The 115,343-nt window shown below is 63.7% G+C and carries 95 protein-coding genes (1 of these 95 running past the window's edge); 46 read left to right on the forward strand and 49 right to left on the reverse strand.

What is annotated here, in order from left to right; translation table 11 throughout:
- The first annotated feature begins 244 nt into the window (after positions 1-244).
- From BWR02_RS15385 to BWR02_RS15405, 5 genes are all read left to right on the forward strand, one after another.
- Positions 245-1,084, forward strand: coding sequence for a DUF11 domain-containing protein (locus BWR02_RS15385; RefSeq protein WP_139558817.1), 840 nt, complete (start codon positions 245-247; stop codon positions 1,082-1,084).
- Positions 1,085-1,434: 350 nt separating this feature from the next.
- Positions 1,435-2,442 carry an IS110 family RNA-guided transposase gene (locus BWR02_RS15390; RefSeq protein WP_139558818.1) on the forward strand — a complete coding sequence of 336 codons (1,008 nt, stop codon included), beginning with the start codon at positions 1,435-1,437 and terminating at the stop codon, positions 2,440-2,442.
- Between the two features lie 445 nt (positions 2,443-2,887).
- Entirely contained in the window at positions 2,888-3,325 is a 438-nt protein-coding gene (locus BWR02_RS15395; RefSeq protein ID WP_139558819.1) for an Sbal_3080 family lipoprotein, read from the forward strand.
- A 174-nt stretch (positions 3,326-3,499) separates the two neighbouring features.
- Positions 3,500-3,754: a transposase gene (locus tag BWR02_RS15400; RefSeq protein ID WP_162560182.1), complete on the forward strand. Its 255-nt coding sequence runs from the start codon at positions 3,500-3,502 to the stop codon at positions 3,752-3,754.
- A gap of 96 nt (positions 3,755-3,850) precedes the next feature.
- On the forward strand, positions 3,851-5,017 hold the full coding sequence (locus tag BWR02_RS15405) for a hypothetical protein (protein WP_139558821.1): 1,167 nt from the start codon (positions 3,851-3,853) through the stop codon (positions 5,015-5,017).
- A gap of 135 nt (positions 5,018-5,152) precedes the next feature.
- On the opposite strand, the gene BWR02_RS15410 is transcribed toward BWR02_RS15405, so the two are convergent.
- From BWR02_RS15410 to hemW, 6 genes are read right to left on the reverse strand one after another with little or no spacing between them, the layout of a single operon-like run.
- The gene (locus BWR02_RS15410) at positions 5,153-6,931 is read right to left on the reverse strand and encodes a BatD family protein (RefSeq protein WP_139558822.1); all 1,779 of its coding nucleotides are present in this window, start codon (positions 6,929-6,931) and stop codon (positions 5,153-5,155) included.
- Positions 6,928-8,820: a VWA domain-containing protein gene (locus BWR02_RS15415; RefSeq protein WP_139558823.1), complete on the reverse strand. Its 1,893-nt coding sequence runs from the start codon at positions 8,818-8,820 to the stop codon at positions 6,928-6,930. Before BWR02_RS15415 ends, BWR02_RS15410 begins: the two co-directional genes overlap by 4 nt.
- Positions 8,817-9,797, reverse strand: coding sequence for a vWA domain-containing protein (locus tag BWR02_RS15420; protein WP_139558824.1), 981 nt, complete (start codon positions 9,795-9,797; stop codon positions 8,817-8,819). Before BWR02_RS15420 ends, BWR02_RS15415 begins: the two co-directional genes overlap by 4 nt.
- A 6-nt stretch (positions 9,798-9,803) precedes the next feature.
- Positions 9,804-10,283, reverse strand: coding sequence for a DUF4381 domain-containing protein (locus tag BWR02_RS15425; protein ID WP_236102302.1), 480 nt, complete (start codon positions 10,281-10,283; stop codon positions 9,804-9,806).
- Positions 10,280-11,254, reverse strand: a complete 975-nt coding sequence (locus BWR02_RS15430) for a DUF58 domain-containing protein (protein WP_139558825.1) — start codon at positions 11,252-11,254, stop codon at positions 10,280-10,282. The genes BWR02_RS15425 and BWR02_RS15430 overlap by 4 nt, the downstream gene beginning before the upstream one ends.
- Positions 11,255-11,275: 21 nt before the next feature.
- The gene (gene hemW, locus BWR02_RS15435) at positions 11,276-12,424 is read right to left on the reverse strand and encodes a radical SAM family heme chaperone HemW (RefSeq protein ID WP_139558826.1); all 1,149 of its coding nucleotides are present in this window, start codon (positions 12,422-12,424) and stop codon (positions 11,276-11,278) included.
- 152 nt (positions 12,425-12,576) lie between these two features.
- On the opposite strand from hemW, the gene BWR02_RS15440 reads away from it, so the two are divergent.
- Genes BWR02_RS15440 through BWR02_RS15455 form a run of 4 tightly spaced genes read left to right on the forward strand, consistent with a single transcriptional unit; the run spans position 12,577 to position 16,723 of the window.
- Entirely contained in the window at positions 12,577-13,524 is a 948-nt protein-coding gene (locus tag BWR02_RS15440) for an ABC transporter ATP-binding protein (RefSeq protein WP_139558827.1), read from the forward strand.
- A complete protein-coding gene (locus BWR02_RS15445; protein ID WP_201276293.1) occupies positions 13,524-14,276 on the forward strand; it encodes an ABC transporter permease subunit in 753 nt (250 codons plus the stop codon). Before BWR02_RS15440 ends, BWR02_RS15445 begins: the two co-directional genes overlap by 1 nt.
- The gene (locus tag BWR02_RS15450) at positions 14,273-15,682 is read left to right on the forward strand and encodes a GldG family protein (protein WP_139558828.1); all 1,410 of its coding nucleotides are present in this window, start codon (positions 14,273-14,275) and stop codon (positions 15,680-15,682) included. Before BWR02_RS15445 ends, BWR02_RS15450 begins: the two co-directional genes overlap by 4 nt.
- A 3-nt stretch (positions 15,683-15,685) precedes the next feature.
- On the forward strand, positions 15,686-16,723 hold the full coding sequence (locus tag BWR02_RS15455; protein ID WP_139558829.1) for a DUF4340 domain-containing protein: 1,038 nt from the start codon (positions 15,686-15,688) through the stop codon (positions 16,721-16,723).
- Between the two features lie 25 nt (positions 16,724-16,748).
- On the opposite strand, the gene BWR02_RS15460 is transcribed toward BWR02_RS15455, so the two are convergent.
- Genes BWR02_RS15460 through BWR02_RS15480 form a run of 5 tightly spaced genes read right to left on the reverse strand, consistent with a single transcriptional unit; the run spans position 16,749 to position 20,915 of the window.
- Positions 16,749-17,348, reverse strand: coding sequence for a PqiC family protein (locus tag BWR02_RS15460; RefSeq protein ID WP_139558830.1), 600 nt, complete (start codon positions 17,346-17,348; stop codon positions 16,749-16,751).
- Positions 17,349-17,358: 10 nt separating this feature from the next.
- Positions 17,359-18,381: an MlaD family protein gene (locus BWR02_RS15465; RefSeq protein WP_139558831.1), complete on the reverse strand. Its 1,023-nt coding sequence runs from the start codon at positions 18,379-18,381 to the stop codon at positions 17,359-17,361.
- The gene (locus BWR02_RS15470; RefSeq protein ID WP_139558832.1) at positions 18,378-19,181 is read right to left on the reverse strand and encodes an ABC transporter ATP-binding protein; all 804 of its coding nucleotides are present in this window, start codon (positions 19,179-19,181) and stop codon (positions 18,378-18,380) included. The genes BWR02_RS15465 and BWR02_RS15470 overlap by 4 nt, the downstream gene beginning before the upstream one ends.
- Positions 19,182-19,183: 2 nt before the next feature.
- Complete coding sequence (locus BWR02_RS15475) at positions 19,184-20,329, reverse strand: ABC transporter permease (protein WP_139558833.1); 1,146 nt, start codon at positions 20,327-20,329, stop codon at positions 19,184-19,186.
- 34 nt (positions 20,330-20,363) lie between these two features.
- Complete coding sequence (locus BWR02_RS15480) at positions 20,364-20,915, reverse strand: DUF4136 domain-containing protein (RefSeq protein WP_139558834.1); 552 nt, start codon at positions 20,913-20,915, stop codon at positions 20,364-20,366.
- A 214-nt stretch (positions 20,916-21,129) separates the two neighbouring features.
- Here BWR02_RS15480 and BWR02_RS15485 point away from each other — a divergent pair, with 214 nt between their 5' ends.
- Positions 21,130-21,846 (forward strand): DUF2490 domain-containing protein, encoded by a 717-nt coding sequence (locus BWR02_RS15485; RefSeq protein WP_139558835.1) that lies wholly within the window; start codon positions 21,130-21,132, stop codon positions 21,844-21,846.
- Positions 21,847-21,918: 72 nt separating this feature from the next.
- On the opposite strand, the gene BWR02_RS15490 is transcribed toward BWR02_RS15485, so the two are convergent.
- Positions 21,919-22,524: a metal-independent carbonic anhydrase family protein gene (locus BWR02_RS15490; RefSeq protein WP_201276294.1), complete on the reverse strand. Its 606-nt coding sequence runs from the start codon at positions 22,522-22,524 to the stop codon at positions 21,919-21,921.
- 252 nt (positions 22,525-22,776) lie between these two features.
- On the opposite strand from BWR02_RS15490, the gene BWR02_RS15495 reads away from it, so the two are divergent.
- The 9 genes from BWR02_RS15495 to BWR02_RS15535 all read left to right on the forward strand — a co-directional run bounded on the left by BWR02_RS15495 (position 22,777) and on the right by BWR02_RS15535 (position 30,006).
- Positions 22,777-23,346 (forward strand): lipid-binding SYLF domain-containing protein, encoded by a 570-nt coding sequence (locus tag BWR02_RS15495; protein ID WP_139558836.1) that lies wholly within the window; start codon positions 22,777-22,779, stop codon positions 23,344-23,346.
- A 353-nt stretch (positions 23,347-23,699) separates the two neighbouring features.
- Positions 23,700-24,563: an urease accessory protein UreD gene (locus tag BWR02_RS15500; RefSeq protein WP_139558837.1), complete on the forward strand. Its 864-nt coding sequence runs from the start codon at positions 23,700-23,702 to the stop codon at positions 24,561-24,563.
- 14 nt (positions 24,564-24,577) lie between these two features.
- Positions 24,578-24,880, forward strand: coding sequence for an urease subunit gamma (locus tag BWR02_RS15505; RefSeq protein WP_129883893.1), 303 nt, complete (start codon positions 24,578-24,580; stop codon positions 24,878-24,880).
- A gap of 9 nt (positions 24,881-24,889) precedes the next feature.
- Entirely contained in the window at positions 24,890-25,207 is a 318-nt protein-coding gene (locus tag BWR02_RS15510) for an urease subunit beta (protein ID WP_129883892.1), read from the forward strand.
- Complete coding sequence (ureC, locus tag BWR02_RS15515) at positions 25,204-26,907, forward strand: urease subunit alpha (protein WP_139558838.1); 1,704 nt, start codon at positions 25,204-25,206, stop codon at positions 26,905-26,907. The genes BWR02_RS15510 and ureC overlap by 4 nt, the downstream gene beginning before the upstream one ends.
- 2 nt (positions 26,908-26,909) lie before the next feature.
- Complete coding sequence (gene ureE, locus BWR02_RS15520) at positions 26,910-27,344, forward strand: urease accessory protein UreE (RefSeq protein ID WP_139558839.1); 435 nt, start codon at positions 26,910-26,912, stop codon at positions 27,342-27,344.
- Positions 27,334-28,008: an urease accessory protein UreF gene (locus BWR02_RS15525; RefSeq protein WP_139558840.1), complete on the forward strand. Its 675-nt coding sequence runs from the start codon at positions 27,334-27,336 to the stop codon at positions 28,006-28,008. The genes ureE and BWR02_RS15525 overlap by 11 nt, the downstream gene beginning before the upstream one ends.
- Positions 28,009-28,021: 13 nt before the next feature.
- Positions 28,022-28,648, forward strand: coding sequence for an urease accessory protein UreG (gene ureG / locus BWR02_RS15530; protein ID WP_139558841.1), 627 nt, complete (start codon positions 28,022-28,024; stop codon positions 28,646-28,648).
- A gap of 56 nt (positions 28,649-28,704) precedes the next feature.
- The gene (locus BWR02_RS15535) at positions 28,705-30,006 is read left to right on the forward strand and encodes an outer membrane beta-barrel protein (protein WP_139558842.1); all 1,302 of its coding nucleotides are present in this window, start codon (positions 28,705-28,707) and stop codon (positions 30,004-30,006) included.
- A gap of 121 nt (positions 30,007-30,127) precedes the next feature.
- Here BWR02_RS15535 and BWR02_RS15540 read toward each other — a convergent pair whose 3' ends face one another.
- On the reverse strand, positions 30,128-30,988 hold the full coding sequence (locus BWR02_RS15540) for an urea transporter (RefSeq protein WP_139558843.1): 861 nt from the start codon (positions 30,986-30,988) through the stop codon (positions 30,128-30,130).
- Between the two features lie 367 nt (positions 30,989-31,355).
- Between BWR02_RS15540 and BWR02_RS15545 the strand changes: the two genes are divergently transcribed.
- Positions 31,356-31,709 carry a hypothetical protein gene (locus BWR02_RS15545; RefSeq protein ID WP_129883885.1) on the forward strand — a complete coding sequence of 118 codons (354 nt, stop codon included), beginning with the start codon at positions 31,356-31,358 and terminating at the stop codon, positions 31,707-31,709.
- Between the two features lie 95 nt (positions 31,710-31,804).
- Here BWR02_RS15545 and BWR02_RS15550 read toward each other — a convergent pair whose 3' ends face one another.
- The 4 genes from BWR02_RS15550 to BWR02_RS15565 all read right to left on the reverse strand — a co-directional run bounded on the left by BWR02_RS15550 (position 31,805) and on the right by BWR02_RS15565 (position 36,179).
- Positions 31,805-32,281, reverse strand: coding sequence for a DUF5658 family protein (locus tag BWR02_RS15550; protein WP_139558844.1), 477 nt, complete (start codon positions 32,279-32,281; stop codon positions 31,805-31,807).
- 167 nt (positions 32,282-32,448) lie between these two features.
- Entirely contained in the window at positions 32,449-35,136 is a 2,688-nt protein-coding gene (locus BWR02_RS15555; protein WP_139558845.1) for a UPF0182 family protein, read from the reverse strand.
- Positions 35,137-35,618: 482 nt separating this feature from the next.
- Positions 35,619-35,888, reverse strand: a complete 270-nt coding sequence (locus BWR02_RS15560) for an RNA recognition motif domain-containing protein (RefSeq protein ID WP_139558846.1) — start codon at positions 35,886-35,888, stop codon at positions 35,619-35,621.
- 93 nt (positions 35,889-35,981) lie between these two features.
- Entirely contained in the window at positions 35,982-36,179 is a 198-nt protein-coding gene (locus tag BWR02_RS15565; protein ID WP_236102304.1) for a ribbon-helix-helix protein, read from the reverse strand.
- A 205-nt stretch (positions 36,180-36,384) separates the two neighbouring features.
- On the opposite strand from BWR02_RS15565, the gene BWR02_RS15570 reads away from it, so the two are divergent.
- The 6 genes from BWR02_RS15570 to BWR02_RS15595 all read left to right on the forward strand — a co-directional run bounded on the left by BWR02_RS15570 (position 36,385) and on the right by BWR02_RS15595 (position 45,382).
- Positions 36,385-38,034: a SulP family inorganic anion transporter gene (locus BWR02_RS15570; RefSeq protein WP_139558847.1), complete on the forward strand. Its 1,650-nt coding sequence runs from the start codon at positions 36,385-36,387 to the stop codon at positions 38,032-38,034.
- A 223-nt stretch (positions 38,035-38,257) separates the two neighbouring features.
- Positions 38,258-39,088: a spermine/spermidine synthase domain-containing protein gene (locus BWR02_RS15575; protein ID WP_139558848.1), complete on the forward strand. Its 831-nt coding sequence runs from the start codon at positions 38,258-38,260 to the stop codon at positions 39,086-39,088.
- A 587-nt stretch (positions 39,089-39,675) separates the two neighbouring features.
- Positions 39,676-40,869, forward strand: coding sequence for a TolC family protein (locus tag BWR02_RS15580; protein WP_139558849.1), 1,194 nt, complete (start codon positions 39,676-39,678; stop codon positions 40,867-40,869).
- A gap of 23 nt (positions 40,870-40,892) precedes the next feature.
- Entirely contained in the window at positions 40,893-41,957 is a 1,065-nt protein-coding gene (locus tag BWR02_RS15585; protein WP_139558850.1) for an efflux RND transporter periplasmic adaptor subunit, read from the forward strand.
- 1 nt (position 41,958) lies between these two features.
- Positions 41,959-45,021 (forward strand): efflux RND transporter permease subunit, encoded by a 3,063-nt coding sequence (locus BWR02_RS15590; RefSeq protein ID WP_139558851.1) that lies wholly within the window; start codon positions 41,959-41,961, stop codon positions 45,019-45,021.
- On the forward strand, positions 45,014-45,382 hold the full coding sequence (locus BWR02_RS15595) for a DUF3240 family protein (RefSeq protein WP_139558852.1): 369 nt from the start codon (positions 45,014-45,016) through the stop codon (positions 45,380-45,382). Before BWR02_RS15590 ends, BWR02_RS15595 begins: the two co-directional genes overlap by 8 nt.
- Before the next feature lie 55 nt (positions 45,383-45,437).
- Here the strand turns inward: BWR02_RS15595 and BWR02_RS15600 are convergent, their stop codons facing one another.
- The 10 genes from BWR02_RS15600 to BWR02_RS15645 form a co-directional block, all read right to left on the reverse strand.
- Positions 45,438-45,629 carry a hypothetical protein gene (locus BWR02_RS15600; RefSeq protein ID WP_139558853.1) on the reverse strand — a complete coding sequence of 64 codons (192 nt, stop codon included), beginning with the start codon at positions 45,627-45,629 and terminating at the stop codon, positions 45,438-45,440.
- A 61-nt stretch (positions 45,630-45,690) separates the two neighbouring features.
- Positions 45,691-49,785: a DUF748 domain-containing protein gene (locus tag BWR02_RS15605; protein WP_139558854.1), complete on the reverse strand. Its 4,095-nt coding sequence runs from the start codon at positions 49,783-49,785 to the stop codon at positions 45,691-45,693.
- A 55-nt stretch (positions 49,786-49,840) separates the two neighbouring features.
- Positions 49,841-50,947, reverse strand: a complete 1,107-nt coding sequence (locus BWR02_RS15610) for a core-2/I-branching beta-1,6-N-acetylglucosaminyltransferase family protein (protein WP_139558855.1) — start codon at positions 50,945-50,947, stop codon at positions 49,841-49,843.
- Positions 50,948-51,263: 316 nt separating this feature from the next.
- Positions 51,264-51,908, reverse strand: a complete 645-nt coding sequence (locus BWR02_RS15615; protein WP_139558856.1) for a formate dehydrogenase subunit gamma — start codon at positions 51,906-51,908, stop codon at positions 51,264-51,266.
- Positions 51,905-52,777 (reverse strand): formate dehydrogenase subunit beta, encoded by an 873-nt coding sequence (gene fdxH, locus BWR02_RS15620; RefSeq protein ID WP_139558857.1) that lies wholly within the window; start codon positions 52,775-52,777, stop codon positions 51,905-51,907. Before fdxH ends, BWR02_RS15615 begins: the two co-directional genes overlap by 4 nt.
- 1 nt (position 52,778) lies before the next feature.
- On the reverse strand, positions 52,779-55,976 hold the full coding sequence (gene fdnG, locus BWR02_RS15625) for a formate dehydrogenase-N subunit alpha (RefSeq protein ID WP_139558858.1): 3,198 nt from the start codon (positions 55,974-55,976) through the stop codon (positions 52,779-52,781).
- A 129-nt stretch (positions 55,977-56,105) separates the two neighbouring features.
- Entirely contained in the window at positions 56,106-61,985 is a 5,880-nt protein-coding gene (locus BWR02_RS15630; protein ID WP_162560183.1) for a PAS domain S-box protein, read from the reverse strand.
- Positions 61,986-62,319: 334 nt separating this feature from the next.
- Positions 62,320-62,685 carry a hypothetical protein gene (locus BWR02_RS15635; RefSeq protein WP_139558860.1) on the reverse strand — a complete coding sequence of 122 codons (366 nt, stop codon included), beginning with the start codon at positions 62,683-62,685 and terminating at the stop codon, positions 62,320-62,322.
- A 46-nt stretch (positions 62,686-62,731) separates the two neighbouring features.
- On the reverse strand, positions 62,732-63,031 hold the full coding sequence (locus BWR02_RS15640; protein ID WP_139558861.1) for an ArsR/SmtB family transcription factor: 300 nt from the start codon (positions 63,029-63,031) through the stop codon (positions 62,732-62,734).
- A gap of 143 nt (positions 63,032-63,174) precedes the next feature.
- Complete coding sequence (locus BWR02_RS15645) at positions 63,175-63,783, reverse strand: NADPH-dependent FMN reductase (protein ID WP_139558862.1); 609 nt, start codon at positions 63,781-63,783, stop codon at positions 63,175-63,177.
- Positions 63,784-63,914: 131 nt separating this feature from the next.
- On the opposite strand from BWR02_RS15645, the gene BWR02_RS15650 reads away from it, so the two are divergent.
- Entirely contained in the window at positions 63,915-64,871 is a 957-nt protein-coding gene (locus BWR02_RS15650; protein WP_139558863.1) for an NAD(P)-dependent alcohol dehydrogenase, read from the forward strand.
- 116 nt (positions 64,872-64,987) lie between these two features.
- On the opposite strand, the gene BWR02_RS15655 is transcribed toward BWR02_RS15650, so the two are convergent.
- From BWR02_RS15655 to BWR02_RS15675, 5 genes are all read right to left on the reverse strand, one after another.
- Entirely contained in the window at positions 64,988-65,512 is a 525-nt protein-coding gene (locus BWR02_RS15655) for a hypothetical protein (protein WP_139558864.1), read from the reverse strand.
- Positions 65,513-65,801: 289 nt separating this feature from the next.
- Positions 65,802-66,569 carry a hypothetical protein gene (locus BWR02_RS15660; RefSeq protein WP_139558865.1) on the reverse strand — a complete coding sequence of 256 codons (768 nt, stop codon included), beginning with the start codon at positions 66,567-66,569 and terminating at the stop codon, positions 65,802-65,804.
- Positions 66,570-66,732: 163 nt separating this feature from the next.
- Positions 66,733-68,226 carry a lipopolysaccharide biosynthesis protein gene (locus tag BWR02_RS15665; RefSeq protein ID WP_139558866.1) on the reverse strand — a complete coding sequence of 498 codons (1,494 nt, stop codon included), beginning with the start codon at positions 68,224-68,226 and terminating at the stop codon, positions 66,733-66,735.
- 106 nt (positions 68,227-68,332) lie between these two features.
- Positions 68,333-69,433 carry a hypothetical protein gene (locus tag BWR02_RS15670; RefSeq protein WP_139558867.1) on the reverse strand — a complete coding sequence of 367 codons (1,101 nt, stop codon included), beginning with the start codon at positions 69,431-69,433 and terminating at the stop codon, positions 68,333-68,335.
- Positions 69,402-70,805 carry an MBOAT family O-acyltransferase gene (locus BWR02_RS15675; RefSeq protein ID WP_139558868.1) on the reverse strand — a complete coding sequence of 468 codons (1,404 nt, stop codon included), beginning with the start codon at positions 70,803-70,805 and terminating at the stop codon, positions 69,402-69,404. Before BWR02_RS15675 ends, BWR02_RS15670 begins: the two co-directional genes overlap by 32 nt.
- 311 nt (positions 70,806-71,116) lie before the next feature.
- Between BWR02_RS15675 and BWR02_RS15680 the strand changes: the two genes are divergently transcribed.
- Positions 71,117-71,800: a class I SAM-dependent methyltransferase gene (locus BWR02_RS15680; protein ID WP_162560184.1), complete on the forward strand. Its 684-nt coding sequence runs from the start codon at positions 71,117-71,119 to the stop codon at positions 71,798-71,800.
- A gap of 41 nt (positions 71,801-71,841) precedes the next feature.
- On the opposite strand, the gene BWR02_RS15685 is transcribed toward BWR02_RS15680, so the two are convergent.
- On the reverse strand, positions 71,842-72,645 hold the full coding sequence (locus tag BWR02_RS15685; RefSeq protein ID WP_162560185.1) for a helix-turn-helix domain-containing protein: 804 nt from the start codon (positions 72,643-72,645) through the stop codon (positions 71,842-71,844).
- Positions 72,646-72,798: 153 nt separating this feature from the next.
- Between BWR02_RS15685 and BWR02_RS20945 the strand changes: the two genes are divergently transcribed.
- From BWR02_RS20945 to BWR02_RS15725, 9 genes are all read left to right on the forward strand, one after another.
- Positions 72,799-72,954 (forward strand): hypothetical protein, encoded by a 156-nt coding sequence (locus tag BWR02_RS20945; protein WP_162560186.1) that lies wholly within the window; start codon positions 72,799-72,801, stop codon positions 72,952-72,954.
- A gap of 640 nt (positions 72,955-73,594) precedes the next feature.
- On the forward strand, positions 73,595-75,967 hold the full coding sequence (locus tag BWR02_RS15690; RefSeq protein WP_236102306.1) for an arylsulfatase: 2,373 nt from the start codon (positions 73,595-73,597) through the stop codon (positions 75,965-75,967).
- Entirely contained in the window at positions 75,964-76,842 is an 879-nt protein-coding gene (locus BWR02_RS15695) for a hypothetical protein (protein WP_139558871.1), read from the forward strand. The genes BWR02_RS15690 and BWR02_RS15695 overlap by 4 nt, the downstream gene beginning before the upstream one ends.
- A 124-nt stretch (positions 76,843-76,966) precedes the next feature.
- On the forward strand, positions 76,967-77,341 hold the full coding sequence (locus BWR02_RS15700) for a hypothetical protein (RefSeq protein WP_162560187.1): 375 nt from the start codon (positions 76,967-76,969) through the stop codon (positions 77,339-77,341).
- Positions 77,342-77,390: 49 nt separating this feature from the next.
- Positions 77,391-77,882, forward strand: a complete 492-nt coding sequence (locus tag BWR02_RS15705; protein WP_236102308.1) for a glycine zipper family protein — start codon at positions 77,391-77,393, stop codon at positions 77,880-77,882.
- A 90-nt stretch (positions 77,883-77,972) separates the two neighbouring features.
- Positions 77,973-78,668, forward strand: coding sequence for a DUF2490 domain-containing protein (locus tag BWR02_RS15710; protein ID WP_162560188.1), 696 nt, complete (start codon positions 77,973-77,975; stop codon positions 78,666-78,668).
- Between the two features lie 51 nt (positions 78,669-78,719).
- Positions 78,720-79,907 (forward strand): hypothetical protein, encoded by a 1,188-nt coding sequence (locus BWR02_RS15715; RefSeq protein WP_139558874.1) that lies wholly within the window; start codon positions 78,720-78,722, stop codon positions 79,905-79,907.
- 218 nt (positions 79,908-80,125) lie between these two features.
- Positions 80,126-81,547, forward strand: coding sequence for a DUF1254 domain-containing protein (locus BWR02_RS15720; RefSeq protein ID WP_201276295.1), 1,422 nt, complete (start codon positions 80,126-80,128; stop codon positions 81,545-81,547).
- 257 nt (positions 81,548-81,804) lie between these two features.
- Positions 81,805-82,425: a hypothetical protein gene (locus tag BWR02_RS15725; protein ID WP_139558876.1), complete on the forward strand. Its 621-nt coding sequence runs from the start codon at positions 81,805-81,807 to the stop codon at positions 82,423-82,425.
- 374 nt (positions 82,426-82,799) lie between these two features.
- Here the strand turns inward: BWR02_RS15725 and BWR02_RS15730 are convergent, their stop codons facing one another.
- The 5 genes from BWR02_RS15730 to BWR02_RS15745 form a co-directional block, all read right to left on the reverse strand.
- Positions 82,800-83,537, reverse strand: coding sequence for a hypothetical protein (locus BWR02_RS15730; RefSeq protein WP_139558877.1), 738 nt, complete (start codon positions 83,535-83,537; stop codon positions 82,800-82,802).
- Positions 83,538-83,678: 141 nt separating this feature from the next.
- Positions 83,679-83,801, reverse strand: a complete 123-nt coding sequence (locus tag BWR02_RS21485) for a hypothetical protein (RefSeq protein ID WP_268921420.1) — start codon at positions 83,799-83,801, stop codon at positions 83,679-83,681.
- Between the two features lie 138 nt (positions 83,802-83,939).
- Complete coding sequence (locus BWR02_RS15735) at positions 83,940-84,446, reverse strand: hypothetical protein (protein WP_139558878.1); 507 nt, start codon at positions 84,444-84,446, stop codon at positions 83,940-83,942.
- A 51-nt stretch (positions 84,447-84,497) separates the two neighbouring features.
- A complete protein-coding gene (locus BWR02_RS15740; protein WP_139558879.1) occupies positions 84,498-84,971 on the reverse strand; it encodes a hypothetical protein in 474 nt (157 codons plus the stop codon).
- 240 nt (positions 84,972-85,211) lie between these two features.
- Positions 85,212-86,531, reverse strand: coding sequence for a hypothetical protein (locus BWR02_RS15745; RefSeq protein ID WP_139558880.1), 1,320 nt, complete (start codon positions 86,529-86,531; stop codon positions 85,212-85,214).
- A gap of 435 nt (positions 86,532-86,966) precedes the next feature.
- Between BWR02_RS15745 and BWR02_RS15750 the strand changes: the two genes are divergently transcribed.
- The 6 genes from BWR02_RS15750 to BWR02_RS15775 all read left to right on the forward strand — a co-directional run bounded on the left by BWR02_RS15750 (position 86,967) and on the right by BWR02_RS15775 (position 94,707).
- Positions 86,967-87,590 (forward strand): transporter family protein, encoded by a 624-nt coding sequence (locus BWR02_RS15750; protein WP_139558881.1) that lies wholly within the window; start codon positions 86,967-86,969, stop codon positions 87,588-87,590.
- 203 nt (positions 87,591-87,793) lie between these two features.
- Positions 87,794-88,624, forward strand: a complete 831-nt coding sequence (locus BWR02_RS15755) for a DUF3313 domain-containing protein (RefSeq protein WP_139558882.1) — start codon at positions 87,794-87,796, stop codon at positions 88,622-88,624.
- A 275-nt stretch (positions 88,625-88,899) separates the two neighbouring features.
- Positions 88,900-90,750 carry an esterase/lipase family protein gene (locus BWR02_RS15760; protein ID WP_162560189.1) on the forward strand — a complete coding sequence of 617 codons (1,851 nt, stop codon included), beginning with the start codon at positions 88,900-88,902 and terminating at the stop codon, positions 90,748-90,750.
- An 11-nt stretch (positions 90,751-90,761) separates the two neighbouring features.
- A complete protein-coding gene (locus tag BWR02_RS15765) occupies positions 90,762-91,772 on the forward strand; it encodes an Lnb N-terminal periplasmic domain-containing protein (protein WP_236102310.1) in 1,011 nt (336 codons plus the stop codon).
- 41 nt (positions 91,773-91,813) lie between these two features.
- Entirely contained in the window at positions 91,814-92,896 is a 1,083-nt protein-coding gene (locus tag BWR02_RS15770) for a hypothetical protein (protein WP_139558885.1), read from the forward strand.
- Positions 92,897-92,928: 32 nt separating this feature from the next.
- Positions 92,929-94,707 (forward strand): mechanosensitive ion channel family protein, encoded by a 1,779-nt coding sequence (locus BWR02_RS15775; RefSeq protein WP_139558886.1) that lies wholly within the window; start codon positions 92,929-92,931, stop codon positions 94,705-94,707.
- 10 nt (positions 94,708-94,717) lie between these two features.
- Here the strand turns inward: BWR02_RS15775 and BWR02_RS15780 are convergent, their stop codons facing one another.
- Positions 94,718-95,209 carry a hypothetical protein gene (locus tag BWR02_RS15780; RefSeq protein ID WP_139558887.1) on the reverse strand — a complete coding sequence of 164 codons (492 nt, stop codon included), beginning with the start codon at positions 95,207-95,209 and terminating at the stop codon, positions 94,718-94,720.
- Positions 95,210-95,213: 4 nt separating this feature from the next.
- Complete coding sequence (locus BWR02_RS15785; protein ID WP_129883849.1) at positions 95,214-95,618, reverse strand: hypothetical protein; 405 nt, start codon at positions 95,616-95,618, stop codon at positions 95,214-95,216.
- Between the two features lie 343 nt (positions 95,619-95,961).
- Between BWR02_RS15785 and BWR02_RS15790 the strand changes: the two genes are divergently transcribed.
- On the forward strand, positions 95,962-98,283 hold the full coding sequence (locus BWR02_RS15790; RefSeq protein ID WP_139558888.1) for an alpha/beta fold hydrolase: 2,322 nt from the start codon (positions 95,962-95,964) through the stop codon (positions 98,281-98,283).
- Between the two features lie 35 nt (positions 98,284-98,318).
- Here BWR02_RS15790 and BWR02_RS15795 read toward each other — a convergent pair whose 3' ends face one another.
- From BWR02_RS15795 to BWR02_RS15810, 4 genes are read right to left on the reverse strand one after another with little or no spacing between them, the layout of a single operon-like run.
- On the reverse strand, positions 98,319-100,199 hold the full coding sequence (locus BWR02_RS15795; protein ID WP_139558889.1) for an AMP-dependent synthetase/ligase: 1,881 nt from the start codon (positions 100,197-100,199) through the stop codon (positions 98,319-98,321).
- Entirely contained in the window at positions 100,196-102,202 is a 2,007-nt protein-coding gene (locus BWR02_RS15800) for a 3-hydroxyacyl-CoA dehydrogenase NAD-binding domain-containing protein (RefSeq protein WP_139558890.1), read from the reverse strand. Before BWR02_RS15800 ends, BWR02_RS15795 begins: the two co-directional genes overlap by 4 nt.
- On the reverse strand, positions 102,199-103,584 hold the full coding sequence (locus tag BWR02_RS15805) for an acetyl-CoA C-acetyltransferase (protein ID WP_139558891.1): 1,386 nt from the start codon (positions 103,582-103,584) through the stop codon (positions 102,199-102,201). Before BWR02_RS15805 ends, BWR02_RS15800 begins: the two co-directional genes overlap by 4 nt.
- Positions 103,584-105,833, reverse strand: coding sequence for an acyl-CoA dehydrogenase (locus BWR02_RS15810; protein ID WP_139558892.1), 2,250 nt, complete (start codon positions 105,831-105,833; stop codon positions 103,584-103,586). Before BWR02_RS15810 ends, BWR02_RS15805 begins: the two co-directional genes overlap by 1 nt.
- A 93-nt stretch (positions 105,834-105,926) precedes the next feature.
- On the opposite strand from BWR02_RS15810, the gene BWR02_RS15815 reads away from it, so the two are divergent.
- The gene (locus BWR02_RS15815; RefSeq protein WP_162560190.1) at positions 105,927-107,636 is read left to right on the forward strand and encodes a glycerol-3-phosphate dehydrogenase/oxidase; all 1,710 of its coding nucleotides are present in this window, start codon (positions 105,927-105,929) and stop codon (positions 107,634-107,636) included.
- 150 nt (positions 107,637-107,786) lie between these two features.
- On the opposite strand, the gene BWR02_RS15820 is transcribed toward BWR02_RS15815, so the two are convergent.
- From BWR02_RS15820 to BWR02_RS15830, 3 genes are all read right to left on the reverse strand, one after another.
- Positions 107,787-109,508, reverse strand: coding sequence for a tetratricopeptide repeat protein (locus BWR02_RS15820; protein WP_139558894.1), 1,722 nt, complete (start codon positions 109,506-109,508; stop codon positions 107,787-107,789).
- Between the two features lies 1 nt (position 109,509).
- Positions 109,510-110,328 carry a HoxN/HupN/NixA family nickel/cobalt transporter gene (locus BWR02_RS15825; protein ID WP_139558895.1) on the reverse strand — a complete coding sequence of 273 codons (819 nt, stop codon included), beginning with the start codon at positions 110,326-110,328 and terminating at the stop codon, positions 109,510-109,512.
- A 188-nt stretch (positions 110,329-110,516) separates the two neighbouring features.
- A complete protein-coding gene (locus BWR02_RS15830; RefSeq protein WP_139558896.1) occupies positions 110,517-110,741 on the reverse strand; it encodes a DUF72 domain-containing protein in 225 nt (74 codons plus the stop codon).
- Positions 110,742-111,264: 523 nt separating this feature from the next.
- Between BWR02_RS15830 and BWR02_RS15835 the strand changes: the two genes are divergently transcribed.
- Complete coding sequence (locus tag BWR02_RS15835) at positions 111,265-113,151, forward strand: ATP-binding response regulator (protein WP_139558897.1); 1,887 nt, start codon at positions 111,265-111,267, stop codon at positions 113,149-113,151.
- Positions 113,152-113,178: 27 nt separating this feature from the next.
- Here BWR02_RS15835 and BWR02_RS15840 read toward each other — a convergent pair whose 3' ends face one another.
- A complete protein-coding gene (locus BWR02_RS15840; protein ID WP_139558898.1) occupies positions 113,179-113,481 on the reverse strand; it encodes a DUF5658 family protein in 303 nt (100 codons plus the stop codon).
- 502 nt (positions 113,482-113,983) lie between these two features.
- Positions 113,984-115,343, reverse strand: partial view of an alginate export family protein gene (locus BWR02_RS15845; RefSeq protein WP_236102312.1) — the 3' portion only. Its footprint extends 221 nt past the window's final position; only the last 1,360 of its 1,581 coding nucleotides appear in the window; its start codon lies off the right edge, out of view; the stop codon is at positions 113,984-113,986.

A 115,343-nucleotide genomic window follows, 5' to 3' on the forward strand; every position in this document is an offset into this window, starting at 1 on the left:
AATCCGGGCGGAAATCGCCCTCTCAAACGCGGAATTTGCGTCACTAAAGTCCATTTTCGACGCCTGATTCTCCGCGGGATGCGTCCTTGCGCGTCAACTCGGAATTGTTCAGAGGTTCCCTAGCAATCTTGCCGCAGGCAGCAGGGGAGATAGGCCCCACGCTTTCGTACACGACCGGAAAACCCATCAGACCGAACTCATACCCGTTTCTCAGATAAAAGAAAATCTCAGTGCAAATACCGAGGTGACCGGCCTTTCCAGCGACGGACGCTTCGTGCTGTTAGGGGTGAAAGTACCGTCAGGTGACTATCCGTCCGATGTATTTGTTTACGATAGACAGACCGGACAAAGCACGCAAATCAGTAAGGGGCCGGGTGATAATGCGAGTAACAGCTACTCAGGGGTAGGAACCATTTCTGCGGATGGACGCTTTATTGCTTTTCTGTCGAATACCGGCAACCTCATCCCAGGTGATACCAGTGGCAGTGCCTTTAAGTTAATCATGTACGATCGACAGACGAACAGCCTGACGCGGCTGGATGTCGATACGGAAGGGGCGCCAGCCAACGGATTCGACGCTTCGTTTATATCTTACCCCTATGCACGGTTGTCTTCCGACGGACGATTAGCAGTCTTTTCATCGTACGCCACAAATCTTGTGAAGAACGATACTAACAACACTCGCGATGTTTTCGTTCGCGAGCGTGTGCTGGACCGCACTGCGATCGCCGACATCGCGGTGACTCAAACCGCCAGTCCCTCACCATTTCCGCCGTCGAGCCCGATCACCTATACGGTGACCGTCGTCAACAACGGCCCCGATGCCGCGAGTGAAGTTACACTGGTTGACGGTCCGCTGCGCGGCGCCGCCACGCCGAGTCAAGGAACCTGCAGCAACGGCGCTCCATTGGTCTGTTATCTCGGCTTTCTTGACGTGGGTACCAGTGCCAGCGTGACACTAAAGCTGCCGCCGCGGTCCGGCGGCACTACTCGCATCTACAACTCCGTCCAGGTCAACGCAGCGCCGGTCGATCCGAACCCGCGGAATAACAAGACAGGCCTTCACGTCAGCGCCGCTCCTTGAACTGCTCAATACACTGGCGCCGGACCCGCGCGGCGGTTCGGTGCCAAAATCTTCGTCCTGGCGAATCTGTCTGGTCAGACCACCACCGCCAAAGGCCTACTGATCCAATCCTCACAACTTAGGCTAAAGGGCCTATGGGCGAATGGGTGGCCCCGTTTTCCGGACCCCGTTTGCCGGCGACGGGGGGCAAAGCCACGCGGACGGCCGGGGAAGCCAACAGCGGGCAAGGGCGAAATGGTGACGAGTCAAAAAAGGCTGTTCGATTAGTTGAGCCTGATAATCCTCTAGCCAGCCTCCTCGGGTCAGTGGTACTACTGACCTGGCAAACGAGAGAACGTGAGGAGGCTGTCATGGCACTTTACTGTGGTATCGATCTGCATTCCAACAACCACGTGGTAGTGGTAATCGACGAGGAAGACCGCCGGATTCTGGAGCGGCGTTTGGGGAACGATGTGACACTGACGTTGCAGACACTGGAGCCATATCGCTCGGAACTGGCGGGCGTCGCGGTGGAATCGACCTTCAACTGGTACTGGCTGGTCGACGGCCTGCAGGAAGCCGGCTATCCGATGCGACTCGTGAATACGACCGCAGTGCAGCAGTATGTCGGGTTGAAGTACACGGACGACCGTTACGACGCTTACTGGCTGGCGCACTTGATGCGGTTGGGCATCTTGCCGACCGGGTACATCTACCCGAAGGAGCAGCGCGCCACTCGCGACCTTTTACGACGCCGGATGCAGTTGGTGCAGGCGGCGAGCACGCAGCTGATCAGCGTGCAGAGCCAGATCTGGCGGGAGACGGGCGAGCGGATCGCCACGCGTCGGCTCAAGCAAGCGGATTTCGTGGTGGACCTGCCGGGCGCCGCCCAGCAGCTGTCGGCGCAGAGCGCGCTCCTCGTCTATCGGGCCATTCACGCCCAACAGACGGTGCTGGAACAGGTGTTGTTGCAGGTGATCGGACCGCAACCGGACTATCAGCTCTTGACCACGATTCCGGGTGTCGGCGCCATTCTGGGCATGACCATTGCGCTGGAGACCGGCGATATCCGTCGCTTCCCCGGTGTGGGTCACTACGCCTCCTATTGCCGCTGCGTGCGGAGCGAGAAAGTCAGCAACGGCAAGAAGAAAGGCGAAGGCAACGCCAAAAGTGGTAACAAGTATCTGTCTTGGGCGTTTGCCGAAGCCGCCCATTTCGCGGTCCGTTACCAGCCTTTGGCCAAACGTTTTTTTGACCGCAAGCAGCGCAAGACCAATGGCATCGTGGCCATCCGGTCGGTGGCCCACAAGCTGGCCCGGGCGGCCTACTACATGCCGCGGGACCAGGTGCCGTTCGATGCGCACCAGCTGTTTGCCTGAGTGGGGCGACCGTGGCGAGCCCGTAAAAGGGGTTGGCGCAACCATCGTGTCTGATTGGACGCCACGGTAGGCCCTTGATGGACATCATTCGCCCATGCCGCGAGCCACTTGAGGGTTGGACTGTCGAAGGGCAGAACCACGTGATCTGTGAAAACCCATTGGACACGGCATGGAACCAAGGTTTTTCTGGGGCGCTTGGCGCCAGGGGCAGACGGTGAGGCTACTCACCGCCGCGCCTTGATCCAGATGGGTGACCGGTGCGGATGATTCATCCGACGCCTACGCACTGAAATATCGGGCGCGAAGCGGATGTCAGTCAGGGCTGTGTGGGTTGTAACGCTGAAAATGCTGATTTTATCGGCAGGGTATAGCTTCGGCTGTTGTTTCCGGCTGGCTAATGGGCGACCCCTTTTTGACGCCCCATTTTTTGGTCGCGGAGGATTCGATGATCGCACGCTCTTGCGCAATAATCGTGGCCGCTACTCTGGCTGGCTGCGCCATCAAACAGGAAGTTACACCGTTCAAGCTAGGCCAATCTGCGAAGGAACTCTGCCTTGTGCGAAATAGCGAAGTCGTACAGGATGGCTTTCATGACGTTTACGCCAAAGTCCTGGAGCGCAAGGGCTTTCGCGTCCGCAGCCTGCCTGATAAAGCTCCAGTCGATTCGTGCCCACTATTGACCACTTACGAGGCAATCTATCGCTGGGACATGGCCATCTACCTGGCCCGAGCGGACCTGCGTGTATTCGCCGATGGCAAGGAAGCTGGTCGCGCGGTGTATGACTCACTTTCTGGCGGCGCGAATATGAACAAGTTCATCCGCACAGAGCCCAAACTCACCGAACTTGTCGATCAGCTTTTTCCTATGCCTGTTTCACGATAGAAGACAGTCGGACTTCACGGGGAAAAGTGGTAATGGAGAAACAGCAGGGAAAGGGGTCCAGGAAACGGGGCCGGTTACTTTTCGTGTTGGCTCAGCCCGGTGCGCCCCGGCCTGGTGACCGATCCGGGGGATTACCCCTGGTCCGGCTACCGCTCGCATGCCGGTGATGCCGCCATGCACTGGCCAACCGAGCCGGAGGAGTATCGCCGACTTGCTGCCAGTTCCGAGGCGCCTGCATCGGCTTATCGCGAACTGTTCAAGCAACCGCTTGCGGCCTATGATCTTCAGGCAATACGTGCCCATCTGGACAAGTATTGCGCACCCGGCTCCGGCAAATTTCAGGATGAGATCGAGGCCGTGGCAGGCCGACGCGCCAAGATTGTTCCCCAGGGGCGGCCAAGGAAACCAAAGGATGGGGCAGAAGAGTAACTTGACACCTTTTTCTGGACCCCTTTTTCAACGCCGTTTTCGGAAAGATGGCGCAGAAAAGTAACCACCCGTTTTTGAGTTGGGCGTTGCGGAAAAATGGCAGAGTACTTTACCCAACTAAAAGCCCTGAATCCGAGCGAGCTTGCTCGCATCTTTAAGCAGAAGTTGCACGCCCCGTTGCTTGACATCTGGGAATTCACCGACGAATTCAAGCCCGTTGATCTGTATTGCTACCTTCATGCGAAATACAGTGCGCCTAACGGCATACAGAACTTCCTGCGTAACGACGGCTCAGACAACTTGATTCATTGGGAATGGACGCTGGTCAACGAAGACGGACTCTTGACCGTTCAAGGCCACAATTTCCGCACCGAAGTGCATATTTTTCGTCACCTCGGTGTTGGACGTAGAAGAGAGGACTTCATCCAAGAGCTCAAGCAAGATTTTAAAGCCTATGGGAAGCAGATGAAGGCTATTCGAGCGGGACTTGAAAAGTGGACACATTTTATCAATCCCTACCATAGAATCGAGTCAGCAATAGATCGACAGATTCAAGCCATAGCGGCTCTTGATCTAAATCTGCAGCGGGACAGAATACCGCAACCGGGGACATCAGAAGATATGCAGGGATTTCCCGATTCATGGAGGGCAATCGCTGACAAGTACACTCAAGCACTCGGCTTGGCATTCGGTGTTCGAGGGATGCTCCCAGTTCTTGCAGAGAGTTTCGTTAATTTTCTACTGTTCAGCATCGCTCGACCTGAGATCAAGAACAACAAACGGCTCATTGCAGATTCTCTTCGACGACCGATAGATGTACGCGTTCAAACGCTACACCTAACGTGCATCGGTTTCACCACTCCCGTAGACTACGAGCATCAAGCATGTAAAGACTTCCATACGCTCATGAACGAGCGCAACGACATGCTGCACGGAAACGTGGATATCGAACGACTTTCGTTCGAGGAAATCTACTTTAACGGCCGAGTTCCAATTTTCACGTCTTACGGATCTTTTTGGGACAAGACAATTGCGTTAGAGGCACGCACAGTGCGTTTGGGCGCTCTTCAAAGGGACCGAGCCTCTGTAGAGGCATTCAAGACTTACATTTTGAGTCTGCTCAATAGCGGTGTTCGTGAATCGGTCATGCGCATGCTCAGTTCGCCGCAGCTTGGCTTCGACGCAAAGCGCAATATCCTAGGTGTTCTGCTTCCCGCAAATATGATCGATAGCAGGATGGGGCAGAGCGAGCCAAACGCCTAACAATTCAATCAAGCCGACGCCGCTTCGCGGCGTTTATTTTCTGGGCAGGGTGGGCTCACCATTCGCGTTCAAGAAGAAGTCGCGTCGGTTACCGGTATTCGAACCCTCGTCCTTTCCCGCTGAGCCCGCAACCCACTACATCCGATACAACGCCTCTAGCGCTTCGCCCGCGTCGCTCTTGCCTTTGCTCTTCGCGCTATCGCGCGAGTTGTCTGCGAAAAGGGCGTACAGACCGTCGCTGTTCCAGTTGCCCTTCCCGTCCGCATAGAGCGCTCGATTCAGGTCCTGAATCAACGCGTGCGCCTCGCCGCCCAAACGGCTGGCCGTTTGTTCCAGATTGACAGGGGGTGAAGCGGGCCAGCGGGCAGCGCCCCAGGCCAGGATCGCGCGGCGCGCGGCTTCGGCGTCACCGTCGGCGCAGGCGCGCTTCAACTGCTTCAGGGTTCCCGAGAAGTCGGGCGCCCGCTCGGCTTTCGTCACGGTGGCAGCCGGTTTTCGACCGCCACGGAAATACCAGGCCAGTCCGGTCGCGAGCCAGCCTGCGGCGCAGAGCAACGTGGCCCAGAACCACGGATTGGCGGTCAATGGAACCGGTTGCGCGGCCGGCGACGGTGCGGTGGCACCGGGTTCGGGAGCTTTAGGCGCGAGCCCGGACAGATCCAACTCATCCTCCGGCCGGCTAGCCGGCGGTGGGGCTTCCGGCGACGGCAACACCTTCAATGCCGTTTCCGGCAGACGCGCGACTTCGAGTTTGTCGGTCTTCGTGTTCCACCATGGAATCTCGATGCCCGGCACCTTGAAGCTGCCGTCCTTCATCGGAATCAGCGCGGTCTTTTCGCGCCGCACGCCGGTCAGGCCGCCGGGGCCGTGCTGCTCGCTGATGGCCGGCTGATCGGGGTATTGCTTCAATTCGGCCGCCGCGGCAGCGCTGCGGTCGATCAGTTCGGGCAGCATGCCCATTGTGACGCCCTCGCCGTGCACCGATAGGGTGCGCGTGATCGGCTCGCCGACCTTCGTCGACGGTGGGTCGCTGGACCAGGCCTGATCCAGCGTCAGGCTGGCGGCCGGCAACCAGTGCTTGCCCTTGAACGCGGCCGGGATGGCGCGCACCTGCAGGGTGGTGGCCTCGGAGCGGATCTTCGTGACCCGGCCACCGCCGCCGAAGAACTGGTCGAACATCGAATTGCCGCTACCGGCGAGTTCGGCTTCCAGTCCGATCGGTTCGATGCGCAGCGTGCCGCTCTTCTGCGGGAAGATCGCGAAGCGGCGTTCGATGACACCGTAGCGCCGGCCGTCACGCTCGATCTGATAGCGGCGATCGTCGCCCAGTTTCTGGATCATCGCATCCTCCAGCTTCGGATCTTCGAGTTGCCCGTTCCGCAGCGCCACCTGATGCAGCAGCCGGAGCGTCAGCACGACCTGCGCCTGCACGTAGGGATTCTTCGGCTCGGCCTCGACTTCCAGTTGTAACGGGGCGGATCCGCTGCCTGCGGAGCGGTGGGCGCGGCCCGGCAGTACCGTCAGCCGGATCGGCCGGCTGGTGTCGCTGCCGAAGGCGATCGGCGGCACGGTTACGTCTCCGGCCTGCCTCGCCATGACCGTCACGGTCCACTCGGCGCGGCGGGTCAGGCGCCCGTTGACCATGTTGATCTGCGTCGAACGGCCTTGCCGCAGCACGTCGAAATCTTCGTTCAAGGGCGAGAAGTCGGGCTCGCCGTCCGGGTCTTCGTCGGCCGAAAACACCAGGTTGAAGGACTCTTCCAGCGACACCGGGTCGCGGTCGCTGGTGACGTTCACCTCGACGGCCCAGGCCGCCCCGAGCGGCCACAGCGACATCAGCAGAACGACGAACGCGAGCGCCAGGGGCGAACTCGAGAGAGAGCGGGGCCGAGTTGGGTACAGGCCTGGAATCATTGTTCGTCATCCTCGCTGGATTGCTGCCTCTGCCGGTATTGCCACGCGAACTTGCGCTTCAGCAAACCGGCAGGGTCGTCCGGAATGCGCCGCAGCCATTGCTCGTTGGCCTGCTGCGCTTCCTTACGCTGCATCGGGTCCGGTGCCGCAGAGGGGGGCCCGGCTTTGGGCTCGGCGTTTTCAGGTGCGCCGTCCGCCTGCGCCTCCTTCGACTGATCCGCCCCCTGCTCTTCCTGGGCGGAATCCGGTTCCCCGGGTTTCTTGGCCTCTTGCGGCGGTTGCTGGGACGAGCCGTCCTGACCCTTCTTCTGGTCTTTGGGCGGTGAGTTTTCGGCGGACTGCTGCTCCGGTTGGTTCTCGGGTTGTTCGCCCTGATCCCCGTCCTTTTGATCGGGCTGATCCTGTTTGTCTGAGTCCTGCTTTTCCGCATCCTGGCCCTCGTTCGAGCGCTTTTTCTCGGGCTGGCCACTGTCCTGCGGATCCTTCCCGGACTCGGACTGCTTTTTCTGCTGCTGCTCCTTTTTCTTCAGCGCCTTTTCCAGCAGTTCCTTGTTGTATTTGGCATCCGCATGCTGCGGATCGCGCTCCAGGACTTTCGTGTAGGCCGCGATCGCGTCCGGGTAGCGCTGCAGTTTCGCCAGTGTGTTGCCGCGGTTGTACCAGCCGTCGACCGTGTCCACCCGCTGCAGGGTCTTCAGGGCGTCCTCGTACTTGCCGGCCCGGTATTGCGCGGCGGCGCGCCAGGCGTCGTCGCGGAACTGGCCCGCCGCCTCGTCGTATTGCTGCGCCTCGAAGGCCTTGGATGCGGCCAGGTCCGGCTTGGTCCACAGATCCCGCCATTCGAACGCGCTCGCCGGCCGGGGCAGCGGCAGCAGCAGCAACATTAGCGCCAGCAGGCCGCCGCGCCGAAACGCCAGCGCGCCCAGCGGCAGCAAGGCCAGGACCAGCCAGGGTCCGGTTTCGATCCACTGTTCGATCCGGACCTGCGACTCGCCGGCTTCGGCCTGCGGGCCGCCGGGCCGCTCGAAGGACGCCAGCAGCCGCTCGATGTCGGACGGACTCGATGTGACCTCGCGATAAAGCCCCCCGCCGGCCTGGGCGACCGCTCGCAGGCCCTCGGGGTCGAGCTTGGGTACCCGGATGTTGCCGGCGTCGTCCTTCCACAGTCCGCTGCGTCCGCGCGGCACGGGTCCGCCGCTTTCGGTGCCGATGCCGAGCACGGAAACGCGATAGCCCAGCCTCTTGAGGCGTTCGGCGGTCGCGACGGTCGGTGCGCGATCGACGTCTCCGGTCATCATCAGCACGTTGCCGCTGCGCAGTCCTGATTGCTGCAGCAAGCGGGCCGCGAGCTCCAGCGCGAGATCGGCCCGCTGGCCCTGGACCGGCGGCAGCGAGGTCGTCAACGCGCTGAGCTGCGACTGGATGGTCGCGGCGTCGTCGGTCAGCGGGGTGACCGTGAACGCATCTCCGGCATAGATGACCAGCGCCGTCTGGCCGTCGCGGCGCGCGCGCAGCAGGTCGGTGATCTTGTAGCGGGCGCGATCCAGCCGGCTCGGCTTCAGGTCGGTCGCGTCCATGGCGTAGGACAGGTCCAGCGCGACGACCAGCGCGTCGTCGCTGCGGAACACCGGCACCGGTAGGCGCTCCCAGACGGGCCCGGCCAGCGCGAGCAGCGCCAGCGTGCCGCCCAGTCCCGCCAGCGTGATGCCAAACGCTCGCCCGCCGCGGGCCGGTGTGCCGACCATAAGGTGCGGCAGCAGGGCGGGGTCGCACAGTTCGGAAAGATTGCCCGCCGCGCGTCGGTGCGAGGCCAGCCGCCACAGCAGCAATGCCAGCGGCAGGAAGCCGAGCAGCCACCACGGCCGCAGGAAATGAAATGCTTCGGTCATCGCTTCACCAGTGCCTGGACCAGCAGGCCCGCGGCCAGCAACAGGGCGGCGCCGAGCGGCCACGGGAACAGTTCGGTGAACGGGCGGTAGAACAGGTGCTCCTTCTCGACCGGTTCGAGCTGGTCCAGCACCGAGTAGATCGTCGCCAGCTCCTCGGTGTCCCGCGCGCGGAAATAGCGCCCGCCGGTCTTGTCGGCCAAGGCCCGCATCGTGTCCTCGTCGAGATCCTGGGACGGATTCACTTCCCGGGTGCCGAACAGACCGCTGACCAGCATACGGTCTGCGCCGACGCCGATCGTGTAGATCTTCAACTGCTCGCGGCTGGCGAGTTCCGCTGCCTGCAGTGGGGTCACGGCCCCGGCCGTGTTCGCGCCGTCGCTGAGCAGGATCAGCACGCGCTGGTGCTCGGGATTCTGCCGCAGGCGCTTGACCGCGAGCCCGATCGCATCGCCGATCGCGGTCTTGTCGCCAGCCAGCCCGATCACGGATTCGTCGAGCAGGGTGCGGACGGTCTTGCGATCGAAGGTCAGCGGCGCCTGCAGATAGGCCCGCTCGCCGAACAGGATCAGGCCGATGCGGTCCCCGGCGCGGCGCTCGATGAATTCGCCGGCCACCGCCTTCGTCGCAGTCAGTCGGTCGACCGGGCGTCCCGCCAGCACGAAATCCTCCATCTCCATACTGCCCGACAGATCGACGGCCAGCAGCAGATCGCGGCCGCTGACGGTCTGCTCAATCGGTTCGCCCAGCCATTGCGGACGCGCTGCCGCGGTGACCAGCAGCAGCCAGGCGAGCCAGGCCAGCGCCAGTCGCGCGATCGGGTTACGCGGTGCGGCTGCAGTGCCCCGCTGCGGCAGTTCATCGAGGAAGGGCACGCGCAGCGCGGCACCGGACGGATCCCCGGCCGGCGGCAGCACCAGGCCCAGCAGCCACGGTGCGGGCAGGATCAGGAAAAGCCAGGGCCAGACGAACTGCAACATCGGGGTTCAGCGGCGCGTTTCGATCTTGGTCAGCCAGTCGCGGCACAGCGCGAACAGCGCGTCGAGGTCGGCGCTGCCAATGTCCGGCCTATACGGAGCGTCGAGCAGCGCGCGGCCCGGCCCGTCGGTGAAGCCGCTGTCGCACAGTGCCCGATCGAGCCACTGCAGCCAGGCCCGGCCTTGCAGGGGCGCGACCTCGGTCCGCGGATGCACGCTCAGGGCCACCCGTCGCAGCAGGATCGACAGTCGCTGCGCCTTCAGCGATGCGCTCAGGTCGGCATCGCGCTCCAGGGCCGCCAGTTCGCTCAACGCGATCCGCTGGATCGCGCCGCGGCGGCGCCGGCGCCGATAAAGCCACAGTGCCGCAAACGCCAATCCGGCGATGAGCAAAGGCGCGAGCCACCAGCCGGGCGGCGGCGGCCACCAGCCGATGGCGGGCGGCAGGTGGATATCGCGCAGCGGCAGCAGGTCTGCGATGCCGTTCATAGGTGACGGTGGTCGGCGGCCATGCCGCGCTGCAGGGTGCGCAGCGGATCCTCGTCGGTCGCGCAGACGATCACGCGCATCCGGTTGCCGCGAGCAAACGACTGCAGCCGCTGCAGACGGTCTTCGAAGCGCCGGCGGTGCTCGCGCGCGGCGTCCGGGCTGAAGTTTACCGACCGCTCGTTGAAACCGTCGCTGAAGCGGTAGCGGCCGCTGCTGGGCACTGATCGCTCCAGTGGATCGTAGACCGCGATCAGCACCGCTTCCCCGTGGCGGCGCAGCCGGGAGAGGCGTGTTGCGATGCCGTCGTCGAAGCCGCGAAAGTCGCTGAACAGGAACATCAGTGAACCGGTGCGCGCATGCCGCTCCATGCCTCCGATGGCCTCTTCGAGCCCGGCCGGCTCGGCGCCGGCGGGGCCGAGACCGGGGACCGCGTCGGCGAGGTGCTGCAGCAGGTTCAGCACCGAGCGGCGGTGCTGCTCGGGCTTGACCTCGGCGCGGGCGTGCTCGGAAAAGACCAGGCCGCCGACGCGATCACCGTGATGATGGGCGCTCCAGGCGATCAGCGCGGCCAGGCGGGCGGCGGTCACGAACTTGAACTCGTGGCGTGTGCCGAAGAACATGCCGGCGCGGCCGTCGACCGCGAGCAGCACCGGGCGCTCGCGCTCCTCGCGAAACAGTTTGGTGTGCACGCGGCCGGTGCGGGCCGTCACCCGCCAGTCGAGGCTGCGCACATCGTCGCCGGCGATGTACGGACGGGATTCCGCGAACTCCATGCCGCGGCCCTTGAAACGCGACAGGTACTGGCCGCTCTGGATGGCGCGAGCCATTGCGCGGTGCAGCGGGACGGCGGCCGACGGCGCCGACAGCCGGACCAGCGTGTCGAGCCGCGGGCGCACGCGGTCGTCGCTGGGCAATGCCGACGCGGAGGGTGTGCCGGCGATTCCGGAGGGAGGGGCGGTGCCTGGGCGCATGACGATCGCTGGTGTGTACGGTCAGTGAACGAAACGGCCTAGCACGTCGGTCAGGAATAGCCAGCCGCGCTCGGAACAGCGGATCGCGCCGCCGTCGCGTTCCAGCAGCCCGTCGCCGAGGCAACCCGACAGGGAAGGCTCCAGCGCGCTCAGCGGCAGGCCGGTACGGCGCGGGAAGTCGCTCTCGGAAAAGCCTTCGCGTACGCGCAGGGCGTTCATCAGGAATTCCAGCGGCCGCTCGTCATGCCCGATCTCGTGCTCGAGGGTGACGGGTTCCACACCGGAGCGGAGCCCGAGGTAGGCGTCGGGGCTGCGGACCTTGCTGGTCCGGAGCAGCCTGTCGCCGGCGCCGTCGGTGATCTTGCCGTGGGCCCCGGCGCCGATGCCGAGATAGTCGCCGAAGGTCCAGTAGTTCAGGTTGTGCCGGCACTGGCGCCCGTCGCGGGCATAGGCAGAGACTTCGTATTGGCGGTAGCCGCTGAAGGCCAGCGCCTCCTGGCATTGCTGCTGAATCTGCCAGGCCGTATCGTCGTCGGGCAGGACCGGTGGCTGCTTGAAGAAGGCCGTGCCCGGCTCCAGCGTCAGCTGATACCACGAGATGTGCTCGGGGCTGAGCTCGATGGCGGTCGTCACGTCGGTCAGCGCCGCCTCCACGTCCTGGTCCGGCAGGCTGAACATCAGGTCGAGGTTGAGGTTGTCGAAACCGGCCGCGCGCGCGACGTCGACCGCACGCAGCGCCTCGCCGCCGTCATGCACGCGGCCGAGGGCGTGCAACATGCGATCGTCGAAACTCTGGATGCCGATCGACAGCCGGTTGATCCCGGCGGTGCGAAAGCCCTTGAACTTGTCCATCTCGAAAGTGCCGGGGTTGGCCTCGAGCGTGATTTCGGCGGTGCCGGCCAGTGTTGCGCGCTCGTCGATCCCCCGCAGCAGCCGATCGATCGCTGCGGGCTCGAACAGGCTTGGTGTGCCGCCGCCGATGAACACGGTTTCGATGGTGCGTCCGGCGACCCGCTCCAGTTCCCGGTCGAGATCGGACAACAAGGCTGTGACATAATCGGCCTCCGGCAGTGCCGCCGGCCGGCCGTGCGAGTTGAAATCACAGTACGGACACTTGCGCAGACACCACGGGATATGGATGTACAGGCTGAGCGGCGGGTTGCTGAGCATCGAGTCGCGGCAGGGGACATGGAGGCCCGCAAGCTTAACAGATCACCGGCATCGGCGCGGTCTTGCCGACGCCGTCCCCCGCGGCTGCACCTCGCGGCCGAATGCCTTATTCCCTTTGTTTTTGTGGATCGTTTTTGTATCTTACGCGCGCCATGACCAACCTAGTTCAAGTCGAACAGCTATACCGTTACTACGGGGATCACTGCGCCGTCCAGGATGTCACGTTCACGCTGGAAAAGGGCGAGATCCTGGGTTTTCTCGGTCCGAACGGGGCCGGCAAGACCTCGACCATGCAGATGATCTGCGGGAATCTCGCGCCCACCTCCGGGCAGATCGTCATCAACGGCGTTGACCTGCTGGACCAGCCCAAGGAGGCCAAGCGCGCACTGGGCTACCTGCCGGAAATACCGCCCGTCTATCGCGAACTGACGGTGGACGAATACCTGAATTACTGCGGACGGCTCCATGGGCTGCCGCGCGAGCGGTTGAGCCGCGCCTGCGCCCAGGCCAAGGAGCGCTGCGGCCTCGAAGACGTGGGTGCGCGGCTGATCGGCAACCTGTCGAAGGGCTATCAGCAGCGCGTCGGCATCGCGCAGGCCATTCTGCACACGCCGGCCGTCATCATCCTCGACGAACCGACCGTGGGCCTCGACCCGATCCAGATCCGCGAGATCCGCGAGCTGATCGCCGAACTGGGCAAGGAGCACGGGATCATCCTGTCGACCCATATCCTGTCCGAGGTGCAGGAGTCCTGCACCCACGTGCAAATCATCCACCGCGGGCGCCTGGTGCTGAAGGACACCATCGAGGGCCTGGAGCTGCAGATGCGCGCGTCCAGCCTGCTGCTGACGACCCGCCGCGCCGTCGATGCGGACCGCCTGCGCGCCGTCGCCGGGGTGCAGTCGGTGGAATCAGTGGAGGACAACGTCTGGCGCATCTTCCACGACAAGGGCACGACACCGGCCGCGGCGATTGCCGAAGTGGTCGTGACCGGCGGCTGGGGGCTGCTGGAACTGACGCCTGAGCGGCGCTCGCTCGAAGAGGTGTTCATCGACATGACGCAGACCGGCGCCGCCGGTGTAGGGGAGGACGCGACGTGATGGCCTTGACGATAGCCGGGCGTGAACTGCGGACGATGTTCCTGTCGCCGCTCGCCTGGTCGATACTCGCCGTGATCCAGATCATTCTCGCCTACATGTTCCTGGCGCAGATCGACTGGTTCCTGATGATGCAGCCGCGGATGGCGGGCATGGAGGATGCGCCGGGCGTCACCGATCTGATCGTGGCGCCGCTGTTCGGCAACGCCGGCGTGATCCTGCTGCTGGTGACGCCCTTGCTGACGATGCGGCTGATCAGCGAGGAGCGCCGCAACCGGACGCTGAGCCTGCTGTTCACCGCACCGGTTTCGATGACCGAGATCGTGCTCGGCAAATATCTGGGCGTGTTCGGCTTTCTGATGATCATGGTCGTCATGATCGCGCTGATGCCGCTGTCGCTGCTGGCCGGTGGCGGGCTGGACGGCGGCAAGCTGGCCGCCTGCGTGCTCGGCCTGGTCTTGTTGCTGGGCGGTTTCGCCGCCCTGGGACTGTACATCTCGGCCCTCGCGAATCAGCCGACGGTAGCGGCGGTCAGTACGTTCGGCGCGCTGCTGCTGTTGTGGATCGTCGACTGGAGCGGGAATGCGGTGCAATCGGCCAGCGGCGCGCTGGAATACGTGTCGATGCTGCGACACTACGAGAATCTGCTGAAGGGGTTGGTCAACACCAGCGACCTGATCTATTTCGTACTGTTCATCGCGACTTTCCTGGTTCTGAGCGTGCATCGCCTGGATAACGACCGCCTGCAACAATGAAAATCAGCCGTAAGCTCCATACCGAGATTCGCCTGCAGAATCTCGCGTTCAGCCTGTTGTTCCTCGCCGTCGTCGGCCTGCTCGCCTGGCTCAGCACGCGTTATTCGACCCAGTTCGACTGGACGGCCGGCGGTCGTCACACGCTGTCGGAGGCCAGCCGCAAGGTGCTGGACCTGATCGACGGGCCGGTCAAGATCACCGCCTACGCGCGCGAAAACCGGCAACTGCGCGAACAGATCGACGACCAGATCGGCCGCTTCGTGCGCGCCAAGCCATCGCTCTCGCTGCAGTTCGTGAATCCGGACACGCAGCCGGACAAGATTCGCGAACTCGGCATCACGACCGATGGCGAACTGTTCGTCGAATACCAGGGGCGCAGCGAGAAGCTGCCGCAAGCCACCGAAACCGCCCTGACCAATGCGCTGCAACGTCTTGCGCTGGCGAAGGACCAACACGTCGTGGTGCTCGAAGGACACGGCGACCGTTCCATCGTGGGGCGGGCCAATCACGACCTGAGTCAGTTTTCGGAAGAGCTCGGGCGCAAGGGCATCACGCTGTCGGCGCTGAATCTGGCTGTCACGCCGGCGATTCCGGACAACACCTCGGTGCTGGTAATTGCCGGGCCGAAGACCAACCTGCTGCCGGGTGAGGTCACGCTGATCCAGAACTACGTGAACGCCGGCGGCAATCTGCTGTGGCTGGCCGATCCGGGTGAGCTGCACGGTCTGGCGCCGCTGGCACAGCAACTCGGCATCAAGTTCCTGCCGGGCGTCGTCGTCGATGCGTCCACGCAGCTGTTCGGCATCGCCGACCCGACCTTCGCGCTGGTGGCAGAGTATCCGCCGCACGCGATCACGACCCAGTTCCAGAACGTCACGATGTTCCCGGCGTCCGCGGCGATTGAAAAGCCCGACGCGCCCGGCGCTCCCTTCGAGGGCGAGGCGTTCCTGAGCACGCTGGCGCGTTCGTGGACGGAGACCGGTAAGATCGAGGGCAAGATCCAGTTCGATGCCAACCAGGGCGAAAAGCAGGGGCCGCTGGCCATCGCTTACGCGCTGACCCGCTCCGTGCCGAAACCCGAGGCGCCGAAGCCGGCCAAGCCCGATGCGAAGCCGGAGGACGCCGCGAAGCCGAAGCTGCAACGCATCGTCGTGGTCGGCGATGGGGATTTCCTGACCAATGCGTACCTCGGCGAGGGGGGTAACCTGGAACTCGGCATGAACATGATTCACTGGCTAGCGCAGAACGATCAGTTCATCAACATTCCGGCGCGCACGGCGCCCGACGCCGCACTGAACCTGCCCCAGACGGCCCTCGGCGTGATCGCCGTCGGTTTCCTGATCGTGCTACCGCTGGCGCTGATCGGCGCCGGGGCTTTCGTGTGGTTTCAGCGGCGGAGAAGCTGATCGATGAAAAGCCGGTTGCTGTTGAACCTGGTGCTGGTGTGCGTGGTCGCTGCGCTGGCGCTCGTGGCCGTGTTCGAACCGGGCAAGGACAAGCCCAAGAGCAATCCCCTGACGTCGATCGAGGAGAGCGGCGTCGAATCCTTTACGCTGCGCAATCAGGAGACGATCGAGTTCGAGCGCAAGAACGGCGGCTGGTGGTTGAAGTCACCCTTCGTGGCGCCGGCGAACGAGATCCGCGTGCGTCAGTTGCTGGACGTCGCGCGCTCCGACACGGATGCGCAGTATCCCGTCAGTCTCGACGATCTGCCGAAGTTCGAGCTCGACAAGCCCAAGGTCTCGATGACCCTGGGCGACACGACGATCCTGTTCGGCGGGTCGGATCCGATCGACATGCGGCGCTACGTGCTGATCGGCAGCACGCTGTATCTGGTCCGCGACGACTTCTTCCATCACCTGAACGCCAAGGCCATCGATTACGTCGACAAGAAGCTCCTGGCTGAAGGGGCCAGGATCACATCGATCACGATTCCCGGCTTGAAGGCAAAGCTCGATGAGGGTGGCCACTGGCTGTTCGAGCCTCCGGTCGGCGATGCGCCGGCGGTCTCCGCGGCACTGCTGAATGCCTGGCAATCGGCCCGGGCCATCGATGTCCAGCGGTGGGACAAGCCGGAAGGGGGCGAGCCGATCCATATCGGGCTGGCCGACGGCACGGCCGTCGAGTTCACGCTGGTGAAGCGCGAACCCGAACTGATACTGGCGCGCAAGGACTGGGGCCTCAAGTACGAACTCGTCGGTGCCGTTGCCAAGCAACTGCTGAACGAAAAGGCGCCGGACGAGCCCGCCAAGGAGCCCGAGGACGACGAGGCCGCGCCGGACGACGAGGACGACGGGCACGACCACGATGCCGAGGGGCACGAACCGGGCGACGACGAAACCGAAGGATCGGACGCTTCAGATCCCGAAGAGGCCGATGCGCCGGATGCCGGAGAGGGTGAAGACGCTGGCGAGGGTGAAGCCGCCGGCGAAGAGCCGATGGACTGACGGCCGGCCGGCCGGTGACGCCCGCTCAGCGCGCGGTCGCTGCCCTGATCGCGTCCGCGATGACCCGGTTCAGGCGGGCGAGACAACGGCTCTGCACATCGACCATGACCGTGTAGTCGGTTGCGGAGGCCGGGAGCCGGCACGAGAAGCCGCGGCTCTCGCCCGCGCCCTGCTTGTCCCGCAAGGTCCACAGCGCGTTCAGTCGCGCCGTCCCGGTGGGGTCGACATACAGATCCTGCAGGTCGATAGCCACCTGGAAGTCCGGTTTCGTGTCGCGCGGCCACGGATGCATCACGATCCGCTCGCTCGGGATCTGCCGCGACAGGTTCTCGGCCGAGACGCGCGCCAGCGTGACGTCCAGTCGCTCGGCCCAGCGGTGGTCATCGGACAGCTTGTATTCCTGGGGCGAGACGGCCGTCACGATAGGATCCCGGTCCAGGTAAGCGGGTATCCGGATCGGGCCGAGCCCGACCAGGGGTTCCGTTTCGAGCGGGGTGGCGCGCGGCTGCCCGGCCTCGACCGCCGTCAGCATGTAGAACTGCGGCGGTGCGCTGTTGCGAAAACAGCCCGAAAGGGCCGGGAGCGCGAGCGAAAACGCCAGCAGGCGAACGCAGCCTGTACTCATGTCAACTCCGTCAGTTCGGTTTGCCGTAAATCAGCGAGTCCGGGTGGCGCTCCAGCGTGTCGCTCAACTGGCGTATCGAGCGTGCCGCGTCGCGCAGTGCCGCGAGCGACTGCTGCAGCGTCGAATCGCTCCCGGTGGTATCGGCGACGTTCATGGCCGCATTCCGCGTTTCATCGAGCACGACCGTGGCCTTGACCAAGGCCTGTTCGGCTGCCGCGAGTACGGGTTTCGACTCGCCACGCAGATCGGTCATCAGCCCGCCCGCGGCTTTGACGGCGGCATTCGCCTCCTTGACCGTATGGCCGACGTCCTTGATCAGCGGCGGCAATTGCCGGTTCAGATCGGCCAGCAGCTTCTCCGATTCGAGCAGCGTGCGCGCCAGTGCCTCCCGCGACTGTGTGGTTTCCCGGGACGCCAGGATGGTGCGCAGGTCGGTCAGCGTCGCATTGAGATTCTGCACCATCGTATCGATAGGCAAGTCCTTGACCTTCTGCAGCGTTTGCTCCAGCGCGTTCTTGACCTCCTCGGTCGTGGTCGGGACCGACGGCACCTCGGGCAGGTCCTTGTAGTTGAGGCCCGTGAGCGTCGGCGCGGACCCGCGGTAGAAGTTGAGGTCGACATACAGCAGCCCGGTCAGCAGACTCTGGGTTTCCAGGCGCGCCCGCAAACCCGCGTCGATCAGCGCCTTGAGTCGCTGATGACGTTCCTCGTCCGAAAGGGCGGGCTGGATCGGTTGTCCGGCGGGATTGACGATCGTCCCGGGGACGATGTCGAGCACGACCGGCTTCACGAGCTTTTTGTCCTTCATGTCCATCTGCAGCACGATGTCGGCGACCGTGCCGACCTGCACGCCTTGCACCTTCACCGGAGCGCCGATGTTCAGCCCGTTCAGCGAGGAGTCGAAGTAGACGACCCACTGCAGCTTGGGCTTGAAAAACTCTCCCCCGCCGAACACGAGCAAGGCGGCGATCAGCAGGCCCAGCCCGACCAGCAAAAAGCTGCCGATGGCCATGGGGTTGACGGGTTTGCTCACGGCGTGACTCCTGCGGCAAGGGCGGTGTCGGATCCGGACAGGTTTTCGGCGCTGCCGTCGTCCCGGGTCAGAAAGCGGATGACTTTCGGGTCTTTCGATTCCGCCAGCAGTTGCTTGGGCGGGCCGGCGGCGATCGCGGTCTTGGTCTCCGGGTCGAGAAAGACCGAGTTGGTGCCAATCGCGAAGATGCTGGGTAACTCGTGGGTTACCATGACGATCGTGGCGCCGAGGCTGTCGCGGAGGCTCTGGATCAGATCGTCGAGCAGCTTCGCGCTGATCGGGTCGAGGCCCGCGGAGGGTTCGTCGAAGTAAAGGATCTCCGGGTCCAGCGCCATCGCGCGCGCGAGCCCGGCCCGCTTCTGCATGCCGCCGCTGATCTCCGACGGGTAGTAGTCCTCGAAGCCGGCGAGGCCCACCAGGGCCAGTTTGTAGGACACGATCCGGTTGATCTGAGTCCGGGACAGCGGGGTGAACTCGGCAATCGGCAGGGCGATGTTCTCGGCCAGCGTCATCGAACTCAGCAGCGCCCCGCTCTGGAACAGCACGCCGATGCGCCGCATGATCTGCTGGCGCTCTGCCGCGTTCGTCTTCCAGAGATTGCGGCTGCCATAGAGGATTTCGCCGCGGGCCGGCGGTTGCAGGCCGATCAGGTGCATCAGCAGTGTGCTTTTGCCGCAGCCGCTGCCGCCCATGATGATGAAGATGTCGCCGCGGTTGATCGTGAAATTCAGATCGCGCTGGATCAGGAAGTCGCCGTACGCCATCGTCAGCTGGTTGACGGTGATGATCGGTTCGCCCATCGTCAGATGCCCAGTCGGTCGCAAATCAGCGTGATGATCGAATCCGACACCACGATCAGCACGATGCTGGTGACGACGGCGGAGGTGGCCGCGTCCCCGACCGCGGAGGCGCTGCGCCCGCACTGCATGCCGCGCATGCAGCCCGCGAGCGCGATCAGGATGCCGAACACCGTGCATTTCGCGAGGCCCACGGCCAGATCCGTCAGATGCGCGGCTTCCTGGGTGCGGTGGAGGTATTGAGTCAGGGACACGTCGAAGAAACCGACGGTGATCATGCCGCCGCCGATGACGCCGAGCAGATTCGCGTACAGGCACAACACCGGCATGACCAGGATCAGCGCGAGCATGCGCGGCAGGACCAGGAACTCCAGCGGGGCGAAGCCCATCACGCGCAGCGCCGAGATTTCCTGGTTCACGTTCATCGTGCCGAGTTGGGCCGCGAAGGCGGCTCCGGTGCGACCGGCCATGATGATGGCGGTCATCAGCGCCCCCATTTCCCGCAGCATCCCCAGCGCCACCAGATCGGCGATGTAGATCTGGGCACCGAACAGGGCCAGCTGCACGGCACCGACGAAGGCGAGGATCAGCCCGACCAGCAGGCTGATGAGTGTCACGATGGGAACGGCCGACGGCCCGCATTCCTGGATGTTCAGCCACAGGTCGACCTTGCGGAACCGGGCCCGGCCGGCCGCCAGCGCCGCGAACGACAGCGCGGCTTCGCCGAGGAAGCGCGTGAAGGCTTTCGCATCGTCACGAATGCGCAGAGCGCTGTTCCCGAGTTCCGCCAGCCATGCCGTCCGGACCGTGCCGCGGCGCGCTCCGGCGCGCTCCGGCACGGCATACGCCAGATCCAGCAGGGCCCGAATTCCTTCGGGCAGCCGGCTGCCGTCGACCTCGATCCCCTCCTCTCGGCACCGATCGACTACGGCCAGCAGGAAGATCATCAGCACGCTGTCCCAGCGGCCCAGGTCCGCTGCGGTCAGGCGCACGCAGCGGAGGCCGGGGGGCTGGCCTAACTCGGCCAGCACTGTCTTGGGATCGGTTTGCGCCGCATTGTCGGCATCCCAGTCCCCGGACAGCGCCAGCTCCAGGTCTGTGCTGCCGGATCTCGCGATGCGCCAGCGCGGCGTCGCCGTCGTGTCCTTCATGTGACAGGCTTCACGAGGCTGAAGCAGCCGCAGGCTAATTCAGGCTTGGCGTTGCGCTCCCAGGCGGAAACTCTGCAAACATTCTCTGAACGCCTTCGCCGAGCGAGCGCTGCAATGCCGCGGGGTCGTTCGAGATGATGTCGGAGGCCGTGCCACGCCAGATGGCGTTTCGCGACTGCACGTCGTAGATGTCGATAATGAGTGTACCGACCGTGTAGGTCACGACCCGCGACGTCGTCATGACCGGTCCGCCCCAGCCCCAGCCGTGCCAGCCCGGTCCCCAGTTGTTGTGGTGGGTTTCCACACGCTGCCGGTCCTGGGTCGTCGTGCTGGCTGCCAGTACGGTCTGTGCCTGCTGCACCGGCACTTTGCGCCAACCCCTCGCGAACAGCTGCCCGTCAACAGCGGCCACGATGCGGCCGTTCAGCAGTGAGTTCCCCGAGTCCGGCAGGCGCTTCCAGGCATAGGTGTTGAACCGGGAGAAGTTCACGGCGCGGTCGTAGTCCGTTCGCACCTCGACCCGGGCGCATCCGCCAAGCAGCAGCACGAATAACAATAAATGGCGGGCATTCCAGACGTTGCGCATGGGCTTGACTCCTTCAGGTGTACGGGACGCAGGTAGATGGGGCGAAACGCTTAGATTGTCGCATCGTTTGGCAGCTTCGCGGCAACGGCCGTGACGGGGTGACAACACCTGAGTCGGTCTTTATGCTGTTTGCGCCGGGAATGTGCGTCGCTACGCAAAACTTCCGATTGCTGCGTTTCCATCCCAGACCTGCCTGCGGGCCCGTCTTGAGCCGATGTTGTATCCAATCCACTGGTTCCGTCCATGGCCCTTGACGCTCTGCTGTCTGCTGCTGCTGCAGATGCCAGCGGCCGCCGCCCCGCAGTTCCGCGAAGACTTCCAGACGTGGACGAACATCACCGCCAACGGCAGCTTCGGCCTGGTCGACCCGTCTTTCTCGCGCTTCCGCTTCTGGCTCGAGGGGCAGGGCCGCTTCGGTAATGACAGCACGACGCTGAGCCAGGGTATCTTGCGACCGGGCCTCGGGTATGCGCTGACCGACACCGCAAGTCTTTGGCTCGGCTACGCCGTGATTCCGACGATGGAACCTTTCAGCAGCGTCGACTTCAACGAAAACCGCATCTGGCAGCAACTGCTGTGGACGCCGAGTACACCCTTCGGACCTATTACGAGCCGGACCCGTTTCGAGCAGCGGTTCACGCGGGCGCCGGATGTCTCGTACCGATTCCGACAGATGGTCCGGATGGCATATCCGCTGGATTTTGCACCCGGATTCATGCTGGTCGGTTGGGAGGAACTGTTTCTGAACGTCAACTCCACCGGTGCGATTACGGCCGGGTTCGACCAGAACCGGGTGTTTGCCGGGATCGGTTACGCCATCGATGAAAATATCCGGACCGAGGTCGGTTACATGAACCAGTACATCTATCGCGACACGACCGAAGACTTGATGACCCATGTATTCTCGCTGGGACTGTTCCTGAACTACTAACGCGCGAGGCTCCGTCCGCGTTTCCTCCGACGCCGGCCGACAGAACATGCCGGCCGGGTGGATAACATGGGTTTATTTCTGGGGCTGGTGCGGCAGAGCGGACTTGTGCACGACGATGCGCAGCTTGCCGTCGGCACCGCGCTTGAAGGCGAAGAACTTGTCGACGACCGTTTCGCCGCCCTTGGCATCAGTCAGGAACACGTTCCCCATCGTGGCCGCGAAATCCCCGTCGATCAGCACGCCGGCACCGCCGCCCGAATTCGTGTAGCGGCACGCGACCCAAGGCTTCAAAGCAAACCCTGTGTCATCCGGATATTTCGGGTTCCCGCCGATGAAGTAGGCAGCGGCGCCCTCCTTGTCCAGACGGAAAGTCTGATCGCCGAAGGTCAGCGTGGGCTTGAACAGCACCATGCCGTAGTCGTAGTTGTACTGATTGGTCAGCACTGCCGTGGCAACGGTTTTGTAATCACCCCCGGCGGCATAGGTCTTGGCAATATTGACCAGCGAATCGCACCACGCCTGCTGGGCGTCGTTGACTTGCTGGACGGTGATCGGTGCGCGTGCGGCGACCGGGGCCGGTGCACTGATGGTCGGTTTGGTGACCGGTGCGCTGCAACCGGCGAGGAATGCGCTGCAAATCCCCGGAGCTATCCAGCCAATGAGACGGAGTTTATTCATAATCTTGTATTCCTTAGGGTATTTGGTTTTGCAAATCGGTCCAGTATCGGCGCGAGGATGATGCTCTTGCGGCCCGGCATGGTCAAGGGGCGGCAGTCATGCGTTCCGAAGCCCCGAGCGGGGGGCTCGTGTTCTGGCACCGCAAGGCCCCACGCCGTCGTTCCCGCCGACTCTTGCTTCTTGGTATGGGCTTCCCGCGGCGGTTAGGTATCCGTACACTCCACGCTCCCGCTTCGCAACCGGAATCCGACCATGCGCTCCAATCGAATGCTTGCGTGCATCCTGGCACTGACGGGCCTGCTCCTGCTGAACGGCTGCCAGTCCCTCGTGACCGGTCGAAGCGGTCCGGAAGCGGCTGCCGAAATCGATCGGAGCGTGGACGCGGCGCTGCAGCGTCTATACGCGACGACACCCAAGGCCAGAGAACTGGCGAAACGTGCCAGCGGCATCCTAGTGTTTCCCGGTGTCGTCAGGGCGGGATTCATCGGGGGCGCAAAATTCGGGACCGGAGCCCTGCGCGAGCGGGGCCGAACTTCGGGGTACTACAACGTCGTGGCGGGTTCGTATGGACTGCAGGCCGGCGTGCAGTCCTACGATTACGCGATGTTCTTCATGACTCCGAAAGCCTTGGACTACCTCAAGGAAAGCCAGGGCTGGGAGGTCGGCTCGGGCCCCACGCTGGTGGTGGTGGACAGCGGTGTGGCGAACGCGATGACGACGACGACCCTCAGGAGCGACGTCTATACCTTCATCTCATCCCAAAAGGGTTTGATGGCCGGCCTGGGCCTGCAAGGGTCCAAGATCACCCGCTTCGAACCCTGACATTGGCGGCTTGCGCCGCAGAGAGGCGCGGTTCGTAAGGTGTCTTCGATGCTCGCCCCGGGCCTTCCGCTGAAGCCATACATCGCAGGGCGATCCGATCTGGCCTGTTTGCTTCACGATCTCACCAACACGAATGTTGTTACCCGAAACATGCGTGTGCTAGGCTCGCTGCTCTTTTCCAAAAGCTCGCCACTTCGGGAATTATGGTGTCCTGTTTCGCTTTGCTCGAAACTGCACTTGGCAGCCGCAATTTCACGGCATGGAATGCGTCGGAATGAAAAATCCACGAGTCGCGCGGTCCCACCTCGCCAGTCATCCTGATCTGGCCTCGGCAGCCCGGTTGGCCGGCGATCATGTTCGTTGATTCGCAAGGCCGTGGCACCCTGACCGGCACCTCCCCGTCGGCAGTGGCTGCCGAAGGGTGGAACGCCGAGTTGGGGCTTTGCTTCGCTCCCGGCAACGGCAAGACCGTGATCGCCCGGCGGCGGCATGTCGGCCCCCTGGTCGTGCAACGGCCTTTTTATCCCGAGGGTCCCGTCTGTCATGTCTACCTGCTGCATCCGCCGGGTGGTGTGGTCGCCGGCGATACCTTGGGCATCGACCTCGCCGCAGCGAACGGCAGTGCGGCACTGGTGACCACGCCCGCTGCCGGCAAGTTTTACCGCAGCGCCGGTGGTGTCGCACGCCAGTCGGTTGCGCTTCGGGTGGCGAGCGGTGCGTCGCTGGAGTGGCTGCCGCAAGAGACGATCTTCTACCAAGGCGCACGTGTCAGAGCCCGCGTGGCGATCGAACTGGAGGCCGGTGCCCGCTTTCTCGGCTGGGACGTCGTAGTACTAGGGCGGCCTGCCGCGGGCGAGGGTTTCTCGGCCGGCGAAGTCGGGCTCGAATTGCGCATCACGCAAGCGGCCGAGCCCCGCTATCTCGAACGAACGCTGCTGAACCCGGAAGCCTATGCCGCCCCATGGGGCCTCGGCGGCCATTCGGCGTTCGGGACGCTGTTCGCGACACCGAGCACCGCCGCGCATCTCGAAGCCGTCCGTGAACTGATCGGCGATCAACCCGAGCGCGGCGTGACCCGAATCGGCGACCTGTTGATCTGCCGGGGGCGCGACATGAGAGCCGATCGCCTGCGAGCCTTCTTTCAGCAGGTGTGGGCTCGAGTGCGCGAGGACGTGATCGGGCACAAGGCCTGTGCACCGCGGATTTGGGCAACCTGAACGGAGGAGAAAGCATGCAACTGACACCACGCGAGAAAGACAAGCTGTTGATCTTCACAGCCGCATTGTTGGCGGAGCGGCGCAAGGCCCGTGGTCTCAAGCTCAACCATCCGGAAGCCGTGGCCTATATCTCGGCCGCCATTCTGGAAGGGGCCCGCGACGGGCGCACGGTCGCCGAGTTGATGGACTACGGCAGGACGCTGTTGACTCGGGACGATGTGATGGACGGCATCAGCGAGCTGATACCGGACGTACAGGTCGAAGCCACGTTTCCCGACGGGACCAAACTGGTCACCGTCCATGACCCGATCCAGTAGGAGGCCCCCATGATTCCCGGAGAAGTCATCACTGCGGACGGCGAGATCGAGATCAACGCCGGCTGCGAAACCATCACCCTGCTTGTCGCGAACACCGGCGACCGTCCGGTGCAGGTGGGTTCCCACTACCATTTCTTCGAAACCAACCCGGGGCTGCGCTTCGATCGCGCGCTGGCGCGCGGCTACCGGCTGGACATCCCCGCCGGTACCGCGGTGCGCTTCGAACCCGGCCAGGAAAGGGAAGTGCATCTGGTCCCATTCGCCGGGCGGCGCATCGTCTATGGCTTCCGCCAGGACGTCATGGGACCGCTGGAGGTCGCCCCATGAGCAAGATGAGCCGGCAGGCTTATGCCGACATGTTCGGACCGACGACCGGTGATCGCGTGCGCCTCGCGGACAGCGAACTGTTCATCGAGGTCGAAGCGGATCTGACGATTTACGGCGAGGAAGTGAAATTCGGCGGCGGCAAGGTGATCCGCGACGGCATGGGGCAGGGTCAGGCCGATTCGCTGACCGCCATGGACCTGGTGATCACGAACGCACTGATCGTCGACTATGGCGGCATCATCAAGGCGGATGTCGGGATCAAGAACGGCCGCATTGCCGGTATCGGCAAATCGGGCAATCCGGATGTCCAGAACGGCGTCGACATCGTCATCGGGCCCGGTACCGAGATCATCGCCGGCGAAGGCCAGATTCTGACCGCCGGCGGTATCGATACCCACATCCATTACATCTGCCCGCAGCAGATCGAGGAAGCCCTGTGTTCCGGGGTCACGACCTTCATCGGCGGCGGTACCGGACCGACGGCCGGCACCAGCGCCACGACCTGCACGCCGGGTCCGTGGCACATCCATCGCATGTTGCAGGCGCTCGATGGCTTTCCGATGAACTTCGGGATACTCGGCAAGGGGAATGCCAGCTTGCCGGCCGGACTCGAAGAACAGATTCGCGCCGGCGCGATCGGCCTGAAGCTCCACGAAGACTGGGGTACGACGCCGGCTGCCATCGATTGCTGCCTCTCGGTGGCCGATCGCTATGACGTGCAGGTTGCCATCCATACCGACACCCTGAACGAATCCGGCTTCGTCGAGGATACGTTCGCGGCGTTCAAGGGTCGGACGATCCACAGCTTCCATACGGAAGGGGCTGGCGGCGGCCATGCGCCGGACATCATCACCGCCTGCGGTTTGCCGAACGTGCTGCCGGCCTCCACCAATCCGACGCGTCCCTATACGATCAACACCGCGGACGAGCATCTGGACATGCTGATGGTGTGCCACCATCTCGATCCCTCGATTGCGGAGGACGTCGCCTTCGCCGAATCGCGCATCCGGCGTGAAACCATTGCTGCAGAAGACATTCTGCACGACCTCGGCGCCTTCTCGATCGTGTCTTCGGATTCCCAGGCCATGGGCCGCGTAGGCGAAGTGATCACCCGTACCTGGCAGGCAGCGCACAAGATGAAGGTGCAACGAGGCGCGCTGAAGGAAGACTCGGCCCGCAACGACAACTTTCGTGTCAAGCGGTATGTCGCGAAATACACGATCAATCCGGCGATCAGCCACGGAATCTCGCACGAAGTCGGTTCGATCGAGCCCGGCAAGCTGGCGGACCTGGTCCTGTGGCGACCGGCGTTCTTCGGCGTCAAGCCCAGCCTGATCATCAAGGGCGGCCTGGTCGCGGCGGCCCCGATGGGGGATATCAATGCGTCGATTCCGACCCCGCAGCCGGTGCATTACCGCCCGATGTGGGCGGCATTCGGTGGCGCGGCGACCGCCACCTCGCTGATCTTTCTGCCGGGTGCGGCGATCGATGCGGGGATACCGTCGGCATTGGCACTGCGCAAGGGAGTGGGCGTCGTGCGTGGCACGCGCACCATTGGCAAGAAGGACCTGATCCACAACAGCTATACGCCGAAAATGGAGGTCGATCCACAGACCTACGAGGTCCGCGCCGACGGCGTCTTGCTGACCTGTGATCCGGCCGACGTGCTGCCGCTGGCTCAGCGCTACTTTCTGTTCTGACCATGTTGCAGCTCAACGGGCTGGCAGAGGCCGGCGCGCCGCATGACGACACCCTGACGCTGCCCTTCGAAACACGCCGGAAGAGCCGTTTTTCCGCTGTCACCGACGGCGGCAAACCGGTGGGAGTTTTTTTGTTGATGCGCGGGCAGTGCCTGCGCTCGGGGATGGTGTTGACCGGCCAGGAGGGGATCAAGGTGCGGGTGCAGGCCGCGGAGGAACCGCTATCGGTCGTACGCTCGGACGACGCTTTGCTGATGGCGCGAGCCTGCTATCACCTGGGCAACCGGCACCTCTCGCTGCAGATCCTGGAGGGCGAGTTGCGTTACCTCGCCGATCATGTGCTGGATCACATGGTCGAGGGGCTGGGGCTGCGCGTCGAGCATCACCTGTTGCCGTTCGAGCCGGAAGCGGGCGCCTATCAAGGTCATGATCACTGATCTCGCTCTGTTGCGCTTGCTGCAACTGGTCAGTCCCGGACTGCCGATCGGCATGTACAGCTATTCCCAAGGCTTGGAGCGGGCCATCGATGATGGGTGGGTGACGAACGAGGGTGACACTGGCCGATGGATCGGCGGCATTCTCGAACGCTGCCTCTCACGCGTCGACCTGCCCATCGTTGCGCGCCTCTACGATGCCTGGGCCGCTGACGATAGCGATGCCGTAGAGCGCTGGACACGGACCCTGATCGCGCATCGTGAAACCGCCGAGTTGCGGGAGGAGGATCGGCAGACGGGCCAGGCCTTGGCGCGCTTGTCGGAATCCCTGGACCTGGCCGGATCCCCTGCCTGGTCTCGCAAACCGGAAGCCACGCTGGCGACGTTATTTGCCCTGGCCGCGGTCCGATGGGGCATCCCGAAGCGGGCAGCCGTGACGGGCTATGGATGGAGCTGGTTGGAAAATCAGGTCTTGTGCGCCGTGAAATTGGTGCCGCTCGGTCAGGTCGCGGGCCAGCGCCTGCTGCGCGATCTGGCCGCCGATCTGCCGGCCTGGGTGGAGGAATCCCTGGCACTCACGGATGAGCAGATCGGCGGGAGCGTTTTCGCGTTCGCGTTGGCCAGCAGCCGGCACGAGATGCAGTATTCCCGACTATTCCGTTCCTGACAGGATTTACGACATGCAAAAACAAGTGCTGAGGCTCGGCATCGGCGGTCCGGTCGGCTCCGGCAAGACCGCTTTGGTGGATGCGCTGTGCAAGCGCATGCGCGACCGGTTCGACATTGCCGTGGTCACGAACGATATCTACACGCGCGAGGACCAGCAGTTCCTGATCCGCAGCCAGGCGTTGCCAGAGGACCGCATCCTCGGCGTCGAGACCGGCGGTTGTCCCCACACGGCGATCCGCGAGGATGCGTCGATGAACCTGGCGGCGGTCGACGAGTTGTGCGAACGCTGGAAGGATCTGGATTTCGTGATGGTCGAGAGCGGCGGCGACAACCTCAGTGCGACCTTCAGTCCCGAACTGTCCGATCTGACGATTTACGTGATCGACGTCGCGGCCGGCGACAAAATCCCGCGCAAGGGTGGGCCGGGGATCACGCGCTCCGACTTGCTGGTGATCAACAAGATCGACCTGGCGCCTTATGTCGGTGCCTCGCTCGAAGTGATGGATCGTGATGCCCGGAAGATGCGGGGCGACCGTCCGTTCGTGTTCTCGAACCTGAAGACGGGTGAGGGACTTGCGGCGATCGAGGACTTCATCATCACGAAAGGCATGTTGCAGCCACACGGCGCGGCGTCATAACGGCCGGGCGTCACAGCGCCGCGCCTCGGATCATTGCGGAAGGGGGTGTACGCTCAATGAAACGAAGGATTCTTGGCGCCTGCTGGGTGATCGCATCGGGTGCCGTCGCAGCTCAGGACATTACCCCACGGGCGGCCGACAATGGCGCTCATGCCGCGCCCTACACTGCCGGATCAGGACTGGAATCGCACTCGCTGCCCGGTGAATGGATCGAAGATATCGATGACGCGGAATCGGACCGGCTCGGGCCCACGCCGGTCGATGACGTGAAAGTGCTGATGGACGGCTTTCGCCTGGGCAAGCTGTTCGGCGATACCGGCATCCGTTCGTTCGGCTGGATCGAAAGTGGCTACACGGGCACGACCAGCGGTGGCGGGCTATTGAACGTGCAGCCGCGACAAAATCGCTTCGGCGATGCCGTGTTGCTGAATCAGATCGGTTTCGTGCTGCAGAAGCCGCTCCGTCAGGACCAGTTCGACGTGGGCTTCAACGTCCGCTACTTCATGGGTGCCGATGCCGCGCTGGGCCAGCCCAAGGGCGGCATTGACAACCCGCCGGGAAATCCGCGCTTCGGTTACGATTTCCGCGACTTGTACGTGTCCGCGCACTTGCCGGTGCTGACCGAAGGCGGCATGGACATCAAGGTCGGCCGCATGAACACCATCATCGGCTACAACGGTTTCCTGGCGCCCTACCGTCCCTTTTATTCCAGCGATTACCAGTTCTTCTATTCGCAGGACGGGGCGTTCACCGGGATCCTGACCAATCTCCACGTGACCAGGCAACTGGATGTCTGGAACGGCATGACCTTCGGCGCCAACACCTTCTTCACGAAACGCAGTGCCAACTCGATCTGCTACATCGGGCAGGTCAATTACTGGCTGACCGAGGAGAACCGGACGCGGCTGACCGGCTCACTGTATGCCGGCGAGAACGCAATTTTCGCCGCACCCGGCATGGCCGGTGACTTCGATACCGTCGTGGAACTGCGCGTCCAGCACAACTGGAGCGAACGCTTCACGCAGGTCGTGCAATCGAACATGGGCTGGGACGCCAACACCCCGGTCGGCACCGGTTCCTGGTACGGTCTCTATACCATCGGCATCCTGCACCTCGTACCGACCCTGGATCTGCAGGCCCGCGCCGACTATTTCGCCGACATCAAGGGCACGCGGACCGGCATCGACACGCAGTACGGCGCGCTGACGCTGGGCGTCAACTGGCATCCTGTGAAGTATCTGGAGATCCGGCCCGAGATTCGCGGCGACTTCGCCGGGGAACGTGCGTTCGGCGGCGATGGCGAAGCGCGCTACCAGAACCAGTTGACCGGCGTCGTCAGCGCCCTGATCAAGTTCTGAACCGCATCGAAGAAAGGTCAGGCAACGCCCATGGCTCTCCGGAAACTTCGAACCAGAGCCGTCCCGGCTTGTTTCAGTCCATCCCTGTATCGCGGGAAGCGCTGAACAGGATAGCGCTTCCCTATCGTCCCGTTCGGAACAGCCGGGATTCAAGCGCTCCTAGCGCGAGCAACAGCCACGTCGTCAGTACGAAGGGAAGGGTCAATGCGGGCAGACCGAGCAGCGGCACGTATTCGGTGATCGGGATGCACAGCATGATCCCCAGCAGCGGCGCGATCAGTGACGGACGCCACAGGAACAGCGCCAACGCCGTCAGGGGGGCGTTGTAGCCGTACAGGCCGAGAGCGATGCCCTCGGTCGGCGCGTTGTGGAACACCGCTCCCAGCACGCTCAGCATTGAGGCCGTCAGGACCCAAACCGCGTGGCGCCAGTCGTTCACGGCAATCCCGACCAGGAAGAGTAAACCGGTGCCGGCATTCGCCTGGAACTTCACCTGCCCGACACCGCGAACGATGGCGGCGAGCAGGGAATCGGCCTTCGGACCAGCCACATTCTCGACCTGAGGCAGATCGAGGGCGACCCCCAGATAGAACAGCGCCCACGTCGTGACGATGAAGGCCAGGGTGTAGGTCGGAAACGGAAGCTGACGCTGCAGCAGGCGCGCCAGCAGAGTGGTGGCGACGCAGCCCAACACCATCAACACGATGCTCGCGGATCCCAGTTCGAAAAAGAACAGAGTGGACAGCCCGACCAGGGCGGCGTTGAAACCGTAGACGCCGGCCTGCAGTGCGTCCCGGTCGAAACCCATGGCTTTGGCTGTGACCGCCCCGATGGCCGACCCGGCGACTGCGGCAACCGCCATCTGTGGCGAACTCAGGGCGATCCCTGCCGTAAACAACGCGCCCGTAGCGGCGTTCTCCTGAAAGAAGACCTGCCCCACTCCGCGAAACACTGTCTTTACTGCCGAGATAACATTGACCATGTCTGCCCCCGCGGCTTGTTGCGCTGCACCATCGATCCTGCTCGTGATCGAGCGATCCGCGACGGTCACAATTTTGAAAAAAGGCTAATTGAGACAATATTTTGTGTGAATGCGACAAAAGCTGTCAATGTGGGGTGTTCGTCGACCGCCTCGATCCGCGGAGAAGTGCCGGTACGAGCACCCGGCGGATAGGGTGTCAGTGCCCGTGTCTACGACTTCGGCAGTACGCTCGACGGGTTCCCAGCCGTTCGTCGTCGTTTGCTTCGGCGTTGACGCTCGGGTACAGTTCAGAGCGTATGGCAGCCGCGAGGACCGCCGCGTTCTTGTGCCGCATCCCGATAGTCTGACCCGAGAAGGAAACGATTCTATGAAAGTGATCCTGATACCGGCCCTGATACTGGCAGCCTTGGTGACCGCCGGTTGCGCGACGAAGACCAGTCCCTCGCAGGATTGGGCTGCCGCAGCCGAAAATGCCGACTCCGCCGCCGGCCACGAAGCGTTGGCTAAACACTTCGACGAGATTGCCGCAACAGAGGAAGCTAACGCCGAAGAGCAGCGGCGTGCCCTGGCCGACTATCAAGCGCGTCCTCATCGTTACGGCCGTCGCATCAAGGACTTGCGCGCGCGTTCGGGCGCAATGCTGCGGGATTTCGAAGCGGGCGCAGCGGATGCCAAGGCGATGGCTGAACTTCACCGCCAGATCGCGGCCGAAATGCACTGATCCTGCCGTTCAGCACATCCCCGCCAAACGCCGGCCCGGGGCCACCCGGGCCGGCGTTGTCGTATCCGGACGATGGAGTGGATACCGCCTTGGTCCTACGATTCCATCACGCCGAACAGTGCCAACTCGTATCCGACGAGTGCGCCATAGATGCCCAGAAAGCCGACGAAGATCCACTTCACACGGAGGCGTGGATGCAGCACCGGGAAATTCTTGTGGATCAACAGCATACCGACCGACGGTACGGTCAGCAGATACTTCGTCAGCAGGAAGGTGGAAACGCCCAGCGAGAGCGCATAGGCCATCACCGGATTTTCTTCGGTAGCCCCGCCGCCCAGCAACCGGAGCGTGAGCAGACCATCGAGCAGCGTCAGCACCATCAGCGCCGCCGCGGCCCAAAGGGTTTTTGTGCCGGGGTGATCGACGTAATAACCGCCGCAGGCATCGGCCGCCCGCCGGACGTGCCGCCGGCGCCCACGAAACCAATAGCGGCTGATCGCGGGTGTTGGACGTCGTCGCCGGTCGGTGAGCGCCGTTCGTTGCCATTCGAGCCCTTCGGATTCGCTAGTCACTTGCGCTGCTCCTGCCGGACCGGATAACCCTCAGAGTGTCGGGGCCACGGCGTTCGGGATGGGGGGCGATTGCATACACGCCCTTACTCTGCCATATCCAGATCGGCGTGCCCAGGGGGAAAAGGCTGCGGCAGTACAGCCTTTCCGTCGTCGGCCTCGGGCATCCCTCAGGGTATGGGCGTCATCTCGGGCTGCTCGGGCCGCTTCTGATGATTGATGGGAGTCGTAGCCGGTGCTGCTGCCGACCCGGGCGGGGCCACTTCCTTCAGGCGGGTCTCCAGGCGCGAGAAGGCGCGTTCGAGGGTCGTGTCCATGACGACCACGTTCCCGAGTGACAGGATGATGCGGGTGAGTTCGGGAATGCGCGTGTCCGCTCGCGAAACCAGATAGACCGGCTGGACGTAGAGGATCGAGTTGCCCACCGGCAGGATGATGATGCGCCCGCGGATGACTTGTGAGCCTTTCTGATCCCACAGCGTGAAGGCCTGGGCGACTTCGCTGTCCTGGTCGATCAGTGCGCTGACCTGCGACGGGCCGTCGACCTGCACGTCCTTGCTGAATTTGTAGATGACGATGTTCTTGGAATAGGGAATCCCGCACTCGTCGTTCCGCTGTGCGCCGCCAATGGCCAGCACACTCAGATTGCCGCGGCCGATCGGCGTCATCGGGCTCAGCAGCACGAAGTTGTTCATGTCGGCGCAGCTTTCCAGGTAGGTCGTCAGATAGTAGGGCTTGACGATCTGGTCCTGGACCTTCGCCATCTCCATGGTTTCGGCCTGTTGGTAGAACAATTCCGGCTCGGTCTGATGGTAGCGCGCGAAGATCTTCATCTGGATCGCGAAACTGTCGCGCGGGTAGCGCAACTGATCACGCAGCAGGGGCGGCATGTCGTTCATGTCCTTGAACACGCCCGGATACGCTCGAGCGTAGGCCCGCACATGCGGTTCCCGGGGATCGGCGACGTAATACTCGACTTTGCCGTCGAACGCGTCGACCACGATCTTGACGGAGTTCCGGATGTAGTTGAACCGCTGCTCGGTCGAGTCACCCCCGAAGCGGAACTCCGAGGCCTTGGACTCGGGATACTGGTCCGAGATCGTGTAGGCGTCCTGGATCCAGAACATGCGCGTCGGAGTGACGATGATGTATGGGTCGTTGTCCAGCTTCAGGTACGGCGTCAGCGTCCTGATCCGCTCGACGATGTTCCGACGCATCAGCAACTGGCTGTTGCCATCGATGGCCACGGAGAAAAACAGCTTTTCATCGCGGAGGTGGATTGCCGCCAACAATTTGCGAAACAGCGAACTGATCGGGATGCCGCCGGCGCCGGTGTAGTTCTGGCTCGACATCTCGTCGAAGCTCGACAGACCCACGAGATCGAGTCGATTTGGGACGATGGCATAGTCCAGTTTTTCCAGGCCGTAGTAGATGTCGGGCTTGTCGATGCTGAAGCCCACGTCGGACCGCAGGTTCAAGTCCCGCAGATACCACTGCATCGGGACGCCGCCGTCCTGAGCGGTCGGCGTGATGACGGCGCCGAATCCGTGCGTATAGCGGAGATGCAGGTTTTCCCAGGTCAGGGCGCCGGCCGGCAGGCGGTCGGTGTTGACCTCACGGGCTGCCAGATTGACCTGCTCAAGTTGTCCATTGAGCTGGTATCGTGCCGCGTCGACGTCGCTGAAGTGATAGTAGGGACGTATTCCCTGCATCTGCTGGTAGACGTCGTCGAGGAATTCGGGATCCCAGACGGGAATGTTATGGAGTGTCTGACGGATGTGCGGGTCCAGGATGTCCCACAGATCGGTTGCCGCCGTGACGTCGATGGTCTCGACGTCCGTCAGATCGTAGGCATCCAGCGTCGCTGCGATGTTGGCGCGCATGAACTCGCGCTCGGCCTTCACCGGGTTCGGCTTGACCACGAAACGGTTGATCAGGTCGGGAAGGACATCGAATTGGCGCAGACCCCAGGCTGCGGCGAACAAAGTCGCGCAGACGCTGGCCGCGATCAGACCCTTTCCGCCCCGATTGAAATGAAAGACGATGGCCATAACGCCGACGATCAGGCTCAGGATCATGACCCAGATCAGCGGCAGGTAATAGCGTATCTCGACGAAGCCCGGGCCATAAAAGACGGGCTCATGGGCCGTCGTGTGCAGCAACGCGTAGCGTTCGAGCATGAAGCCCCAGGCGACGATCAGGCCCGTGATGATCGCCAGGCCGCTCAGGTGGATCCGCGCACCCGTCGACCACGGACGCGCGGCCACCGCGGTGATCCGGTGTTCCATCCAGTACAGGCCGGCGATGCCCAGCGTCATGATGCCGAAGGCGAACAACAGCTCGCGCTGGATCAGCTTGAAAATCGGCAGTTCAAAGAGGTAGAAGCTGATGTCCTTGTGGAACACCGGGTCGCTGACGCCGGAGTTCGGGCCGAAAAAGAACAGCAGTGCCCGCTCCCAGTCGTCATAGAACGGCCACGCAATCGCAATCGCCAGCATCACCGCGAGGGGCGTGAAAACCCGTAACGATCCGGTCTGGAACAAGGCCAGCATCCGCCGCGACCGCCGCCCCTCGCTGGTGTCGGTCAGATCGTCCAGTGTCCCCTGGTCGACGCCAAGGTAGCGCGAGGCGGCGAGGAAGTTCAGGAACAGGATCAGAAAGAAAAAGATTGTGACGCCGCCGGACAGGATGTAGCGATACAACAGCCGCAGCCAGAAGTAGCCACCGAAGTCGAGCGCTTCGAACCACCACAGATCGATCAGAAAACCGGTCAGCGCGACGCCGGTGCCAAGCACCACGACAGCGAGGACCGTCGCGATCGAAAAGACGGTGATCAGCACTCGTTTCCAGTTGCGCATGACGTTTCCAGTAAAGGGTGAAGTCGATGGTCCGGCGAGAAGCCGGTCGCGCGGTTGTCTTTAATCACCGCGGAAGCCATGGGCCGCGCCGCCAGGCAGGGGCGGTCAGCGCGAAATCATACCGCGAGAAGCTTCGGCGACATAGTCACGGGGCGCGTGCGGGCTGAGGTCGAGGATCTGCCACTCTGCGGTTCGGACGGCGTGGCCAGTCGTGATGATCGATGCGCAGGAAAAGCAGCGTGCGCTGGCTTCGGAGCGGGGGAGTTGCCTGCGCGCAACCGTTCTTGGCCGGTCTCGCCGATACCGAGCCGCAACTCAGGAACGGCTGATGACTGCCGGCAGCGGGTCGGCAGGGACGCCGGCGTGCAGGGAGGGCGGGTGACTTGCCGGCTTCGCGCGCCTGCTGTCGGCGATGACGGGCGCGCGGGGTTGCCGTGGTGGCTTGAGCGAGGGGTGGCTACCGATGTCCGGTGCGCTTGCCGTCAGCGGCGGCGCTTGGCCGTGCGACCGGTACGCGGACGTTCCAGATTGACGCGCAGGTTGTTACCGCGCAGCAATTGCCCGTCCAGTCCGGAAATGGCGGCGCGCGCCTCGTGGCCTTCCATCTCGACGAAGCCGAAACCCCGGCAGCGATGAGTGAACAGATCGCGCGGTAGTTCCAGGGCGCGGACGCGGCCATAGGCGGCGAACAGTTCGGCGAACTCGGCTTCGGTACAGTCGGAAGGCAGGTTTCCTGCATAGATTCTCAGCATGACGAACTCCTATAGATTCAGGCGGTGGGCCCACGGCGACTGAGCTGCGCGGTGGGTGGATGTAGCGGCGTGTACCGGCGCGTCGCGGCGCTTTTAGGACGCTTTGTGGTCGTTGAACACTTCGTCCCGCCAGGTTGGCCCCAGTCGGCGCTCGATGTACTCTCGTATGAGCTTGCGCACCATCTGTGAAGGTGTGACGTCCTCTTCGGCGCAAAGGCGCTCGAAGGTCGCCTTTTTGTCGGGATCAACCAGCAAGGTCAGTCGTGCGGTACGATTCTCGATCGTGCTCATATGTGTTTCGTATTAACATCTGATTAGAATTTACTAGACACTGAGTGATGATAATATAAGAAAGAGATAGACATCAAATCTTAATGCCTAAGGCCGCAAAACGAGGCGCCCGCCACCGTATGTCCGCTTATCTGAGGTTGTTACCGGTGCTGGTCGGGCTGCCGCCCAGCGGCTCCCCTTTCTGATTTTCGGGGGGGCTACCGTCATGCATTCCGTTCCTCGGTGGATCCGCGCCCAGTGTGCCGAACTGACCGATAACTGGCGGCGCGATGTCGTTGCCGGATTCCTGGTATTCCTTATCGCCTTACCGCTGTGCTTCGGTATCGCCATGGCATCGGACTTTCCGCCCATGGCCGGGATCATCAGCGCGATCGTGGGCGGCCTGCTGGTTTCCCGGATGAATGGCTCGCGCCTTGGCATCAACGGACCGGCCGCGGGGTTGATCACGGTACTATTCGCTTCGGTCCATTCGCTGGGCGACGGCGATGTCTGGGCCGGCTATCGTTACACCTTGGCTGCGATCATCGTCGTCGGGGGGCTGCAGATCGGATTTGGCTGGTTCAAGGCCGGACGCTGGGCAACATTCTTTCCGGCTGCGGTGGCCCACGGCATGCTGGCCGCCATCGGCATCATCATCATTGCCCGCCAGATACATACGCTGATCGGCACCCGACCCGATTTCGAAACGCCCTGGCAGAGTTTTGTGCATCTCCCACACAGCCTCCTGCACCTGAACTCCGAGATCCTGCTGGTCGGCGGTATCGGTCTGGTCATTCTTTTCGTCTGGCCCTTGCTGGGCAATCGCGGCCTCGGCCGGATGCCGGCACCGCTGCTGGTCATATTGACCGGCTATCTGTTGGGGCGGGCTTTCGACCTGAACCAGGCCGAGCTGTACCTGGTGTCGCAGGGTGAGGAGAGCGATCTGCTCCACCGGCACGTGTACGTCACCGCCACACAGTTCCTCGCGGACATTCCCGATCGCTTCGTCGACAGTTTCGCGACCCCGGATTTTTCGAAGTCAGGCACCGCGCCGTTCTGGATGTCGGTAGCGAGCCTGTTTTTCATCGGCAGCCTGGAGTCGCTGCTGGCCGCTTCGGCCGTGGATCGGCTCGATCCGGAGCAGCGCCGCTCCGACCTCGATCGGGACCTTGCCGCCATCGGCATCGGCAACGTGGTGTCGGGTCTGATCGGCGGAATGCCGATGATCACCGAGATCGTGCGGAGCTCCGCCAATATCGGCTATGGTGCGCGCAGTCGCTGGTCCAACTTTTTCCACGGCCTGTTTCTGTTGTTGTTCGTCGCGTTCTTCCCGCACCTGATCCGCGACATCCCGCTGGCCTCCCTGGCGGCGCTGCTGATCTATGCGGGTTACCGGCTCGCCACGCCGCGGGCTTTCGCCAATTCGCTCGACGTCGGCATCGAGCAACTGGCGCTCTTCGTCATCACGATCGTCGGAATTCTGGCTACCAACATCCTGGCCGGGGTGGCCATCTCGATCGGGGTAAAGCTGCTGATCCATCGCGGGCGCGGTGTCGGGCTGAAGAACCTGTTCGAACTGTCCTACCGGGTCGTACGGGAGGGTGGCAGCACCTACCGGATCAAGATCAACGGAGCCGCAATCTTTTCCAACTTTATCGTGCTGAAGAGCGAGCTTGCGGAAATTCCGGAGGGAGTGACGCTGATTTTCGATCTGACCTATGCCTCGCTCATCGATCACACGGTGATGGATTTCCTCGACCGCTATCAGCGCGACTACATCGCGCGGGGCGGCCGCTGCGAAATTCGGGGGCTCGATCACTACGACGCGTATTCGGAGCACCCTCTGGCAGCCCGGCGCCGGAAGGCGCTGAAATAGGCCGTGGTACGAGTTAGTGAAGCGGGCTCGTTCCCCACTCGCGTAGTCGGGACGACGGCACCTCGCCGGTCGGCGACACCCTTGCCGGGACGGCATCGAAGGCGGTTCACGACAGGCGTCGCGTCGGCGGTCAGCGGGGTCGTACCAAAGCCGGGTCGATCCCGGGTTCCATGGCCACCCCCACGTGTCTGTCCGCAACGGAGTTCATGGAGGGCACCGGCTCATGACGAGGCGTGACCCCAAGCGCGGAGCCGCCCGCGTTGCGGAAACCAATACCAAGTCGCAGCGTCGTCCGGTGCTGGACGAGGACGCCGAGCATATCGCTCTGCATTTCGATCGGCGCTCCGTCCAGAGTGTCATGTACCGGAGCGACCCGGATCGTCTGGTCCTGTGCTACACGCGCCTGATGATGGCGTTTCTGCTATTCCAGCCGGCGCCCCGCGATCTGGTCATCATCGGCTTGGGGGGCGGCTCGCTGTCCAAGTATTGCTATCGGCATCTGCCGCGCACGCGCATCACGAGCGTGGAGATCAACGAGCGTGTCATCGCGCTGCGGGACAGGTTCTCGATTCCCCCGGACGACGCCCGGTTCCGGGTCGTCCACGGGAACGGAGCCGACTTCATCGCCGCTCCGCCGCACGATATCGACGTGATCCTGCTGGATGGTTTCGATATTGTCGGTCTGCCGCGCGAACTGGGCAGTCAACACTTTTACGACGGCTGCGCCGCTGCGTTGCGAGACGGTGGGGTTCTCGTTGCCAACTTCCTGGAGTCCGACGAGGGCATCGATGAGTACCTCGACCGGATGAGCACCGCGTTCGATAACCGGATGCTGACCGTCCGGTCAGACGACCGCGGCAACCGGATCGCATGCGCGGTGAAGCGAGCGCTGCTCCCGCCGCGACTCAAGGTCTTCGAACGGGCCGCCGAGCTCGAAAGGGAACATGAAATTCCGTTTCGCGTCATCGCCTCGCAACTGCTTTCGAGCCTGAAGCCGGGTGGATCAGGGGCTCCGTCACGCGAGAGCGATGCCTATGACACGGCCCGCGAGTGACGAGCCCGTCAAGCGCCGGGCCTCGCCCGCTGCCTGCGACCCATCCCGCTCGTCCGCGTGGACGCCTTGCGGTCGCCGTACCCAGTCGGCTGTGACGACGGTGCGAGCTCAACGCGGGGTAAATCCGTCAGACTTGGCAAGGCCCGATCTTGATGCGAGAGCGGGAGCGCCCTGTGTCACAATGACGGTCATGATCGGTTTCGAGTGTTGTGACCCGGCTGGAGTCGGAACGGCCAACCCACAGGCAGCAGGCATTCGCTAAAATGCTCGCAACCGTCGTTGAGTTTTGATAGCGAGTGATCGGTTCCGCCAAGCAACATTCGTGCTCCTACCCAGCCCATCGGCCCGCCATCGCTATGGGAGCTTGTTGGCTTGAGGCACTGATACCCCCTGTTTGCCTACGCATCCGTGTCGCTTCCGTCACGCGCATCCCCATGAATGAGAGAGACTTGCCGTTGCCAAAGCGATCGCACCCTGCTGCCTCCTGCCCGCTGAGCGCCCCACCCTCTCGCCGTCGACATGGCCCCCCCCCGCCCACTTGGTTGCGCGTCGCCTTGCTGCTGAGCGTATGGGGCGCGGCAAGCGGTATGAGCGCGGAAAGCGTCACCGGCGAGACGCCGGTCGTGCCCTACGATCCGACACTCAAGCTCGCCAAGGTCGTCGATGCCTCGTTCGAGAACTATCCGCAGCAGGCGCTGATTCAGGCCTCGGAACAGGAAGTCCAGGCTTTGCAGACCCGGGCTTCGAGCTGGATCGCCGGATACCCGCTGATCTTTTTGCAGTACATCGACGACACCATCATGTCCAACCAGGGCCTCGTCGAGGTGCAGAGCGGCTACCAGATTCCGATCTGGATGTGGGGCCAGAAGGATGCCAGTCAGAAGGTGGCCGACCAGGCGGCGCAAAGCACGGCGGCCTTCGGCAAGGCGGTCAAGCACGAAGTGGCTGGGCTGGTGCGGGATGCCTTGTGGAACATCAAGCTGGCCGAGAACCGCTATGACACGGCGCGCCAGGTCTATGAGGTGGCTACGCGGCTGGTGTCTACGGTGGCGCGCCGGGTCGAACTGGGCGATCTGTCCCGTTCGGACCTGCTGATGGCCGAAAGTGACGCGCTGGAAAAGAAGACACTGGTGGGGCAAACGGAGCTGGATCTGATCAAGGCCTATCAGGCTTATACCAATGTGACCCGCCAGCAGAAGGTGCCGGTCGAGTTCACCGAAAAGCAGAGCCCGACGGATGCGATCGTTGAGTCCCATCCCTCCGTTTCCGCCGTGAATGCGATGATTGAGCGGGCTCAGGCCCAGGTCGAATGGACGCGGATCTACAAACAGGGCAATCAGCCAAGTGTTCTCGTCGGCACCAATCACGCGCGCACCTTCGACGGTGAGTCCATGAACAGCGGTTCGAATCTCGTGGTCCAGATCCCGATTGGCGGCGACGACTGGAATCAGCCGTTCGTGGCCGAGGCCAATCTGGCGCTGAACCAGAAGATCGTCGAACGCGACACCCTGATGCGCGAGTTGAACAAGGCGCTGGCCGCGATCCGCCGCAGCATCGAGACGGATCGAGCGCTGCTCGAGATCGCCGAGCGCCGGCGGGAGATTGCCGAAACCCAGATCCGGATGAACCAGCTCGCCTTCGAATCGGGAGAAATCGAGTTGATCAACTTTCTGAGGATCCAGTCCACGGCACAGACGACGATCCGCGATGCGCGCGAGCGTGCGATCCTGCTGCAGCGTGATCTCGCGGTCTACAACCAGGTCGTCGGGGTCACCCCTTGATCTCTCGCTGGCTGGTTGTCGCCATGACGCTGGTCGCCACCGGGGTCACGGCTGACGATCTGGTCAGTCTCTCCGACCAGCAGATCGAACACCTCGCCATCCGGACTATCGTTCCGGAGCGCGTGAGCTCGCTGCCGCTGGCCTGGGCCCCGGGACGGATCGTCGTGCCGCCGCAGAACGAGTTCCTCGTCAGCGCGCCGCAGGCCGGCCTGGTCAGCAAGGTCGACGTCGCGCTGGGCGCTTCGGTGCGGGCAGGTCAGGTGTTGGCCGAGATGCAGAGTCCCAGTCTGTTGGCGCAGCAGCGCGACCTGCTCAATGCGGTGACCGAGTTCCAACTCGCCGAAAGGCAATTGCAGCGCGATCAGACGCTATTGAGCGAGGGCATCATTTCGCGCATTCGCTGGCAGGAGACCAAGAGCCGTTTCGACAAGGCGCAGACTCAGCTGCGAGAAACCGAGCAGGTGCTGACCTTGTCCGGTTTGCCCGCCGACGAGTTGAAGCAACTCGAAGCGACGCGGCGGCTCAGCGACACGCTGAAGCTCCGTTCGCCGGTCAACGGCGTCCTGCTGGAGCGCATGGCGGTCGCCGGGCAGCGCGTCGACATCCTGACGCCGCTGTTTCGCGTCGCCAATCTTGACGAGCTCTGGCTGGAGATCAGCGTGCCGCAGGAGCGGGCCAATGAAATTCGCATCGGGGACCGCGTCACGCTGGACAACCCGAAGCTCAGCGGCCGGATCACCCAGGTCAGTCGCAACATCAATCCGAATAGCCAGAGTGTGCTGGTTCGTTCGGTCATCGAGAAGCGGGCCTCCGGCGTCCTGGCGGGGCAAAACGTCAACGTGCTGATCTCGCATGCCAGCACGGACTACATCGTCCGCTTGCCGACGGCCGCGCTCGTCAGCCAGGAGGGTCGACAGTACATGTTCGTCCGGGCACCGGGGGGATTTGCGGTCCGTCCCGTGGCTGTTGCCGGGGTCGAGGCGCGGGATGTCGTCGTGCATGAAGGCTTGAAGAAGGGCGATGAAGTCGTCGTCCAGGGGGTTGCGGCGCTGAAGGCGGCCTGGTTGGGCATGGGCTCGGGAGGCTAGCTTGACGCGGCTGATCGAGTTCGCGCTGAGCCAGCGCGTGCTGGTGCTGGCGCTCGCCGTTTTGCTGGCCGGCGCCGGTTACTTTGCCGCCATGGAACTGCCGATCGATGCGTTTCCGGATGTGTCGCCCACTCAGGTCAAGATCATCGTCAAGGCGCCCGGCATGACGCCGGAGGAAGTCGAGAGCCGTATCGCGGCGCCGATCGAAGTCGAATTGCTCGGTATTCCGAAGCAGGTCATGCTGCGCTCGCTGTCGAAGTATGCACTGACCGACATCACGCTGGACTTCGCCGAAGGCACGGACATCTACTGGGCCCGCCAGCAGGTCGCGGAGCGGCTCAATGGGGTATGGGGCTCGCTGCCCGACGGCGTCCAGGGGGGTATCGCTCCGATGACGACGCCGCTGGGAGAGATGTTCATGTTCACGGTCGAGGGTGGCGACCTGACCCTGATGGAGCGGCGCAACCTGCTGGACTGGGTGATCCGGCCGGCGCTCCGGACCGTCCCCGGTGTGGCTGATGTCAACGTGCTCGGCGGCCTGGTGCGCAGTTACGAGGTGATCCCCGACAATGCCCGGATGACCTCCCGCGGCGTCACGGTCGATGAACTGATCGCCGCGCTGCATGCGAACAACCGCGATGACGGAGCGGGCCGGCTCGGCGAGGGAGAGGAGACCCTGCTGGTTCGCGTTCAGGGCCGGATTCGCAGTCTGGAGGATGCGCGCGCGATCGTCGTCACCCAACGCGACGGGATCGCGATCACGGTCGGTGACGTGGCGGAAGTCCGGATTGGCGCGCTGACCCGCTACGGTGCGGTCAGTCAGGACGGCGAACGGGAGGTGACCGAGGGCCTGGTGCTGAGCCTGCGCGGCGCCAATGCGCGGCAGGTCATAGCGGACCTGCAGGCCAAGATACTCGAGATCCAGCCGGCACTGCCTCCCGGGGTTCGTCTCGATGTGTTCTACGATCGCGGCAAGCTGGTCAATCGCGCTATCGGCACGATGGTCAGGGCCCTGGTCGAAGCCACTGTCCTCGTCGTCATATTGCTGGTGCTGTTCCTGGGTGAGATCCGGGCGGCCCTGACGGTGGCGGCCATCCTGCCGCTCGCCGCGCTCTTCACGTTCCTGCTGATGCGGCAATTCGACCTGACGGCGAATCTGATGAGTCTCGGCGGTCTGGCGATCGCGATCGGCAAGCTGGTCGATCCGGCCGTCGTCGTGGTGGAGAACGTTACGACCCACCTGGCTGAAGGCGATGAGACGAAAGTGCCGCGTCTGCATCTGATCTACCGGGCCATGCGCGAGGTCGCGGCGCCGGTCGTCTCGGGTTCGATCATTATCGGCATCGTGTTCGTCCCGCTGCTGACGCTGGAGGGGCTGGAAGGCAAGCTTTTCCGCCCGGTCGCGTTCACGAATGTGTTTGCCATGGGCGGCTCGCTGTTGTTGTCGCTGTTCGTGATTCCCGTCGTCGCCTCATTCGTGATGGGACGGGTGGCGCACGGCGAACCGTGGCTGGCCCGGAAGCTCCATCAACTGTACGAACCCGTGCTCGTCAAGTGCCTCGCGCACCCGCGCGTGGTCATGGCCTGCGCAGCGCTGCTGCTGGCCGCGACAGCACTGGCCTACTTCCAGATCGGCAAGACCTTCATGCCGACCATGGACGAGGGTGACATCATCGTGCAGGTGGAGAAACTGCCGTCGATTACGCTGGACCAGTCGATTCGGATGGACCAGCGCATCCAGAAAGCCATCCTGGAGCATGTCCCGGAAGTCACCCGCATCGTGTCGCGCGTCGGTGCCGACGAGATCGGTCTCGATCCGATGGGTCTGAACGAGACGGACACCTTTCTCGTGCTCAAGCCCGAGGACACGTGGGGCGTGGGGAGCAAGGAGGAACTGATCGACAAGATCCGGACCGTGCTCGATACGCTGCCCGGGATCGCCTATGGGTTCACGCAACCGATCCAGATGCGAGTCACGGAGATGCTGACCGGCGTGCGCGGCGACGTGGCGGTCAAACTCTACGGAACCGAGCTGGACGTGCTGAACGAAAAGGCCGAGGAGATCGCCGGTGTGTTGCGCAAGATTTCCGGGGCATCAGACGTGTTCACGGCCCGCAATGCCGGCATGCAGTACCTTCAGGTGCGTATCGACCGTCTCGCTGCGGGTCGGCTGGGCCTGGATGTCGACACCGTCGCGCAGGTATTGCGGGCGCAAATCGAGGGGCTGCGCCTGGGCATCGTGCAGGAAGGCATCCAGCGCACGCCGCTGCTGATCCGCGGCGCCGGCGATCCCGCCCATTTTTCGACGTTGCAGGTGTCGCTGCCCAATGGCGATCGAGTGCCTCTGTCGGCGATCGCCCGCATCGAACGCGTCGAGGGCGTGGTGTCGATCGCGCGGGAGCGAGGACAACGCTATTCGGTCGTTCGCTCGAATGTTCAGGGGCGCGATCTCGTCGGTTTCGTCGATGAGGCCAAGCAGGCCGTCGAGCAGCAGGTTCAACTGCCGCAGGGCTACTACCTGACCTGGGGTGGGCAGTTCGAAAATCAGCAGCGCGCGGCGGCACGCCTGACACTGGTGATTCCGGTGTCGATCGGGCTGATTTTCATGTTGCTCTTCGGAACCTTCGGGTCGGTGCGGCAGGCCGTGCTGGTGCTGTCGAACATTCCACTGGCGCTGATCGGCGGGGTGTTCGGTCTGTGGATTTCGGGGGAGTACCTGTCGGTGTCAGCCTCGGTCGGATTCATTTCGCTGCTGGGCATCGCCGTACTTAACGGCATCGTGATGGTGAGCTACTTCAACCGGTTGCGCTCGATCGGCATGGCCATGCACGAGGTCGTGGTGATTGGCGCAGTCCGTCGTCTGCGTCCGGTTCTGATGACCGCGAGTATCGCTGCGTTCGGCCTGCTGCCCTTGCTGTATGCGACCGGCCCTGGCTCCGAGATTCAGCGGCCGCTGGCCGTGGTCGGTGTCGGTGGTCTTGTGACGTCGACCATGCTGACGCTGATCTTGCTGCCCATACTGTACCGCCGCTTTGGCGAAGCGCCACGGGTGCCGAATGACTGAGGGTTACCTGTTGCTCTCGTTGACTGTTCCGCCCAAGCTCGAAGAGTCGCTCATCGACTGGCTGCTGGACTTCGATTCTCGCTGCGGGTTTACGAGCTTCCCGGTCAACGGCCATTCGGGCCGATCGGACGGGTTGACGCTCGCGGAGCAGGTCAGCGGCCGCAAGCAGAATGTGCGTTTCGAAATCTGTCTGCCGCAAGCGGAGGTCGACCGGCTGATCGACGCGCTGTGCCGTGACTTCTCGAACACGGGCGTCGTCTATTGGGTCACGTCAGTCGTGCGTTTCGGCCGCGCCGAACCTGCGGGTGGCGATGAACGCCCGGCGGCGTGCACCGCGCTCAACGCCGCGGGCAGCGACTGAGGTTTCAGTCCGGCGTGGGAGCGCGGTCGCGGCGCATGGGCCGCGGCCTTGAACGTCAGCGCGAGCCGGTCGGAGGAGCGCCGGCGGTCACCGCGCTGCGTCCGGACACCTGATCCCAGGCTTCGTCCTCGGTGGGGGCATCGGCGGCGTATTTCTTGACGAGGTATTCGACGAAGTCGAGCACCTGCCTCTGGTTTTCGCGCGACAGCAGGGCGGATTGCCGGGAGATTTCATCGATCAGGTTCATTGGCAGTTACGTCCTTCAGTTTCTTGTATCCAGGTTTTTCGATGGACCGGCGCCGGGGTCGTCAACCGTCAGCCGCGAGATCCAGTTTGACGGGAATGCGGCCGTCCTTTTCGCCCGTGGAAGCGGGCTTGTCCAGGCGCACCCGGTTGCGATCCACGCCCTTTTGGGCGATCAGTTCCTTGATGACGGCCTGACCGCGCCGATCCCCCAGGGCTTCCAGCGCATTCGGCGGCAGCGGGGCGGACTGCACCAGTCGCTCGAACAGCAACTGATAAAACTGTGCGTCCTCGCTGGCTTTTTCCATCCAGGAGGACAAGCCGCCGATCCGCTTGGGTTCTCGTCCGAATTGCTCCCTGAATGCCGTCTGAGCGGCCGCCAGTGCATTGGCGCCGCTGGCTTCGTCAGCCAGTTCTTCGAGCGCCTTCTGTGACTTGGCGCTGTCGAAGGCGACCGGCCCGGGATCTTCCCCCGGTGCCACCTTGATGCCGAGGCGCTCGGTTACTGCCGTGCGGATATCCCATGACTTCAGCGCCTCTGCATCCAGCTTGGGGTCGAAGGTGCCGGTCACCTTGACGACGAGACTCGGCCGCGAGCTGAGGCCGGCGGCGAGCTTCTTGAGCTTTTCGATCTCGGCCGGCGGGAGGCCGTTCTTGCCGGGGATGAAAAAGATCTCGCCCATATCCTGGTCCCCGTTACCGAAGACACTGGCCAGGGCGGTGAATGGTGCGGTGACCACCTTGGTGATCAGCGTTGCGATGGCGTTCCAGATCACCGGCCCGTAAGCGAACTGCGGGTCGTCCACATCGCCCTCGATCGGCACCGACACGGTAATTCTTCCCGCGCTGTCCTTCAGCAAGGCCAGGGCCATGTCCAGCGGGAGCGACTTGGCTTTCGGGCTCACGACTTCAGCGCCGAGAGCAACCTGATCCAGCTCGATCTTGCCGTTGCTCTTCATGTGGCTGTTTTCGATCTTGTACTGCAGCTCTGCATTCAGCTTGCCGGACTGGATCTGCCGGCCCGCGAAGGTGCCGCTGTAGGGTGACAGCGACGACATTTCGACGTTGCGGAAGATCAGTGTGATGTCGCTGAAGGCCTTGTGTTGCATCAGATCCAGTGTGCCTTCGAGGTTGGCTTCCCCGTACTCGTCGACGCGCCCGTCGAGTTTCAGCAGGGTGCGGGACCCGGGCGCATTTGAAATCCCGGAAACGGTCCCGCCGAAGTTCTGGATCCGCGTCTTGAAGGGCAAGACCAGCGACTGGTCGCTGAAGTCGAAAATGGCCTGTTCGACCTTGACTCGCTGCACCGAGAACGGAAAGGGCTTGCCGGCTGCTGACTTCGCGCCTGCGGCAGGCTTGGCTGCCGGTTTGGCTGCTGGCTTGGCCACCGCCTTGGTGGTCGGAGGGGTGCCTGGCTTGGGCGTTGCCACCGACTGCGGTGCGAAGATTGCGGCGACGTTGGTTGAGCGGTCTTCGAATATCTCGAAATTGGCGCCGGGTTGGCTCGCGTTGATTTCCCGAATCGCCAGCTTGTCCGGTGCCAGGCTGAACTCGATGCCGTTGACGTCCAGCTTCTCCCAGGATGCGAAACGCTTGCCGGTCTTGGCTTCCTTTAGCATCAGGTCGGCTGATCCCGCGTCTCCCTTGGCGGTCAGGCTCAATTTGCCGGCCTTCTGCTCGAAGGCGAGCTTGAGATGCGTGGAGAGATTGCCGCTCTCCAGTTTCAGCGCGCCCACCTGGGCGACATAGGGCTGCAGACCGGTCAATGCCAGGCGGTCGAGGCGCAACTCGGCCTGGCCGCGTTCGCCGGTTGTCAGAGCCTGGCCTGTGATGCTGAAGTCGCCCCCCTGCACCACATGGATCTTGCCGTCGAAGACGACCGGGGCCTTGCCGAAATTCGCGACATTCTTCAGGTGAAAGTCGGCGGGGCGCAACCCGATCACGAAGGGCGGCGTCACGCTGCGATCCTGGTAGGCGGCCTGGAAGCCGTTCAGGTTGACGGCGCCAACGGCCAGTTGCCAGGGCTTGCCCTCCTGCTTGGCCGTGACGTCGGCCTGCTTCACGGTTTCGGCAACCTTGCCCTCGTCACGGGGCGAGAAGACCTCCGCCAGTCGGATCGCGCCCTTCTCGTCGCGCTCCACCGCCGTCGCCCCCCCGCTCAGCGTGATCTGCTGGATGCCGATCGTGTTCTGCGCCAGATCAAGTTTGCCGCCGCCCAAAGCGATCGACTCGAGACTGGCTAGCGGCTTCTCACGCTGCCGTTCGCGCAGCGCGATCTGCTTGATCTCGCTCTGCAAGGCGTCGATCAGAACCTTCGGCGCCCCAGCGCCCGCTTCGATCGCGGCCCGCAGTCCGAGACCGAAGCTGCCAACGTCCATCGCGATCGGTGCCCTGCGACTGTCGTCCGCATAGTGGACACCGATTTGTTCAATCCTTAGCGCGTCGACATTGACACGCCAGGGTGGCGACGCGGTCGAGGATGCGGTGGCGGGCGCACTGGCGTCCGGTTTCTCGGGACTGGCTGACTTACCCGCGCCGACCGCCCGGACGGCCTTTCCGGTCTGTTTCGTCTTTTTCCTGTCCACGGCCGCCGGTTTGGGAGCGGGCGGGGGGCTCGGCGGAGCAGGTATCGCAGTCGCGGGTGTCGCGAACTTCTGCCAGTTCATTGCGCCGTGCGTATCGACGTCGGTCCGTATCGAGCCCTTCTGGATGGCGATCGTTGGCAGGCTGACGGTGCGCGTCGCCAGATCGACCGTGCCGTCGGAAATCCGGAAGGTCTCCAAGGCCAGCGCCGGGTCCTTGGCACCGACGGCTTTCAGTCCGATATTCCGGATTTCCGTATTCAGCCCGCCTACCGTCACCTTGGGCTCGCCGGCACCGGCTTCTGCGGCCAGTTTGAGGCCCAACCCGAAGGCACCGATACTCGCATCGAGCGGCATCTGGCGGCTGGCATCAGTGAGCTGCAGCGCCAGTTCCTCGATCCGGAAGGCCTCTAGGTCGACGTGCCAGGGTTTTGCCGGGGTGGTTACCGGGGCCGGCGCCGGCGAATTGCCGGCCGTTAGCGGGGCGGGGGCGGGTGACGCTGCCGCTGCCGCGGGTAAGGCCGGGGCGGCCGCCGGGGGCGCCGCCGGCTTGACCAGTTGCTGCCAGTTCACTGCTCCCCGTTCGTCGATCGCCGCCTTGAGCACGCCCTTGCGGAGCGCGAACTCCGGGATCTTCACTGCCTGATCGGCGAGCGAGAACGTGCCGTGACCCAGTTGGATCTGCTCGAACGCGAGTACAGGCTCCTTTCCACCGACGGGCACGGCTTTGAGTCCGCTGATGGCGGCGGCGATCTCGTTCAGCGTCAGCTCGATCGTGTCGCCGTCCATCCGGAATCGATAGCCGGCGCCTGCGGTCAGCTGGCCTTCCGGCGGTTCGAGTGCGACCCGATCCTTGACGAAGGGCCAGGGTGTTGCCAGTTTGAAGCCCTCCAGCTTCAGTTCTCCCTCCGATGCGATCGGGTTCAAGGACACCTGGCCGTGCCAGTCCAGCGCCGAGCCGTCCTCGAAGGCTGCCGTGAAGTGATGCGAGGCTTCGTTGTCCGGGAGCGTCGAGATCGCATCCAGCTTGAAGTTGATCGACTCCATGCGTTCCGATACCCCGGGCTCCTTGGACAGGTCCGAGAATTCGACCGCACTGTCGATCAAGGCGAAGTGGTCGACCAGCAGCCGCGGCAGTTCGGACTTTTCGTCCGGCGGCGGTTCGGGTTTCTCCGCAGGAGGGAAGGCATCGGCCAGTCGCGCGAAGTTCAGACGTCCGTCCGGGCCGATCTGCGGGTGCAGCCGCAGCTGGTCGAGTTCGATCGCGCGGAAGGCAAAGGCGCGGCGGAACAGCCCGGACAGTTCGAAATCGACGAACAGTCGGCCGAGACTGGCCAGCGGCTCGCCTTGCGGTTCGGTCAGCGCGACGTCGTTCAGTTCGAGCTTGAACAGGATGGGGTTGAACCGGACCTTGCCGAGGGTCAAGGGGCGCTGCAACTGCTCGGACGCAATGCGCGGTACGTAGCGCTCGGCCAGCCACGGCAGCAGCAGGAATCCGGTCAGCAGATAGCCGGCGACGAGCGCGGCGGCTATCGTCCAAAGCTTGCGGTTCCTGAGGATGGTTTGCCAGTATTTCATTGCGGCCTGCTCAACGGGTGGCGCGATCGGATAACTCAGGATTTTGCCCGGCGTATCATCCTTGGGTCACCCATTCGAGGACGCGGCGGCGCACTTCGGCATCGGGGTCGTCCGGGAACTTGCGCGCGAAGCACTGGGGTAGTGCGGCCAGTTGCGGCAGGTCCTCCGACTTGAAGACGTGTGGATGCCAGCCAGCGTAGGCATTGACGTAGGTATTCAGTGGGCCGATACGCAGCGGGGCGTTGCCAAGCAGCGTCTGGAAACTGATTTCGGCGATGTCATTGAATTCGCGGTAATGCTCGTAGACGGCCGGCTCCAGGAAACGTTGCACCAGATATTCGCAGACGCTGCGTCGAGCTCCGAACCAGGCTGCACCGACCTTGGGGTACAGGCCGGGTGCCGCCAGGTAGCTGCCGAACGCGCCGAGTGATGCCAGCTTGGTGATGGAGTAGGCTGCGAGCCCGAGCGGGTCGGTTGCGATGCGTTTGCTGCGGCGCAGGATCTGGACGCCAGCCACGGGTTCGGCCATCGCGTGTTTGCCGAAATACCAGTACCCCGCCTGGCGGAGCAGTTTGCGGCGCCAGGATCGATACGGCGAGTAGGCGCGGGGCGCGTACGACATCATCGCGTCCCGGTCGGTTGCCAGGTCGACGAACTCGGCGTGCGCATCGTCATGGCTGGCCGCGATGTGGGCCGAAAACTGTCGCAACGGCTTGATCGGCAGGCACGCGGGGCTCAACAGCTGGAAATAATCGAAGTCGATGTGCTCCAGGCAATACGCGAGCAACTGGATGACTCCCTCGGTAAACGCGAAAACCCCATAGCCGGTTTGTTTCGGATTCGGCACCATCCGCGCATTCTCGGCCTTGATCCGAAAGTGCATTTGTTGGCTGAAGTCGTGGTGGACCACGACGAGGTGTGGCTGCAGCGCCGCGACCAGTTGCTCCACGGTCCCGATCTGCGCGACGGCCGACATCAGCCCGAAGATGATTTTGGGCTCTTTTTTCAAGGTCACGGCTTGCGCCGTGCCTGATGCATCCGCTGCAGAGGGTGCCGATGCGGCGGCCGAATCCTCAGGGAACATGGGGTTCGAGAAATCCTGGTTCTGCTGTTCGTTATCCCACAGCGAACGGTTTTCGGACCCACCTCGAAAAGCGTCCACTGCCTCGTAGTCCGCAGGCCTGAAGCCAGATCGGCATGGGGCGTTCGCCCTCGTCTCACACGCTCGAAGGTTTTTGCGTGACCCGAAACCGCTCGTGCTCCGGGATCAAAGCGCTTCCCTCCAGCGTCAACACTTTATCACGGCCGCGAATCAGTCTGAACTGCGCGAGATGGAACACGCTCGAGTGGTCTCCGCAGCCATGTTTCTTCGGGCGGTGGGGCCGCCCGGTCGCCGCTCAGAATCCAGAGAAGTCCGAGAACGTCGATGGTGGGCCGGGTGTGGTCTCCCGGCAGGAGGCCCGGGATGCTGCGGCGATCTAGTGATCCTCGCCGCGGATCACGCGCCGGTACCAGCCGGGATGGTGCTTGGCGGCCCAGGCGCGCGTGACGGTGCCGCGGACCATGGCGCCGATCGTCCCCTTGACCCACAGCGCGGCATAGATGTGGACGATGATGCCGGAGATCATCACGAACGCGCAGACGGCATGGACGAGCGCCGCGATACGCACGGTATCGATCGTGAAATAGGGCGCGAACCACGGGCGCCAGATTACGACGCCGGTGATTAGCAGCGTCGGGATCGTCACGATCATGACCCAGAACAGCAGCTTCTGGCCGGCGTTGTAGCGATCGACTTCCGGCAGCCGGTCCTCATGGTTCTGCACGACGTCCCGGATCTGCCTGAGCCACTGCACGTCGTTCCGGCTCAGCAGATTGTGATGCCAGAACTGCAGCGCCAGCAGACTGAACGACACGAACATCACGACGCCGATGTAGGGGTGCAGGATGCGCGTCCACGTGCCGCCGCCGAAGAACTGCGTGAACCAGAACAGCGACGGGTGGAACAGCGCCAGCCCGGAGAAAGTCAGCAGCAGGAACGTGATGGCCGTGATCCAGTGGTTCAGCCGCTGACCGGCGTTGTAGCGGCGCAGCAGCAGGCTCGGACGTGTCGTTGCGCTCATGCGGAATGCTCCTCGTCGTCGCCATCGGTCTCGTTCGGCCCGACCGTCACGTAATGGAAGAAGCCGGCGAGCGCGGTCAACGCCATCGCCGCGGTCGCGAGCGGTTTCATGATGCCCTTCCAGACCGACACCACCGGGCTGATCGTCGGGTCTTTCGGCAGATCGTTGTAGAGCTGCGGTTGGTCGGCGTGATGCAGTACATACATGACGTGCGTGCCGCCGACCCCGGCAGGATCATACAGCCCGGCGTTCTCGAAACCGCGTTCCTTGAGGTCGGTAATGCGATCGTTGGCGTGCTCGATCATGTCTTCCTTGCTGCCGAAGACCAATGCCTGTGTCGGGCAGGCCTTGATGCAGGCCGGCTCCAGCCCCACCGCCACGCGGTCCGAGCACAGCGTGCATTTGTAGACCTTGCTATCCTTCTTCGACAGCCGCGGGACGTCAAAGGGGCAGCCGGCGATGCAATACCCGCAGCCGATACAGTTTTCCTCGTGGAAGTCGACGATGCCGTTGGAGTACTGCACGATCGCGCCGGGTGACGGGCAGGCTTTCAGACAGCCCGGATCGGCGCAGTGCATGCAGCCGTCCTTGCGGATCAGCCATTCCAGCGTGCCGTTCTGCTCGGTCTCGGCGAAACGCATCAGGGTCCAGCTGTTCGCGGTCAGATCGTGGGGATTCTGGTACGAGCCTTCGTTGATGCCAATTTCCTCGCGCAGATCGTTCCATTCCTGACAGGCGGACTGGCAGGCCTTGCAGCCGATGCACTTGGTCACGTCGATCAGCTTCGCGACCTCGGTCGTCTGCCGCTGCTGCGGGCTGGGCGTCGTCGTCGCGGACCGGCGCAGGATGTCGAGCGATTGCAGTGCCATGTCAGACCTCCGTCCGGCCGGTCAGGATCCGCGTTAGCCACGAAGCCTGCCCTGTCGCGGGTGTGAGTCCGGCCTCCGGCCGCCTGCGCTCGTCGTGTCCCTGGCCCGGTTCATGGCTATGTGGCATGAACTCGCTCATGTCCTTCTCGACATTGACCAGGAAGGCCTTGAATTCGGGTGTCTGCGTGTTCGCATCCCCGAGGTAGGGCGTCAGGTTGTTGCAGAAGTAGCCCTTGCGGGTCAGTCCCATGAAGCCCCAGTGCACCGGGATACCGATCTGGTGCAGCGGCTTGCCCGCAACCGTCAGCATCTTGAGGCGCTTGGTCACCATCGCGACGGCCTTGATGAAACCGCGCTTCGAGCGCACGACGACGATCTCGCCGTTCGCGATACCGAGTTCGCGCGCGAGATCCTCCCCGATCTCGATGAACTGCTCCGGCTGCAACGACGCATTGATGCGCACGTGGTCGGTCCAGGTGTTGAACAGCTCGGTGATCCGGTAGGTCGTCGCAACGTAGGGAAACTCCTCGCTGCCGCCGAGCATGGCCCGGTCGTTCGGGAAGACCCGTGCCGCCGGGTTGCTGACGACCTTCGGATGCAGGGGGTTCGTGCCCAGCGGGGTCTCGAACGGTTCGTAATGTTCCGGGAAGGGCCCATCGGCAAGGCGGTCGGCGCAGAACAGCCGGCCGACGCCCTCCGGGTTCATGATGAACGGCATCATGTCCGCCCCGGGCGGCACGTCGGCCTTGTAGTCCGGCACGTCGAGCCCGCTCCACTGGCGGCCGTTCCATTCGATGATGGTGCGTTTCGCATTCCAGGGCTTGCCCGCAGGATCGCAGGACGCTCGGTTGTAGAGAATGCGCCGGTTGGCAGGCCAGGACCAGGCCCAGCCCGGCGCGATGCCCATGCCGGTCGGATCGGCCGTGTCGCGGCGCGCCATCTGATTCCCGGCCTCGGTCCAGCAGCCGCTGAAGATCCAGTTGCCGCAGGCGGTGCTGCCGTCATCCTTCAATTGCGCGAACCCGGCGAGCTGCTGTCCTGCCTTTACCGCAGTTCGGGCCGGATCCGCGGGATCCGACAGGTCAGCCAGCGCATAGCCGCTGAATTCCCGCGCGAGTTCGTCGGGTGTCGGATCCTCGGCTTTCCGGTAGGGCCAGTGTAAGTGCAGGATCGGATCGGGAAAGGCGCCGCCCTCGGCCGCGTAAAGCTCCTTCAGTCGCAGATAGAAATCCGACATGATCTCGATGTCGGTGCGCGCCTCGCCCGGTGGTTCGGCGCCCTTCCAGTGCCACTGCAGCCAGCGCGAGCTGTTGACCAGAGAACCGTCTTCCTCGGCAAAGCAGGTCGTCGGTAGCCGGAACACCTCGGTCTGGATCTCGCCCGGATCCACATCGTTGTGTTCGCCGTAGTGCTGCCAGAACTCGGAGGTGTCGGTGGCCAGTGGGTCCATCACCACCAGGAATTTCAGCTTCGCCAGCCCGCCGGCCACCTTATGCCGATTGGGATAGGACGCCAGCGGATTGAAACCCTGACAGATGAAACCGTTGACCTTGCCCTGAGCCATCAGGTCGAACAAACGCAGGCTGTCGTAGGGCTTGTCGAGTTTGGGCAGCCAGTCGTAGCAGTAATCGTTTTCCGCCGTTGCCGCGGGTCCGTACCAGGCCTTCATCAGGCTGGTGTGGAATTTCGGCGTATTGGACCAGTAACTCCACTGCCCTGGCCGCAACGGCTTCAAGGTGCGCTTGGCCAGGTAACCGGCGCGGTCTGTTTCGTGGTCCCGCGGCAGCGTGAGGTAACCCGGCAGCATCTCGGTCAAGAGACCCAGGTCGCTGAGCCCCTGGATGTTGGAATGGCCCCGCAACGCGTTGACGCCGCCGCCGGACATTCCGATATTCCCCAGCAGCAACTGGATCATCGCCATCACGCGGATGTTCTGCACGCCGACCGAGTGGTGAGTCCAGCCCAGGGCGTAAAGGCTGGTCAGCGTCCGATCCGTCGCCGCGGTGGAAGCGATCAGTTCGCAGACCTTGAGGAAGGATTCCGCGGGTACCCCGGTGACGTCGTAGACGAGTTCCGGCGTGTATCGGGCGACGTGGGCCTTCAGTAACTGAAACACACAGCGCGGGTGCTGCAGCGAGGGGTCGATCTTGGCGTAGCCCTGTCCATCGAGTTCGTACGTCCAGGTCGTGCGATCGTAGCGGACTTCCGGATCGCTCTCGTCGTAGCCGCTGAACAGGCCCTCCTCGAAGCGGAAATCGTCCCGGACGATGAACGACGCATTGGTATAGGCCTTGACGTATTCCTCGTTGATGGCCCCGTGTTCCAGCAGGTAGTGGATCACGCCGTTCAGGAACGCAATGTCGCTGCCCGCGCGGATGGGGACATACAGGTCCGCCACCGAGGCCGTGCGGCTGAAGCGGGGGTCGACGACGATCAGCTTGGCCTTGTTGCGCGCCTTGGCCTCGACCGCCCATTTGAAGCCGACCGGATGGGCTTCCGCCGGATTGCCGCCCATCGCGATGATGACGTCCGCGTTCTTGATGTCCATCCAGGTGTTGGTCATCGCCCCGCGCCCGAAACTGGACGCCAGCGCCGAAACCGAGGGCGCGTGACAAATCCGGGCCTGGGAGTCGAGCATCACGATGCCGAGGGCGCGGCAGATCTTGTTGGTCAGGTAGCCGGTTTCGTTCGACGCGGCGGACGCGGCCAGGAAACCCAGTGAGGTCCAGCGGTTGACGGTCTGCCCCTGCTCGTTCCTGGCAATGAAGTTGCTGTCGCGGTCTTCCTTGACGAGCTTCGCGATGCGCTCCATCGCCCAGTCCCACGAGACGCGCCGCCATTCGCTACTGCCGGGTGCGCGATATTCGGGATATTTCAGACGCGAGGGGCTGTGCACGAACTCCAACAGTCCGGCGCCCTTCGGACAAAGGCTGCCACGGCTGACCGGATGGTCGGGATCGCCCTCGATGTGGATGATCTCGGCCTTGGCATTTTTGGCCTTGTCGCCCAGGCTGTACATGATCAGTCCGCAGGCTACCGAACAGTACGGGCAGGTGTTGCGCGTCTCCGTCGTCCGCGCCAGCTTGAAGGTTCGCACCTCCGCCAACGCGGCGGTGGGGGAGAAACCAAGTGCCGCGAGCGTCGAGCCACCGAGGGATGAGGCGCTCAGCTTGAAGAATTGGCGACGGTCAATGTTCATGCCTGTCCCCGCGGTCTTCGGCATAGGTGGAATGGCTGTACGCTCGCCACTGTGCACGTTCCGGATTCGGAACTCAAGGGGTGGCATCATCGCCGGGCTTCCGTGCGGTCCGGTACGGCTGGGCCAGTTTCAGGCGTCGTTTTCGTCGCTGCTCCGGAACTCTGCCAGCAGTTCGTGGACCAGGGTGAGGGCCAGAGGATAGTCGAAATTGTCCAGCAGCCGCGCCAACTGGTCGGCCCGCACGCCGAAGGCGCTCCGCAGGCCTGGTGCACAGGTGGTGTAGAGCTGGGTGACCGAGGCATCGTCCTCGGCCAGCAGGGCTTCGAGCCGAAGCAACTCGTTCCGGCGGAGGTTGCGTTCCGCAATGGATGCCTTTGGCTGATCGCCTGAGTCGGAGAGCAGTTCGGGCAAGATCTCCAATAGGGTGTGATGCGCGGTTTCCAGCGCCGCCAGTGGGGCGTCCAGCGCAGTACCCGTCGCATTGGCTCGCAATGCGGCCTCCAGATCAGCAGCGCTCCCCTGCAGCTCGGTCGCCCCCAACAGTGCCGCCACGCCCTTCAGCGAATGAACCAGATGCTCGGCCTGCTGCCAATCCCCGCCTTCCAGCAGGCTCCGCAGGCGCATCAGGTCCCGGTCATGCGTGGCGGCGAAGCGTCGCAGTGCGCGATGGTAACGGGGGACATCGCCGCCCGTGTAACGCAGGCCAAGTTCCGGGTCGATCGGCACGGCACGGATGAAGGGCGCGGCTGCACCGCCGTCGCCAGCCGAAGGCGGCGCCTGAGGCGGCGCAGATCCTGCCGCAGGCACGGTCAGATACTCCGTGATGGCGGTGAACAAGGCGCCAGGGTCTACTGGTTTCACCAGCATGCCATCCATGCCGGCGGCGAGGCACAGGGCGCGGTCTTCGTCGAAGGCATTCGCCGTCATGGCGATGATGGGAACGGAAGCGCCGTCGGGCAGCCGGCGAATGGCCCGCGTTGCGGCAAGGCCGTCCATCACCGGCATTTGCACATCCATCAGGATCAGGTCATAGGCGCGCCCGGAAGCCATCTCTACGGCCTCGGCCCCGTGATGTGCGATGTCCGGGTGTATGCCCAGTTCATCGAGCAGGGCCGTGACGACCTCTCGATTGATCGCATTGTCCTCGACAACCAGCAGCGCCAGCGCGGTGTAGTCCGGTGCCGGAGCAGCGGTGTCGGCCCGAGCGTCCTCGCTGCCCTTGGCGCTGCCATTCGCCTGTTCCTGTGCCCGGCGAAGCGCATCGTACAAGGCCGCCGGGGTGACCGGCTTGGCCAGATATACCCAGGGCTGATCCGCTGCCACCGCCGCGGCGGGGGGGTCCGGCACATCGCCACGACCCAGTGAAATCAGTCGGGTGACGGCTTCCCCGCATTCGTCAACCAGGGACCACGCTGCGTTGAGGGCGATGGGTTCCAACAGCTGCCGGTCGACGATCACCAGGTCATAGGGAGTCCTGGCCCGGTGAGCCGTCGCCAGGGAAGCCAGCGCTTGCGAACTCGAGGCCGTCGTGTCGACCGTGATCCCGAGATCGCCCAGTAGGCCGGCCAGCGCGGTACGGACGGCCGGCAGATCGTCGACGACCAGCGCACGCTTTCCGCTCAGGCGCTTACGCAAGGCCTCGCGCGCGTCTCCGGAATGTTCGCCCAGCCTGATCAGGCGGGTCGTGAACCAAAAGGTACTACCCCGGGCCAGCGCGCTCGTGACTCCGATCTCACCGCCCATCAGGCGGACCAGGCGCCGACTGATCGCCAGTCCCAGTCCGGTGCCGCCATACCGCCGGGTGGTCGAACTGTCCGCTTGCTCGAAGGCCGCGAATAACCGCCTTTGGTCGTCGGGATGGATGCCGATTCCGGTGTCCCGGACCTCGCAGCGCAGCCACAGGGTGTCTCCATTCTCTGCCTGCCGCTGCATGCGAACCAGGACGTATCCCGATTCGGTGAACTTCACTGCGTTGCCGACCAGATTCAGTAAGACCTGGCCGAGACGGACGGGATCGCCGACGAAGTGCCCCGTCAACTCCGGATCGATGTCGTAGACCACTTCCAGCGTCCGCTCCGCCGCTTTTTCCCAAAACAGCGCCGTAATCCGTTCCAGCAGCGAGGTCAGTTCGAACTCGGTTTGATTCAGGGTGAGCTTCCCGGCCTCGATCTTGGAGATGTCCAGGATGTCATTGATCAAGGTCAGCAAATGGTCGGCGGCTTCGGTGACCTTGCCGAGTTGTCGTTGCGCTTCCGGTGCCTCGATACGTCTTTGCAGCAGATAGGTGAGCCCGACGATCGCATTCAGCGGTGTCCGGATCTCATGACTCATGTTGGCGAGAAAGGCGCTCTTCGCGCGACTGGCGGCTTCCGCGGCGTCCTTGGACGCGGCAAGCTCGGCCGTGCGCTCGGCGACCAGTTCTTCGAGGTGGTGGCGATAGCGTTCCAGTTCTGCGCTGGCCTGCTTGCGCTCGGTAATGTCCTCCTTGACGGCGAGATAGTGCGTGATTTGTCCACTCGGCTGGCGGACCGGAGAGATCCGCGCCGACTCCGTGTACAGCGAACCGTCGCGGCGGCGGTTGATGAACTCGCCTTCCCAGGTCTCCCCCCGGGTCAATGCGGCCCAGAGTTCCCGATGAGTGCTCTTGGGCGTCTGCCCCGAATCCAGTAAACGGGGATTCTGGCCGAGCGCATCCTCGCGCGAGTATCCGGTCGAGTCGACGAAGGCCTGATTGACGTATTCGATACGTGCTTCGGTATCGGTGATGACGATGCTGTTGGGGCTCTGTTCGACGGCCAGCCAGAGTTTGCGGAGCTGTTCCTCGGCGTTGCGCCGCTCGGTGACGTCCTGAACGGTGCCGACCGCGAAAATGGGTGCGCCGTGCTCGTCCAGCCGGACCTCGGCGCGTTCGCGTACCCAGCGGATGCCGTCACGGACCACAATCCGGTGTTCGATGTCGAACGAGCGGCCCGACCAGACATTGTCCCAGGCCTTGCGGACCGAAGAGAGGTCATCGGGGTGGATCCGCGACAGAAAGCTCTCCCGGCGCAGTTCGGGATCGTATGGAACCTCGAGGATGCGGTAGGTTTCATTGGAACAGCGCATCTCGTCGCGCCGCAGGTCGAGCGTCCAGCTCCCCACGAGCGCGATGGCCTGGGCTTCCCGCAGCGCCTGTTCACTGTCGCGCAGACGGGATTCGATCTCCCGTCGCTGCGTGACGTCGCGTGCAACGCCCAAGACACCGATCAGCTGTCCATCGCTGTCGAACATCGGGGTCTTGATGGTTTCGAAAATCCCGCGGTAACCGCTGTCGGCAAAGGTCAGCCTCTCCTCATTGACCCGGCCCGTACGTTGTGTGAACGCTTCCCGGTCGTTAGCGCGGAAGAAATCGGCGGTTTCGCGGTCCACGAAGTCATAGTCGGTTTTCCCAACGATGTCCGCTTCCGGGGCGCCGTAGAGCTTTTCGAATGATGGATTGCACGCGAGGTAGACCCCGTCCGGGTCTTTCAGCCAGACCAGGTCGGGAATGGTGCGAATCAGGCTCTTCAGCCGCGCTCGCTCGTATTCGACGGCACGGCGCGCGCGCGCGCGCTCGGTCATGTCGCGAAACGACCATAGACGGGCAGCTTGGCCGCCGAGTCGGAGTGGTCGTGTGAAGCGTTCATAAACGCGTCCATCCTTGAAGGCCAGGTGATCGGTCTGCTCGTCGTCACAGCGGTACAATTGCTGTACACCTGCCAGGAACGCCGCGGGATCGGCCAGTTGCTTACTGGCATGCTGCAGCAGCGGTCCGTTGGAGCGGGCCGCGCAGAGTGCATCCGGCATCTGCCACAGTTCGCGGAAGCGGCTGTTCATCAGCAGCACTTCGCCATCCACGCCGCAGACGAGCAGACCATCGGCCGTCGAATCGAGCGTGGTGCGCAGCAGGGCGTCGCTGCGGCTGATCGCATCGCGCTGTCCCATCAGTTCGGTCACGTCGCGGGCGAGCCCGAGCAGCGCCGGTTGCCCGTTCCACTCACCATGGACGACACGCGTATCGACCAGAATCCTTGCCCCGTCGCGTGCCACCAAGGGTAACGAGCAGGTCGTGCGGTGCCCGGCGGCAATGTCCCGCAACACGCGTCGCGCTTCGTCCTGCACGTCCGGCGGGTGGATCTGCCAGATGGGTAACCCCAGCCATCCGGTATCCGGCGCGAGTCGCGTTGCGACCGGCTCGTTGTAGTGCACGATCCGGCCATCGCAATCGGTCACGAACAGGAAGTCCGACATCGCCCGAAAGAGGCCTTCGATGTTCTTGCGCTGGTGCTGCGCATCTTCTTTCGCCCGGATGCGCAGCAGCGCCAGCGTGATCGGCGGTACCAGCGTTTGCAGTGCGCTGATCGTTTCCGCCGGCAGTTCCCGACAATGCCGGCTCCCCAGGCAAAGGCAGGTGGCGGCTTCCCCGTCGATCCGGATCGGCAGTGCCGTGATACTGCGGAGAGCTTCCGCCTCCATGACGCCGGGTGCGAACCGGCAGCTGTCGTCGTCCTGCGGATCCGGGGCGAGACGGTGCGTGAGCGGTCGGTTTTGCGCCACGGCTTCAACCAACATCGACATTGCAGAGGTCTCGACGTCCCGGTCGCGGATCGTCCCAGCGAGCCTGCTCTCGGCCAGCAGCGTGCCATTCCCGCCGTCGATGCGGTACAGAACGCCGCAGTCGATGTCCGGCAGCATCAGCGCGCTCTCGAGCAGCGCTGCCCACAACGCGGGTCGATCCGCTTCCAAGGCCAGTGCCTGAGCAAGCTGGTGCTGGGCCCGGAGGGTGATTTCGGTATGTTTACGGGCGGAGACGTCCGCCATCGTGCCCGCGGTCAACAACGGACTGCCGTCGCTCGAGCGATGCATCACCCGCCCGCGGGCATGAATCCAGCACCAGGTTCCGCAGGCTTTGCGGAGGCGATATTCGGCCTTGTACAGCGGGTTATCGGGTCCTTGGGCGGCTTCGATGCGGGCCAACAGATCGGGGTGATCGTCGGGATGCACCAATTCCAGCCAGTCCTTGAACCGGGTCGGGGCCTGGTCTTCCCGGTAACCGAGCAGATCACAGCAGCCGCGGCTCCAGCTGACGCGATCCGCGGCATGGTCATACTCCCAGATGCCCACTGCGGCGGCTTCGAGCGTCAGGCTGAGGCGGTCCTGCAGGCGGGCATTGTCCGCCCGGAGGTCGAGGCGCTCACGGTGATCGTGATCCAGCCATTCGACCCCGATTTTCTCCAGCAGGCGGGCCTGGCTGACCACGCCCTGCACGACTTGGCGCGCATCCGTCACCGGCATGTGCCGCACTCTCAAGCGCGCCATGGCAGCCGCCGCGTCGGCGACGGAGGCGGCGGGCGACAGGCAGTGGACAGGGGTCGTCATGACCTGGTCGACACGAAGCGTGCGTGGGTCGGCCTCGCCGGCCAGCAGACCGGAGAGATCGCGCTCGGTCAGAATGCCGAGGAGGACATGCTGTTCGACGACCAGCACGTAGTCGGAGCCGGTGCTCATCATCATCTGCACGGCGTCGGCCAGCGTCGCGGCCGGTGACAGCTCGGCGGCGACCGGGTCCTGGACCGACTGCAGATCATCGATCTTCCGGAATACCTCCAGGCCGAGGTGTGTCCTGAAGTCGGTCGCGGTCGCGATGCCAACCGGTTCCCCGTCGGCAGCGGTAACCAGCAAATGGCGCACGCGATGCTGCCGCAGCAGCGCGTAGCCGGATCGGAAGTCGAGATCGTGCGGGGCGGCGATGACCGGGTGGGTCATCACGCTGGCCAGGGCTGTTTCGGGCGGTGTCCGCTGATGCACCAGGCGGACCAGATCCCGTTCGGTCAGGATGCCGGCAACGTGGCCTCCCTCCATGATGACCAGCGACGAGACGCGCCTGTCCACCATCTGTGCGGCGGCAGCTCCGAGTTGACAGTCTGGCGCGGCGGTGACGATCCGCCGGCTCATGATGTTCTCTAGCGTGAGATCGTCGATGCCTGCCACCGGGGAACGCCTCCTTGACGCGCCCATGCCAACTGGAGTGACGGCCACAGCGCGGAGACCGCCTCCCGCGGGTGCCGAGCCGGTCGCATGCGGCCGGCTGACCACAGTGGCGCGAAAGGCTCAGTCCTGCCGATGGCCCGAGCGTAGTATCGCTTTGGGCTTAGAACTCATGATACGGCATGATCGCTGCCGTTCGCGAGCGGGCATTCGGCCGGCCAGCCGCGGTGCGGGCCGCGTTCGAGAAGGAACGAGTTCCCTGGGAGGATCGATATCGCAGATGTCTGGCCGGGCGGCTCCGGCGGAACACCGTCCACCCGGCAGATGTGCGGGGGGATCAGCCGGAGACGACCTGCACCGAGCCGTGCTGGTCGCAGTGATCGCCGCACGGGTGGTGTAAGGTGCCGTCAACCAGGTAGTCGATGTGGTCGCCGTGGGGGACGGCCTCGTGACCGCAATCGGGACCGTGCCGGTGTCCCGTGCCGCAGCAGGCTGCGGTCGTGTCGACGCAGCCTTCGGGGTTGGCGGAACTGACGTCCAGCCGGTGCTCGTCGTAATGCGCGACCTTACCGTCGACCATGTGAGGATGATGCAGATGGCCGTCATGGAGATAGTCCACGTGACCGTTGTGCTGGATCGCAGTGTGACCGCAGTGAGCGCCGTGCTGGTGTTCGTGATCTGGATGGCAATGGCAGGGGTTCATGAGTCTTGACCTTCTCGCCTGGAAAGTTGAAGGCACCCGCCCGCCGTCAGGCGATCACGTGTCGGACGTGATCGACCATGTCCGCGAGCATGTGACGAACGTGTTCATCAGCGATCGAGTAAAAGGCATTCCGCCCCGCCCGCTCGACGCGCACCAGACCCGCCGTTCGCAACAAGCGCAGATGATGGCTGACCAGCGAGGGCGACAGGCCCGTCGCCTGCACGATGTCCGAGACGGGCCGGCGGCTTTGCTCGGCGCAGGCCAGCACGATGGACAATCGGGACGGGTCTCCCAGCAGAGAGTACATCTCGGCCAGCGCCGCACATTGCGCCTCGCTCAGCGTCATAACTCTTCAACGTGTGAACACTTGTTGAATTGTCGTGAGTATGCGGGGCCGCGTCAAGCGTGCCAGACCGGCGCCGGCCTCGCGTCCCGACCAGGGTTGAGAGGGACAAAGCCTCCAGTTGCCGGATTCGGGGCCGCCGGACGCTACATGCCGAACGGAAACTCCTTGCGGTTCAGAACCCCGCTGGCCCGCACTGCCTGCAGCGCTTTGCCGTATTCCGCCAGAACGCGGAGGCCGTAGTCGAAACGCCGTCGCAACGCGCCATCCTCCTCCGAGACCGGTGTCGCCTCGTTCAGCACTTCGTTGACGTTGCGGACGATTACATGCTCGGAGATGTACTGGATGTGGGAATTCTTGTAGCTGCTGGTCCGCAATTCGGCAATCGGATACGCGCCGTTCCGGGAAGCGGACACACCGACCAGCAGGCCCGGCTTGTGATAGAGGCAGCCATCGCTGGCGAAAAGGAAGAAATTCTTCAGCGCGGCGGGCGCCATGCCGCTCCATTCGGGCGCGATGATCACGGCAGCATCGCAGCCTGCGAGGGCTTCGGATACCGGCCGCCATGGCTCGATCATTTTCGGGTCCTTGTTCCAGATGCCCTCTTCCCATAGTGGCAGCGGTTCCTTGCCAAGCTCGAGCAGATAACTCGAGAATTTGGGATCCAGCGCTGCGATCTGGCCGGCGACGAAACGGGCGACTTTGCCGGATTGGGACTGGGGGCGGTGGCTGCCGGACACGATGGCAAACTTCATCTGCGGTGGACTCCAATCAGGGGTGGCGTGAAAATGCGTGAACCGCTCGGGACACGGTGCCGCCGCTGCGCGGCCGTGTGCCGGCCTCGGCAAGCCGGCGGACAAGCCGGCTGCCGGGGAGGCAACATACCATGAAAGCGATGAAGTTCAGCGCCTTCGGGGGGCTCGACAGCCTCAGACGGGTCGAGTTGCCATGCCCGCAACCGTGTTCGGGGGAGGTGCTGGTCGAGGTGGCTGCCCTGTCGGTCAATCCGGTCGACTGGAAGCTCCGCACGGGCGCGTTGCGCTGGCTCGGTCCGCTGCGGTTCTCGGCAATCCCTTGTTTCGATTATGCCGGACGGGTGAGTGCGATCGGTTCGGGTGTCGAGGCGTTCGGAATCGATGATCGCGTGTTCGGGCTGTGCCGGTTGGGACAAGCCGGCGCTGCTCGCGCAGCGTTGCTGGCCCGACCGGGGGCGCTGCTGGCGGCGACGCCCGCGAACGTCTCCGACGAGGAGGCGGCCGGCGTGCCGCTGGCCGGCATGACCGCGCTGCAGGCTTTGAACACACCGCGACCGCTGATGCCCGGCGAGCGGGTCATGATCGTCGGCGCTTCCGGTGGCGTCGGGCACTACGCCGTGCAGATCGCAAAAGCGCTGGGCGCCGCGGTGACCGCGGTCTGCAGTACCCCCAACATCGATTGGGTGGGCACTCTCGGAGCCGATCGCGTGCTGGATTACTTTCGCGGCGACGTCGACCGTCCGGTGCCTGAATTCGACCGGGTGTTCGATGCGGTCAGTCTCGGCAGCTTCGAACTGTGGCGGCGCTGGCTGCAACCGGAGGGGGCTTATGTGACGCTGCTCCCGCGCGGGGATGTCCTGCTGCAGCGGCTGACCTTGCCGTGTTGCGCGCGGCAGCAGGCCCGGTCGATCTTCCTGAAACCCGAAGCCGGAGAGCTCGAGAGGCTGGCCGGATGGATGGCCGCGGGCCGGCTCCGGACCGTCATCGACCGCCTGTTCCCCTTCGACGAGCTCCTGACCGCGTTGCAGAAGAGCCGGGCAGGACATGCACGAGGCAAGATCGTGGTCCGCGTGGCGCCGGAAACCTGAGCGTTTCGTGTTGGCAGCGTGGGTGACCCGGCGTCATCCGGACGATGGCTGTCTCGATTTCGTCCAGCACCGGCGCGATCCGGTGCCAGGCCAGCAGCCGAACCCGCCTCGTCGCCTTAACGCGCGAACTGGAGGCTTCCCAGAAACGGCTCGAGTTCATGCCGATAGCGCTGCACCAAGGGTTGCTCCGGGGGAAGTGCCTTGAGGTAACGCTCGCTGTACCCGATGCCGATCAGCAAGGGGCGCGTCGGGTGCTTGCAGGTCAGTTCCGTGACGGTGATGACGAAAGTCTGTCCCGGCTGCGTGCGGCTGAGTCGACCCTCCCTCGTCTCGTCGAGCCGGATACAGAGGGCGTCCGTAATCCGCTCCTCGCGCGCGACCTTACGTTGCAACACGGTGCCTTGCGCGATTCCGTTCGTCTGCTCCGTGAGCGTCTCGTTCGCCATGCGTTCGAGGTCGCCGATGCTGTCGATCGGGCCGGGCGGAGTGCCCATTCTGACCATTGCGACGAGGGTGTTTCGTGTTTCTCGCTCGCTCGGCGGCTTGTCGAGGTACCTTCCGCCGAAAGGGTTCTTGAGGAACATGCCCCCCTTCCCCTGGTCCAGCAGCATGCACCAGTTCGGTCCCTGCGGGGGCAACATGGAAAACGCCTCAAAGTGCAGGCGTGGTGCCGAGTCCGGCAGTGATGGCAAGGGCATGTCGCCGCATTCGGGACCCGGGCGCGGGTATCCGAGATTCGAGCAGGCGGGGAAGGTCCAGCAAAGGCCGAGCAGCAGGGTGCCCCGGACGGCGAATCGACAGCCGCGCCTTGTCGTCGCGGTGACCCAGGCCCTAGGCGGGAATGACCGCGCAAGCGCCGCTCGTTGGCGCGTCTCGGCAGGCTGGGTGCTCATCGGTCGCCTCGGTCTCGGTGGCGGTCTTGCCCGACCATCATTTCGATCGCTGCGGAAAGCCCTTGAACAATTCCTTCGTCATGCCCCGCAGTTCCTGCATGTCGAAATCCGGCCGGTCGAAGCCAAAGCGGGTATTCGTTACGCGGTTGGTCCATAGAATGTCTCCGGTCCCGCCGTCTACCAGAGCGATCTCCAGTTCGCTGGCACCGATCGGATCCTGGGGCAAGTAGCCTGCGGCCACGGTCAGCAAGACCTTGAAGGCCATTTCCGTGGCGACGGACCCACCGGATCGTCTCCAGCCGGCGAAGTTGACGAAGATCAGGCCATCGCTCCGGGCGAATGCGGCCAGGTTTTTCGCTTCCTGACCCAGCGTGCATTCGATGTTGCGATCGCGCGATGGCGTGCCGGGTCTCCCGGCCATCTCGCTGCTGATCTGCGCATAGAGGCGGGAGATTTCGGCCTCGCGGAACAGCGCAGCGGAATCCGGCCTTGCCCCTTGGGTTTGTTCTATCGTGGCGGCTTCGAATCCCTGGCGGACCAACTCCTCGCCGATCACCTGAATCAGCGCCTCGGCGACGCGAGGCATTTGCCCGCTCAGGCCCTCCTTGAGTCCACCCAGGTGAACCAGATACAGCCGGACATTGGGCGGAACGACCGCCACTCGCCGGATGCCCGCGCAGTGGGCCGCCAAATCCTGATGCTGTCGGACGAGGGAGGGCGTCGTCGCGCAGGCGCACAGGAGGCTCAGACACAGTGCGGCGAGAGCGCACCGTCCGATCTGTGAGCTACGGTCGCCTGTATCCACCGTTTGCTGCTCCCTGCCGATGACGGGTGGCGAACTTGTCCGGCCTGTTCGAGGGCGCGGATTCCCGCCGGATCCAGTCTGTTGCCACGCGGGTTGCAGAACAATAGGCACGATTTCCCATGCCGCGATCCGCGCAGGATCGCGGTGCCTGGGCTCGTGGGATTCAGGCAGGTCGGACGGACGTCCGGCGGAGGCGGCGCACCCGAAGGGTCTCCAGGACTGCCGCGGTGACCAGAAAAAGACCCATGAAGCCGCTCGCGGTCAGCAGCGGGTGCCAGCCGGTGGCAAGGATCAGTTCACAGTTCGCAAAATAGAGGCCTATGCCGTACAGGATGTAGCCGATGATGGCGCCGACGTCGTAGTCGACCGGGTAATACCGGCGGCCCAGCAGGTAGGAAATCGTAGTCATGCTGACGTAGCAGCTCAGCGTGGCCAGAGCCGAACCCACATAGCCGAGCTTCGGGATCCACAGCAGGTTCAGCACGATCGTCAACACGGCGCCGAAGAGGGCGACTCCCGCGCCGAGCAGGGTGCGATCGGTCAGTTTGTACCAGATCGACAGGTTCACGTAGATGCCGAGGAACAGGCTCGCCAGCAGCAGAATGGGTACGACGGTCAGACCCGCGCGGAACTCCGCACCGATGAAATACTGGAACAGGTCCAGGTACAACATTACGAGCAGGAACACGAACACGCAGAAGATCACGAAGTAGCGCAGCACCGTGGCATACATCGCCTTGGCATCCTTCCGGTCGGCATGCGCGAAGAAGAACGGCTCGCCGGCGTAACGGAAGGCCTGGATGAACAGCGACATCAGCACCGACAGCTTGTAGCAGGCGCCGTAGATCCCGAGCTGCTGCAGGTTCGTCTCTGGGTCGTAGGGCAGCGTGAATTTCAGTATCGCCCGCCCGAGCATTTCGTCGACGATGCCGGCCAGGCCGATCACGACCATCGGCAGCGAATAGCCCAGCATGCGCTTCAGTAGCGTCCAGTCGATCCCGGCAAAGATGCCCCTGAACTGCGGCAGCAGCAGCAACAGCTTGAAGCCACTGCCCAGCAGATTGGCGATGAAGATGTAGCCGACCCCCATTTCCGGGTCATAGAGCTGCGCGAGGGGCGCGCCCGGATCGGCCGCATGCAGATCGTGCAGATAGACGATGAAGAACACGTTGAGCGCAATCGTGACCAGGATTTCGGCGATCTTGACCCCGGCGAAGCGCAGTGCCCGATTCTCAGCCCGCAATTGGGCAAAGGGGATCGCCGACAGCGCATCGAAAGCGAGGAACCAGGCAAACCAGCGCAGATACTCAGGGTGTTTCTCGTACAGCAGCAGGGTCGCCAGGTTGTCGCCGTAGGCATAGGACAGCCCGACGAAGGTCAGATTGGCGATCAGCACGCAGTTCAGCGCGGTGCCGTAGACCTTGCGCGAATCATTCCCGGCCCGCTGGCGAAAGCGGAAATAGCCGGTTTCCAGGCCGAAGATCAGGATCACCGCAAAGAATCCCGCATAGGCATAAAGCTCCGATACGACGCCGTATTCCCCGGTTGAATAGCGGTAGGTGTAGAGCGGGACGAGCAGATAGTTCAGGAACCGCCCGACGATGCTGCTCAGGCCGTAGATGGCAGTCTGGGAGGCGAGTTTTTTCAGGGCGCTCACGGGTTCCGATCCGTTTTTCCGCGGGACAGGCTGCCGCGTTGTAGCTTGGGCAGAGGGGTGCGCTGCTCCGGCGGAGGCTGGAAAACGCCTATGGGAGCCAATGAACTCAACGGGATGCAGAGGGAGCAATCGCGACGGGCGAGCGAGCGATGACGGCGTACTCCTCGCGCTCGGGCGGATCGCCGTGTACGGCGAGGTCGAGGTAGTGCATCAGTTCATCCGCGATCGCGGTCGTGTAATGGTAACCGTCAATGAAGTTGCTGTCGTCGCGGGTGATCCGTGACCGGCGCAAAAAGTCCACCACCACGCTGTTCGGTAGGCGATGGGCGAGCGCCGCTGCCCGCTGCTTGCATCCGTCCCACAAGGCCTCCTGTTCCGAGCCGGGCTCGGCCTGGTGGAACACATGGTAGGGCGCGAAGAACAGGATTTTCAGCGTTGTCGCCGGCAAGGTCTCCAGGGCGTCGGCCAACTGTGCCAACCCTGGATAAGCCGGGGTATCGTGGTAACTCTGCTTGCGCCACAGCCGTCCTTCGTGCGGGCCCTCGTAGATGCGCTTTCGCACCGAGTCGGGATCGGTGTGCTTGTGCAGGCTCTTGGTGATGTCCTCGTAGCCGTCCCGCCAGCGTTGATAGGGGACGAACAGCCCGAGCATCGCACGGGCCTGATCGTATGTCGCCTTCAGGCTGGTCTTGTTGAACGGAGGCAGATCGTTCCACAGGACTGAGTCGTAAAGCCACTCGGGCGAGGCTTTCCGCAACTTTTCATTGGTGAATGGTCGCGAGGTGTCGGGTTGGCACCACTGGCTGTCGATCCCGACCAGCACCGTGCGCACCGCGAGCCGGGAAGAGCGGAAGCGCTCCAGCAGGCGCAGCGACTCGAACGGTGTCGCCGAGGGCATGGCGAGGTTGACGAACCGGCCGCCAAAAGCCGCTTCCAGAACCTGCGGCTTCATCAGCATCGCCGTGGACGTGCCGATGACCAGGCTGTCGAAGCCCGGTTGGCGGACCAGTTTGGCGTTCCAGTGCCGATGATCGCTCCGGACGGGATAGCGGTCCCAGGCCGGCGAGAACGGAACCGAGTCGTAAGGGTCGATGATCAACATCAACGCGTACAGGACGGCGATCGGGGCGAGCGCTCCGAGGAGGGCCAGCCCGCAAAAGCGCCGCCAGGCGATCTCAGAACTGGAAATAGATGAATTCCTGTTCAACTTCGCCCCACGTACTGAACAACGCAATGAACACCGCCATGCCGAATGCCGCCGCGGCATACGCGCGCGGTTGCAGGCGCTGCGACGCAACGTCCTGGCTGGAGGGTCCGAAGATGGCGATCGCCCCGGCGGTCGCCATCAGCGCCACATTCTCCAGGCTCAGGGCCTGACTGCCCGGGCTCCCCTGATGCATCGCACGCCAGAACTGCATCGCCGTGCCGAAACTGTCGGCCCGGAATAACGGGCAGGTCTCGAACCAGAACAGCATGGTCAGGGCCCAACCGAAGGCCGCGGGCAGTTTGCGGCGAAACCGTCGGTCGATGAGGGTATACAACGCGAGGGCAAGGCCCTGAATGGCTCCCCAAACCGCGAAGGTCCACGCGGCGCCGTGCCATAGTCCCGCCAGAAACATCGTGATGATCATGCCGAGGAAACGGGGTTGCGGCAGCCAGTGGCTGGTTGCGAGAGGTACAAACAAGTAGTCGCGAAGGAAGCGCGACAAGGTCATGTGCCAGTGCTGCCACAACTCGCGGATCGATGTCGCCCGGTAGGGGCGGTCGAAATTGATCGGCAGCGTGTAGCCGAACATCAGCGCGACGCCGAGAGCCATATCCGTGTACGCGGAGAAATCGAAATAGATCTGCCAGGCGAAGCCGATCGCGCCTATCCAGGCATCGCCGGTTCCCAATGCGCCGGCTTTCGCGGCGCCGGCAAAGATGGGATCGACGATGCCGGCCAGGGGGTCGGCCAGGAAGACCTTCTTTACCAGCCCGATGGTGAACAGGCTGGTGCCTCGTCCCAGGCGTTGCCACAGCCCGTCGCGCCATGGATCGAGTGCGAATTGCGGAATCAATTCGTAGTGCCGTACGATCGGTCCGGCGATTTCATGGGGAAAGAACGTCACATAAGCCGCGTAGCGCTCGAAGGAATAGTGCAACCCCCCCTTTTTCCAGGTGTCGACCAGGAATGAGATCTGCTGAAACGTAAAGAACGAGATGGCCAGGGGCAATGTAATCTTGGCCAGTCGGAAGTCCGTGCCCGTCACCGTATTGACCGTGTCCACGAAGAAGTTGGCGTATTTGAAATATCCGAGCAGCGTGAGATTGAAGGCCAACCCCAGCACCAGGACGGTTTTCCGCGAGCCGTGACTTTCGCCGGGGCGCGCCAGGGCGCGGCCAATCAGAAAATTGGCGCTGATCGAGCCGACGATCAGGCCCAGGTAGGCCGGGTTCCACCATCCATAAAAGAACAGCGAGGCGAGCGTCAGCGTGTTGACCGCCGCGCGGCTCCAGCCGCGTTTCCACAACCAGAGAAACAGGGACAGTACGATAGGCAGAAACAGCAGGATGAATTCCCGCGAATTGAACAGCATGCAGTCTATTTACTATGCGCGGCCGGGTGACGCCGCAAGGGCGACAGCCGCTCGGAAGACGATGAGGAAAGGCCCCGTATTCTCCCCATTCGCCCTGTGGCTTACAAGTTCGGGGAGAGCGGAGAACGTTCAGGCGGCCTGCCGGCCATATCCGGCTGGGTGTCCAGGATGGGCCGCGGGGGCGGCTGGGCCCGGCATTCCGCGGCCGGTTTGCGGTCCCATGCGCCTGCGCCTTCGCTGACAGATTATCGATGGGCCCATCCTGCCGCGCGTCCCCTCCAGAATCCTTCCGGGTAGCCGCGGACGCCGTCGTGGCGCGGTATCGTCCGGTCGGGCGGTTCGCTCAGGGTTTCGTGCGCGGCAAGCTCCGCCACGATCCGGTCTACCGGTACCTGTTCGAAGCCGGCTTGCCGCCGGCCGACGGGGCGGTGGTGGATCTCGGTTGCGGTCGGGGTATTGCGCTGGCGGTGCTCGCCAGCGCCTCGGCCCCGGGACTTTCGGGCGAAGCCCAAGCGACGGGGCCGCAGCGGTTCGGAATCGAGCGCCGGGAGGCGCACGCCGCAGCCGCGCGCGCGGCGATGGATGGTGAAGCCGAGATCGTAACGGGGGATGTGCTTGCGACAGACTTTCCCTGCGCGCGACTGATCCTGCTGATCGACGTGCTGCTGTACCTGAACGCCGCGCAGCAGGATCAGCTGCTGGAGCGCGCGGCAGCGCGTTTGAGTCCCGGGGGGCGCCTGGTGATGCGCGAAGCCGATGCCGCCGCCGGGTGGCGGTTTGCCACGACGGTCGCCGCGGAGCGTGCCAGCGCCTGGCGCCGTTGCGAATGGCGGCAACGTTACCAATATCGCAGCCGCACCGAATGGGTGAACCGCTTGGGGGAACTCGGCCTCGCGGTGCGGACTATCCCCATGAGTCGAGGTACCCCCTTCGCGAACCTGCTGTATTGTGCCGAAACATCGAGCGGCAGCCATGGCGCGCCGGTGAGGAACTGAACGGCGGTCGTATCGGGGCTGGCTACCGTACCTTTAGCGCTCTACCCGCTGACGCCGCGGAACCGTGTGTGTCTGCGCCACAGCGTCCCCAGACCGAGCGACGTCAGGACCGTTGCGAATGGCCGCCGCGGCGCCGCTAAGCTCTCTTGCACGGTCGCGGGACGCAGTCCGTTTGCCCATGCGCAGGGTCGGGTCTCGCTCGGCAATTCGTGAAACAGCGCCTGGTAATCGCTCGCGAACTGGGACAGATGCCAGAAGCCGACGCTCAGGGCCACCGAGGTTACGCTCGTGGTGCGTGGGTCGCCTTCGCGCAGGCGCTCCCGCGCCCGATTGAGGCGGACGATCTTCAGGAAGGCCATCGGCGTCAGCGCGTGCTTTTCCTGAAAGGCGTACTGCAGGGCGCGTGCCTTCAGCCCGGACAGCTCACACAGGTCCGGCAAGGTCAGCGGCTCCGAGTAGTGGTCGCGGATATGCGCCTCGACCCGAGCGACCGCCTGGCGTCGTCGCGAAATGCCCGCCGATTCCTCGATGCGTTGCTGATGGGCCCGTCCGAACAACTCGAAGATCGCACAGACCAGACCCATCTCGGCCACGCGACGTATGGCAGGGCGCTGAAAACACGCCGGATAGATTGCCGCGGCCTCCAACACCCAATGCCAGCGGCGACGGAGGCGCAGCAGATCGGTATCCGAGAATTGGAAGGCTACGAGTCGGCTCTCATGCTTGGGAACCGGAATCCCGAGAGTGTCGGCGACCTGATTCCAGTAAGTTTCCTCGACGAACAGAGACAGGACCTCAACTTCCGCCTGCGATGCCAACCCGAGTTCCTCACTGGCCGACCACATGACCAAATGCTCTTGTAGGCACTGATGCGAGAGCTGCGAATGCCCTTTGCGCACCGGTGCCCGGCTACGAAAGCACTGGAACGCGAGCGAATCCGGGAGCACGCTACCGCTAAAGTGAACCGGTGTATTCAACCAATCGGACACGACTAACACGTGATCAAGCAATACGCCATGCATCCGCTGCCCGAAGCGGCCACGCCCGGACTGGGTATAGCGCGCCTGAAACGGCCGGATCAGGTGTTCGGTATCGGACGGTGTCGCCGAGACGAAGGTCCAGGTCCGCCCGGGATCGAGGCCGCATGGCGATAAGGTTTGCGCGCTCAAATTCGGCCCGCTGATGAGGTTCGGGGACCCGGCAGTCGGCGCGACCAGAAGGCCCGGAACACCGGAATCAGTCTAGCCAGTCGCGCGATCGACCTTGCGGTAAAGCGGGGGATTTGCCCCACGGCACCCAATCGGATGGGGGAAAACACCCGCGCCGACCGTGGGTTTAGAAACTCCGAACGCGATAGTGGAACCATTGCCCGTGCAGCAGAGAACGATATTGGGATCCCAAAGCCCCGAGGAAAAGCGTCACTTACGGTACCGCGGGACAGGCTTGAAGGGCACCCGGCAGTAGGTGGCCTGACCAAGAGCCAGTTTAGGTAAGCAATACGGGAGCCAACCAGCATGTATTCGAAACCACGGTTCTCCAAACAGGATGCCGCATTCACGATAGGCCATGCGCAATTTTGTTAGACTCCGGGTCCGGCATTTTCGTAGCCTCTATATGGGATATCGGAGCACAGCGGATACAGGTGCTGCCCCAGGTTGTCTGCCCATGCCTTCCGAGCGGCAGACCGGTAGAAAACCCGTTCACATCGCGCAGGTCGGCAGTCGGGATTTCTGGAACAACACGCGCCCCAGGCCGGCACCACCGTCGAACCACAACCTCCAAGTACTTTACCGCATGGATATGACCGTCTGGCTACGCGCGAGCGCGTTGATGCTGCTCGGATTTCACGGCGTGTCGATCGCTGCGCCGGGTCCGATTCCGCAGAATGCCGCGCATCGCGTCGACCGGACCGTGCTGCCGATTCCCGAGCCGAAATACGCCCCGATCAAGACGCTGGACGCGCGCAATGCCAAGCCGCCTCCGCGGTTCGAGGTCAAGGCCCCCGAGGGCGCGCCGAATGTCGTCATCGTGCTGCTGGACGACATGGGTTTCGCGGTGCCCGGAACCTTCGGTGGGCCGGTGCCGATGCCGACGCTGGACCGGCTGGCCCAGGGCGGCCTGCGCTACAACAACTTCCATACCACCGCGCTGTGTTCGCCGACCCGACAGGCGCTAAAGACGGGCCGTAACCACCACACCGGCAACACCGGCTCGATCATGGAAACGGCGACGGCCTTTCCGGGGGATACCGGTGTACTGCCGGGCAGTGTCGCCCCATTGGCGGAGATCCTCCGGCAGAACGGCTACAGCACGGCGGCCTTCGGCAAATGGCACGAAACGGCACCCTGGGAAATCAGCGTGTCGGGCCCGTTCGCGCGCTGGCCGACCCTGCAGGGTTTCGACAAGTTCTACGGCTTCATGGGTGGCGAGACCAACCAGTGGGCACCGTCGATCTATGACGGGGTCACGAAGGTCGAGCCGCCACGCAAGCCGGGTTATCACTTCACGGAAGACATGACCGATCAGGCGATCGCCTGGGTGCGCTACCAGCAGGCGCTGACACCCGACAAGCCGTTCTTCGTCTATTACGCACCGGGCGCCACGCATGCGCCGCACCACGTCCCCAGGGTATGGGCCGAAAAGTTCCGGGGCCGGTTCGATAAGGGTTGGGACCGCCTGCGCGAGGAGACGCTGCAACGCCAGATCGAACTTGGCATCGTGCCGCCCGGCACCCCGCTCGCTTCCAAGCCCGAGGCCATCAAGGACTGGGATGCGCTCGGAGCCGATGAAAAGCGCCTGTTCGCGCGGCAGGCCGAAGTCTACGCGGGCTTTGCCGAACATACCGACCACGAAGTCGGCCGGCTGGTCGATGCCCTGGCAGCCCTGGGCGAACTGGACAATACCCTGTTCGTCTACATTTCCGGCGATAACGGCGCCAGCGCCGAAGGCGGCATGTCCGGCCTTTTCAGCGAGGGAACCTATTTCAACGGTGTACAGGAAACGGTCCAGGATCAGCTCAAGCATCTGGACCAGTGGGGTGGACCCGAAACCTACCCGCACATGGCCGCCGGCTGGGCGGTTGCCTTCGACACGCCCTTCCGGTGGACCAAACAGGTCGCCTCCGACTTTGGTGGCACGCGCAACGGCATGGTGGTCCATTGGCCCCAGGGCATCCAGGCGAAGAACGGGCTGCGCAGCCAGTTCCATCACGTGATCGACATCGCGCCGACGGTGCTGGAAGCGGCGCACCTGCCGGAACCGAAAGTCGTCAATGGCGTCAAGCAGGCGCCGATCGAGGGGGTCAGCCTGGCCTACACCTTCGACAATCCGACGGCCCGGGATCGGCATCTGACGCAATATTTCGAAATCTTCGGCAATCGCGCCATCTACCACGACGGGTGGTTCGCCGGCACGGTGCACCGGGCCCCCTGGGAAGCGACGAACCGGCACCCGCTCGACCAGGATGTCTGGGAACTGTACGACGCCCGGCATGACTTCAGTCTGGCGCGCGATCTGGCGAAGGACAATCCGAAGAAGCTCGCCGAGATGCAGCAGCGCTTCCTCGCGGAAGCGGTCAAGTTCAACGTGCTGCCGCTGGACGACCGGTTTCTGGAGCGCCTCACGGCCAGCGCGGTGGGCCGGCCCGACGTGATGGCGGGGCGGACCCGGCTGACACTGGGCGAAGGCATGACCGGCATGATGGAAAACGTGTTCATCGACGTGAAGAACCGTTCGCTGAGCATCACCGCCGACGTACAGATTCCGGACGGCGGGGCACAGGGGGTCATCCTGGCGCAGGGCGGCCGCTTCGGTGGCTGGAGCCTGTACCTGAAGGACGGCAAGCCGGCGTACACCTACAACTATCTGGGTCTGGAGCAGTTCACGGTGATGGCGCCGGATGCGCTGCCTGCCGGCAAAGCCACGCTGCTGCTCGATTTTCAGTACGACGGCGGGGGTGTCGGCAAGGGCGGTACCGGCGTGCTGTCGGCGAATGGTCGCAAGCTGGCAGAAGGCCGCATCGAACATACGCAGCCGCGTATCTTCTCGGCCGATGAAACCGCCGATGTCGGCATGGATGACGCGACGCCCGTGGTCAATGGTATCGGCGAAGGCAGCGCGACGCGCTTCACCGGCAAGATCGACCAGGTCACCGTGGAGGTCCGATGACGGCTCTTCATCAGAGGAACGAAGTGGCGCAACAAGAGAATCGAGCAACACCGCGGCTTTGCTGCGCGTCCATGGTTTGCGCGCTGACGCTCGTCGCCGCGACCGGCCACTGCGCCGCGGACGAGCCTGTAGCCACGGCCAACGCCGGCGAAACCAGCCCCTGGTCGTTCAACCTGACTGCCTACGCGTGGTTGCCCGGCGTCACCGGCAACTACAGCGCCGGGCCCTTGAGCAAATCGGTGGACGTCAATTTCATCGACATCGCGGGAAAGCTCAGCTCCGTGCCCCTGGCTTTCATGGGGCGGTTCGAAGCGCACTACGAGCGGTTCGGTTTTTATCTGGACGGCAATTACATGGATCTCGATTTCAAGGACAAGTCGGGGCCGCGGGGATTGGCTAGCGTCGGTCTGTCCACCCAATTGGGTCTGATGGACTACGGTGTCATGTACCGGCTGTTCGGGCCATCGCCGGCCGATCACTCGAACTGGCAGGGCATGGCTCATTCCAACCGCCTCGATGTCTATCTCGCCGGTCGCACGTTGTGGCTGACGAACACACTTGACCCGAAGCGTCTCGGCGAGCGAACCAGTAGCGCAACGGTAACGGCACCGCTTATCGGCGGCCGTTTCGCGATCGACCTGTCTCCGGACTGGTTTGTGATGGCGGATGGCAATCTGGGTGGTTTCGGCGCTGAAAACGTCAGTTTCACGGGGACCCTGCAGGGCCTCGTCGGTTACCGCTTCCAGGTCGGCGATGTACCCAGTTCGGTGGAACTCGGTTATCGCGCGCTGCGCATCTCGACCGAGCCCAATCCGCGCATGGAAACCAACACGACACTGAGTGGCCCGTTCGCCGGGTTCACGGCCCACTGGTGACCCGGCGACACGCGTGCTCCGTCGGAGGATTCGCCCGGATCCACCGGACACACCGCGATTCATGCTTGCGATTCTGGGGAAGTATTCGATGCCACACGACAATAGGTCTGAATTCCAACCGCTGATGCACGCGAGAGCGCGCGTTCCCGGCGTGATGCTGTTCGCACTGTTGATCAGTGCCTGCGTGACCGATGCGCAGTTTCTTGCGCAGAACACTTCGGCGGCGACCCAGACCACGGAGAGTCGGGCCAAGTTCGAACTCGACTGCCCGCAAGTCCAGACGACGAGCCTGTCGCAGAAGGTCGTTCAGTCCATTCAGCAGGGCTATGGTTGGCGCGGGGGTGGAATGCACGCTGGTCCCTGGACCGAATACACGATCGGAGTGCGCGGGTGTGGACGGCAGGCGGTGTACATGGCGCTGTGTCGCGACCCGGCGAACTGCAATGCCTTCGCGCAAGGCGCGGAGGTTCAGCCGGTTCTCCCGGCCACCTCGCAGTGAGCGCGGGTTCCGATTTTCCCTTGCCTGATTTCGATAAGGAGGACCTCCCATGTGCCCAAAGATCCGGTCCTGCCGTTGTGCAGTCGCGCTGCTGATGGCAACGATCTCATTCACTTCAGCCGCTCTGGCCCAGCAACCTTTCGTCTATCCCGCCAAGGGTCAGAGCCCGGAGAAGATGGCGAGTGACAAGGCGGAATGCCAAGGTTGGGCGACGCAACAAACCGGGTTCGACCCGATGAAGGAGGCGACGACGTCGCAGTCCACGCCTTCCGACAAATCGCAGCGGGGCGGATTGCTGCGCGGCGGTGCCCGCGGGGCGGCCGCAGGAGCGGCGATCGGCGCGATTGCCGGCAATGCCGGGGAGGGGGCTGCGATCGGCGCCGCGTCGGGTGGGCTCATGGCCGGAGCGAAGCGGCGGCACCAGCAGCAGGCCGAGCAGCAAGCTCAGGCCCAGCAGGCGCAGGTGCACTCGGAACAGGTCGGCAACTTCCAGCGCGCCTACGGTGCCTGCCTGAAGGGACGCGGGTACAGCGTGGAATAATCCGGCCGCCGACTTTTGGCTTCGGGTAACATCGGAATTCGAGCGCGACCCATCATCCCCCGTGATCCGTCGAGGTTCTGTGCAGCGCCGGTGCGGCGCCTCGCGCCGTCCCTGTGGGCATTGCTGATATGGCCAGGCTGGGCCGCGTGCTTGCCCTTTCAGGACTTTCAGATATGGACGGCGATTACGGCGAAGGGCACGCTCGGCCTGGTGGACCCCGCGACCAACCCCATCCGCTTCTGGCTGGAGGGCCAGGGACGCTACGGGAACGATTCGACCACGCTGTCACAAGGCATCCTGCGGGCTGGTGTAGGCTATGCGCTCAATGACCACAGCAGCCTCTGGCTTGGCTATGCCTACGTCCCGACGATGCAGCCCTTCACAAACCAAAGCCGCAACGAACAGCGCTCGTGGCAGCAGTATCTCTGGAGTACGCGTAGCGAAAGCGGCCAATGGAATCTCAGGACCCGCCTCGAACAGCGCTACCGGCCCGATGACGACTCGAAGGTCGGCTGGCGATTCCGCCAGCAGGTCAAGTTCTCGCAACCGATCCCGGCCTGGGCGGGATGGAACTGGGTGCTCTCGGACGAATTGTTCATCAACGTGAACCGCACGAGCTACACGAATGAAGGTTTCAATCAGAACCGAATCTTCGTCGGCCTGGCTTATCGTTTGAGCGAATCGATGCACACCGAAATCGGCTACCTGAACCAGTTCAGTAACCGCGACGGGGCGCCGAACCAGTTGCATCACATCCTGTCGCTGGCGCTCTATCTCGATGACTGAGCGACCGACACGCCCCTCTGCCCTTTCCCCAAGCTTTCCGGGCCTGCTGCCGTGACACACGACCCCGAACCGATCGTCTTTCCCCTCGGGGCTTCCGGCCCGTTTCACCGACTGCAAGTGGCTCTCCGGCTGCTCGACCATGAGCGCCCGGCGATAGGGCGTCGCGTCGTGGCCTGCATCGCGATCACCTGGGTGCCGCTGGTCCTTCTGTCCTGGTGGCAGGGTCTCGCTCCCTCTGCGGATGCGGCTACGGCCTCGGTCATGACCCACATCGCGACCTACGCGCGTTTCCTGGTCACGCTGCCACTGCTGATCGTGGCGGAGAACTCGGTGCGTCCCCACTTGGAGCAAGCCTTGAGCCATGCCGTAACCTCGGGGCTCGTACCGAAAGCCACGTACGGGCGTTTCGTCGACATCATGATGCGCGCGTTGCAGGCCCGTGAGTCGACCGCAGCCGAAGTGGTGGTCCTGGCGCTCGCGTTGGCGACCTCCCAGATCTCCGTGACCGTCGCGACCCATGGCCATCATGCGAGCTGGATCCATGTCGGACCGGAGCTGACCTGGGCCGGTCGCTGGTACGCCTGGGTCAGCCTGCCGCTCCTGCAGTTCATGATTTATCGCTGGTTCTATCGCTTGTCATTGTGGTGGCGCGTGATGTTCGGGCTGTCGCGGCTTGATCTGAACATCCTGCCCGGCCACCCCGATGAACGCGGCGGCCTGGCATTCCTCGGTGATTCGGTCCAGGCCTTTGCGCTGCTGGCCCTGGCGTTTGCCGGTGCCGCCGCCGGTTCGGTCGCCGATTTCGTGCTCAACGAGGGCGCACCGCTCGGTGAACTGAAGGGCTTCATCGCGGGGGCCGCGGTGGGGATCCTCGGCCTGTTTCTGGGACCGCTGTTCGCCTTTTTCCGTCCCGCGTACCGTGCCAAGGACGAGGCGCTGATCCGCTACGAAGCCCTGGCCCAGAGGCACTGGCAAACGTTCTCCGACCGATGGCTGGGCACGGCCCCAGGGGAGTCTGCCTCCGGGCACGGCGGCGAGACTGAGTTTTCGCCACTTGCCGATCTCGCCGCCCTCGTCAAGGGTGCACGGGAGATGAAGACCTTGCCCATCACGAAGGAAGGCGTGTTACCGCTGGTGATAGCCATCGTGCTGCCATTCCTGCCGCTCCTCGCCACGGTGTTCCCGCTCGACGAACTCCTGGCCGGGATCGTCCACGTTTTTCTGGGCAAGGCGGAATGAAGCTGGAGTCGATGGATACGCCCGCGGCATCGCGAACGGATCGTCCGCTGCCGCTCCCTCGGCTGCGGCGCAATTGCTTCAGTGCGTTAGCAACCCGATCTTTTTTTTGAGCCACAAGGACAGATGAAATGATGGCATTTCGAAGATTCACGATGGGGATAGCGTTGGCATCCCTACTCACGAACGTTGTCACTTCGGCTTCGGCCCAGACTTACAGGATGACGACGCCGATCGCGCCGGGCGTGGCCACACCCAACCAGCTCGATACCTCGCTCGGCACTCTGAACCTGTCCGACGGCTTCCCGGCGCCGGACACCATCGAGAAGATCTACGACAACCTGGACCGCTCGCGCGCCTTGCAGGCCTATCTGCTGGCCATCCCCATCGTCAATCAGGCCGGCATGCGCGATTCGCTGCGCAAGTTCGGACCCGACAACCAGACCGACGTCATCTGGGAGAACCTGGTCGATCCGAAGACCGTCGAGTTGACAGCGAACGACAACACCGTCTACAGCTTCATCTGGCTCGATACCAAGAAAGGCCCGTTGGTGGTCGAAGTGCCCCCCAAGGTGCTCGGTACGCTCAATGACTTCTGGTATCGCTGGGTGGCCGACATCGGCATCACGGGTGCCGACAAGGGGAAGGGCGGCAAGTATCTGATCCTTCCGCCGGGGTATCAGGGCGCAATCCCTCAAGGCTATGTCGTCGTCAGGCCGAAAACCTATGGCAACTGGATGCCGTTTCGATCCTTTCTCGTTGACGGTTCCACCAAACCCGGGGTGGAGTCGGTCAAGAAGCACCTGAAGGTCTACCGGCTCGCCGATGCGGCGAACCCGCCGCCGATGAAATTCGCCAACGCCTCGGGCGTGCCGGCGAACTTCGTCGCCCCGGGTGACTATTCGTTCTGGGCCTTGCTAAACCAGGTGATTCAGGAAGAGCCGCCGGAAGGCTCGGACCCCACGACATTGGGTCTGTTCGCTTCCATCGGCATCGTCAAGGGCAAGCCCTTCAATCCCGACGAGCGCATGAAGAAGATCCTGGCCGATGCCGCCAACATCGGTGCGGTGACGGCGAGAACCCTCGCCCTCAAGATTCGCGAGCCGGAAGCCTTCTTCTTCGCCAACAGTTCCTGGCGGCTGCCGTTCTTCGGCGGCTACCAGTTCGAAGCCGCCCCCGGCGTCGCTAACCTGGATGGAGCCATCTTTTATTACTATTTTGCCACCGGCGTCACGCCGGCCATGGAAGAGAAAATGATCGGTCAGGGCTCACAGTACCCGTGGGCCTCCCTCGACTCGAAGGGCAACCCCTTCGACGGTAGCAAAACCTACAAGCTGCGCCTGCCGCCCAATATCCCCGTGAAAGATTTCTGGTCGGTGATCGTGTATGACACCCAGACGCGCTCGATGCTGCAGACGGACCAGCAGGCGCCCAGCGTCAGCAGCCAGGACAAGGGCTTCAAAACCAATGCCGACGGGTCGGTGGACGTATGGTTTGGCCCCAAGGCCCCTGTCGGCATGGAGAAGAACTGGGTGCAGACGATTCCGGGCAAGGGCTGGTTCATGATCCTGCGGCTCTATGGTCCCTTGGAGCCCTGGTTCAACAAGACCTGGCGGCCGGGAGAGATCGAGCTTCAGCCGTGATCGAATGGCGTTGCTTGTTTGACCGCACCGACGGTAATCCGTCGTCCGGTGACTTTTCGCCCGACATTCCCCTCTGTTCCCTGTTTGGTTGCCGATTGTCATGACGCGAGATGAAACAGTGATTTGGGTTTCAGCCGGTAGTGTTGGAGTGTGAGAGTGGTGCGCGGCAGGGGCTGGCTTCAGAACAATTTCCGCACCGACTTGCCTGCAAGGGGCGAGGCTGAGTTAAATCTCATCGTTTCAAACAAGCTTGCTCAATGACAATCGACGACAAACATCTGGCCAAACAAGCCACAGAGAACGGCGCTGAACCAGTCGGCGCCAATCAGTCTGACGCTCTTACAGCGCATCAGTCTGATTTGGTAGGACAAATCGCTGAATTAGAGAAAGCATTCGACCATGTTTCCGCCAAACTCCACGAGGAAGCCCGGGTATTAACTGCTGAGGCCATGGATTTGGTTAAGCATCCTGGCCGCATCTCGGGGTTGGCGGGGAGCCTGGTGGAAGGCACGGCGGCAGAAAGTCTCGGGGAGATAGTAGGCGCCGGCCTGGGGACCGTGCTGGGGCCCGAGGGGACGGTAATCGGTGCCGAAGTGGGCGGCATGGTCGGCGAAGTGTTCGGAGTTCGTCAGGGTGCCAAGATTGCCGAGAAGATGTTCCACCAAACAGGGAAAACGCATCCTTTAAAAGAAGACTTGCTCGAAGAAGGCAGCTCAAAAGTGGGCGGTCGCACTGGGAGGCTAATTGGGGGAATCATCGGCGATGCACTATTCGACGACGCCGGGGGTGAAGTCGGGGAGGCGGTGGGCGACAAGATTGGTGGTTTAGCGGGGGAACTCGCCTACGAACATGCCGCGAAAGCTCAGAAGCCAAAATAACGGTGAACCGTCCGAAAAACGCCTTCGCGTTTAGCCCACGTTGTCGGAAAGTCGCCGCCGACGTTGCACAGAGAAGTGGCTTCGGAAAATCGGACGGTGGCTTGGATTGGGCTCTGGATCACAACCCACTGAGGGGTAAGGCAGGACCGCAGAAACAAACAAACGAGCGAGATGAAATCATTCTGCGAGCCACAAGGCCACAGTGGCTCTCGCAGTGCTTACGGGGACACTCCACAGGGAAGACAGAAGGGAAAACGGGGCAAGAGGTGGCAGGAATGCTTCATCGGGTCGCTGCGCACCTGCCGGTGTTCTGTCGGAAGATAGCTTGCCAGCCACTTTAGTTCAGAGGTTCCACAGGAAGTTCCCGGCCCCGCTTAGTTCTCGCGACGACTCTCGTCTGGAAACGTCATAGACCTGATAACCTCTGCCTTTGACGCTAATTTTGTTGATAAGGAGTTGACTAAAGCTTCCACCTCCGATGCAGCCCTCCAGAGTGAGTCAGATGTATCTGCCTGAGTATAAAGGGCTGACAAGTTACCGATTATACCAAGCATATTGGCGCACAAGAGTGGGTAGCTGTAATCGAGCTTTGCAGTGCTGCGTGAAAGGTGAGAATCCGGTTTGTAAAGGTCTGGTGTATAATACATCTGTGTTATGTCGATCGTGTGTATGAACTGCCTCAATTCCCGAATTGATTTGAGGGCTTTTTGACGTTTTGAGTCCGCCTCAAACGAGTATAAAAACCACAGCGCGCCAGCCAGGAGCACAGTAAGGTTAAAGCCAGCGTCAAGAGCCTCAAAGAGATCCGTAACTGTCTCAAACTTCCAGCTGGTATTGACATGGCTTAGCGCCCATATGGGGAAGAAAATCGCTGCAAGTATAGCAAGGAATGACAATACCCTTATTTTATATACCGGCCTTGTGAAGGATGTTATTTTTTCATCGGCTTGGCGCGCGAGAGTCTCCAGTTCTTGGGACAGCCTTGCGAGAGTACTTCCTGGAAACTTGGCAACAATATCTTTTCTTAGGTTTTCTGCCGTATGAATGACGGTTGAAGAATCCAGACGGTAAATCTCATTATCTGACTCGTTACCATTAGATCTAATCTGCATGTCAATGACTCTCCTTAAAAATCAGATGCACCAATAACCCAACAACTGAAGATAGTCGCTCGACTAGGCGACAGGGCAATCCCACCAAACAGTAGTTTGAATATGAAGTAATTTCTGCCTATTAAGCATCGTCACTTGCGGCTAGCTCACAGCGTACTGGATACCGAGCGTCACGGAGGCCAACTCTGTCTGATTGTTCTCGGCCGGAATGGGCGTCTGGTCGGCAATAGCATCGACGGTCAGCAGGCAGCTGTTGAACAACAACCGGGCGGGTCACTCCAGACTGGCCTCGATTTCATGCAACTGGTTCGCCGTCTTAACCTGCCTCAAATTTAACGCCGAGAAAGCCGGGTTGATAACCGGCATAGCCACGCCGTTCCGAATCTGCGTCGGGAGGGCGCTTCAACGGATGTACCTGATGACCAGTGCATGGGATTCCCTGTATTCCAGGGGCGCCTGATTTGAGCGTCGGTTTTCATTGTAAATGGTCAACTCCCCGCCCGGGGCCTCGGGACTGTAAGAGGCTCCGCTGCTTTCGTCAGCGCACTCGCTGGGGGTCAAGGCTCCGGATGCGCAATCTTCCGTTTCGATCGTGGTTTTACTATCCTGCAGAACGATGATCGCACCATCACCAAGGTGCTTCCGGGTGATCGTGGCGATATCGTCGTAAAAATCGCGCTGGTCGTAACCGACATTTCGACGAACGTCACGGATAATGCCCAAGACCTTGAATCTTCGCCCAGGTACGCCAGAGTCCCAGATGTCGATCCCCGCTACTTGAACCGGTAGTGACTCTACAGGCTCCTGGGCGATAGCCTTGAGGTCCTGAGGATTCACGGAAGTGGAATATCGGTCCGTTGCGCAGGCCGAAAGGAGCGCCGCGATTCCGGCGATCAGTGCTCGCTTCATGGCGTTGTCCTCTGAAAAATGCGATTGTGCCTGATACGGTTGCCGTGTCGACTAGTGGGCCAGAGACAGTTCGTCGATCTCTTTGAAATGGGCCACTACCGGCTCTCCTGCTGATAGGTCCGCTAGATTCACTCTGGGATTCGATACTTTGATCGCAAAGTGCCGGCCGTCATACGTGCCGAGTTGCACGACTCGCGCGTCGGCGTCCACCGAAACCACCTTCGCGGGGACATCGATGGTCTTCGCCCAGTGGCTGCCGTGGTGACCGGTTGGCGAGCGACTGTGGTAAGAACTGGTGAGCTCACGCTCCGACATGCTGCCCGGCGGATAGCGGTTGACGATGTGACCGGTCTCGGGATGGAAGAAATGATCCCGGGTGATGCTTACCGGCTCGCGTAACGTGAACGAAACCTGGCTTCCGGGCGTCAGCGCGCCCAAATCGCCGGCGCCCTTGCCGACGTCGACCTTGACCAGTACTTTTCCGTCGTCCAGCAGCAGCGTCGCCTGCCGGCTTACGCGGTTCATCGCCTGCAATGTTCCCTGAAAGGAAGCATTGCGGACGGCGCCGGCAACGCCGGTCCCGGTATCCGCCGCCCCTGCGGTCGACGGACGGTTCTGGGGTGCATTCAGCGAAACCGCACCTTGCGTTGGCGCTGTTCCGCTACAGGAGGCTAGAAGTAGACTGGCCGCGACAGCGCTGGACAAGATTCGACTTGCATTATTCACGTTTGGTCATCCCTTTTTTTGGCGCTGAACGAGAGCATCTCAGAATTGATACTGGATCTGGACACGATTGTAATAAAAGTGGGCGTCCTCTCGGTTCCCGGTCATCACGCCGAAGCGATTTCTGATTGAGAGGCCGTCCAGCGTGGAGGACTTCGAAAAGCTGTAAGCCACGTCGAAGTTGATTTCACTTGGCTGCGACGTGTATGCGCTGGTCCGAATGATGTAGTATCGCGCGTATGACAGAATCGCCTTGATCTGACTATCCAGAAAAAAGGACGTCGCGGCGACCTTGAACGCGCTCCCGGCGGATTGCTTTTCGATCATGCCGCCGATCATTTGTGTTGTATATAAAGGATCGGTCGCATAGCCGGTGCTGTAGGGCGATAACAGATCACCGTTGGCAAAAGCCCCTTTTTGACTGGTGATGCCGTTATAGGCCGCCGTCAGACGCACGTAATCCGTATCGACCCCCACCAAAACGCCCACGGCCTGCGTGTCGCCCGCCGAGCCCATGCCGGAAGTAGCGATGGTATTCTCGCCGTCGCCGTTCTGATTGGCAAATTGGAAGCCGAAGATCGGATTGAATCTGGATTTTGTCTTGTGGACGTAGCTCAAATCGACCCACATGAGCCGCGAGAAATTAAAGAACTGATTCCACCAGATCTGCGCGTAGAACGGCGCGCCTTTCCTACTCCATTTCAACCCGAATGCCTGAGCGCCGGGGGTGGTCTCGCCGGCCAGTTGAGCAACCGGACTCCCGCCCGCGTGACCCGGAATGTAGAGATTCGTGGGAGTAAACGTGCTCTCCGCCCGCCCGTTGAAATCGAATACCCGCAATCCGACGACCGTCCAGTCTTCAAGCAGTTCAAGATCGGCGAAAGGACTGGCTTCACCGTAGAAGCCACGAAACGCCGAAGGCTTGATGCGGGAGTCCGACGGCATGATCCAGGGCGTGTCGATAATCTGCTCAGGACCACGCAGCGTGAAGTACTTCTGTCGCCACTGCAGGAAGGCTTCGGTCAGCATGTAGATCGTACCGGCCGGCAGCGTCTCGTCGACGCGTGCTGAGTCTTCCGGGTTCAGACCCAAACTGTTCGCAAAACCCAGTGTCACCCCTGCCTGCCAGCCGTACAGCGGTGCGGTGACGAGACCCACGGTACCACCCAAATTGAAGGCGTTCTGATCCAGGACATCGGGTTTCGTGTAGGCGCGTTCGAAGAAGTACGCGCGAATCGTGCCGTGGAATTTCGTCTGCTTGAAGTAGTCCAGAACGTCCGTGTAGGGGGTGTCGATATCGACGGAGGTGCAGGGGCGTATCCATGACACTAGCACCAACGCGACTGCGAGGCGCCGGGTCACCTCAGGCGACCCACTGTGGCCAGCCACGCTGCGCTTTGGCGTGGCACGCGCGGCGCCTGACAAAGAGCATGGTTGAGTTTCGGGAAGAGCGGACAATCGAGAGGTACAACATGGGAGACTATCGAAAACTCGGGTAAGGCTTCAAGCGCGAAGACGGAAACACGGCCGTTTGGCGATTGGCCACCACCTCACGCCCACGGCGCGAGTATTCGACCGCGACATCGTATACTACCTGTGTGCTGGAGAGCACATGGGTATGGACCCCATGGCAGTGATGCGAAAGACCCCGAAGCCGGGAAAATCCGCAACTTCCAAGAATGCGATTGAACAACAGCGGAACCCTTACCATGCGTGGCAAAGGCGGCATGATGATATTCCTGCTGCCCCTCTTAACCGTCAATGGACAAGCGGCGGAAACCACCGCAGAATCCCTGAATGCAGTACAACGCCGAGTTCCTGTTGCGCTATGGCGTGACGGACGACATCGAGTTGCGATTGTTCGGCAACGGACCGAGTTGGCTCGGTGGCCCCCATCAGACCTGGGGCTTTTCGCCGATCGCCTTCGATACCAAGATCAACTTGTGGCTGGAGAAACAGGCGTATTTCATTCCGGCCGCCGGATTCGAGGCGTACATCCAAACGCAGTGGCTTGGCAGCGCCCCGTTCGATGGCGGAACCCAGCCGTCCTTCACGTTTAACTTCGATCAGTCCTTACCCTACGAGATCGATCTGGAGTACAACTTCGGTGCCACGCGGTTTCAGGATAGTGCCGGGCGGAACGTCTGGGAATTTGGCTTCCAATGGGCCCTGCAGCGGGACTTCTTCAGCAAGGACTTCGCGCTGTTTATCCACGGTTTCTACAATGCCGCGTCGCTTCCCCGTATCCCCCAGGCAAGATTGCCCGTTAACCTGTTCGATCAGGCACGTCAGAATGCGGTCGGCGCCGGGTTCATCTGGACGGTCAACCGCCGGCTGGCGGTTTACGGACAGGTGAGCGGCGGAACCACGCGCTTTACCCCGCAGCCGATCAGCATGCTGGGACTTGCCGTTTCGTTTTGAAGATGCCCGGTCTACCAACCTGTTTGGCTAGATTCCGATGCAGCCGAGACGCTGACTAAGGTCTGCACACGCCGTTGACACACCCGGAGAGGTGCTGTCGATTGTGGCAGTAGTTGACCGCAACCCGGAGAATCAACGAATCATGACAGCAACAGACCAAGCTGAGAAAATAATAGGCCTTTAGTTTCATCAAGGACTCGCCCATGTCCCTCAACCAACACGAGGCTAGCCGATTAAGCTTGCGGATTGTTGCGGCGTACATCCTGCTTTCAAACGCGATTGCCCTCTCCGGGTGCCAAACCTACCAGGCGGTCATGGGCCCAGGGACGGCCATTACGGTAACGGAGCCCAGCCACTACACCCGCAGTGGGTTCCTAAGCGACTATTCCCGCCTGAAACCCTCGGCCGCTGTCGAGGGGATCGAGTGCTGGCGCGACATGGCCGTCGACCTCAAAGCCTTCGACAACGTTATGGTGTCCAGCATTGTCGTCTCGCTCGCCGCCAGCAAACCCACGGGCGGTAACCAGACGATCGATCCGACCGACCTGAAGGCGTTGACGGATTACTTTCACCACTCGCTGGTCACGGCACTGGCGCCGCAGATGCCAGTGGTCGACGTGGCCGGCCCGAAGGTGCTCGTCATGAAGATCGCTCTGACGGACCTCGTGCCCACTGGTGTCATGTTGAGCATGGCCGGAACCTTGACGCCCTATGGCTTCGTGGCCGAGGCGGGTTCCGGGGTTGCGACCGGTCGTCCCGTCGGATCGACGCCCTATCTCGGGGAAGCCGGCATGGAAATTCAGTTCCGCGACGGGGCCTCGGGTGCGGTGATCGGTGAATGCCGCGATACCGAGATCGGGCGAAAATTTGCGACCGACGTGAACTCGGGCGCCGTTGGTTCGGCCCAAACCTGGGCCAGCGGCTACCTGAACTCGTTCCAGCAATGGACATACGCGAAGAACGCGTTCGACAAATGGTCCAGCTTACTGGCGAAACGATTGGCCGCTCTCCGAGGCATCCAGCCGAAAGCCTAAGCGGGACGTCACACGCCATCGTAAGCCGGCGCGCGAGCCTTTGCGCAGTGTCTCGCTTGGCAGTTCGTGGAACAGCCAATGGTAGTCACATGCAAACGGCGACAAATGCCACAAGCCGATGGAATAGGTCGTTTCTCCAGTCGGCAGGACGGAACGAAGCGCCGCTCAGTAACATGATGCATCGAACGGCAACTCACTCATCATAGGAACTCCGCTGCATGGTACTTCCGCTGAATTGGAAACGACTTCTGTCCCGAACCGCACGATGTTCCAGCGTGCTCGTGGCTGTGGCACTGCTCATGTCAGGGTGCGCCACGCCGGTCGGCGTCGAGCCGGTCGACATTCCCACCGCGTACAGCATCCAGAACGAGAGCGCGCTGTCCGCCGAGCAACCCTCCGAGGCGTCCAAGACGGTGCTGCGGCGACAGGGGCTGCTGGACCGGTTCGGCCAGCAACCCGAGGCCGTGCTGGCCGAATTGCACCGCAATCTGAAGCGCGCGGATGACGAGGATCGCCTGTTCGCGCTGGCCGAACTGTCCTTCCTGCAAGGTCAGCGTACCGACGACCGCCGCTGGTTCCTCGCGTCGGCGGTGTATGCCTGGGCCCTGCTGTTTCCGGGGGATGGAGCGGGACCCCAGCTCGACCCGGCCGATCCGCGCTACCGGCAGACCTACGACCTCTACAACCAGGCCGTCGCTCACGGTTTCGCGGATGGTCGCGACGGCGACGAGGTCCACCTGAAGCCGGGCGTTTATCCGCTGCCCTTCGGCCAATTGCGCGTGAGCCTGGATCCGTCCGGGATGACCTGGGGCGGCTACAAGCTCGATCGGTTCGTCCCGACGACGACGCTGGAAGTCCGCGGATTGCGGAATCGCTATCACAGTCCCGGTCTGGGCGCACCGCTGGCCGCGAGCCTCGCCGCCGGCCAGGCAGCGTCAAACCTGCCCGGCGCGGACCGACTCGGTGCCCGCGTGAAGGTGCCCGTAACCGCCTTGCTGCGCCTCGAACATGCCCGGAGCGATCTGGCGCGCGGCCAGATTGCGGGCCGCCTCGAACTGTACGCCGCGGATCAGGTCTCGACGGTCTCCGTCGACGGACGACAGCAGCGTCTGGAATCCGACCCGACCGCGGCGCTCGCCTTCCAACTGGAGGGCAACCCGATCTACGACCTCGAAATCGCCGGTTTCCTGCGCAACGGGGCCTTCCGCGGCTCGATTCCGAAGGACCGGGCACAGGACGGTCTGTTCACGCTCCATCCCTACCGGCGCGGCAAGATCCCCATCGTACTGGTCCACGGCACGGCTTCCAGCCCGGCGCGCTGGGCGGAACTGGTCAATGAACTCGAAGGCGACCCCGAAATCCGGGAGCACTACCAGATCTGGGTATTCTTCTACGATTCCGGTAACCCCATTCCCTATTCGGCTGGCCGCCTGCGGGTCGCGCTGGCGGATACGCTCAATGAGCTCGATCCCAAGGGGACGGATGCGGCCCTGCACCGTATGGTCGTGATCGGTCACAGTCAGGGCGGGTTGTTGACCAAGTTGACGTCCATCGACAGCGGTACCCGGTTCTGGGACCGCATCAGCGACAAGCCACTCGACCAGATCAATGTCGATCCGGACACGCGGGCCTTGCTGCAGCGCTCGTTCTTCTACACCCCGCTGCCGTTCGTCGAGCGCGTGGTGTTCATGTCGACGCCCCACCACGGCGCTTTGCTCGCCACGGGCCGGATCGGTGCGGTCGCGGCCTGGCTGGTCACGCTGCCGGTGGATTTGTTCAGTCGGGCTTCGCAGGCGGCCACGCTGAGCGGGGATGAGAAACTGGTGCAGTTCCTGCGCCGCCCGCCCAACGCCATCGACAACATGAACCCGGATAATCCCGGGATTCAGATGCTCGCGGCGATTCCGGTCGACCGGCGCATCAAGGCGCATTCGATCATCGCGGTGAAGGGCGGTGGCCCCAAGGAAGAGGGCGATGACGGTGTCGTCGCGTACCGCAGCGCCCACATACCGGAGGCCGTGTCCGAACTGGTCGTCGACTCCGGGCATAGCGTGCAATCGACCCCCGAGGCAATCGAGGAAGTGCGGCGCATCCTGATGGAGCACCTGGCGGCGCCGCGTCAATGAGGCGGGGTCACGTGGCAGTGGCGGCGGGTTGGGCCCTGTGTGGCCTGGCCCTGGCCATCGCCCTTACGTGGAGCACCCTGGCCGTCTACTATCTGGCGCCGGGCTCGCAATCCGCGCGCACCGTCGCCGCCGGCATCTTTGGAGTGCTGAGCGGCGCGGTGATCAGCGCACTGGTCGTGCGCCGCACCCGCTGGTGGGCCCTGGGCGGCTTCGGCGCGCTGTTCGCGGTTGCCTTGGCGCTGTGGTTCGGTACCCAGCCGTCGAATGACCGCGACTGGCAGCCCGAAGTCGCCGTGCTACCGTACGCGACCTTCGATGGCGATTTCGTGACCGTGCACAACATCCGGAATTTCGATTACCGCAGCGAAACGGATTTCACGCCGGCCTATTACGACCGGACCTTCGACCTGCGGCGCCTGGACCGGGCCGACCTGTTGGCCTCGTACTGGATGGGGCCCGACATTGCGCATTTGTTCGTGAGCTTCGGCTTCGGCGAGGAACACCTGGCCGTCTCGATCGAGGCGCGCAAGGACCGCACGAAACCTTACGCGACCCTGCCCGGATTCTTCCGTCAGTATGAACTCGTATACATCGCCGGTGATGAGCGCGACCTGATCCGGGTCCGAACCAACTACCGCAAGGATCCGCCGGAGCAGGTCTACCTGTTCCGACTCACGGGGCCAATCGAGAACACACGCCGCGTCTTCGTGGATTACTTGCGCGATATGAATGCCTTGCGAGATCATCCGCGGTTCTATAACACGCTGACGACCAACTGCACGACGATGATCCTTGCGCACACGGCGATGAATCCGGGTCATCTTCCGTACTCATGGAAGATTCTCGCCAGCGGCCACGCTCCGGAATATGCGTACGAAAGCGGTCGTCTCGACTCAAGTATTCCGTTCGAGCAACTGATGCAGCGCGCTCATATCAATGCCGCGGCCCAGGCAGCCGACCAGTCTCCGGATTTTTCGCAGCGGATCCGGGCCGCGGCTGACGGTATGGCCACCCGCCCCTGACGATCGCCCGCCTTGTGCCAACTCGGATGGCCCCCGTGTTCGTGAAGCGACAACCACTGCTGTTCATGACGCTCGCGGTACTGCTCGACGGTTGTCATTCCTTCGGCCCTGACGGCCTGAAGGGCACGCACCCGCTGTACAACGAGGCGATCAATGCCAGCATGAACGAGCAGTTCGTGCAGAACCTGGTGCGTTTGCGCTATCGCGACCCGACCTATTTTCTTGATGTCTCGAATGTGGCCGCGACGCTGAAGCTGGAAATGACCGGCGGTCTGGATCAGACGGCTTTCGGGCTCAGCGGCAGCGCGAGCGACATCCTGCAACTCAGCGCCAGCGCCGGCTACTCGACGCAGCCGACCATCTCCTATGCCCCGCTGCAAGGTGAGAGCTTCGTCAAGAGCGTGCTGAGTCCGATCCCGCTGGAAGCCTTGTTCGCGTTGTCGGAGTCCGGCTGGAACCCGCGGCGGGTATTCGGCCTGTGCGTGGAGCGGATCAACGGACTCGAGAACGCGCCCTCCGCGTCCGGTCCGACGCCCGATCTGGCACCCGAGCACGACGGTGGTTTTCGGCGGCTCATGCGCCTGCTGGACGAGGTCCGCGGCCAGCACCTGATCATCCCGCGTCTCGACTCGGAGGGCAAAGAGCCCCGGCTGGAAATCCGGTCCGACGCGAAACACGCCGACGCGATTCGGGAAATCAAACAACTGCTCGGCCTGGATCCGACGCTCGAGAATTACCGCCTCAGCGGCGAATTTCTGCGGCACGACCCGGACACGGTCTCGATCCGCACACGGTCCCTGATGAGCATCTTTTTCCTGCTGTCGCACAGCGTCGATGCGCCCCTGTCCCACAAGTCGGCCGGGCTCGTGACGGTGACGCGCGGCGCGGGCGGAGCGGAATTCGACTGGCGGCACACACTGGGCGGCAAACTGTTCCACATTCGGGAGAGCGAAGACCGACCGGACCTCGCCTTTCTCTCCATTCCGTACCGCGGCCGCTGGTTCTACATCGCCGACAACGATCTCGAATCGAAATCTACGTTCATGCTGCTGACACAGCTATTCCGGCTGCAGGCGGGAGCGGCGAAATCCATTTCACCCGCCTTGACGATTCCACTGCGCTAGATTCAAGCCCTTTCCGGCATCGAGGTTCTTTTATGCTCCAGTTCACCGTACCGCCCAGAGACCGCTACCGCGGCGCAGTGCGCTGGGTGTTGTGCTTATGGCTGTGGGCGTGTTCGCCCGGGATTGTCCACGCAGAGGACGTGTCGGATACCAACAGCTACCCCCTGTCATCCGTGGACACCTCCAGTCCACGGGCAACCCTGCACAGCTTCATCGACTTCATGAACCGCTCGTACGCGGACGGCTACATGGTCGTGCGCGCCTACCTGGCGTCTCCCCGGCTGTTTCCGACTTCGGAGGAAATGGCGACCATCCGCCTGGGTCAAAACATGTTGCGCTTGGCCGAGCGTGCGCTCGATTTCAGCAGCCTGCCGCCGGCCACGGTGACGCAGTCGGCCCATCGACTGACGATGCAGTTGAAGGAGGTCCTGGATCGCATCCCGATTCCACCCCTCGAGGCAGTACCCGATGCCGCCGCGATGGCCAACGCGGAATTCAAGCGTTGGACGCTGCCCGGCACCGAGATTCGTATCACGCGCATCGACACGGGGATCAGAGCCGGCGAATACCTCTTCGGACCGGAGACGGTCACCCGCATTCCCGAGTTCTATCAGCGCATCGAGCATCTGCCCTACAAGCCCGGCAGTTCCGAGGGGCTGTACGGCCTGGCCGCCTACAGCCCAACCGGAGTGGCTCTCGCGCTAGAACCCTGGGTGCCGCCACGTTGGTTTCTCGCCTTACCGCAGTGGGCCCTGTCGCCGTTCCTGGAACAGCCACTGTGGCGCTGGGTAGGGATCGCGGTCGTGCTCGGGATCGCGCTGATGTTTTTTCAACTGTCTTACCGGCTCCGCCGTAGGTGGCGACATAACGGTGGCCGCGGCGCGAACTTGGGCAGCCTGCTGCGCCCGATCACGCTGATGCTGGTAACACCCACCGCAGCCGTGATCCTCGATGAAGTCTTCAAAGTGTCGGGCGTCGTCGGCAAGACCCTCACCCTGTCCTTGTGGACCTTGTTTTTTGTCGGCGCGACCTGGCTCGTCTGGGTGCTCGGGTCCGCCATCGCGGAAGGGGTCATCGCGATCGAACGGCTGAGGACCAGCAGCATCGACAGTCAATTGATTCGATTGGGCCTGCGTTTGCTGACGATCATCGCCGCGATAGCCATCCTGATCGTCGGCGCGGACCAGATCGGTCTACCCGCATACTCGGTCGTGGCCGGGCTCGGGGTCGGTGGCCTGGCTGTCGCACTCGCGGGTCAGCAGACGCTGGCGAATCTGCTCGGCTCGGTGATCATCATGCTGGAAAAGCCGTTCTCCATCGGCCAATGGATCAAAGTCGACGGTGTCGAAGGAACCGTCGAAGACGTTGGCTTCCGCAGCACGCGAATCCGGACGTTCCACGATTCGCTCGTGACGATACCGAGCAGCCAGCTCGTCAGCAGCACGATCGACAACTTCGACCGGCGCCACCGCCGCGAGATCAAGACAGTCCTTGGACTCACCTACGACACGCCGCCCGACAAGCTCGAGGCCTTTGTGCTCGCCGTGCGGGAATTGCTGGCTGCCAACCCCGACGTACGCAAGGACAATATCCAGGTGGCCTTCTACGACTTTGGACCGTCAAGCCTCGATATCCTGGTGAAGTGCCTCTTACGTGCGCCCGACCGGCTGGCCGAACTCGCCGAGCGTGAACGGATCATGCTCGCGATCCTGAATCTGGCGGAGGCCCAAGGTGTCCGTTTCGCGTTCCCTACCCAGACCCTGCACGTCGAAAGCCTGCCGTGCAAAGAGCACCTGACCCCACCGGCTTGAGCGGGCAGAATCAGCGCGCCGCGGGGGGAGCGGGCGCCACCTCATCACCCGGCCCGGGGGCCTGTGTATCGGGCACGGTCTTCGGGGGTTTGAGTCGGTCCAGATCGTGGCGCATGAGCCGGTCCCTGGCCAGATCACCGGCGCGGTTTCCCTCGACCACGACATGCTGCGTGAAAACCGAGATCGGGAACAGCATGCTGATTGCCGTGATGACCCCGTCCGAAACGGTATCACGGGTTTGCGCCCGTGCCTCGACCAGGTGTTCCTTGGCGATGATCTCGGACGGCTGTACCGGCCATAACGGCAACGCCCCGTAGAGCAGGTAGAAGTTCTTGTACTCGGTGCGGTAACGAGCGAGCTCATCCTTGGGGAGTAACCGTACCGTCTGGTTGTCGGGCGCCTCCAGTCGCGTCACGAAACAACCGTTCAAGGCCAGCGCGAGTGCCGCCAGCAAGCCAACGCGCTGCAAGTTTCGACTGGACTCGCAAGAAATCAGGCGCATCGTGCTACTCCTTGGGGGTCGGTGTCGCTGCGGCCGTCGGTCCGGGATTTCCCTCGACGACCAGCGTGCGCCGAGGAAATCCGACGGGGCCGCTGAAGAAACTGATGAACCCGTCCGCGAAGGTATTGACCATGCGGATCCGGGCCTCTGTCAGGTGGTAACGTTCGATGATCGTCGCGGCATGGGTCTCGGGCTCGTGGAAGGGTTCGTTCCCCCACCACTTGAACCAGACGACCTGTTCGTCGCGGATCTGCGCCGGCTTCTTGGCCGGCATCAAGTTCACCTGCGCACCGCGGGGCGCATCCAGGTAAATGTCGCCGCAGCCGGACAGTAGCGCCGCGAACACCAGCAGTGCAGCGCTCAACCGGATGCCCGACGAGGCGTGAAATCCCTGGGGTATTCTTGTCATAGCGTCTTGTTCCCTACTCCGGTCACGGGTCTTCGCATCGGCGCGTCCCGCATGAATCGCGATGTTACCCGGCCGGCCGGGTCCTTGGAAAGCGAACGTGAGATCAGCCCCGACGGAGCCAGTCCCCCGATCGCCGACTGTCAAAGGGAGTAGCCATGCCCGGTCCTGCGTACCGTCACTCGCTTGCCTGTGCGTTGCATATAGCCTGTGCACCTGGGCAGAAGGGTGCCTGTGCGCCGCGTGACCGCCGTCGAGCGCCGGCGGGAGCGCTAAACGCGAAGCGCGTTTTGCAGTCTAACGTGCGTAACCGTTTCGCGCGTGCCCCACGCGATGAGGGTCTGCGATGGTATCCAGTCCGGCATACGCTTCGCCCGAAGACTACGCGATCGACACCGGCCTCTATGACTGGTCGGCGCGGGTGTTTCGTGTCATCCGAAAATTCCTGCGTGTCGACATCCAACTGCGCGGTGAAGACCGGCTTGGGCCAGGTGACATTTTTGTTTTCAACCATTTCTCGCGCTTCGAAACCTTCATCCCGCAGTATCTGATCTACGAGGCGACCGGCGCATTGAGTTGTGCCGTTGCCGCTCCGCAATTCTTCCGGGACGACGATCTGCTGTGCCGTTACCTGAGCCGGGTCGGCGTCGTGCCTACCGATCATCCGCGCCTGTTTCCGCTACTCGCCACGCAGGTGTTGAGGGGCCGCAAGGTCGTGATCTTTCCGGAGGGCGGCATGGTCAAGGACCGCCGGGTCGTGGACAGCCGTGGCCACTACCGCATCTATTCGCAGTCGACCGGACGCTACCGCAAACAGCACACCGGGCCGGCCGTTCTGGCCCAGGGTATCGAGGCGTTCAAGGCGGCGATCCGCAGTGCCTACGCGCGGCGGCAGCATGAATTGCTGGCCCGGTGGAGCGAAGACCTGAAGCTCGACGGCATCGGATCCTTGCTGGCGGTCGCGATGAAGCCGACCTCGATCGTGCCCGGGAGCATCACGTTCTATCCGATCCGCTCGTCCGACAACTGGCTGCGGCAGTTGGTCGAGTTGTTCTCGCAGGGTCTGAGTCTGCGGCAGGTCGAGGAGCTGACGATCGAGGGCAACATCCTGCTGCGGGACACCGACATGGACTTGCGTCTCGCGCCGCCGATCGTCGTCGATGACGCCGCGTTCCGCCGACCTGCCTGGCTGGCCGACGTGCCGCGTCAGCCACCCGCCAGCCTCGACGAAGTGTTCGACGGTTTCGAGGCGCCGAGGGGGCTGGTGGCGCGCCTGGTGACACGCCGCTTCAAGGAGTATGCGTCCGTCATCCGCGACCGATACATGGCGGACATCTACCGCTCCACGACGATCAATCTGAGTCACCTGGCGTCGGCACTGATCATGCAGGCGGTCCGCTCGGGACAGACGTCAGTCGAGCGGGGCTGTTTCCTGAAGACCCTGTATGTCGCGATCAAGAACCTGCAGGCCTGCCCCCACATCAATCTGCATCGCAGCCTGCTGAATCCGGAAGACTACGAAGGGCTGCTGCAAGGCCGGGGGGATCGTTTCGAAGGTTTCCTTGCCATGGCCACGACAGCAGGGCTCTTGGCTATGGAGGGCGAGACCCTGCGGTTCTTGCCCAAGGTCGCCGCCGAGCAGGATCGCGACGCGATCCGAATGGAGAATCTGATCGCCGTGTACGCCAACGAGGTGGCCCCGTTGCCGGAAGTCGGTGCCATGCTGGCGGAGATCCGGGAGCAGTGTGATCGGCTCTCGGATCAGGCGCTTGCACGGTGGTGTTTCGATGACGAATGCCGTGCGCTGCAATGGAGCCGGGACCATCGCCCGCAGCCCCGCGATGCCGCGGTGGACGCCGAGGAGACCGCCACTGCCGATGCCACCCCGTTTCTCCGCTTCCCGGAGCGGCCCGGCGATCTCGGAGTCCTGCTGATTCACGGTTTGCTCGCCAGCCCCGCGGAACTCGCCGCTTATGGTGACTACTTGCTGGGGCGCGGCTACACGGTTCTGGGCGTTCGCCTGAAGGGACACGGGACCTCGCCGCGGGACCTCCAGCAGCGCTCCTGGCAAGACTGGTATGCCTCGGTCGAGCGCAATCTGCGTATCTTGAACGCCTTCTGCAGCCGTATTGTCGTGGTTGGGTTCTCGACGGGCGGTGCGCTTGGGCTCCTGCTCGCTGCGCAGTATCCGCAGACGATCAGTGCCGCGGTCGCCGTGGCGGTACCGGTCAAGTTCAGAAACCCGGTGCTGATGCTCGTGCCGCTGGTGGCAGCCGGCAACGAACTGCTCAGCTGGGGCTCGGGTTCGGGCGGGCTGAAGCCATCTGTGGTCAATCCGTCGGAGCATCCCCACATCAATTATCGCCGTGTCCCGATCAGGGCCCTGGCCGAGCTGAGGCGACTCATCGCCGAGTTGGAGCGCACCGCGGCGGCTATCGCCCAGTCGGTGCTGCTGCTCCACGGCGACGCCGATCCGGTCGTGTTGCCCGACAGTGTGGAGCCGTTGCTGGACTGGCTCGGTAGTTCGGATAAACAGGCTGCCTTCGTGCCCGCGGTCCGCCACGGGATACTCATGGAGAACATCGGTGGCGCCTGGCGGATCATCGACGCGTTTCTCGAGGCGCGGGGACTCGTGCCCCCGACACCGCATTGCATGACTGAGCGCTGATCGGCCCGTCGGCCTTTGTGTGGTCTGGTTAAGACTTACACGGAAGCGGGGCCGGAGCGCTGATGTCCCCGGCGGTCACGCCGGGCCCGCGAGTCGACGAAGTCGGATGAAGGCTTGGCTTGACTGTCGTCGGGTAATGCGTAGAGCTGGTCAATCAGCGTTTGGTAACGCGCCAGTATTTTTCCCCGCCGCGCTTTCATCGTGTGGGTTAGCAAGTCGCTTTCCACCGTCCACGGCTCAGTGAGCCAGATGACCTTGCGGACCTGAGCGTACTCCGGGAATCCAGCCAGTCGTCGTGCCAGCCTCGACATCAAGTGGTCCTGCCTCGTCGCGTCCGCCGATCCTGCGGTGGCCGCCGGATCGGCCCGCGCAGCGGATGGCGGCAATGCCGTCTTGGCGAGTACGACCAGCGCCGCCAGACAGGGCTGCCTGTCCCCGAGCACCAGCGCCTGCTCGAACAGGGGATCGGCCGTGATCGCCTGTTCCAGTTGTGCCGCATGCACCTTCTCGCCGGTCGACAGCACGATGATGTCCTTGATTCGGCCCACGATATGTATGCGCCCCTCGACGAGCCGGGCCAGATCGCCGGTATGCAGCCAGCCGTCCTGATCGACGGCGCGAACGCTCGCGTCCGGCTCCTGCCAGTAGCCCTGCATCACGCCTGGGCCCCTCACCAGCAGCTCGCCGTCCGGGCACAGCCTGACCTCGGTACCCGGCAGCGGGCGCCCGACACTGTCCGGGTCGTTGTCGTGGAGCGCGTTGACGCTGACGACCGGTGAGGCTTCGGTCAGGCCGTAGCCCTGGATGATCGGGACGTCCAGGCCGATCAGCGTGCGAGCGGTGTCGGCCGCGAGCGGGGCACCGCCGCACACAACCAGCCGCAACCTGCCGCCGAAGGTCCGTCGGAGGCGGCGCGGGAGCAGTGCCCGCAGCAGCGGCCAGAGTATCGCGCCGGGGGGATACGCTCTCCGGCCCTGTCGGTGTTCGAAGCACGCGTAACCGATGCGGCTGGTCAGCGCCAACAGCCGGCGCCTGACACGGCCGCCGGACCGCAGGGCATCGACCATGCGTTCCAGCACGCGCGGCACGGTCACGACGATCGTCGGGGACAGCGCCTCCATATCCTCTCGGAGTCGGGCGGGGCCACGGCCAAAGGCTACGCAGGCACCGGCCATCAGCGGCAGGTAATAGCCGGCGGTTCGTTCCAGCGTGTGGAACAGCGGCAACAGCGATAGAAACAGATCATCAGGGAAAACCGCTTCGCGCACCAACCCGGCCGCGGCATTCGACAGCAGGTTCCAGTGGCTCAGCATGACCCCTTTGGGCAATCCGGTAGTCCCCGATGTGAACACGATCGTCGCGAGATCGCTCGTGCCACCGTCCGTGATCAGCGGGGGGCAGTGATCCGGCAGTCGCTCGGCGAGCGTCTTGACCGGCAGCGTCTCCGCCGGTGGCGTGCCCACGCATAGCACGGGCGGCAACTGACGCCGCAGTTCCGACAGTTGCATCCATTGCACGGCATTGACCAGCAGCAACCGCCCACCCACACGCTCCACGGCCCAACGGACGAAGTCCCGCGAACTCTTCGGGGGCAGCGGCACCGTGACGAGGCCGATGCCCAGTGCGGCCTGATCGAACAACACCCATTCCAACCCGTTTGGCAGCAGCGTGACGATACGGTCGCCGGCCCGCAAGCCTTCCGCCTTCAGCACGGCCTGGCGTCGCGCAGCCTCCCGGGCCACGCTGTGCCAGTCGATGGCGCGCCACAGGCCGGCGTCATCGTCGAACCACCGGTAGGCGATCGCATCGGGCGTGCGGGCTGCGCGTTCCCGCAGCAGTCCCGTCAGCGTGGCGGCGGTTTGGGCCGGAATCGCGTCGGTAACCACCGCGACACGGGCGTCGAGGGGTGCGGTCATGCTGCGACCGCTCGCGACCGTGCGAGCGCCGGGTGCGGTGCGAAGCGTTCCCCATGCACGGCGGCCAGCCGTTCCAGGGTTTGCCGCACGTCGTACTCGCCGCGTTCCCGCAGGTATTGCATCGGTCCCCCCCGATGCGGAATCACGCCGGCGCCGAAGACCATGCCCGCGTCGATATCGTCGGCGTCGCCGACCAGCCCTTCGCTCAGCACCGCGACGGCCTCGTTGAGCATCGGCAGCACGAGGCGGTCGGTCAGGTCGGCCGGCGGCGATTCGGGACGGGAGTCGCTACGCACGGGCCGGCCGCCGCGGTACCGGTAGAAGCCCTCGCCGCTCTTGAGACCTTTCTTGCCGGCCTCGACCAGCGCCTGCAGTCGGGCAGGGACGCGCGCCGGAAACAGCTCCCGGATCACATCCAGGCATACGTCCAGACCGACGAGGTCGCCCAGCGCCAGCGGCCCCATCGGCATGCCGAAAGCGGTGGCCGCATGGTCGATCAGCGTCGCTGGAATGCCTTCCGACTCGAGTAGCACGGCCTCCATCAGATACGGCAGCAGGCAGCGGTTCACGACGAAGCCGGGGCTGCTCCTGACCGGCAGGGGTAGACGGTCGATGGCCAGCACGAAGGCGAGCGCGCGCCGGTGGACGTCCTCGCGGGTCTGTTCGCCCGAGACCACCTCGATCAGCCGCACACGGCTGACCGGGTTGAAGAAATGCATGCCGACGAGCCGCGAGGGATCCCGCAGCGCCGACCCGATCATCGCCAGCGGGAGCGCCGAGGTGTTGCTGGCGAGCACTGCGTCGGCTTTGAGCCGGCTTTCGACGGCCGCAAACAGGCTGCGTTTCGCTTCAGCATTCTCGACGATCGCCTCGATGACCAGATCGGCGTGGCCGAGTCCGGCCTGGGCCGCATCGGGAATCAGCCGGTCCCAGGCGGCGGTGCGCTCGACTTCCGTCCGCAGCTTTGCCGTGAAGAGTTCGCCGGCCTCGCGGACGGCGCGTCCCAGCGCGGCCGGATTCTGGTCCGACAAGCTGACCGTGTAGCCGCGGAGCGCCGTCCACGCGGCGATGGCAGCGCCCATCGTGCCGGCGCCGATCACGTGCACGTGATGCACCCCGGAAGCACTGCCCTTCGCATAGGCCTTGAGGCGGGCTTCCAGCGTAAACAGCCGCATCAGATTCCGCGCTGTCGGCGTGAACAGCAGGTCGGCCATCGAGTGCGCTTCGGCCGCCAGCGCCGCGATCAAGTCCGCCGGTTCGTGCGCCCAGACATCGATCAGCGCCGCCGGCGCTGGATAGTGCGCCGGATTGGCCCGCGCCGCCGTCTGCCGCTTGATGTATCCGGCCGCGATACCGCGTAGTGGACGCGGCAGGTCGAGCCACGGTTTTCGGTGCGGCCGCGGAGGCCGCAGTGCCAGGTCGAGCGCAGCCCGCCGCCACGCGCGTTCCGGCGCGATGCGGTCGACCAGGCCGAGGCGCAACGCCTCGCGAGCACCGACCAGCCGGCCCGCCAGCATCAGACGCAGTGCCGGCAAGCTGCCGATGAGGCGCGGCAGACGCACGCTGCCCCCGAGACCGGGATGAATGCCGAGGCGCACTTCCGGCAGTCCTAGGCGCGTCCCGGTATCGTCCCGGCCGATTCGGTAGCGACAGGCCAGCGCAAGCTCCAGACCGCCACCCAGGCAGTAGCCGTGGATCATCGCCACCGTCGGGCAACCCAGTCCTTCGAGCCGGGCCAGAATCGCGTCGGCGCGCGCGATCAGTTCCCGCGCCGCTTCCGGGCTCTGCAGGGCGGCGAGTTCGCGTATGTCGGCCCCCGCGACGAATCCGTTAGGCTTGTCCGACAGCAGGATCAGCGCGGTCGGCGGCGCGTCGCGCAGTGCCGTGAGGATTCCATCGAACTCGGCTAGCACCGGCTGCGACAGCACGTTCGTGCCGGAGCCGGCCTGATTCAGATGCAGCCACGCCACGTTGTGTGTATCGCGTTCGATCTGCCAGTTCATGTTCCACCTCCGCGTGCCGTGCGGCGACGGACGGTTGTCCGGGGCATTCCCGCGGCTTTCGGGCTGTTCAAACTCGTCCGCTCGATCAGCATTGCTCCCCCCTGGCCCCCGCCGATGCACAGCGCCGCGATGCCACGCCGGGCATCGTTGCGGCGCAGCACGTCGAGCAGATGCAGCACGATGCGTGCGCCACTCGCGCCGACCGGGTGGCCCAACGCGATCGCGCCGCCGTCGACATTGAGCCGGTCGGCTGGGATTTCGCCGAATGGCGCGGGGAGGCCCAGCACGTCGCGGCAGTAGTCGGGATCGCGCCAGGCGGCCAGAACTGCCAGGATCTGGGCCGCGAAGGCTTCGTTGATTTCCCAGAAATCGATGTCCTGCGGCGTGAGCCCGTGCGCGGTCAGCAAGGGCGGTACCGCATGGACCGGCCCCAGTCCCATCTCGGCCGGGGAGACACCGGCCCAACGGCAGTCGACGAGGCGGCCGAGGACCGGCAGTCCGTAGCGTTCGACGGCCGCGTTCGATGCCAGCAACAGCCACGCCGCGCCGTCGGTGACCTGCGCGCTGTTGCCGGCCGACACGAGACCGTAAGCCTCGAAAGCCGGCTTCAGCGCGGCCAGACGGGCCGCATCCGTGTCGCGGCGCAGTCCATCGTCCTGCGTGTAGGCGTTCCCTGCCGCGTCGTAGATCGTCTGCACCTCGACTAGGCGGTGTTCGTCCTGCGCGGCGGCCAGCCGCCGGTGACTCGCGAGTGCCAGCGCGTCCATCGCCTCGCGGGTGATGCCGAAGCGGAAGGCCAGGTTCTCGGCCGTCTGGCCCATCGAAAGCCCCGTGACCGGGTCGGTCAGGCCGCGCGGCAGCGCGAACGTCGGCTGCAGCATGACCCATCGGAACTGCGGCAGCAGGCGTATGCGGCGCCAGCCCCGGGTCTGCCGCCAGCGTCCCAGCCAGGCCAGCAGATTGCGGCCTGCGGACACGGGGGCCTGACTCATCGCTTCGACACCACCGGCCAGCACGAGGTCGGCCTGTCCGGACGCGATGCGCTGCCGCGCGGCGTCCAGTGCCTGCAGGCCGGACCCGCAGTTCCGGCCCACGGTCCATGCGGTGACGCTGTTGCCGCAGCCCAGGCGCAGGGATACGACGCGCGCGATGTTGGCTTCGGCCGGACTGGGCATCACACAGCCGAGGATCACTTCGTCGAGCGCTGCGGCCGGAAAGGATTGGCGCAGCAACAGCGGTTTCCCGGCCGCTACGGCCAGATCGGCGGCGGTGAAGGGGCCAGGGACGCCGCGGGCCTTGATGAAAGGCGTCCGGGCCCCGTCGATTGCGTATACCGGGGTGTCGTGCCCAGTCTGTCGTGGCGTTTCGATTCCAGCGGCCATCACGCCTCCTGGCCGAGATCCGGCGGAAAGTCGTCGACGCGCTCGGCTTCACGGGCAGCCCGGGAAGCCTGTTCGATCAATACGGCGTCAGCGGGTGTCAGGATGGAACTCGCGACCGCCTGCGCCACATTGTCGGCGCGGTCCAGCCGCCCCTCGTGCACGGCTCGTTGCAGCCGTTGCTCAGCGTCCTGCACCGCCATGCTGGCGGCAAACGCGCGTTCCAGCACCGCTAACGCGTCTCCCGCGCCGTTTGGCCGGTAGATGCCGCAAGTCAGTCGTTCGCGCAGCGGTCCGGGGTTCGTCAGCAGGCCGGCCAACTGCAGCGTCAGGCGATCGGCGGGTTCGGCGCAGCGGCGTCCGAACGGGAGAATCAGCAGGCGCAGCAGCATGGCCGCGCCGCGGTGCGGCAGATTGGCGATCACGCCGTCCAGTGCCGCTTCAGTCTGCGCCAGACAGTGCCGGCAGCACCAGTCGACGAGCGGGCGCTCGGCTTCCGGTCGCCCGGCGTCCTCGAAGCGCTTCAGCACGCAGGCGGCCAGGAACAGGTGCGTGAACGCGTCGGCCAGGCGCCCGGACAGCATTTCACGCCGCTTCAGCGTGCCTTTCAGCGTCAGCAGGGCGACTTCCGAGGCCAGCGCGAAGCCGGCGCTGAGCCGGTTGATCGAGCGGTAGTGCGCCCGCGCCGGCCCGGGCGGCATCCATCCGAACCGGCCCGCACCGAGCACGCGTCCGAGGGTCCCGAGCACGTAGCGCAGATGCGCGCCGAGCGCGGCAGCAAAGGCTGTCTCGCCGGCCTCTTCGCGGGTAGTCGCGGCGGCATCCATCTCCGCTAGCAGGTGAGGGTGGCAACGGACCGAGCCCTGGCCGAAGACGATGAGCCCACGGGTCAGGATGTTCGCGCCCTCGACCGTGATCGCGATCGGCACGGCTTCGTACAAGCGGCCCAGCAGATTCCGGGGTCCCAGCATGATGCCCTTGCCGGCCAGTACATCCATCGCGTCGTTGACGACGACGCGCATCCGCTCGGTCAGATTCTGCTTCAGCATCGCCGATACGACGGCCGAATGTTCGCCCCGGCCATTCGCCGTGGCGGTGACATGCCGAGCGGCTTCAGCCAGCCAGACATTGCCGGCGATGCGGCCCAGGCGTTCGGCGACGCCTTCGAAGCGGGCGATCGGGTGATGGAACTGGTGGCGCACGGCGGCGTAACTGCCGGCCGTCAACGCACAGAGCTTGCCGGCGCCCACGGCCAGCGCGGGCAGCGAGATCGCCCGTCCGCCGGCCAGCGTTTCCATCAACATCAACCAGCCGCGTCCGGCGTAGTCGGGGCCACCGATGATCTGCTCGACCGGGATGAACACATTCCGGCCGCGGGTGGGGCCATTCTGAAACACCTGGTCGAGCGGCAGATGTCGTCGTCCGATCTCGACGCCAGGAGTATCGGCCGGCACCAAGGCCAGCGTGATGCCCTCCGCATCGCCCAGCAACCGGTCGGGATCCCGAAGCTGAAAGGCGAGCCCCAACACGGTCGCGACCGGTCCCAGCGTGATGTAGCGTTTGTCCCAGTTCAACAGGATGCCCAGCCGTCCGTCGCGCCGGCAGACGATGCCGGTGTCGGGGATCGCCGAGGCATCCGAGCCGGCAGTAGGGCCCGTCAGCGCGAAGCAGGGAATCTCCCGCCCGCTGGCCAGTCGCGGCAGCCAATGGCGCTGCTGCGCGTCGGTACCGTAGCGCAGCAGCAGCTTCGCCGGACCGATGGAGTTCGGTACCATCGCGGTGACGGCGGCCGACAGCGAGCGCGAGGCGATCTTGACCACGACCGCTGACTGGGCCAGTGGCGAGAATTCGCGTCCGCCGTAGGCCTTCGGGATCGCGAGCCCAAAGAACCCCTGTTCTTTCATCAGCCGCCAGACTGGCGGGGGCAGGTCATGGAGATTCCGGGTAACGGCCCAGTCGTCGACGAGTCCGCACAAGGTCTCGACGGGCCCTTCGAGGAAGGCCTGTTCTTCCGCGGTCAGCGTTCCAGCGGGCTCTGCCAGCCACGCCCGCCAATCCGGACGGCCCTGAAACAGCAGGGCTTCCCAGCCGACGCTTCCGGCCTGCAGCGCCTCGCGCTCGGTTGCGGACAGGGACGGCATACCGCGACGCACCGTCGCCAGCCAGGGGCGCACGAAGATCCGGGACAGCAACGAGCCATGCGGTTTGGGGGCTACACGGGAGTTGACGCGCGGCCTGTGGATGGCGGCCATGGACTGCACCTCGGGCGCAGTGATTGGATACTCACAGTAATTGGACTATTCCCAATTTGGTTTGTTCTGCTGATGGCCGAAACGGGGGGGCGCTTGAATTTCAGCTGGGTGGAAAGGCAGCGGGCGATCGACGTCAGTGCGACGCGGTGTGCCGAGGTGCTTATCATCGGCGGCGGGGTGGTCGGATGCAGCCTGGCGACGCATGCCGCGCTGCTCGGTCTGGACTGTGTGCTGGTCGAGCGGGACGATTTCGCGGCCGGGGCGAGCAGCCACTCGACGGGCCTGGCCCATGCCGGGTTGCGCTATCTCGCCCAGGGACGGATTGGCTATGTGCTCCGGGAGGCACGGGAACGACTGCAGCTCGAGCGTCTGGCGCCGCATTGCGTGCGGCCGTTTCCGTTCCTGTTTCCGGTCTATCGGGACGATGCGTACAGTTTGCAGCAGGTGCGCTGGGGCACGGCCGTGTATCAGGCGCTGTATCGGCTCGCCGCCCTCGGAACCGGTGCGGGTATCGCGCGCGGAATGCGCATTCTGGATCGCGACGAGGTGCTGCAGCGGGTGCCGACGCTCGCGTCAGACGGTCTGCAGGGCGCAGCGGAATACTTCGTCGACGCGCGCCTGGACGATGCGCGCTTCACACTCGGCTTCGCGCAGCGCGCGGCCGAACTCGGTGCCCGGATGATCACGCGGGCGACCGTGGTTTCGTTCGATGAACCCGGTCGAGGCCCGGCGTGCGTGCATGTGCGCGACGGGATGACCGGGCAGCCGTTTTCGCTCCGGGCGCGTCTGATCGTCAACGCGGCCGGCGCGTGGATCGATCAGATTCGGGCACTGGCCGGCCTGAAACAGCCCCTGTTGCGGAACAGTAGCGGCATCCATTTGATCGTCGATCGTCTGGCGGACGATCCGCTGATCTTCTCGACCCGCGTTCCGGGCCAGGTGTTCTTCGTATTGCCGTTCGGCCGCCGGTCGCTGATCGGCACCACCGACACGCCGCAGCCGGGCCCGCCGGATGCCGTTCGGCCGGGCACCGCGGAGGTCCGTCAACTGATCGGCGAATTATCCCGCCGCTTTCCCGCCACTTCATCGACAGACGGTTCGGACGCGCGGGCCCGGCGCGACTATCTGGCCGCTCACGGACACGGCCTGCGCTGGGGCATCAGGCCGCTGCTCCGGGCCGACGGGTCGACCCTCCACGCCTCGCGCGCGCATCGCCTCGTTAAGGACTCGGCCTGGCTGTGGTCGCTGCCGGGCGTCAAGTTGACCGCGGGACGGCAGGCCGGGGAGCAGGCCGCGCGTGCGGCCTGGCAGGCGCTGCGAGCGGGCACGCCGCCGGCGCGGCAGCTGTCCGCTCTGCCCGGCGGCGACTTCGCGGACATGCCGACGCTGCTGGCCGAGGCCATGCAACGGCACGGCACCTGGCCACACGATCAGTTGGTCCACCTGACCGGTCGTTACGGAGCAGCGTATGCAGACGTGGTCCGCTGGGCTGATGCAGAACCGCAAGGCCGCGAGCGGGTCCTTCCGGATGAGCCTTGGATCCACGCCGAGGCCGCGTACGCGGTGCATCAGGAGATGGCGCTGTCTCTCAACGATTTCCTGTGGCGCCGAACACGCTGGGCAGAGTTGCGCGACTTGCCCGATCCGGTCGTCGACCGCATTGCCGCCGTTCTCGGGCGACACCTGCAGTGGTCGCCGGCAACGTGCGTGGCGGAGGTTGAAGCCTTCCGCGCGGAACGCTCGCTCCGCGCGGCGCCATTGAGCGCCATCAGCGGAGGCGCAGCGCCTCGGGTGGCAACCTAGGAACCATCCGAACGACGGCCATTCGGGTTTTGTTCGGAGCCGTGGCGCCCAGCTGTGATCGCGCCGCCGCGTTCTCCGTCAATCGATATCGTCAGGATTTTCATGGAGTCGGCAGTATCCCTGCAGGCGTGGCATGAATGCAGGGTTTTCCTAGAGCTGGTCCAAGCGCGGCGGACCCTGCCGCCCCAGCCACGCGCGCCGGAACCGGGCTTGTGTTTCTTCGGCGTCCTCCCGTTTCCCTGCCTGTCGATAGGCCTCGGCCAGTCCGTACAGGGACCAGCCGTTTTGCGGTGCCTGCTCAAGGCTTTTCCGGAATGCGGCGACAGCCCCCTCGACATCGCCGGATTGCAGCTTCGCGGCGCCCAGCGACTGACGCACCGGGTAGTACCAGAACGGGGGTTCGAGGTAGGGGAGTTGGTCTTCGAGCGCAATGGCCGCTTCGAACTGCGAGACCGCGCCCGCCAGGTCGCCCCGGTGCTGCGCGAGGCGCGCCCGCACCACGTGCGCAGCCAGTTCGAGCACGGACTTGCCGGGCACACCAGCCGCTTCCAGAGCATTGAAGTCGCTGCTCCGGATCAGGTGGTCGATGGCCGTTGCGGCGGCTTCGGCGGCGGGAAAGTCGCCTTGTCGAGCCGCGGTGACACCGCGCAGGTAAAGCCACATCGCGCTGACGTAGGGTAGGCGGTCGCCGGGATCGGCGACTTTCGCGACGGTCCCCGCATCGCCGAACTGCGCATGCACGAAGTACGGCGCCGCCATGATCGGCTGCACCCATGCCGCGTCGGCCATCCGTCCCTCCGCCGCCATACGCGCCAGGTTTTCGGCCGCCTGCAGCGCGGTTGGACCGTCGCCGGCCATCTGCGCCGAGACCATCAGAAAATGCACGTTGTGCGGATAGTAGCCACCGGGATAAATGCCCTCGGCACTGGCCTGCGCGAGGTAGCGCTCGTCGGTTGCGACCGCCGCCTGGTTCGTGGCGAGGGAATCGCGGTAGCGCCCGACCCGGAAGAAGATATGGCTGGGCATGTGGACCAGGTGTCCGGCGCCGGGCATCAGGCCAACCAACCGCTCGGCATGGGGTTCCGCGCGGCCCAGGTCGGTCGAGGCCTCGACGATGTGGATGTACAGGTGGATGGCCCCGGGATGCTCGGGATTACGCTGTAGCACGCGTTGGAGCATCGCGACGATCTGCTCGGTGTGCCCCTTGGGTTTGGTGCCGCCGTCCTGCCAGTAATCCCAGGGCGACAAGTCCATCAGCGCCTCTGCCGCCAGCACGGCGATGTCGTCGTCATCGGGATAACGCGAGGTCAACGCAGCCATCGCGTCGGCGTAGGCGCGATCCAGGACGATCCGGTCGGTCTTCGGGTCGGCGGCATAACGAGTGGACAAAGCGGCAATCAGGGCTTGCTCGCTGGGGCTGGCCGTCGCCGCGCGCGCTCGCGCTTCCGCGACGGCGGCCAGCGCCGATGCACCGTCGGTCGGGTTCATGGGCGCATTGATGTTCGGGCCGAGCACCAGGGCCTCGCCCCAGAACGCCATCGCGCAGCCCGGATCGTGTCGTTGCGCCGCCCGAAAAGCGCGCCGCGCTTCGGCATGGTTGAACGCGTAGGCGAGCCGCAGTCCCTGGTCGAAGTAACGCTGGGCCAGCGGGTTGGTGGTCGTGACCGGATGGGCTAGACGCCCCAGGCCGTCCCACAGAGGCGGATCCTTCGCGAGCGTCGCGTCGCTGTCGGTGCCCCCGGGCAGGTCGCGGCCGAAAGGCCTGGTTTCGGTTCTAGCCTGCACCGTATCCGCAATGACACCGCTCAGCACCAGCAGCAGCGCGGCTGTTCTCGCGCCGCTCCAATTCTCGAGGGTCCGCGCCGCGGCCACGTCAGTTCCGGACCGTTGCCGACGCGTCGCCCTGCGGCCGGGAGAGCCAGTTCGCCACGAGGAAGCTCAGTGCCACGACCGCAACGACGCTCCCGCCCAGAGCCAGTTCCTTGCCGTTGCTCCACGAATCGACCGCCGGAACGAAGTACTTCGCGGCGCCAAAGGTCGCGACGCCCAGGCTGATGCCCGCCACGGTCAGACCCATGACCCGCGAAGCCAACAAAGCGATGCGATCGGCGCGGTTGATCAGGCGGGAAATCCACAGCCCGTTCGCCGAATCAGCGATCAGCATGCCCAGCGTGAATACCGCCCCGAGTGTCAGTGCATGAATCCACCCCCCATACTGCGTCGCGGTCAGTGCGAACAGCGAAGCCTGGCTCAGCGTATCGAAGGACAGCGCGAACAGCGCACCGATCAGGGCGATGGGGAGCGGGCTGCCGCTGCGCTGGAAACGGCCCAGCAGCCGGCTCTTCAGTCCGACGGTCCGGACGTGGAGGTGGTGAGGCGTCGAGAGCACCGCGCGCAGGTTCGCGATACCCAGCACCGTCAGGAACGCAATGGAAATCCAGGCGCCGGTGTCTGCCGCCCAGGCGGGTACCTCCCAGCGGTTCGACAACGCGCCGACCGAGACCGAAATCGCGATGACGACCGCGCCGTGTCCCAAGGAGAACAGCAACCCGCACCAGCGGGCCAGCCTCGGCCGTAGCGGCGCGTTGTAGCGGGTCAGACCATCGATCATCGCGAGATGATCGGCATCGACCCCGTGCTTCAGACCCAGTGTGAAGACCAGCGCAATCAACGCGGACCAATCGGTGGGCATACGCTCCTTCCCCAATGAATCAAGGCTGGTTGACGACTGCGGCCAATCCGTGTTCGTTCGTCCGATGGCCGCCGCCGGGTTGGACCGCGTCCAAGGCTCAGGTCGAACGGCTGGCCCTGGCCCCTGCGGCCGGCGTCCCACGGTAACGTAACACGGCCCCTGCCGGGGTGCGAGTCCGTTGCCGCCGATCAGGCCTTCAGCCTACCTTGCAACTCCATTGCATTCCGTTGCGCCTGATCGCCGAAGTTGTTGTTGAACAGCACGTGAACCTGGCCGGTCTGGTGGGAAAGCTCGCGGATCGAGTCCGCCAGTTCACGCAGTTTCCTTTCGGCGTAGCGGTAGTTGAACAGGCCGTAGTCGATCAGTGTCTTGTCGGTCCAGGACGCGGTGCCGATCAGGATGCGGTCAGCCATGGCGGGTATCTCCACGGGTGGGGGGGCGACCCACGGAGCACCGAAGCCGGTCGAACGCGCAGGCCGGAGCGCGGGCTAGTCGTTGCGTCGTGACCGTTCAATTCCGGCGGGCGATCGTCGGGCGCGCGCGCATCCCCAATAGTTCACCGCTTGTCGGGCCGCTCCGGCGCATGCCGTGCCTCGACAGCGGGTGGCTTGCGCAGGCCGAAGTCGGCGGTTCATCCGCGCCATCCGAGCGGTCGAGTGAGTTGACAATGCCTCCGGCGACCGGCATTGTCGCGTGTCGGCTCCGGCAACACGCCCTGCCACGGTCGACCGCCTGCGGAGTTTTCATTCGATCGTCATGCCCGCGACGAACCGGCGGCCGCCATCAAGCGGGTTGTGATGATGCGGGGGGCATCATGCATCTTTCGATAGGCCTGGTGCTCGAAATGAGGGCAATGAGTCCGGGATCCGGCCCGTTCGGGCTCGTCGCCCCGAACCGACTCATCCTGCTTTTCGTGTTGGGCGCGGTGGCTTGACCATGAAACTCAATGCGCTCCAGCGGCTTGGTGCCCTTCCGTTTGTCACTATCGCAGCCAGCCTCATCGTGCTGTGCGCAGTTGGCTTGGTCGCGGCGCTCGATCTGCTGCTCAAGGGCAGCGTGCTGCCCGTCGACCTGCTAATCGGCGGTCTGACGGGACTTTTGATCGGCCCCGTCTTCGTCTACATCCCGTTCCAGCTCGGCCGCCGCGTGCAGACCCTCAGCGGCGAACTCGACGAGGCAAACCTCCAGCTTCGGAGCGAGGCCGAGTCCTTGCGCCAACTGGCATCCGAGCTGGCGCGGGCGAATCAGCGGCTGGGATTCTCACAGTCGTTGGCCCGAATCGCGTATTACGAAGTGGATCTCGGCTCCGGCACCGTCACGGGCTCGCCGGAACTGTTCGCGTTGTTCCCGATCGGTGCGAACCAGACAGCGACCCTCGGCGGCTGGCGCGAGCAGGTCCATCCCCATGACCGCGGTCGATTCTCCGACCTGATCGACCGTTGCGCCCATCTGGCCGAGTCAGTCGAACTGGACTTCCGCGTGCTCGGCACCGCCGACACCGAACGCTGGTTGCACCTTTACGGGGAACTCGCGCCCGGAGATGGGAATTCCGCCGGCAGTGTCCTCGGGATCGTGCAGGACATTACCGAACAGCGGCGGGCGGAAGCGCTGCGCCGGGCGAACGAGCGGCTCATGACCGACAACGCGGCGCTGGCCGAAGCGGACCGCATGAAGGACGAGTTCCTCGCGACGATGAGTCACGAACTGCGCACCCCCCTGACCGGGGTGTTGAGCCTCGCCGAAGCGCTGCAGGAGGAAGCCTATGGCCCTCTGAACATGGAGCAGCAGGAGAAGCTCGGGATCATCGAGAGCAGCGGCCGGCATCTGCTGAGGTTGATCAACGACATCCTGGATCTGGCGAAAATCCGGTCCGGTACGGCGGATGTGGTGAGGGAGGATTTCCTGCTGCGTGAGGCCTACCGACCGGCACTGGCGACGATACAGCGCCTCGCGCTCGAACGTGGGCTCGACATCACCGTCCCGGAAGATGCCCAGATCTGGGTGCATGGCGATCCGCTCCGTCTGAAGCAGATTCTGCTGAACCTGCTGGGGAATGCCATCAAATTCACGCCGGGTGGCGGCCGAATCGGCCTGGAAGTTCGGCAGGAAGCGGGGGCTCGCGAGGTGCAGTGCACCGTTTGGGACACCGGTGTCGGCATCGCCACGGAGGACCTCGCCAAGCTGTTCCAGCCGTTCGTGCAGCTGGACAGCCGGCTGGCTCGTTGTCATGGAGGGGCAGGGCTGGGACTCTGTCTTGCACAACGGCTCGCGGAACTCCAGGGCGGGCGCATCACCGTGAGCAGTCGGCCGGGCGTCGGCAGTCGCTTTACCGTGCATCTGCCGCTTGCGCGTGTGACGGTTGCCGAGCCAGGTGAACGCTTGCCGGAACCGGCAGCAAATCCGGCCCCTCCCGGGCGCGGAAAAGTGCTGCTGGTCGATGACGATGAGATCAACCGTGACATTTATCGCGAGTACCTGGAGCTCAAGGGCTTCGCCCCGGTGCTCGCCGAGGACGGCCAACAAGCCCTGGCGCTTGCGCTAACCGAACGGCCCGACGTCATCGTCATGGATGTCCAGATGCCGGTGATGGACGGGCTTGAGGCCACGCGGCGACTCCGCGCCGCGGATGATCCGCGTCTGGCGGAAACACCCGTGATCGCGCTGAGCGCCCTGGCGATGCCGGGCGACCGACAGCGCTGCATCGAGGCCGGTTGCGACGTCTATCTGTCCAAGCCCGTGCGGCTGGACGAACTCGTGCGCACGCTGACCGTTCAGTTGGAGCGCCGCCACTCAGCTGCCGCTGAAAACAGCCCGGCCCGGTGAGGGCGCGCTGCCGCGTTTCGGGGCTGGTTAAGCGCCCAGCACCAGGCTGACGTTGTTTGCGACAACCCAGGCATAGAAACCCACGGCAGTCCCCAGCGTGGCGGTGATCCAGCGACTTTTCATCTTGTGCCGGTCGAAGAACAGGAAGGTGATGAAGGCCAGACCGACCAGCTTGAGCACCGTGATCGACAAGCCGAGCCCGAAGAACGACGCGCAGGCGTTCAACATGGGGTTCACTTCGTCCACCAGGGACTGATCGAGCCCCAGGTAGGTCACGATGCCGTCGGCGATCTGCAGCAGGCCGAACAGAACGATCAGGGTGGCCGTCACGGCAACCGACCAACCGGCGGAGGTCCGCGCGCGGCTACGCGGGGACACCGACCGAGCGCAGTGATCCAGTGTGTTCGCGTTGCAGGTCAGCGCACCGCACCAATTCAACGCGGAAGTGCACGGCGGTGGGACCAGGAGGCGGTGCGTATCGGTGGGTGGGGGCGCCATGCGGTGAGGCATGGCGGTCAGGGGATAGCGTCGAGTCGGAGGGGTGTCTTCGGGTCGTATCGGAGGATTCATTTGGCTCGCATGGCTTAGGATATCGCTAAATGTCAAGCAAGCCTTGCGCCAAATGCTTAGGCATGGGTACCGCACGAGGCATGAAAGCCCGAATGAACGGACCCGGACGGCATTCCGCCGCCCGGCGCGGAACGCGGCAGGAAGGCGTCCCTGCCGGTCTCAGGGTTGTCAGTTCCCCCCCATTTGCACCGCAATTTCCGCCAAATGCCCCAATCGGGCGGTACGTGTCCCGTCCGCGCATGCCGCACGGGAGGCCCAGCGTTCAGAACGCCAGGACCGTTTCCACGAAGCCGTAATTCCCCTGATTGCCGGTGTACTGCGCGTTCAGGATGCTCTGGCCGAAGGCGTGACCGTAAAACAGGTTGACGGTCACATGGTCCACTGGCTTGACGCTCAGCATCATGTGCGCGGTGTAGGCCAACTGGTCGAAGCCCCCGGTCGGTGCCCCGTTGTAGCCGAAGTAGGTGTTGCTCGTGGCGCCGCTCCCCGAGTAGACGAGATCCCGGCTCTGGTTGACGGTCAGCCAATGAAAGTCGACCCGCAGATTCACTTTCGGGTCCGGCGCAAAGATCGCCTGCAGGAACACGTCCTGGTTGTTCATCATGTTGTAGAACGGAAATTGCGCGTAGAGCCAGGCCGTGGGCAGCATCTGGAAAAAGGTCTGGTGCTCGCCATCGTTGGGATTCGGGTCGCCGGAGGCGCTGTTGATTCCGGCGCGGATCCAGGGGGCGCTCCAGTATTCGGAGAACTGGTAGCCGAGTTCGACGCCGTAGGCCCAGGCGTTCTGATCCAGGTTTTGCCATTTGCCGACCTGACCGTAGCCGAAAAAGCTGCCGTCCAGGTTCCCGGGACCGAGGGGCAGCAGGTGCGCACCCGCCGCACCCAGCGTATGAATCTCGATCGGGTCGCTGCGGGTCGCGGCCCGCACCGGGGCCGGGCGGTTATCGGTCGCGACCAGCCCGCGCGTGTCGCTGTAATAGGTCCAGAACACGCGCCCCAGCGTACTACCAACGGCTTCCGAGTCCTTCAGATTGGCCGTCAGGCCGGCGACGTTGATCCCGCTGATGTCGTGCATCCCGTTGATCTCGAAGCCGCCGTAGGTCGGCAGGAAGGCGAATCCGCCGATCTCGTAGTCGTCGGTCTGATAACCCAGTTGACCGCCGTCGAAGCTGCGTCCGACGTGGGTGTACTCGAACGGGCCGATCAGCCGCTGCGCCCAGCGGAAGTCCTGGATCCACTTCAGGTTCTTATTGCGCGCTACGCCTTGTCCGGCGTCGAAGTACAGTTGGCGCCCGCCGGTGATCGAGAAACCGTCGGACTTGAACTTGGCATAGCCCTGGCGCAGGAACGCGCTCTGCTGCGTCGTGTGCGGCGTTTGCGCGTAATAGGCGGCGCCGATCCCGACACCGTTCTCGGGCAGTGCCGCAATCGTGGTGTCCTGGAATTGGGTGAACACCTCAAACGGGCCCTTCGCGGCCCGGACGCCGAGCTGGAACTTGTTGCCGACGAAGTTGTAGGTCGACTCCTTGGGAATGGCGTTCCCGTTGACGACCGGATCCCCGAACCAGTCGACGAACTCGCCGCGAATGCGCTCATGCAATTCGACGCGGAAGGTCGAATCG

It is taken from the genome of Methylotetracoccus oryzae (assembly GCF_006175985.1).
Lineage (GTDB): Bacteria > Pseudomonadota > Gammaproteobacteria > Methylococcales > Methylococcaceae > Methylotetracoccus > Methylotetracoccus oryzae.

Bases quoted from the DNA above. Each gene is read 5' to 3' on its own strand.
- BWR02_RS15390 (WP_139558818.1), top strand. From the start codon at position 1,435: ATGGCACTTTACTGTGGTATCGATCTGCATTCCAACAACCACGTGGTA.
- BWR02_RS15395 (WP_139558819.1), top strand. From the start codon at position 2,888: ATGATCGCACGCTCTTGCGCAATAATCGTGGCCGCTACTCTGGCTGGC.
- BWR02_RS15400 (WP_162560182.1), top strand. From the start codon at position 3,500: ATGCACTGGCCAACCGAGCCGGAGGAGTATCGCCGACTTGCTGCCAGT.
- BWR02_RS15405 (WP_139558821.1), top strand. From the start codon at position 3,851: ATGGCAGAGTACTTTACCCAACTAAAAGCCCTGAATCCGAGCGAGCTT.
- BWR02_RS15410 (WP_139558822.1), bottom strand. From the start codon at position 6,931: ATGATTCCAGGCCTGTACCCAACTCGGCCCCGCTCTCTCTCGAGTTCG.
- BWR02_RS15415 (WP_139558823.1), bottom strand. From the start codon at position 8,820: ATGACCGAAGCATTTCATTTCCTGCGGCCGTGGTGGCTGCTCGGCTTC.
- BWR02_RS15420 (WP_139558824.1), bottom strand. From the start codon at position 9,797: ATGTTGCAGTTCGTCTGGCCCTGGCTTTTCCTGATCCTGCCCGCACCG.
- BWR02_RS15425 (WP_236102302.1), bottom strand. From the start codon at position 10,283: ATGAACGGCATCGCAGACCTGCTGCCGCTGCGCGATATCCACCTGCCG.
- BWR02_RS15430 (WP_139558825.1), bottom strand. From the start codon at position 11,254: ATGCGCCCAGGCACCGCCCCTCCCTCCGGAATCGCCGGCACACCCTCC.
- hemW (WP_139558826.1), bottom strand. From the start codon at position 12,424: ATGCTCAGCAACCCGCCGCTCAGCCTGTACATCCATATCCCGTGGTGT.
- BWR02_RS15440 (WP_139558827.1), top strand. From the start codon at position 12,577: ATGACCAACCTAGTTCAAGTCGAACAGCTATACCGTTACTACGGGGAT.
- BWR02_RS15445 (WP_201276293.1), top strand. From the start codon at position 13,524: ATGGCCTTGACGATAGCCGGGCGTGAACTGCGGACGATGTTCCTGTCG.
- BWR02_RS15450 (WP_139558828.1), top strand. From the start codon at position 14,273: ATGAAAATCAGCCGTAAGCTCCATACCGAGATTCGCCTGCAGAATCTC.
- BWR02_RS15455 (WP_139558829.1), top strand. From the start codon at position 15,686: ATGAAAAGCCGGTTGCTGTTGAACCTGGTGCTGGTGTGCGTGGTCGCT.
- BWR02_RS15460 (WP_139558830.1), bottom strand. From the start codon at position 17,348: ATGAGTACAGGCTGCGTTCGCCTGCTGGCGTTTTCGCTCGCGCTCCCG.
- BWR02_RS15470 (WP_139558832.1), bottom strand. From the start codon at position 19,181: ATGGGCGAACCGATCATCACCGTCAACCAGCTGACGATGGCGTACGGC.
- BWR02_RS15475 (WP_139558833.1), bottom strand. From the start codon at position 20,329: ATGAAGGACACGACGGCGACGCCGCGCTGGCGCATCGCGAGATCCGGC.
- BWR02_RS15480 (WP_139558834.1), bottom strand. From the start codon at position 20,915: ATGCGCAACGTCTGGAATGCCCGCCATTTATTGTTATTCGTGCTGCTG.
- BWR02_RS15485 (WP_139558835.1), top strand. From the start codon at position 21,130: ATGTTGTATCCAATCCACTGGTTCCGTCCATGGCCCTTGACGCTCTGC.
- BWR02_RS15490 (WP_201276294.1), bottom strand. From the start codon at position 22,524: ATGAATAAACTCCGTCTCATTGGCTGGATAGCTCCGGGGATTTGCAGC.
- BWR02_RS15495 (WP_139558836.1), top strand. From the start codon at position 22,777: ATGCGCTCCAATCGAATGCTTGCGTGCATCCTGGCACTGACGGGCCTG.
- BWR02_RS15500 (WP_139558837.1), top strand. From the start codon at position 23,700: ATGTTCGTTGATTCGCAAGGCCGTGGCACCCTGACCGGCACCTCCCCG.
- BWR02_RS15505 (WP_129883893.1), top strand. From the start codon at position 24,578: ATGCAACTGACACCACGCGAGAAAGACAAGCTGTTGATCTTCACAGCC.
- BWR02_RS15510 (WP_129883892.1), top strand. From the start codon at position 24,890: ATGATTCCCGGAGAAGTCATCACTGCGGACGGCGAGATCGAGATCAAC.
- ureC (WP_139558838.1), top strand. From the start codon at position 25,204: ATGAGCAAGATGAGCCGGCAGGCTTATGCCGACATGTTCGGACCGACG.
- ureE (WP_139558839.1), top strand. From the start codon at position 26,910: ATGTTGCAGCTCAACGGGCTGGCAGAGGCCGGCGCGCCGCATGACGAC.
- BWR02_RS15525 (WP_139558840.1), top strand. From the start codon at position 27,334: ATGATCACTGATCTCGCTCTGTTGCGCTTGCTGCAACTGGTCAGTCCC.
- ureG (WP_139558841.1), top strand. From the start codon at position 28,022: ATGCAAAAACAAGTGCTGAGGCTCGGCATCGGCGGTCCGGTCGGCTCC.
- BWR02_RS15535 (WP_139558842.1), top strand. From the start codon at position 28,705: ATGAAACGAAGGATTCTTGGCGCCTGCTGGGTGATCGCATCGGGTGCC.
- BWR02_RS15540 (WP_139558843.1), bottom strand. From the start codon at position 30,988: ATGGTCAATGTTATCTCGGCAGTAAAGACAGTGTTTCGCGGAGTGGGG.
- BWR02_RS15545 (WP_129883885.1), top strand. From the start codon at position 31,356: ATGAAAGTGATCCTGATACCGGCCCTGATACTGGCAGCCTTGGTGACC.
- BWR02_RS15555 (WP_139558845.1), bottom strand. From the start codon at position 35,136: ATGCGCAACTGGAAACGAGTGCTGATCACCGTCTTTTCGATCGCGACG.
- BWR02_RS15560 (WP_139558846.1), bottom strand. From the start codon at position 35,888: ATGCTGAGAATCTATGCAGGAAACCTGCCTTCCGACTGTACCGAAGCC.
- BWR02_RS15565 (WP_236102304.1), bottom strand. From the start codon at position 36,179: ATGAGCACGATCGAGAATCGTACCGCACGACTGACCTTGCTGGTTGAT.
- BWR02_RS15570 (WP_139558847.1), top strand. From the start codon at position 36,385: ATGCATTCCGTTCCTCGGTGGATCCGCGCCCAGTGTGCCGAACTGACC.
- BWR02_RS15575 (WP_139558848.1), top strand. From the start codon at position 38,258: ATGACGAGGCGTGACCCCAAGCGCGGAGCCGCCCGCGTTGCGGAAACC.
- BWR02_RS15580 (WP_139558849.1), top strand. From the start codon at position 39,676: ATGAGCGCGGAAAGCGTCACCGGCGAGACGCCGGTCGTGCCCTACGAT.
- BWR02_RS15585 (WP_139558850.1), top strand. From the start codon at position 40,893: ATGACGCTGGTCGCCACCGGGGTCACGGCTGACGATCTGGTCAGTCTC.
- BWR02_RS15595 (WP_139558852.1), top strand. From the start codon at position 45,014: ATGACTGAGGGTTACCTGTTGCTCTCGTTGACTGTTCCGCCCAAGCTC.
- BWR02_RS15600 (WP_139558853.1), bottom strand. From the start codon at position 45,629: ATGAACCTGATCGATGAAATCTCCCGGCAATCCGCCCTGCTGTCGCGC.
- BWR02_RS15605 (WP_139558854.1), bottom strand. From the start codon at position 49,785: ATGAAATACTGGCAAACCATCCTCAGGAACCGCAAGCTTTGGACGATA.
- BWR02_RS15615 (WP_139558856.1), bottom strand. From the start codon at position 51,908: ATGAGCGCAACGACACGTCCGAGCCTGCTGCTGCGCCGCTACAACGCC.
- fdxH (WP_139558857.1), bottom strand. From the start codon at position 52,777: ATGGCACTGCAATCGCTCGACATCCTGCGCCGGTCCGCGACGACGACG.
- fdnG (WP_139558858.1), bottom strand. From the start codon at position 55,976: ATGAACATTGACCGTCGCCAATTCTTCAAGCTGAGCGCCTCATCCCTC.
- BWR02_RS15635 (WP_139558860.1), bottom strand. From the start codon at position 62,685: ATGAACCCCTGCCATTGCCATCCAGATCACGAACACCAGCACGGCGCT.
- BWR02_RS15640 (WP_139558861.1), bottom strand. From the start codon at position 63,031: ATGACGCTGAGCGAGGCGCAATGTGCGGCGCTGGCCGAGATGTACTCT.
- BWR02_RS15645 (WP_139558862.1), bottom strand. From the start codon at position 63,783: ATGAAGTTTGCCATCGTGTCCGGCAGCCACCGCCCCCAGTCCCAATCC.
- BWR02_RS15650 (WP_139558863.1), top strand. From the start codon at position 63,915: ATGAAAGCGATGAAGTTCAGCGCCTTCGGGGGGCTCGACAGCCTCAGA.
- BWR02_RS15655 (WP_139558864.1), bottom strand. From the start codon at position 65,512: ATGTTGCCCCCGCAGGGACCGAACTGGTGCATGCTGCTGGACCAGGGG.
- BWR02_RS15675 (WP_139558868.1), bottom strand. From the start codon at position 70,805: ATGCTGTTCAATTCGCGGGAATTCATCCTGCTGTTTCTGCCTATCGTA.
- BWR02_RS15685 (WP_162560185.1), bottom strand. From the start codon at position 72,645: ATGTGGTCGGCCAGTGAGGAACTCGGGTTGGCATCGCAGGCGGAAGTT.
- BWR02_RS15690 (WP_236102306.1), top strand. From the start codon at position 73,595: ATGGATATGACCGTCTGGCTACGCGCGAGCGCGTTGATGCTGCTCGGA.
- BWR02_RS15695 (WP_139558871.1), top strand. From the start codon at position 75,964: ATGACGGCTCTTCATCAGAGGAACGAAGTGGCGCAACAAGAGAATCGA.
- BWR02_RS15700 (WP_162560187.1), top strand. From the start codon at position 76,967: ATGCACGCGAGAGCGCGCGTTCCCGGCGTGATGCTGTTCGCACTGTTG.
- BWR02_RS15705 (WP_236102308.1), top strand. From the start codon at position 77,391: ATGTGCCCAAAGATCCGGTCCTGCCGTTGTGCAGTCGCGCTGCTGATG.
- BWR02_RS15720 (WP_201276295.1), top strand. From the start codon at position 80,126: ATGACGACGCCGATCGCGCCGGGCGTGGCCACACCCAACCAGCTCGAT.
- BWR02_RS15725 (WP_139558876.1), top strand. From the start codon at position 81,805: ATGACAATCGACGACAAACATCTGGCCAAACAAGCCACAGAGAACGGC.
- BWR02_RS15730 (WP_139558877.1), bottom strand. From the start codon at position 83,537: ATGCAGATTAGATCTAATGGTAACGAGTCAGATAATGAGATTTACCGT.
- BWR02_RS15735 (WP_139558878.1), bottom strand. From the start codon at position 84,446: ATGAAGCGAGCACTGATCGCCGGAATCGCGGCGCTCCTTTCGGCCTGC.
- BWR02_RS15740 (WP_139558879.1), bottom strand. From the start codon at position 84,971: ATGAACCGCGTAAGCCGGCAGGCGACGCTGCTGCTGGACGACGGAAAA.
- BWR02_RS15750 (WP_139558881.1), top strand. From the start codon at position 86,967: ATGCAGTACAACGCCGAGTTCCTGTTGCGCTATGGCGTGACGGACGAC.
- BWR02_RS15755 (WP_139558882.1), top strand. From the start codon at position 87,794: ATGTCCCTCAACCAACACGAGGCTAGCCGATTAAGCTTGCGGATTGTT.
- BWR02_RS15775 (WP_139558886.1), top strand. From the start codon at position 92,929: ATGCTCCAGTTCACCGTACCGCCCAGAGACCGCTACCGCGGCGCAGTG.
- BWR02_RS15780 (WP_139558887.1), bottom strand. From the start codon at position 95,209: ATGCGCCTGATTTCTTGCGAGTCCAGTCGAAACTTGCAGCGCGTTGGC.
- BWR02_RS15785 (WP_129883849.1), bottom strand. From the start codon at position 95,618: ATGACAAGAATACCCCAGGGATTTCACGCCTCGTCGGGCATCCGGTTG.
- BWR02_RS15790 (WP_139558888.1), top strand. From the start codon at position 95,962: ATGGTATCCAGTCCGGCATACGCTTCGCCCGAAGACTACGCGATCGAC.
- BWR02_RS15795 (WP_139558889.1), bottom strand. From the start codon at position 100,199: ATGACCGCACCCCTCGACGCCCGTGTCGCGGTGGTTACCGACGCGATT.
- BWR02_RS15800 (WP_139558890.1), bottom strand. From the start codon at position 102,202: ATGAACTGGCAGATCGAACGCGATACACACAACGTGGCGTGGCTGCAT.
- BWR02_RS15805 (WP_139558891.1), bottom strand. From the start codon at position 103,584: ATGGCCGCTGGAATCGAAACGCCACGACAGACTGGGCACGACACCCCG.
- BWR02_RS15810 (WP_139558892.1), bottom strand. From the start codon at position 105,833: ATGGCCGCCATCCACAGGCCGCGCGTCAACTCCCGTGTAGCCCCCAAA.
- BWR02_RS15825 (WP_139558895.1), bottom strand. From the start codon at position 110,328: ATGCCCACCGATTGGTCCGCGTTGATTGCGCTGGTCTTCACACTGGGT.
- BWR02_RS15830 (WP_139558896.1), bottom strand. From the start codon at position 110,741: ATGGCTGACCGCATCCTGATCGGCACCGCGTCCTGGACCGACAAGACA.
- BWR02_RS15835 (WP_139558897.1), top strand. From the start codon at position 111,265: ATGAAACTCAATGCGCTCCAGCGGCTTGGTGCCCTTCCGTTTGTCACT.